The organism is Psychroflexus aestuariivivens (assembly GCF_004010055.1).
GTDB classification, from domain to species: domain Bacteria; phylum Bacteroidota; class Bacteroidia; order Flavobacteriales; family Flavobacteriaceae; genus Psychroflexus; species Psychroflexus aestuariivivens.
This window is the reverse complement of record NZ_RQVT01000005.1, coordinates 1-105,282: the sequence shown is the minus strand read 5'-3', so window position 1 is coordinate 105,282 and position 105,282 is coordinate 1. Positions and strand designations below refer to the sequence as shown.

At 34.4% G+C, this 105,282-nt stretch carries 106 protein-coding genes and 3 tRNA genes; 60 read left to right on the top strand and 49 right to left on the bottom strand.

The window, feature by feature from the left end; translation table 11 throughout:
• A partial coding sequence (locus EIG86_RS01630; RefSeq protein WP_157983096.1) for a T9SS type A sorting domain-containing protein occupies window positions 1–274 on the top strand: 274 nt, incomplete at its 5' end.
• Window positions 275–315: 41 nt separating this feature from the next.
• Here the strand turns inward: EIG86_RS01630 and EIG86_RS01625 are convergent.
• Window positions 316–1,047 (bottom strand): hypothetical protein, encoded by a 732-nt coding sequence (locus tag EIG86_RS01625; RefSeq protein ID WP_127844406.1) that lies wholly within the window; start codon window positions 1,045–1,047, stop codon window positions 316–318.
• Between the two features lie 714 nt (window positions 1,048–1,761).
• Here EIG86_RS01625 and EIG86_RS01620 point away from each other — a divergent pair.
• Window positions 1,762–2,544: an enoyl-CoA hydratase-related protein gene (locus tag EIG86_RS01620; protein ID WP_127844405.1), complete on the top strand. Its 783-nt coding sequence runs from the start codon at window positions 1,762–1,764 to the stop codon at window positions 2,542–2,544.
• Between the two features lie 73 nt (window positions 2,545–2,617).
• Window positions 2,618–3,799, top strand: a complete 1,182-nt coding sequence (locus EIG86_RS01615) for a 3-hydroxyacyl-CoA dehydrogenase NAD-binding domain-containing protein (RefSeq protein WP_127844404.1) — start codon at window positions 2,618–2,620, stop codon at window positions 3,797–3,799.
• A gap of 73 nt (window positions 3,800–3,872) precedes the next feature.
• Here EIG86_RS01615 and yidC read toward each other — a convergent pair whose 3' ends face one another.
• The 3 genes from yidC to EIG86_RS01600 all read right to left on the bottom strand — a co-directional run bounded on the left by yidC (window position 3,873) and on the right by EIG86_RS01600 (window position 7,795).
• The gene (yidC, locus tag EIG86_RS01610; protein ID WP_127844403.1) at window positions 3,873–5,771 is read right to left on the bottom strand and encodes a membrane protein insertase YidC; all 1,899 of its coding nucleotides are present in this window, start codon (window positions 5,769–5,771) and stop codon (window positions 3,873–3,875) included.
• Window positions 5,772–5,872: 101 nt separating this feature from the next.
• Entirely contained in the window at window positions 5,873–7,489 is a 1,617-nt protein-coding gene (locus tag EIG86_RS01605; protein WP_127844402.1) for a CTP synthase, read from the bottom strand.
• Window positions 7,490–7,567: 78 nt separating this feature from the next.
• Complete coding sequence (locus tag EIG86_RS01600) at window positions 7,568–7,795, bottom strand: DUF3820 family protein (protein WP_127844401.1); 228 nt, start codon at window positions 7,793–7,795, stop codon at window positions 7,568–7,570.
• Window positions 7,796–7,989: 194 nt separating this feature from the next.
• Between EIG86_RS01600 and sucC the strand changes: the two genes are divergently transcribed.
• Window positions 7,990–9,183 carry an ADP-forming succinate--CoA ligase subunit beta gene (gene sucC / locus EIG86_RS01595; protein WP_127844400.1) on the top strand — a complete coding sequence of 398 codons (1,194 nt, stop codon included), beginning with the start codon at window positions 7,990–7,992 and terminating at the stop codon, window positions 9,181–9,183.
• Between the two features lie 107 nt (window positions 9,184–9,290).
• Here sucC and EIG86_RS01590 read toward each other — a convergent pair whose 3' ends face one another.
• The 8 genes from EIG86_RS01590 to rpe all read right to left on the bottom strand — a co-directional run bounded on the left by EIG86_RS01590 (window position 9,291) and on the right by rpe (window position 15,266).
• On the bottom strand, window positions 9,291–9,722 hold the full coding sequence (locus tag EIG86_RS01590; RefSeq protein ID WP_127844399.1) for a hypothetical protein: 432 nt from the start codon (window positions 9,720–9,722) through the stop codon (window positions 9,291–9,293).
• A gap of 92 nt (window positions 9,723–9,814) precedes the next feature.
• Window positions 9,815–9,985, bottom strand: a complete 171-nt coding sequence (locus EIG86_RS14070; protein WP_157983095.1) for a hypothetical protein — start codon at window positions 9,983–9,985, stop codon at window positions 9,815–9,817.
• Window positions 9,986–10,159: 174 nt separating this feature from the next.
• Complete coding sequence (locus tag EIG86_RS01585) at window positions 10,160–11,008, bottom strand: hypothetical protein (RefSeq protein WP_127844398.1); 849 nt, start codon at window positions 11,006–11,008, stop codon at window positions 10,160–10,162.
• An 83-nt stretch (window positions 11,009–11,091) separates the two neighbouring features.
• Window positions 11,092–11,526 carry a thioredoxin family protein gene (locus EIG86_RS01580; protein WP_127844397.1) on the bottom strand — a complete coding sequence of 145 codons (435 nt, stop codon included), beginning with the start codon at window positions 11,524–11,526 and terminating at the stop codon, window positions 11,092–11,094.
• Between the two features lie 39 nt (window positions 11,527–11,565).
• Window positions 11,566–12,630, bottom strand: coding sequence for a flavin-containing monooxygenase (locus tag EIG86_RS01575; protein WP_127844396.1), 1,065 nt, complete (start codon window positions 12,628–12,630; stop codon window positions 11,566–11,568).
• A gap of 50 nt (window positions 12,631–12,680) precedes the next feature.
• The gene (locus EIG86_RS01570; RefSeq protein WP_127844395.1) at window positions 12,681–13,592 is read right to left on the bottom strand and encodes a hypothetical protein; all 912 of its coding nucleotides are present in this window, start codon (window positions 13,590–13,592) and stop codon (window positions 12,681–12,683) included.
• 48 nt (window positions 13,593–13,640) lie between these two features.
• Window positions 13,641–14,600, bottom strand: coding sequence for a YpdA family putative bacillithiol disulfide reductase (locus EIG86_RS01565; protein WP_127844394.1), 960 nt, complete (start codon window positions 14,598–14,600; stop codon window positions 13,641–13,643).
• 3 nt (window positions 14,601–14,603) lie between these two features.
• Window positions 14,604–15,266 (bottom strand): ribulose-phosphate 3-epimerase, encoded by a 663-nt coding sequence (rpe, locus tag EIG86_RS01560; protein ID WP_127844393.1) that lies wholly within the window; start codon window positions 15,264–15,266, stop codon window positions 14,604–14,606.
• A 114-nt stretch (window positions 15,267–15,380) separates the two neighbouring features.
• On the opposite strand from rpe, the gene EIG86_RS01555 reads away from it, so the two are divergent.
• From EIG86_RS01555 to EIG86_RS01545, 3 genes are read left to right on the top strand one after another with little or no spacing between them, the layout of a single operon-like run.
• Window positions 15,381–15,743: a DUF6122 family protein gene (locus tag EIG86_RS01555; protein ID WP_127844392.1), complete on the top strand. Its 363-nt coding sequence runs from the start codon at window positions 15,381–15,383 to the stop codon at window positions 15,741–15,743.
• 5 nt (window positions 15,744–15,748) lie between these two features.
• A complete protein-coding gene (locus EIG86_RS01550) occupies window positions 15,749–16,534 on the top strand; it encodes a hypothetical protein (protein ID WP_127844391.1) in 786 nt (261 codons plus the stop codon).
• Between the two features lie 4 nt (window positions 16,535–16,538).
• Window positions 16,539–17,153 (top strand): deoxynucleoside kinase, encoded by a 615-nt coding sequence (locus EIG86_RS01545; protein WP_127844390.1) that lies wholly within the window; start codon window positions 16,539–16,541, stop codon window positions 17,151–17,153.
• Here EIG86_RS01545 and EIG86_RS01540 read toward each other — a convergent pair.
• Window positions 17,150–17,536, bottom strand: coding sequence for a pyrophosphohydrolase domain-containing protein (locus tag EIG86_RS01540; protein ID WP_127844389.1), 387 nt, complete (start codon window positions 17,534–17,536; stop codon window positions 17,150–17,152). The two genes, EIG86_RS01545 and EIG86_RS01540, sit on opposite strands and share 4 nt — an antisense overlap.
• A gap of 36 nt (window positions 17,537–17,572) precedes the next feature.
• On the opposite strand from EIG86_RS01540, the gene EIG86_RS01535 reads away from it, so the two are divergent.
• The 4 genes from EIG86_RS01535 (at window position 17,573) to EIG86_RS01520 (ending at window position 21,281) form a co-directional block, all read left to right on the top strand.
• Window positions 17,573–17,761 (top strand): hypothetical protein, encoded by a 189-nt coding sequence (locus EIG86_RS01535; protein ID WP_127844388.1) that lies wholly within the window; start codon window positions 17,573–17,575, stop codon window positions 17,759–17,761.
• Window positions 17,762–17,846: 85 nt separating this feature from the next.
• Window positions 17,847–19,709, top strand: coding sequence for a sensor histidine kinase (locus EIG86_RS01530; protein WP_127844387.1), 1,863 nt, complete (start codon window positions 17,847–17,849; stop codon window positions 19,707–19,709).
• On the top strand, window positions 19,706–20,335 hold the full coding sequence (locus EIG86_RS01525; RefSeq protein WP_127844386.1) for a response regulator transcription factor: 630 nt from the start codon (window positions 19,706–19,708) through the stop codon (window positions 20,333–20,335). The genes EIG86_RS01530 and EIG86_RS01525 overlap by 4 nt, the downstream gene beginning before the upstream one ends.
• A gap of 19 nt (window positions 20,336–20,354) precedes the next feature.
• Window positions 20,355–21,281: a 2-hydroxyacid dehydrogenase gene (locus tag EIG86_RS01520; RefSeq protein ID WP_127844385.1), complete on the top strand. Its 927-nt coding sequence runs from the start codon at window positions 20,355–20,357 to the stop codon at window positions 21,279–21,281.
• Between the two features lie 7 nt (window positions 21,282–21,288).
• Here EIG86_RS01520 and crcB read toward each other — a convergent pair whose 3' ends face one another.
• From crcB to pepT, 3 genes are all read right to left on the bottom strand, one after another.
• Window positions 21,289–21,660, bottom strand: coding sequence for a fluoride efflux transporter CrcB (gene crcB, locus EIG86_RS01515; RefSeq protein WP_127844384.1), 372 nt, complete (start codon window positions 21,658–21,660; stop codon window positions 21,289–21,291).
• A gap of 5 nt (window positions 21,661–21,665) precedes the next feature.
• Complete coding sequence (locus EIG86_RS01510; RefSeq protein WP_127844383.1) at window positions 21,666–22,706, bottom strand: GyrI-like domain-containing protein; 1,041 nt, start codon at window positions 22,704–22,706, stop codon at window positions 21,666–21,668.
• Between the two features lie 61 nt (window positions 22,707–22,767).
• Window positions 22,768–24,006, bottom strand: coding sequence for a peptidase T (gene pepT / locus EIG86_RS01505; protein ID WP_127844382.1), 1,239 nt, complete (start codon window positions 24,004–24,006; stop codon window positions 22,768–22,770).
• 103 nt (window positions 24,007–24,109) lie between these two features.
• Between pepT and EIG86_RS01500 the strand changes: the two genes are divergently transcribed.
• From EIG86_RS01500 to rlmN, 4 genes are read left to right on the top strand one after another with little or no spacing between them, the layout of a single operon-like run.
• Complete coding sequence (locus EIG86_RS01500) at window positions 24,110–25,126, top strand: quinone-dependent dihydroorotate dehydrogenase (protein ID WP_127844408.1); 1,017 nt, start codon at window positions 24,110–24,112, stop codon at window positions 25,124–25,126.
• Between the two features lie 5 nt (window positions 25,127–25,131).
• On the top strand, window positions 25,132–25,740 hold the full coding sequence (locus EIG86_RS01495) for a LysE family translocator (protein WP_127844381.1): 609 nt from the start codon (window positions 25,132–25,134) through the stop codon (window positions 25,738–25,740).
• 52 nt (window positions 25,741–25,792) lie between these two features.
• Window positions 25,793–26,656, top strand: coding sequence for a hydroxymethylglutaryl-CoA lyase (locus EIG86_RS01490; RefSeq protein ID WP_127844380.1), 864 nt, complete (start codon window positions 25,793–25,795; stop codon window positions 26,654–26,656).
• 46 nt (window positions 26,657–26,702) lie between these two features.
• Window positions 26,703–27,749: a 23S rRNA (adenine(2503)-C(2))-methyltransferase RlmN gene (gene rlmN / locus EIG86_RS01485; protein WP_127844379.1), complete on the top strand. Its 1,047-nt coding sequence runs from the start codon at window positions 26,703–26,705 to the stop codon at window positions 27,747–27,749.
• A 94-nt stretch (window positions 27,750–27,843) separates the two neighbouring features.
• Here rlmN and EIG86_RS01480 read toward each other — a convergent pair whose 3' ends face one another.
• Complete coding sequence (locus EIG86_RS01480) at window positions 27,844–29,409, bottom strand: T9SS type A sorting domain-containing protein (protein ID WP_127844378.1); 1,566 nt, start codon at window positions 29,407–29,409, stop codon at window positions 27,844–27,846.
• A 122-nt stretch (window positions 29,410–29,531) separates the two neighbouring features.
• A complete protein-coding gene (locus EIG86_RS01475; RefSeq protein ID WP_127844377.1) occupies window positions 29,532–30,557 on the bottom strand; it encodes a T9SS type A sorting domain-containing protein in 1,026 nt (341 codons plus the stop codon).
• A 105-nt stretch (window positions 30,558–30,662) separates the two neighbouring features.
• Between EIG86_RS01475 and EIG86_RS01470 the strand changes: the two genes are divergently transcribed.
• Together EIG86_RS01470 and dnaG are read left to right on the top strand one after the other, a co-directional pair.
• A complete protein-coding gene (locus tag EIG86_RS01470) occupies window positions 30,663–31,640 on the top strand; it encodes a polyprenyl synthetase family protein (protein ID WP_127844376.1) in 978 nt (325 codons plus the stop codon).
• A gap of 58 nt (window positions 31,641–31,698) precedes the next feature.
• Window positions 31,699–33,660, top strand: coding sequence for a DNA primase (gene dnaG / locus EIG86_RS01465; RefSeq protein ID WP_127844375.1), 1,962 nt, complete (start codon window positions 31,699–31,701; stop codon window positions 33,658–33,660).
• A 199-nt stretch (window positions 33,661–33,859) separates the two neighbouring features.
• Here dnaG and EIG86_RS01460 read toward each other — a convergent pair whose 3' ends face one another.
• Together EIG86_RS01460 and nadE are read right to left on the bottom strand one after the other, a co-directional pair.
• Window positions 33,860–34,075 (bottom strand): PLD nuclease N-terminal domain-containing protein, encoded by a 216-nt coding sequence (locus tag EIG86_RS01460; protein ID WP_127844374.1) that lies wholly within the window; start codon window positions 34,073–34,075, stop codon window positions 33,860–33,862.
• 112 nt (window positions 34,076–34,187) lie between these two features.
• Window positions 34,188–34,967, bottom strand: coding sequence for an NAD(+) synthase (gene nadE / locus EIG86_RS01455; RefSeq protein ID WP_127844373.1), 780 nt, complete (start codon window positions 34,965–34,967; stop codon window positions 34,188–34,190).
• 84 nt (window positions 34,968–35,051) lie between these two features.
• Here nadE and gldB point away from each other — a divergent pair, with 84 nt between their 5' ends.
• From gldB to EIG86_RS01440, 3 genes are read left to right on the top strand one after another with little or no spacing between them, the layout of a single operon-like run.
• Window positions 35,052–36,020 (top strand): gliding motility lipoprotein GldB, encoded by a 969-nt coding sequence (gene gldB / locus EIG86_RS01450; protein ID WP_127844372.1) that lies wholly within the window; start codon window positions 35,052–35,054, stop codon window positions 36,018–36,020.
• Entirely contained in the window at window positions 36,017–36,367 is a 351-nt protein-coding gene (gene gldC, locus EIG86_RS01445) for a gliding motility protein GldC (RefSeq protein ID WP_127844371.1), read from the top strand. Before gldB ends, gldC begins: the two co-directional genes overlap by 4 nt.
• Window positions 36,348–36,731 (top strand): GTPase, encoded by a 384-nt coding sequence (locus EIG86_RS01440; RefSeq protein ID WP_127844370.1) that lies wholly within the window; start codon window positions 36,348–36,350, stop codon window positions 36,729–36,731. The genes gldC and EIG86_RS01440 overlap by 20 nt, the downstream gene beginning before the upstream one ends.
• A 7-nt stretch (window positions 36,732–36,738) precedes the next feature.
• Here EIG86_RS01440 and yihA read toward each other — a convergent pair whose 3' ends face one another.
• Together yihA and EIG86_RS01430 are read right to left on the bottom strand one after the other, a co-directional pair.
• Window positions 36,739–37,338, bottom strand: coding sequence for a ribosome biogenesis GTP-binding protein YihA/YsxC (gene yihA, locus EIG86_RS01435; RefSeq protein WP_127844369.1), 600 nt, complete (start codon window positions 37,336–37,338; stop codon window positions 36,739–36,741).
• A 12-nt stretch (window positions 37,339–37,350) separates the two neighbouring features.
• The gene (locus tag EIG86_RS01430; protein ID WP_127844368.1) at window positions 37,351–38,115 is read right to left on the bottom strand and encodes an alpha/beta fold hydrolase; all 765 of its coding nucleotides are present in this window, start codon (window positions 38,113–38,115) and stop codon (window positions 37,351–37,353) included.
• 349 nt (window positions 38,116–38,464) lie between these two features.
• On the opposite strand from EIG86_RS01430, the gene mraZ reads away from it, so the two are divergent.
• From mraZ to EIG86_RS01360, 14 genes are all read left to right on the top strand, one after another.
• Window positions 38,465–38,923, top strand: a complete 459-nt coding sequence (gene mraZ / locus EIG86_RS01425) for a division/cell wall cluster transcriptional repressor MraZ (protein ID WP_127844367.1) — start codon at window positions 38,465–38,467, stop codon at window positions 38,921–38,923.
• Window positions 38,913–39,815 carry a 16S rRNA (cytosine(1402)-N(4))-methyltransferase RsmH gene (gene rsmH, locus EIG86_RS01420; protein WP_127844366.1) on the top strand — a complete coding sequence of 301 codons (903 nt, stop codon included), beginning with the start codon at window positions 38,913–38,915 and terminating at the stop codon, window positions 39,813–39,815. Before mraZ ends, rsmH begins: the two co-directional genes overlap by 11 nt.
• A gap of 2 nt (window positions 39,816–39,817) precedes the next feature.
• Window positions 39,818–40,135 carry an FtsL-like putative cell division protein gene (locus EIG86_RS01415; RefSeq protein WP_127844365.1) on the top strand — a complete coding sequence of 106 codons (318 nt, stop codon included), beginning with the start codon at window positions 39,818–39,820 and terminating at the stop codon, window positions 40,133–40,135.
• Window positions 40,135–42,099: a penicillin-binding protein gene (locus EIG86_RS01410; RefSeq protein WP_127844364.1), complete on the top strand. Its 1,965-nt coding sequence runs from the start codon at window positions 40,135–40,137 to the stop codon at window positions 42,097–42,099. Before EIG86_RS01415 ends, EIG86_RS01410 begins: the two co-directional genes overlap by 1 nt.
• Window positions 42,096–43,559 (top strand): UDP-N-acetylmuramoyl-L-alanyl-D-glutamate--2,6-diaminopimelate ligase, encoded by a 1,464-nt coding sequence (locus tag EIG86_RS01405; protein ID WP_127844363.1) that lies wholly within the window; start codon window positions 42,096–42,098, stop codon window positions 43,557–43,559. Before EIG86_RS01410 ends, EIG86_RS01405 begins: the two co-directional genes overlap by 4 nt.
• A gap of 3 nt (window positions 43,560–43,562) precedes the next feature.
• Window positions 43,563–44,783, top strand: coding sequence for a phospho-N-acetylmuramoyl-pentapeptide-transferase (gene mraY / locus EIG86_RS01400; protein WP_127844362.1), 1,221 nt, complete (start codon window positions 43,563–43,565; stop codon window positions 44,781–44,783).
• Window positions 44,784–46,127 (top strand): UDP-N-acetylmuramoyl-L-alanine--D-glutamate ligase, encoded by a 1,344-nt coding sequence (gene murD / locus EIG86_RS01395; protein WP_127844361.1) that lies wholly within the window; start codon window positions 44,784–44,786, stop codon window positions 46,125–46,127.
• A gap of 9 nt (window positions 46,128–46,136) precedes the next feature.
• A complete protein-coding gene (locus EIG86_RS01390) occupies window positions 46,137–47,384 on the top strand; it encodes an FtsW/RodA/SpoVE family cell cycle protein (protein ID WP_127844360.1) in 1,248 nt (415 codons plus the stop codon).
• Window positions 47,381–48,472 carry an undecaprenyldiphospho-muramoylpentapeptide beta-N-acetylglucosaminyltransferase gene (murG, locus tag EIG86_RS01385; protein ID WP_127844359.1) on the top strand — a complete coding sequence of 364 codons (1,092 nt, stop codon included), beginning with the start codon at window positions 47,381–47,383 and terminating at the stop codon, window positions 48,470–48,472. The genes EIG86_RS01390 and murG overlap by 4 nt, the downstream gene beginning before the upstream one ends.
• On the top strand, window positions 48,469–49,824 hold the full coding sequence (murC, locus tag EIG86_RS01380; RefSeq protein ID WP_127844358.1) for a UDP-N-acetylmuramate--L-alanine ligase: 1,356 nt from the start codon (window positions 48,469–48,471) through the stop codon (window positions 49,822–49,824). Before murG ends, murC begins: the two co-directional genes overlap by 4 nt.
• Window positions 49,811–50,530: a cell division protein FtsQ/DivIB gene (locus EIG86_RS01375; protein WP_127844357.1), complete on the top strand. Its 720-nt coding sequence runs from the start codon at window positions 49,811–49,813 to the stop codon at window positions 50,528–50,530. Before murC ends, EIG86_RS01375 begins: the two co-directional genes overlap by 14 nt.
• A gap of 12 nt (window positions 50,531–50,542) precedes the next feature.
• Window positions 50,543–51,958 (top strand): cell division protein FtsA, encoded by a 1,416-nt coding sequence (gene ftsA / locus EIG86_RS01370; RefSeq protein ID WP_127844356.1) that lies wholly within the window; start codon window positions 50,543–50,545, stop codon window positions 51,956–51,958.
• 27 nt (window positions 51,959–51,985) lie between these two features.
• Complete coding sequence (gene ftsZ, locus EIG86_RS01365) at window positions 51,986–53,905, top strand: cell division protein FtsZ (protein ID WP_127844355.1); 1,920 nt, start codon at window positions 51,986–51,988, stop codon at window positions 53,903–53,905.
• A gap of 308 nt (window positions 53,906–54,213) precedes the next feature.
• Window positions 54,214–54,570, top strand: a complete 357-nt coding sequence (locus EIG86_RS01360; protein WP_127844354.1) for a hypothetical protein — start codon at window positions 54,214–54,216, stop codon at window positions 54,568–54,570.
• Between the two features lie 111 nt (window positions 54,571–54,681).
• Here the strand turns inward: EIG86_RS01360 and EIG86_RS01355 are convergent, their stop codons facing one another.
• Window positions 54,682–55,884, bottom strand: a complete 1,203-nt coding sequence (locus tag EIG86_RS01355) for an aminotransferase class I/II-fold pyridoxal phosphate-dependent enzyme (RefSeq protein ID WP_127844353.1) — start codon at window positions 55,882–55,884, stop codon at window positions 54,682–54,684.
• Window positions 55,885–56,042: 158 nt separating this feature from the next.
• Between EIG86_RS01355 and EIG86_RS01350 the strand changes: the two genes are divergently transcribed.
• From EIG86_RS01350 to EIG86_RS01335, 4 genes are all read left to right on the top strand, one after another.
• Complete coding sequence (locus tag EIG86_RS01350) at window positions 56,043–56,504, top strand: Lrp/AsnC family transcriptional regulator (protein WP_127844352.1); 462 nt, start codon at window positions 56,043–56,045, stop codon at window positions 56,502–56,504.
• Window positions 56,505–56,601: 97 nt separating this feature from the next.
• Window positions 56,602–56,808: a putative signal transducing protein gene (locus EIG86_RS01345; RefSeq protein ID WP_127844351.1), complete on the top strand. Its 207-nt coding sequence runs from the start codon at window positions 56,602–56,604 to the stop codon at window positions 56,806–56,808.
• Window positions 56,809–56,864: 56 nt separating this feature from the next.
• Entirely contained in the window at window positions 56,865–57,956 is a 1,092-nt protein-coding gene (locus EIG86_RS01340; RefSeq protein ID WP_127844350.1) for a CaiB/BaiF CoA transferase family protein, read from the top strand.
• Window positions 57,957–58,056: 100 nt separating this feature from the next.
• Window positions 58,057–59,643, top strand: a complete 1,587-nt coding sequence (locus tag EIG86_RS01335; RefSeq protein ID WP_127844349.1) for a choice-of-anchor L domain-containing protein — start codon at window positions 58,057–58,059, stop codon at window positions 59,641–59,643.
• Between the two features lie 56 nt (window positions 59,644–59,699).
• Here EIG86_RS01335 and EIG86_RS01330 read toward each other — a convergent pair whose 3' ends face one another.
• Together EIG86_RS01330 and EIG86_RS01325 are read right to left on the bottom strand one after the other, a co-directional pair.
• The gene (locus tag EIG86_RS01330) at window positions 59,700–60,308 is read right to left on the bottom strand and encodes a hypothetical protein (protein ID WP_127844348.1); all 609 of its coding nucleotides are present in this window, start codon (window positions 60,306–60,308) and stop codon (window positions 59,700–59,702) included.
• A gap of 325 nt (window positions 60,309–60,633) precedes the next feature.
• A complete protein-coding gene (locus tag EIG86_RS01325) occupies window positions 60,634–62,175 on the bottom strand; it encodes a S1C family serine protease (protein WP_127844347.1) in 1,542 nt (513 codons plus the stop codon).
• A 426-nt stretch (window positions 62,176–62,601) separates the two neighbouring features.
• Between EIG86_RS01325 and EIG86_RS14065 the strand changes: the two genes are divergently transcribed.
• Entirely contained in the window at window positions 62,602–62,745 is a 144-nt protein-coding gene (locus EIG86_RS14065) for a hypothetical protein (protein ID WP_157983094.1), read from the top strand.
• Window positions 62,746–62,919: 174 nt separating this feature from the next.
• Here the strand turns inward: EIG86_RS14065 and EIG86_RS01320 are convergent.
• Together EIG86_RS01320 and EIG86_RS01315 are read right to left on the bottom strand one after the other, a co-directional pair.
• A tRNA-Arg gene (locus tag EIG86_RS01320) sits at window positions 62,920–62,993 on the bottom strand.
• 68 nt (window positions 62,994–63,061) lie between these two features.
• A complete protein-coding gene (locus EIG86_RS01315; protein ID WP_127844346.1) occupies window positions 63,062–63,508 on the bottom strand; it encodes a GatB/YqeY domain-containing protein in 447 nt (148 codons plus the stop codon).
• Window positions 63,509–63,635: 127 nt separating this feature from the next.
• On the opposite strand from EIG86_RS01315, the gene EIG86_RS01310 reads away from it, so the two are divergent.
• The gene (locus EIG86_RS01310; protein WP_127844345.1) at window positions 63,636–64,439 is read left to right on the top strand and encodes a sulfite exporter TauE/SafE family protein; all 804 of its coding nucleotides are present in this window, start codon (window positions 63,636–63,638) and stop codon (window positions 64,437–64,439) included.
• Window positions 64,440–64,857: 418 nt separating this feature from the next.
• Complete coding sequence (locus EIG86_RS01305) at window positions 64,858–67,170, top strand: T9SS type B sorting domain-containing protein (RefSeq protein ID WP_127844344.1); 2,313 nt, start codon at window positions 64,858–64,860, stop codon at window positions 67,168–67,170.
• A gap of 267 nt (window positions 67,171–67,437) precedes the next feature.
• Here EIG86_RS01305 and EIG86_RS01300 read toward each other — a convergent pair whose 3' ends face one another.
• Window positions 67,438–67,869 carry a hypothetical protein gene (locus EIG86_RS01300; RefSeq protein ID WP_127844343.1) on the bottom strand — a complete coding sequence of 144 codons (432 nt, stop codon included), beginning with the start codon at window positions 67,867–67,869 and terminating at the stop codon, window positions 67,438–67,440.
• A gap of 73 nt (window positions 67,870–67,942) precedes the next feature.
• Window positions 67,943–68,905 carry a bile acid:sodium symporter family protein gene (locus EIG86_RS01295; protein ID WP_127844342.1) on the bottom strand — a complete coding sequence of 321 codons (963 nt, stop codon included), beginning with the start codon at window positions 68,903–68,905 and terminating at the stop codon, window positions 67,943–67,945.
• A 285-nt stretch (window positions 68,906–69,190) separates the two neighbouring features.
• On the opposite strand from EIG86_RS01295, the gene EIG86_RS14155 reads away from it, so the two are divergent.
• From EIG86_RS14155 to uvrB, 7 genes are all read left to right on the top strand, one after another.
• Window positions 69,191–69,331, top strand: a complete 141-nt coding sequence (locus tag EIG86_RS14155) for a hypothetical protein (RefSeq protein WP_192901695.1) — start codon at window positions 69,191–69,193, stop codon at window positions 69,329–69,331.
• 34 nt (window positions 69,332–69,365) lie between these two features.
• Window positions 69,366–69,956 carry a hypothetical protein gene (locus EIG86_RS01290; protein WP_127844341.1) on the top strand — a complete coding sequence of 197 codons (591 nt, stop codon included), beginning with the start codon at window positions 69,366–69,368 and terminating at the stop codon, window positions 69,954–69,956.
• Between the two features lie 352 nt (window positions 69,957–70,308).
• On the top strand, window positions 70,309–70,554 hold the full coding sequence (locus EIG86_RS01285; RefSeq protein WP_127844340.1) for an AbrB/MazE/SpoVT family DNA-binding domain-containing protein: 246 nt from the start codon (window positions 70,309–70,311) through the stop codon (window positions 70,552–70,554).
• On the top strand, window positions 70,545–70,868 hold the full coding sequence (locus tag EIG86_RS01280) for a type II toxin-antitoxin system PemK/MazF family toxin (protein ID WP_127844339.1): 324 nt from the start codon (window positions 70,545–70,547) through the stop codon (window positions 70,866–70,868). Before EIG86_RS01285 ends, EIG86_RS01280 begins: the two co-directional genes overlap by 10 nt.
• A 255-nt stretch (window positions 70,869–71,123) precedes the next feature.
• Window positions 71,124–71,684, top strand: coding sequence for a helix-turn-helix domain-containing protein (locus EIG86_RS01275; RefSeq protein WP_157983093.1), 561 nt, complete (start codon window positions 71,124–71,126; stop codon window positions 71,682–71,684).
• Between the two features lie 11 nt (window positions 71,685–71,695).
• The gene (locus EIG86_RS01270; protein ID WP_127844337.1) at window positions 71,696–72,625 is read left to right on the top strand and encodes an alpha/beta fold hydrolase; all 930 of its coding nucleotides are present in this window, start codon (window positions 71,696–71,698) and stop codon (window positions 72,623–72,625) included.
• 332 nt (window positions 72,626–72,957) lie between these two features.
• Window positions 72,958–74,964 carry an excinuclease ABC subunit UvrB gene (gene uvrB, locus EIG86_RS01265; RefSeq protein ID WP_127844336.1) on the top strand — a complete coding sequence of 669 codons (2,007 nt, stop codon included), beginning with the start codon at window positions 72,958–72,960 and terminating at the stop codon, window positions 74,962–74,964.
• Here the strand turns inward: uvrB and EIG86_RS01260 are convergent.
• The 3 genes from EIG86_RS01260 to EIG86_RS01250 form a co-directional block, all read right to left on the bottom strand.
• Window positions 74,961–75,497, bottom strand: a complete 537-nt coding sequence (locus tag EIG86_RS01260; protein WP_127844335.1) for an RNA methyltransferase — start codon at window positions 75,495–75,497, stop codon at window positions 74,961–74,963. The genes uvrB and EIG86_RS01260 overlap by 4 nt on opposite strands.
• 125 nt (window positions 75,498–75,622) lie before the next feature.
• A tRNA-Leu gene (locus tag EIG86_RS01255) sits at window positions 75,623–75,707 on the bottom strand.
• Window positions 75,708–75,715: 8 nt separating this feature from the next.
• Window positions 75,716–75,787 (bottom strand) — tRNA-Gly (locus tag EIG86_RS01250).
• 223 nt (window positions 75,788–76,010) lie between these two features.
• On the opposite strand from EIG86_RS01250, the gene EIG86_RS01245 reads away from it, so the two are divergent.
• The 3 genes from EIG86_RS01245 to EIG86_RS01235 all read left to right on the top strand — a co-directional run bounded on the left by EIG86_RS01245 (window position 76,011) and on the right by EIG86_RS01235 (window position 82,153).
• Window positions 76,011–76,253 carry a hypothetical protein gene (locus EIG86_RS01245; RefSeq protein ID WP_127844334.1) on the top strand — a complete coding sequence of 81 codons (243 nt, stop codon included), beginning with the start codon at window positions 76,011–76,013 and terminating at the stop codon, window positions 76,251–76,253.
• A 255-nt stretch (window positions 76,254–76,508) separates the two neighbouring features.
• Entirely contained in the window at window positions 76,509–79,550 is a 3,042-nt protein-coding gene (locus tag EIG86_RS01240) for a T9SS type A sorting domain-containing protein (RefSeq protein ID WP_127844333.1), read from the top strand.
• A 311-nt stretch (window positions 79,551–79,861) separates the two neighbouring features.
• Entirely contained in the window at window positions 79,862–82,153 is a 2,292-nt protein-coding gene (locus tag EIG86_RS01235) for a T9SS type A sorting domain-containing protein (protein WP_127844332.1), read from the top strand.
• Window positions 82,154–82,255: 102 nt separating this feature from the next.
• Here EIG86_RS01235 and ruvC read toward each other — a convergent pair whose 3' ends face one another.
• The 3 genes from ruvC to EIG86_RS01220 form a co-directional block, all read right to left on the bottom strand.
• A complete protein-coding gene (gene ruvC / locus EIG86_RS01230; RefSeq protein ID WP_127844407.1) occupies window positions 82,256–82,810 on the bottom strand; it encodes a crossover junction endodeoxyribonuclease RuvC in 555 nt (184 codons plus the stop codon).
• Between the two features lie 70 nt (window positions 82,811–82,880).
• Entirely contained in the window at window positions 82,881–83,351 is a 471-nt protein-coding gene (locus tag EIG86_RS01225; RefSeq protein ID WP_127844331.1) for a hypothetical protein, read from the bottom strand.
• Between the two features lie 35 nt (window positions 83,352–83,386).
• A complete protein-coding gene (locus EIG86_RS01220) occupies window positions 83,387–84,631 on the bottom strand; it encodes a glycosyltransferase (RefSeq protein WP_127844330.1) in 1,245 nt (414 codons plus the stop codon).
• Between the two features lie 108 nt (window positions 84,632–84,739).
• Between EIG86_RS01220 and EIG86_RS01215 the strand changes: the two genes are divergently transcribed.
• Window positions 84,740–85,297 carry a sigma-70 family RNA polymerase sigma factor gene (locus EIG86_RS01215; RefSeq protein WP_127844329.1) on the top strand — a complete coding sequence of 186 codons (558 nt, stop codon included), beginning with the start codon at window positions 84,740–84,742 and terminating at the stop codon, window positions 85,295–85,297.
• A gap of 5 nt (window positions 85,298–85,302) precedes the next feature.
• Entirely contained in the window at window positions 85,303–85,554 is a 252-nt protein-coding gene (locus tag EIG86_RS01210) for a hypothetical protein (RefSeq protein ID WP_127844328.1), read from the top strand.
• A gap of 6 nt (window positions 85,555–85,560) precedes the next feature.
• Here EIG86_RS01210 and EIG86_RS01205 read toward each other — a convergent pair whose 3' ends face one another.
• The 6 genes from EIG86_RS01205 to EIG86_RS01180 form a co-directional block, all read right to left on the bottom strand.
• Window positions 85,561–86,298, bottom strand: coding sequence for a hypothetical protein (locus EIG86_RS01205; RefSeq protein WP_127844327.1), 738 nt, complete (start codon window positions 86,296–86,298; stop codon window positions 85,561–85,563).
• Window positions 86,285–87,877 (bottom strand): sulfatase-like hydrolase/transferase, encoded by a 1,593-nt coding sequence (locus EIG86_RS01200; protein ID WP_127844326.1) that lies wholly within the window; start codon window positions 87,875–87,877, stop codon window positions 86,285–86,287. The genes EIG86_RS01205 and EIG86_RS01200 overlap by 14 nt, the downstream gene beginning before the upstream one ends.
• A gap of 79 nt (window positions 87,878–87,956) precedes the next feature.
• The gene (locus tag EIG86_RS01195) at window positions 87,957–89,657 is read right to left on the bottom strand and encodes a NupC/NupG family nucleoside CNT transporter (RefSeq protein WP_127844325.1); all 1,701 of its coding nucleotides are present in this window, start codon (window positions 89,655–89,657) and stop codon (window positions 87,957–87,959) included.
• Window positions 89,658–89,659: 2 nt separating this feature from the next.
• On the bottom strand, window positions 89,660–90,280 hold the full coding sequence (locus tag EIG86_RS01190) for a bifunctional nuclease family protein (RefSeq protein ID WP_127844324.1): 621 nt from the start codon (window positions 90,278–90,280) through the stop codon (window positions 89,660–89,662).
• Window positions 90,281–90,365: 85 nt separating this feature from the next.
• On the bottom strand, window positions 90,366–91,334 hold the full coding sequence (locus EIG86_RS01185) for an electron transfer flavoprotein subunit alpha/FixB family protein (RefSeq protein WP_127844323.1): 969 nt from the start codon (window positions 91,332–91,334) through the stop codon (window positions 90,366–90,368).
• 21 nt (window positions 91,335–91,355) lie between these two features.
• On the bottom strand, window positions 91,356–92,102 hold the full coding sequence (locus EIG86_RS01180) for an electron transfer flavoprotein subunit beta/FixA family protein (protein ID WP_127844322.1): 747 nt from the start codon (window positions 92,100–92,102) through the stop codon (window positions 91,356–91,358).
• 158 nt (window positions 92,103–92,260) lie between these two features.
• Here EIG86_RS01180 and EIG86_RS01175 point away from each other — a divergent pair, with 158 nt between their 5' ends.
• Together EIG86_RS01175 and EIG86_RS01170 are read left to right on the top strand one after the other, a co-directional pair.
• Entirely contained in the window at window positions 92,261–93,241 is a 981-nt protein-coding gene (locus EIG86_RS01175; protein WP_127844321.1) for a pyruvate dehydrogenase complex E1 component subunit beta, read from the top strand.
• 67 nt (window positions 93,242–93,308) lie between these two features.
• Entirely contained in the window at window positions 93,309–95,801 is a 2,493-nt protein-coding gene (locus tag EIG86_RS01170; RefSeq protein WP_127844320.1) for a DUF5686 and carboxypeptidase-like regulatory domain-containing protein, read from the top strand.
• Here EIG86_RS01170 and EIG86_RS01165 read toward each other — a convergent pair.
• Window positions 95,798–96,052, bottom strand: a complete 255-nt coding sequence (locus EIG86_RS01165) for a hypothetical protein (RefSeq protein WP_127844319.1) — start codon at window positions 96,050–96,052, stop codon at window positions 95,798–95,800. The two genes, EIG86_RS01170 and EIG86_RS01165, sit on opposite strands and share 4 nt — an antisense overlap.
• Window positions 96,053–96,204: 152 nt before the next feature.
• On the opposite strand from EIG86_RS01165, the gene EIG86_RS01160 reads away from it, so the two are divergent.
• The 4 genes from EIG86_RS01160 (at window position 96,205) to EIG86_RS01145 (ending at window position 99,654) form a co-directional block, all read left to right on the top strand.
• The gene (locus EIG86_RS01160; RefSeq protein ID WP_127844318.1) at window positions 96,205–96,621 is read left to right on the top strand and encodes a DUF2141 domain-containing protein; all 417 of its coding nucleotides are present in this window, start codon (window positions 96,205–96,207) and stop codon (window positions 96,619–96,621) included.
• 101 nt (window positions 96,622–96,722) lie between these two features.
• Window positions 96,723–97,229: an inorganic diphosphatase gene (locus EIG86_RS01155; RefSeq protein WP_127844317.1), complete on the top strand. Its 507-nt coding sequence runs from the start codon at window positions 96,723–96,725 to the stop codon at window positions 97,227–97,229.
• 172 nt (window positions 97,230–97,401) lie between these two features.
• A complete protein-coding gene (gene ffh, locus EIG86_RS01150) occupies window positions 97,402–98,730 on the top strand; it encodes a signal recognition particle protein (protein WP_127844316.1) in 1,329 nt (442 codons plus the stop codon).
• A 33-nt stretch (window positions 98,731–98,763) separates the two neighbouring features.
• Window positions 98,764–99,654 (top strand): bifunctional 5,10-methylenetetrahydrofolate dehydrogenase/5,10-methenyltetrahydrofolate cyclohydrolase, encoded by an 891-nt coding sequence (locus EIG86_RS01145; RefSeq protein ID WP_127844315.1) that lies wholly within the window; start codon window positions 98,764–98,766, stop codon window positions 99,652–99,654.
• 2 nt (window positions 99,655–99,656) lie between these two features.
• Here EIG86_RS01145 and EIG86_RS01140 read toward each other — a convergent pair whose 3' ends face one another.
• From EIG86_RS01140 to EIG86_RS01115, 6 genes are all read right to left on the bottom strand, one after another.
• Window positions 99,657–100,061: a YkvA family protein gene (locus EIG86_RS01140; protein ID WP_240032154.1), complete on the bottom strand. Its 405-nt coding sequence runs from the start codon at window positions 100,059–100,061 to the stop codon at window positions 99,657–99,659.
• Complete coding sequence (locus EIG86_RS01135; RefSeq protein WP_127844313.1) at window positions 100,048–101,121, bottom strand: AI-2E family transporter; 1,074 nt, start codon at window positions 101,119–101,121, stop codon at window positions 100,048–100,050. Before EIG86_RS01135 ends, EIG86_RS01140 begins: the two co-directional genes overlap by 14 nt.
• Before the next feature lies 1 nt (window position 101,122).
• Complete coding sequence (locus EIG86_RS01130) at window positions 101,123–101,548, bottom strand: VOC family protein (RefSeq protein ID WP_127844312.1); 426 nt, start codon at window positions 101,546–101,548, stop codon at window positions 101,123–101,125.
• Between the two features lie 46 nt (window positions 101,549–101,594).
• Entirely contained in the window at window positions 101,595–102,299 is a 705-nt protein-coding gene (locus EIG86_RS01125) for a pseudouridine synthase (RefSeq protein ID WP_127844311.1), read from the bottom strand.
• The gene (locus EIG86_RS01120; RefSeq protein WP_127844310.1) at window positions 102,296–103,150 is read right to left on the bottom strand and encodes an alpha/beta hydrolase; all 855 of its coding nucleotides are present in this window, start codon (window positions 103,148–103,150) and stop codon (window positions 102,296–102,298) included. Before EIG86_RS01120 ends, EIG86_RS01125 begins: the two co-directional genes overlap by 4 nt.
• Before the next feature lie 105 nt (window positions 103,151–103,255).
• Window positions 103,256–103,819 (bottom strand): hypothetical protein, encoded by a 564-nt coding sequence (locus EIG86_RS01115; RefSeq protein ID WP_127844309.1) that lies wholly within the window; start codon window positions 103,817–103,819, stop codon window positions 103,256–103,258.
• Between the two features lie 118 nt (window positions 103,820–103,937).
• Here EIG86_RS01115 and EIG86_RS01110 point away from each other — a divergent pair, with 118 nt between their 5' ends.
• Entirely contained in the window at window positions 103,938–104,570 is a 633-nt protein-coding gene (locus tag EIG86_RS01110; protein ID WP_127844308.1) for a 7-carboxy-7-deazaguanine synthase QueE, read from the top strand.
• A gap of 189 nt (window positions 104,571–104,759) precedes the next feature.
• On the opposite strand, the gene EIG86_RS01105 is transcribed toward EIG86_RS01110, so the two are convergent.
• Window positions 104,760–105,282: T9SS type A sorting domain-containing protein (locus tag EIG86_RS01105; RefSeq protein WP_157983092.1), on the bottom strand; the 523-nt coding region annotated here is incomplete at its 5' end.

Genomic DNA, 105,282 nt, shown 5'->3' with positions numbered 1-105,282 from the left:
CTTTTCCTCAACTTGTAATTTATCAACTTCAGATTTTAAAAACCTAAATTCCATATCTGTTTATCCCAATCCAGTTAAAGATAAATTATGGATTGAAAATCCCAATCAAATTAAAATCGACAAAGCAGAAGTCTATAATTTATCAGGTAAATTGATTAAAGCCTTTGATGGTGTGAATGATTTTATAGATGTAGAATCTATAACAGAAGGAATTTATTTTCTGAAAGTTTACAATGAAAAATCATCTCATACTTTTAAAGTTTTGAAAAATTAAAATCATAATTACCCAAAACCTTACGAAATAACAAGTTTCACCTAAAACAAACGCCAACTCAAATTGAACTGAGGTTGCTCTATAAAATGCTTAATAAAATTATTGTACGCCAAACCTTGGTCATAATTTTGGAAATTGTCGTCGTTCGTATTATGGGTGAAAATTTCGTAAAACACCAAAGAAAAGATAAAGTTGTCTCTAAATCGCCAGGAAATATTCAGGTTAAATGCCGTTTTGATATTGTCAAAATCCTGGTCAGACACCAATAATTCAGAATCGATTTCGCGAGTGAGATAATTGTAATTGCTCATAAGTTCTCCACTGACATAAAACTGTTTCTCCAATCGAAACACGTAATAATTCAGTTGCAATCCGATTTGGTAATTGTTGTCATACTGATTAAAATTTGGATTAGAGCCTTCAATAGTTTGGTAGGCGTAACCCAAATGTAAGCCTGCCGAAATGCGTTCGTGGATAAACACATTCAATTGGGGTTGCACGGAAATCCCGAAATTTTTAGAAGGATCAGCACCATAAAACAGCGGATTTTCGTAAGCGGCAAAATCAGTATCAAAAAAATTAAGTCCAATTCTGGTGGTTAGCCAATGTTCACTAACTTCAAATTCTGATAACGCACTCGATTTTGATTTGATATCGACCAAATCATCTTGTGATTTTGCTTCTTGAATTCCGAAAAAACTCACATAAACACAAAAAAATATAATCTTAAAAGAAAAGCTGTTTTTGAACTGAAACTTTAAGTTATTCAACATAAACAATCTAAATTTTGAGTTTCGAATATAAGAAAGATATTCTCAAATTCTCAAATCTCTTGCTTAGAGGTTTGTCGGTCAAATTCCTTATGAAATCTTCATTATTTCTTTTCATTATTTAGAATTCTTACATAGTACTTTATGTAAAAAGTTACTAAAATTAAAAAAAGGATTGGTTCTCTTATTTCTTTAAATAATTCGTAATTGCTTCCAGGATTGTTAACAATATTCCAATCGATATTTGTGAAAGTTATGGCAAGTAGAATTGTGACGATTATTAGTAAAATAAAAGCAATTTTTTTTGGTAATTTGATCATGATTTAAAAATATTCATTGACTAATTTTATTTTTGTTCTCTCTTTTCGATTTTCAAACAAACGCTTATAACATACTCGGATTTACCACTTTTTGAAGTTGTTTAAAAGTCATTTGACTTTTGGTATTCAGAGGATTTAACAAATGTATAACAAAATATTTATTAGTGTACTTACTAATTGAGTTGAAATTTAATTTTTAACACCAGTATCTTTCATTTTTTCTTTCACAATTTTCAACAAATAAAGTTTTCAAATTCGAAATGCACTCTTAAATTTTCAATCCTTTCAAGCCTCAAAACAATTAAATTAACTGACTTTTTAAAATATTGAAAGTTACTTCTAATTCTTCTGCCATTGAATTTTCTTATCTTTCAAGATTCAAACAAAAATCAAAAAAATGGACAATAGTATTCTTATTGATATTAAAGGTCAAGTGGCGTACATCACATTGAATCGCCCAAATAAATTCAACAGTTTCAATCGCGAAATGGCGTTTACGCTTCAGAAAACTTTGGACGACTGCATCAGAAATGATGAGGTTCGTGCCATTGTCTTAACTGGCGCAGGAAAGGCCTTTTGCGCAGGTCAGGATTTGCAAGAAGTCACCAATCCAGAAGAAAATCCTGGTTTCAGAAAAATTCTGGAAGAACATTATAACCCGATCATTACGCGCATCAGAAATATTGAAAAACCCGTCATTGCTGCCGTAAACGGCGTCGCGGCTGGCGCAGGTGCTAATATTGCTTTGGCTTGCGATATTGTGGTAGCTTCAGAACAAGCGAGTTTTATTCAGGCATTTAGCAAAATTGGTTTGATTCCAGATAGTGCAGGCACGTTCTTTTTGCCGCGATTAATTGGTTTTCAACGCGCTTCAGCTTTAGCGATGTTAGGCGATAAAGTCGACGCCATTGAGGCCGAACGCATCGGTATGATTTACACTTATTTTTCTGCAGAAACTTTTGAAATTGAAGTCGATAAATTAGCTGTGCAACTTTCTAAAATGCCAACTCAAGCTTTGGCATTTACCAAAAAAGCGCTCAACAAATCCATGAATAATTCCTTGGAAGAGCAATTGGCATTGGAATCCAAATACCAAATTGCTTCAGCTGAAACCGAGGATTACCAAGAAGGCGTCAATGCATTTATGGAAAAACGCAAACCAAACTTCAAAGGCAAATAAAGAAAAAACAATGTCTAAAGTCTAGAATCTAATATCTAGAATCTAAGTCATAAATCTAAAATTTGAAATCACCATGAATATAGCCATTATAGGAGCCGGAACTATGGGAAGCGGCATCGCGCAAGTCGCTGCCACGGCTGACTGTAAAGTCAAACTATACGATACCAAACCCGAAGCACTTCAGGAGTCTGAACAAGCTTTGACCAAAATTCTAAACCGCTTGATCGAAAAAGAAAGAATTGATCAAGAAGAAAAAAACCGTATTCAAAGCAATATTGCTTATATTGAAAGTCTGAAAGATTTGGCAGATGCCGATTTAACAATTGAAGCCATTGTTGAAAATCTGGACATCAAACAAAAGGTTTTTCAAGAACTGGAAACTTACCAAAGCGATGAAGCAATTATTGCAAGCAACACGTCGTCGCTTTCCATTGCATCCATTGCGTCCTGTCTTCAGAAACCTGAACGATGTATTGGAATTCACTTTTTCAACCCAGCACCATTGATGCCATTGGTAGAAATTATTCCAGCGGTTCAAACTTCAGAGGAGGTTTTTCAAAAGGTATTTTCAACAATCCAAAATTGGAAAAAAGTCCCCGTAAAAGCCAAAGACACGCCAGGTTTTATTGTGAATCGCGTGGCACGTCCGTTTTATGGTGAAGCGCTTCGAATTTATGAAGAAAGCTACGCGGGATTGCCCGAAGGCGAGACTGGATTTGCAACTATTGACTGGGTGATGAAGCAAATCGGCGGTTTCCGAATGGGACCATTTCAATTGATGGATTTTATCGGTAATGACGTCAATTATACCGTGACGGAAACTGTCTTCAAAGCCTTTTATTACGATCCGCGTTATAAACCATCGTTTACTCAAAAGCGCCATGCGGAAGCTGGCTATTTAGGACGAAAGTCGGGGAGAGGCTTTTATAATTATGCGGAAGATGCAAAGAAAGTTTCGCCAATCAAGGATGCAGTTATGGGTGAGAAAATTTTCAACCGAATTTTAGTCATGCTTATCAACGAAGCAGCAGATGCGCTTTTCTTGAATATCGCCACGGCCAAAGACATCGATTTAGCGATGACCAAAGGCGTGAATTACCCAAAAGGCTTATTGGCTTGGGCAAACGAAAAAGGCATCGATTGGTGTGTGGATCAAATGGATGAACTTTATGAGTTGTATCGAGAAGATCGCTATCGATGCAGTCCGTTATTAAGACAAATGAAAGCCAATTCTGAAACTTTTCAGAATTTATAAAATCAGAATTCCAACCAAAAAAAAGGTTCAACTGCAGAAGTTGAACCTTTTTTTATTTGAAAATAATTGAAAATTATTTTTTCTTATTTTTCTGCTGTTCCTGAGCTTGTTCCATAATTTCCTGGAACTTTTTGCCGAACTTACTTTTCTTTTTCGGCTTTTTCTTTTTCTCTTCAATTTTAGCTAAAATCTTATCTTCATCAATTATAACATGTTTGATGACAAGCATAATTCCGATTGTAATTAAGTTTGAAATGAAATAATACAATGATAAACCACTCGCATAATTATTGAAGAATATCAACATCACTAAAGGCGAAATGTACATGATGATTTTCATATTGGGCATACCCGGTTGCGAGCTTTGCTGCATATTTTGTCCAGTCGTCATCGTCATGTAGAAAAATATAGCTACAGATGCTAAAATCGGGAATAAACTGATGTGATTTCCGTAAGCCCAAGAAATCAAAGGAATGTAGGTATCCCATTCGTAGATTACATCGTAACTCGATAAATCATCGGCCCAAAGAAATCCTTTTTGGCGTAAATCGAAAGCACTTGGGAAAAACTGGAATAAGGCATAAAATACAGGAATTTGCAGTAAAGCTGGAATACAACCACTGAGCGGACTTACGCCAGTTTTGCTGTACAACTTCATGGTTTCCTGTTGTTTTTTCATTTGGTTGTCCTTGTGCTTTTCGTTGATTTCGTTGATTTCAGGTTTCAATACCTTCATCTTCGCTTGGGACAAGTAAGATTTGTAAGTTACTGGCGATAATACGATTCTCACTACAATTGTCATTACTATAATAGCCAAACCATAACTTGGTAAAACGCCACTGAGAAAACCGAAAAAAGGAATGAAAATATAACGGTTAATCCAGCCAAAAATACCCCAACCTAAAGGCACAACTTCGTCAAGATTTCTGTCATAATCATCTAAAATTTGATAATCTGAAGGACCGTGGTACCAGTTTAAAGATTCAGAAAACTCTCCACTTTTCAATTCCAAAGGGATTTCAGCTCTGAAGTTTTTAGTATAGGTAGTATCTACTTCCTCATCTTGAACTAAATTTCTAGAAATGAATTTTCCTTTCTGAAATGGTTTGTCAGTCAATAAAATGGAAGTGAAAAAGTGTTGTTTAAACGCTACCCAATCTATTTCGATATCTTCTTCTATCGCTTCGTCACCTTGTCCTGTGTAATCATCACTTTCGCCTTCATACTGATAAACAATTTCAGTATATCTGTTTTCGTAAGAAATACTTTTGGCTTTTCTAAAAGCTTTGACTTCCCAAGTTAAATCTGCTATATCACCACGAACGACATCGCTCAAGCCTTGCGATCTGATTGCAAAATCCATCATATAATTCTCAGGATTTAAACCGTAATAGAATTCTAGAAATTTTACGTCAGAAACTTTCGCTTTCATCGATAAAGTTTGGCGATCGCCATCAGTCGAAAGTTCAGGCTCGAAAAATAAATCCTTGGTGTTTAGAACTTTACCATTTTGGGTTTCAAATTCAATATTGAAATTAGCGTTGCCATCTTTGATTAAATACACAGGATCACCTTTGTAGGTGTCGTGTTGCTTCATTTTTGCTTCAATGATTTGTCCACCTTTATTGCTGACTTTCAGTTCAACCAAATCATTTTCGATGGTAGTGATTTTGTTATCTTCAGCAGATGGTAAAAGTGCGGAATAAGCGAAAGCACCGTATTCTCTTTTTGCTAGAATATTACTAACAGAATCATTTTCAATAGATTGTAAGTCGCTTGTCTCAGTTGTATTTTGAACGTTTTCAGAAGAATCACCTTCAGAAACAGCTTCAGTTTTTGCAGGTTCTTTAACTTGATCAGCTTCTGGTTTCTCTTCTTGTGTCGGGTTCATGTACATCACCCAAATCAGAATCGCACCGATGAGTAAAAAGCCGATAATTGAATTTTTATCGAATGTTTTCTTTTCTTCCATTATAACAATTAATGTTTATCTCTTTTTTAAAATCTGTGCAAAAGTCAGCAAATTGTTTCAAATATTAGAAGATATCTGAATTATTTTAAGACCTTTTAAATTTATGTTGCTCTGTTTTTCTTGTTTTTTATAGTCGCTTCAACAAAAGATAAAAATAATGGATGCGGATTAGCTACAGTACTTTTGTACTCTGGATGAAATTGAACGCCAACAAACCATGGATGTTCAACCAATTCTATGGTTTCAACCAAACCTGTTTTTGGATTTTTACCACTACAAAGCATTCCGCTAGCTTCAAGTTTTGCAATGTAATCGTTGTTCAATTCAAAACGGTGTCGGTGTCTTTCAGAAATTTTAGTTTTGCCGTAAATACTATGAATTTTTGAGTTTTCCTTAAGCTCGCAATCCCAAGCACCAAGACGCATTGTGCCGCCTTTTTGTTCAACATCTTTTTGGTCTGCCATTAGATCTATGACTGGATGTGAAGTGTTTGTGTTCATTTCTGTAGAATTGGCTTCTGAAAGTCCTAAGACATTTCTAGAAAACTCAATGACAGCCATTTGCAATCCTAAACAAATGCCGAAAAAAGGAATGTTATGAGTTCTAGCATATTTTACAGCCTCTATTTTACCTTCAATCCCACGTTCGCCAAAACCAGGAGCAACCAAAATACCGTCAATGGTTTTGAGGGCTTGCGCCTGATCTTCCATAGATTCTGAATTGAGCCAAACGACCTTGACTTTAACGTCATTGTAAGCGCCAGCATGAATAAAAGATTCTAAAATCGATTTGTAAGAATCCTGCAATTCGATGTATTTACCGACTAAGCCTATAGAGATTTCATTTGTGGCATTTTTGAGTTTATCTACAAAATAATTCCACTTTTCTAAATCTGGCGTGGTATCGTTTTTCAAATTGAGTTTAGCCAAAGTAATAGTGTCTAAACCTTCTTCAAACATAAGATTTGGCACGTCGTAAATGGACGCCGCGTCTATGGACTGAATAACGGCTTCCTTCTTGACATTGCAAAACAATGCCAACTTATTTTTGATGTCTTGACCGATTTCATGTTCAGTTCTGCAGACCAAAATTTCAGGAGAAATTCCGCTTTCCATCAAAGTTTTGACGCTGTGTTGTGTCGGTTTGGTTTTAAGCTCTTTGGCGGCAGATAAATAAGGAATCAAAGTAAGATGAATCACCAAAGCATTGTGTTCGCCAAGCTCCCATTTCAACTGTCTTACAGCTTCAATGTATGGCAAAGATTCTATGTCGCCAACGGTTCCGCCAATTTCAGTAATGACGATATCATAAGCATCGTCCTGACCCAAAATTTGAATGCGTTCTTTAATTTCGTTGGTGATGTGAGGAATTACTTGTACAGTTTTACCAAGAAAATCACCACGACGTTCTTTATTGATAACGCTTTGATAGATTCTTCCGGTTGTCACGTTGTTTGCTTGCGATGTATTCACATTGAGAAAACGCTCGTAATGACCTAAATCCAAGTCGGTTTCCGCGCCGTCTTCGGTAACAAAACATTCGCCATGTTCATACGGATTCAAAGTTCCTGGGTCGATGTTGATATACGGATCCAGTTTCTGAATTGTCACTTTGTAACCTCTTGCTTGAAGAAGTTTAGCTAAAGATGCTGCGATAATTCCTTTCCCTAGAGACGAAGAAACACCGCCTGTGACAAAAATATATTTTGTGTCGGCCATTTGTGCTTGATTTTAAGTCTATACGGGAGGCAAAAATATCATTTAATTTTTGCTTTTGAACCACAAAAACCAAAAGATTCATAATTTTCTGTGTCGAATTTGTCGCAGTATATGTTCAAGACCGTTCACCTTCATTTCCAAAACTTCTTGCATTTGCCGCCCGAGTTTATTGTCAGGAAATCCTTTGCGTTGATACCAAACCAAATAATATTCTGGAATATCTGACAAGTAATAATCTTTGTATTTGCCGAAATGCATTTTGGCATAAGCCAGCTCCACAAGGGCTTGATTTTGGTTTGATTTCATAATGTTAGTCTAGGTATTTTTTATTAAAAATAGTAATTTGCGTGGATACATTATATTCAACTACAAAACTAAGACTTGAACTTCCTGAAATACAATGATTTTTCAGGTTTAAGTTTTCTTTCGCAAAAAAACATTGTATCGAAAATTTAAATTATTACTTTTGTGAATCAAATTTTATATCATAAAACCTGATTATGAATCTACACGAATATCAAGGCAAAGAAATATTAAGCAGTTACGGCGTAGGAATTCAAAAAGGAATTCTTGCTAAATCCCCAGAGGAAGCTGTAGAAGCGGCAAAAAAATTGACTGAAGAAACTGGCACCGGATGGCATGTGATTAAAGCACAAGTTCATGCTGGTGGTCGTGGAAAAGGTGGTGGCGTAAAATTGGCTAAAAACCTTAAGGAAGTAAAGCAACTGGCTGACGAAATTATCGGTATGAATTTGGTTACGCCACAAACTTCTGAAGAAGGTAAAAAAGTTCACCAAATTTTAGTCACTGAAGATGTCTATTATCCTGGCGATAGCGAACCTGAGGAATATTATATGTCCGTATTGTTGAACAGAGCCACTGGCAGAAATATGATTATGTATTCACCAGAAGGTGGAGTAGATATTGAAACCGTTGCTGAAGAAACGCCAGACAAAATCTTTACTGAAGAAATTGATCCTAGCACTGGCATTATGCCATTTCAAGCAAGAAGAATTGCTTTCAATCTAGGTTTGGAAGGTAAAGCTTTTAAAGAAATGACAAAATTTGCCACGTCTTTATACAAGGCTTACGAAGGTTCAGATTCTTCATTATTTGAAATTAACCCAGTTTTGAAAACAAGTGATGATCGCGTTATTGCTGTGGATTCTAAAGTAACTTTAGACGATTCAGCCTTGTTTAGACACAAAGATTATCAAGACATGCGCGATACGCGCGAAGAAGATGCAACTGAAGTTGAAGCTAGAGATGCAGGTTTAAGCTATGTGAATCTAGATGGAAATGTCGGCTGTATGGTCAACGGCGCAGGTTTAGCAATGGCAACGATGGATTTGATTAAATTTGCCGGAGGAGAACCAGCTAACTTCCTTGATGTTGGCGGAACAGCAGATGCAAAACGCGTTGAACAAGCTTTCAATTTAATTTTGAAAGATGAAAAGGTAGAAGCGATTTTAATCAATATTTTTGGTGGAATTGTCCGTTGCGACCGTGTCGCAGAAGGCATTATTGAAGCTTACAAAAGTTTAGGCGACAAAATTAATGTGCCAATCATCGTCAGGCTTCAAGGTACCAATGCTGAAAAAGCAGTGGAACTGATAGAAGAAGCTGGACTGAATGTTGAAACTGCAGTATTGTTCAAAGAAGCAGCAGATAAAGTTCAAAAAGTATTGTCTTAAACTAAAGACAATTTTTTAAAAATATAAAACCGCTTCAAATTTTTTGAAGCGGTTTTTTGCGTATTAGAAACCAATACTTCTAAATTGTGAATGTAGCCGGTGTAGCCTTAATAGTTGTAAACAAGCTTAAGTAGGAAATCTGATTTCACCGCTTCACCATCAACTTTTGCCATTGAAAAATCACCTATATTTTTTAGAGCATTTTCTAAATAGAGTTTCAAAATGCGATTATCAATATCTGCCACAACATTGTTGATTTCTCCGTTTTCATCAATTGAAAAATTAATAAAAAATGCATTTTCCCCAGGTTCAAAATAAGGTTTGATATTTGTGACGTTAATGAATTCAATGAAATGATTAATCAAGTTCTTCTTACTTACTTCAAAAGCTAAATCTGGATCTTTAGTGTTCAATGCATTGACTTGTTCTGCCTTAAGACCAAATAACGGGACTTGTGAAAAATCGTTTAATTGATGACTTTTACATTCTACATAGGAATTTTCGATATTGAAGCCAGAACGTTTACTAAGTATTGGCATCGTTCCATTAATTGCCAAAGAAATAGGAATAATGAATGTTTGTTGAGTAGGTTTTCCGTTTTTAATTGCAGGTTGTTTAAATTCTAAGCCTTTTAAAGCTTTACGAAATTTTTATTGAAAGAATAATGTGCTGGTCTGAATGCTATATCTCTAACTTTACCTGTTTCACTAACTGTGAACTTGGCATACATTTTAGTATTGGTGTTTTTCCAAGTCTTATATTCAGCTTTGCTTAACTTTACTTGTTTAAGTAGCTTTCCCACCTTTTTGATAGACAATAGTTAATTTCTCGATGACTCCAGTTTGGGTCGCAAGACTTCAAAACGGCAGGTTGGTCCAATTCTACAGCTGCTAGGTTTTGCTGTGCGTGTGCATTCAAGCTAAAACAGAGCATAATAATGCAAGTGGGAAATAATCTTAACAATGAATTCATAAATTTATTTATTATTAAGATATACCAACCTGGCAGTGAAATCTATAGAGACTGGCTTGCCGTTAACTTTTGCTAGGCTAAATTTGTTGATATTTTTCAGTGCATTTTCCAAATAAAGTTTCAAAATACGATTGTCGACAAGAGCCTCAATATTCTTAAAATCGCCGTGCTTGTCGAGTGTAAAATTTATTTTAAACTCATTTCTACCGCTTTCAAAATAGGATTCTAATTTACTAGTATCCATAAAATTATTATAAGCATTTAAAAATAATTCTGTAGTTTTATTAAAGCTTTTGTAATCTGCTACATTGTTGTTTTTTTCTTTAAAATCATAAACAGGATAGACGCTTTTTATATCTAAATTATCGCTAGTGATTTCTAAAGATGAATTCAAAAGGATAAACTCAGGACCTTTTTTTTGATTATAATAATTAATCGGTACCATTTGTGTCACGCTTGTAGGCGTTCCGTCTTCAAAAGTGGCAGGTTTTGTATATTCCAGCTTTTCTATAAGTTTTCTGATTTTATCCTTGACTTGTTTGTGAGGAGTCAGTATTTCTATGTTGGTAATTTTAGCATTTTCATCAACTTTATACTTCGCATAAAATCGATTCATCCCAGCATTTAGACTTTTTTTATCTTTCTTAGAAAAGCTTAGTTTTTTCTTTAGAAAATTATGAATCTTCTTGCTTTGGCATTTTTTAGAATCCTTTTCATTTGCTTCGGTTTCACAGCCTTTGTAAATTGGGCTTATAATGTTTTGATCCTCTGATGAATTTAACTGCTGACCAAACGTAAAAGTTGAAATGCTAAATGAAATTAAAAGAAAAGAAATCTTAGAAAAGGGCTTCATTTTGTTGAATTTTTTGGCAAAATAAGCAAAATGAAACTAATTCGGAACTGGATTTAATATTTATCTGTAAAATAATATAAAGCTTATTTATGCTTTCTATTATACTTTCTCAAAGCCGATTTGGCAAATCTCAGCAGTTGATTAGAGCTTTGATAACCTGTTGTTTTAGCAATGAGATTTTCGTCACTGTCTAAAATTAAAAGTGTAGGTAATGCCTTTACATTGTATTTTTTAACTAAGTCAATTCCAACTCCGCGTTCAGCATTAATTTTTTTATTGATAAAAGTCTCTGTAAAATATTTTCCCACATGTGGATTTGTAAATACATATTTTGACATTTCTCGGCACGGACGACACCAAATGGCATAAACGTCTACAAAAATCAAACGCTCTTGTTCTTCAGCAAATTCTAAAGTTCGACCCCAGTCGCCATCGTAAAAATAAATATCCTGAGATTGAACAGTTTTACTAAAACCAATCAGCGCAAGAACTATTATATAGTAACTCAAAGTTTTCATTTGAATGATTTTTCGGATGAAACTTACATTAAAATTTTATTATGCTATAGATTTTTCTTTTTTCTTACTTTTCTTAGCGATGTATTTCCCTAGATGATTGGCGTCTTTTTTGATGCCACCCAAAGTTGCTGAAGCTCTGGTGTGTAACCATGGTAAACCAATAAAGTACAATCCGTCGATATTGCTCACCCCGCGTTCATGTACAGGATAACCATCTTTGTCAAGTTCCAAACCTTCAATCCAATCGAATTTTGGTCGGTAGCCAGTTGCCCAAATAATATTTTTAACATCGTTTAATTCAGCAGCTTCAGTTTTTATCATTTCAGCTTTGGCGTCTAAACTTTTCCCGACAGGATGAACGTTTTTTTTCTTTAAAATACCTTTCACATCTACACCAATGACGGGTTGCTTGGCGCTATTGATTTGTTTGCCAATCCAAGAATCTTTACTGAAATTCAAATAACCAGTTTTAGTAAACCACCACCACAGGGTTTTTCCTAGAAATTCTTGAGGCAGAGTTTTTACACTGGTATCTCCAGAAAAATATACTTTTCGGTCGGTATCAGAAACTTCATCCAAAATTTGATAACCAGAGTCGCCACCACCAACCACCATAGCTGTGCCAACTTGCAGTTGTGACGGATTCTGATAAAAATTACTATGTATTTGAAAAATACTTTTATCAATTTTATCTGCAAATGGTGGTGTATACGGAATGTGAAATGGACCAGTAGCGACAATTACATTTTCGGTTTCATAAAAACCGCCTTCATGCTCAACAATGAAATAATCAGTTTTATCTTCAATTTTTGTCACTAAAGTGTTGAATTCAATTGGAATATCGAATTTTTTGACGTAGGCTTTAAAATATTCAGCGACTTCGTATTTGTCAGGGTAGTGACCTTTGGGTTTTGGAAATTTCAGACCTTCCATATTGTTGAATTCTGAAGGTGTGAATAATGTTAAAGAATCCCAGCGATTTAGCCAAGAAGCACCAACTTCATTCTCTTTGTCCAAAACCAAATATTTCTTTCCAAGTTGATCCAGTTGATAAGCCATGGATAACCCGGCTTGTGCTGCACCAATAATTATGAAATCGTACATTTTTTACTTTTTTGTTGAAATTACAGTTTAAATATATAATTTTCAAACGCTTAATAATTTAGTTTTTGATTCAATTTGAAATATTGATTGTAAATAAAAAGAATCAAAACACCAAAACTGACTGCGACAACGATTAAAATCGTGTTGATGATGTTATCAGCAGAAAATGAAAGTTTGATAAGAATTGTTGAAATAACAAAACCTGAATTTCGTATTACACGGCTAAATTCTTCAGTTTGAAGAAATGAAAACAACAGCAAAAGTACATCTATAAGTATCAAAACCGTGAAAAAATCATCGAAAAAAATAGTATTTACTGTTTTGATGGAGGTAGACGAATAATTTGAGTTGCTAATGGTCTCGTAAAACCAGTTGCCAAAAGAGAAAAGCGCAAGTAAAACAATAACAGGAACCAGTATCGTTGCGAAAACATTTTTAACCTTAATATGCGATTTTGTCTTCTTATTTATTTTCTGCTTTTCAATTTTATTTTTTGAATTTAACTTGTAGAATAGAAATATTAAAAAGAACAAAGCAATAGTCGCAACAAGATCTAAAGTAAATTGAATATCACTTTCTATAGAAAACCAACTAGATGAAAATTCGAGGTTGGATAAGTCATAAAAGATCTTCCTAATTAAGATTAGCGTAATGATTTCATATTGCTTTCCTATATAAATTGTGATAGATTTCGGGAGGTGAAATACCAACAGATAAACCTCGTATATCAAAATGATAGAAAATGGTGTATAAATTGCTGAAATCGGGCTGATGATTAAATTTCCATCGTATTTACCGATGTCTAACAGGTTAAAATCTATCAGACCAATAATGCCGAGATGCACCGCAAAACTTATTATAGCAGCGATAACAATGAATTTCTCTAGCTTTTCTTTTAATTTTTCAGAAAGCACAAAAGAATTCAGATGTTCAAATGATTTTTTAAGTTTTTGATTTAACATGCTTAAAAATAAGTAAAATGTTAATTGAAACTTAAGAACAAATGTTATTTAAGAATTAATGTCTTCCATAATCATCTTGGCGTGTATTCTAGAATTTTCAATAAACCATTTGTGTGTTTCCATACCGCCGCAAATAACGCCAGCTAAATAAATGCCTTCCACATTGGTCTCCATAGTTTGTCGATTGTATTCTGGAATGCTCAAACCGTCTTTGGAAAGTTGAATGCCGAGTTTTTCTAAAAATTCAAAATTTGGTCGGTAACCAGTAAGTGCCAACACAAAGTCGTTTTCCAATTTTTGAATTTTTCCGTTTTCATCTTTAAATTCAACAAAATCTTCGTCAATTTTGGTTAGTTCAGCATTGAAATGTGCTTTGATACTTCCTTCTTCAATTCTGTTTTTGACGTCTGGTCGTACCCAATATTTTACTCGCGATCCAATGTCGCCTCCGCGGACAATCATTGTCACTTTACCGCCTTTTCTATAAATTTCTAAAGCAGCATCGACCGAAGAATTGCTGGCACCGACGACCACGACTTTCTGAGTTGCATAATAATGTGGGTCACCGTAATAATGGGTGACTTTCGGTAAATCTTCGCCTGGAATATTCAGGTAGTTTGGAATGTCGTAAAAACCTGTAGCGAGAACAAGATTTTTGGATTTATAATTTGTTTTTGAAGTTTTAATTTCAAAAATTGATTCTGCTTTATCTATTTTTTCGACCTTTTCAAATAGATTGATGTGGACTTGTTTGGATTCTACGATGCGACGATAATATTCCAAAGCTTCTTGTTTTCTTGGCTTTGGATTGCTGCTCACAAAAGGAATACCGTCCAACTCTAGTTTTTCAGAAGTTGAGAAAAACGTCATTTTCTCAGGATAATTGTATAATGAATTGACCAATGCGCCTTTTTCAATTATAATGTAAGACAGATTTTTTTTTCTGGCTTCCAAGGCACAAGCAATTCCTATGGGTCCGCCGCCAACTATCAGCACGTCGTAGGTCATAAATTATCTATTTATTGAGTTTTTCAATTCAGAAATTGTGTTTTTGGGATTTTCAGATTTGAAAACAAAACTGCCAGCAACCAAAACATCAGCTCCGGTTTTTACTAATTTTTCAGCGTTTTTATCGGTAACGCCACCATCAACTTCTATAAGCGTTGAAGTTTGTTTAGCATCGATTAATGCTTTCAATTCAGTGATTTTGTCGTAAGTGTTTTCAATGAAATGTTGACCGCCAAATCCTGGATTCACACTCATCAAACAAACCATGTCAATATCTTGAATCACATCTTTTAGTAAATTCACATTCGTATGTGGATTCAATGCCACACCAGCTTTCATGCCTGCATTTTTGATAGATTGCAAGCTTCTGTGCAAATGTGTACAAGCTTCATAATGTACGGTAAGCATGTTGGAACCCAAATCTGCAAAAGTTTGAATATATCGATCTGGATCGACGATCATGAGGTGGACATCTACAAATTTCTTTGTATGTTTTGTGATGGCTTTCAAAACCGGCATTCCGTAAGAAATATTTGGGACAAACACGCCATCCATAATATCAATATGAAACCAATCGGCTTGACTTTCATTTACCATTTCTATGTCAGATTGAAGATTGGCGAAATCTGCAGCGAGTAGGGAAGGGGCGATTTTTTTATCACTCATTGTTTTTGTTTTTTGCAAAAATAAGTTTTTCGGTTTTTATAGGCGGCGTTTTTAGTTGAAAAAGACTTGTGTTTAAGAGTGGTTTAACTGAACTTCGCATTTATTTTGAAAAATATGTGGCAAGTTGTTCTGCATTATGGCAATCATTTTTTAGTTATCCTGCTTATTGCTTGGTTTTACGATCGTCAAAACCTATGGCGAAATTACTTTGTTTTACTAGCGACAATGCTTGTTGATATCGATCATCTTTGGGCAGAACCCATTTTTGATCCTAAGCGTTGTAGCATAGGTTTTCATACTTTTCATTCCGAAATTGCGATTTTGATATATTTCGGAATTTTAATTTTTGTTCAACATAAAACCATCAGATTGATCGCAATCGGTCTAATCTTTCATATGATTACAGACGGCATCGATTGTTTATGGCTGAACTTTGAAAGTTTTTCGAATAAATTGCTAACTTTCACTAAAATTTGAATTCCATGCGTTTATGTTTTCAACTGATTTGCTGTCTGTTTAGTTTAGGCGTTTTAGCCCAAGATTTTGATTTGGAAATAGTCGAAACCACACCTTTGAAAGCAGATCATTTTTGGGGAGTGGATGTCTATAATCAGGTTTATTTTTCTAAAAACAACGTTTTTTATAAGTCTGAAAAAAACAACAATTTTGAATTTCAAGATCTTCAACTGGGCGATTTGAGTAGCGTAGATCTTCTGAATCCGCTTAAGATTTTACTTTTTTATCAAGATGCGAATACGGTTGTTTTTTTGGACAATCGTTTGAATGAAATCGAACGCATTAATTTTAATACTATTTACCCGTACAAAAACGTAGAATATGTGAATTTGGGTAAGGACAATTCAATTTGGCTTTTCAATGTTGATAACCAAGAACTGGAACTTTATGATTATGAAAATAATCGAATTCGTAATAAATCATTGCCATTAAACAAGACTATTAAAAGTCAAAAATGCAATTATAATTTTTGTTGGTTGCAAGATGAATCTGGTTTACAGAAATTCAATATTTATGGCAGTTTAGTAAACAGAATAGACATTGAAAATCTAATTAGATTTGATAATTTCAAATCAGATTTATGGTTTGAAACTAAAATAGGATTTCATATTTTAAAATCAGAGACCTCAAAAATATATGATTTAAAAAAGCCAAAAATTAACGCTGAACAATTGCATTTCAACGGGCAAAACTTATATATTTACGACGGCAAAACGCTTCATAATTACAAAATAACGAAGGTAAATAACTAATATTATGCATGTTGCGATAGCAGGAAATATTGGCTCCGGCAAAACGACACTTACTAAATTGATTTCTAAACATTACAAATGGAAAGCTGAGTTTGAAGATGTTTTAGAAAATCCATATCTCGAAGATTTTTATGTAGATATGAAACGTTGGTCTTTCAGCTTACAAATTTATTTTTTAAACAGCCGTTTCAGACAAATTTTAGACATCCGCGAAAGTGGAACCGATATTATTCAAGACAGAACGATTTATGAAGATGCATTTATTTTTGCGCCAAATCTTCACGCCATGCGTTTGATGAGCAATCGTGATTATGAAAATTATAGTTCGCTCTTCAATTTAATGGAATCTGTAACAGAAGCTCCTGACTTGCTAATTTATTTAAGAAGTAGCGTACCAAATTTGGTTAAACAAATACAGAAGCGTGGTCGTGAATACGAAAATTCCATTTCTATTGATTATCTCAATAAATTGAATGAACGCTACGAAGCTTGGATCCAAACATACGATAAAGGTAAATTGCTAATTATTGATGTTGATGAACTTGATTTTGTGACCAAACCAGAAGATTTAGGCCATATTATCAATAAAATAGACGGTGAGATTCACGGATTGTTTTAACTATTTAGAATTTTTTCTAAGTCAGGCTTAAAGTATTTCGGACCTTTTAGAACTTTTCCATCCTCGCGATAAATAGGTTGACCATCGTTGCCTAATTTACTCATATTACTACGGTGGATTTCATTAAAAACTTCTTCAATTTTGTGTTGCATGCCGTGAGAAATAATTGTCCCACACAAAATATAAAGCATGTCGCCCAACGCATCAGCAACTTCTGTCATGTCATTGTTGTTGGCAGCTTCAAGATATTCTTCGTTTTCTTCTCGCATGAGTTTGTAGCGTAATAAGTTTTTAGCTAAACCCAAATTGGCAAGTTTAGATTCAGAGACATCCAGTCCGAAGGCTTCATGGAATTTTTTTACACTGTTTATTGATTTTTTCATGAAATTAAGCTTTATTTTTGCCTAAAATACGTTTTTATGCTCACTTCAGGTCAAATTACATTCGCAATTATTTTTGCTGTAACTTTCATTAGTATTGTTGTCTTTACTTACTTTAAAGACAAGCGTTTGCATAAAAAATATTATAAGAATTCTATTTTTGTCTTGGTTGGGTTTTTGGTTTTTGTGGGTATTTTATTTTTGCTGAAGTTTTTTTGGAAAGAATAAAAGTTATTAATTCTTAAAATAATTTCATTTTTAAATCTCAGTTCGTTTATAAATTTTTACTTTAGAGGTTCACTAATCACTTGTTATGCAATCGATATTTACGAAAAATTATTCCTTTGCATTAGTCGTCTTATTTAGTTTCTTTTCTAATTTTTCTTTCGCTCAAAATGAAGAGTTAGACCGTTTGTTCAAATACCACAAATATGACTCGCTTCAAATTTTACTTTTTGAAACTGAAAAATATAAAGGAAATATAGCAGCAATTGCAAGAGCTGATTATTTCAATCGTCATAAGCAACTTCAAAAATCTTTTGAAACTTTATTCGAAATAGACACAACAAAGTTAGACGATCGTCTGAAAGCCTATTATTTTCATTATTTAGGAGACGCCTTCGATATCAATAGTAATGCCGAGCAAGCTTCAAGAAATTTCAAAAAAGCCCAAAATTATTATAAGAAAATTGGTGATATGCTGAGGTATAACAGCATTAATCACGATTTGTTCTACACGGTTGGCAATCCCGATATTTATGCTGAAGACACCGATTATTTAGCGGAATTTTTCACTTTAGCAAAAGATATTGGCGATCCCAATCAGTTGGCAAATGCAGAAATAGAAATGGCTTTTGAAAGTTTAAATAAGGAATCTTCAAGCTCATTTTTAGATCATATTCAGAATGCATATAATTACCAAGAACAAGACCCAAATCCATTTACATTAGGCGTGATTCATACATTTCACGGTATGTATTATACAGATATCGAAACTGATAAAGATTCTGCTGCCCATTATTATAATAAAGCCATTAAAATCAATCAAGCTTTAGATTTGCCACACAAGGTGGCTTTGGGATATTATAATCTTTCGGATTTGGCGAGATATACTAAAGATTATGAAACTGCCATATTTTGGGCAAAGAAAGCTAATGAAAACCGAAATCTGAATTACGACTTCGACCTTACAGCCTACATTTATAAAAATCTCTCTGAAGATTATAAAAGTATATCTGAAATAGATTCAGCTTACAAATATCTCAACCTGTCACTCCAATATCGTGATAGCTTGAATTTGCAAAAACAAAACATCAGTTTAACCCGTTTTCAGGCAGAAAAAAAAGACAAAGAAAATTTGCTTTTGAAACAAGAAAATGACAGGAAGCAAAACCTAATTTATGCCACAATTGGCGCTTTGTTTTTCATTATTATTTTATCAATTTCTTTATATCAAAACAGCAAAAAGAAACGCGCATTAGCAGAAAAAGATAAAGTGATTTCGATTAAGAAAATTGAAAAATCACTTAAAGAACAAGAACTCAAAGCTATTGATGCTATTATAGAAGGTCAAGAAAAAGAGCGAGCCAGAATAGCAAGCGACTTACATGATAATATCGGCGCTAACTTTACAGCAATAAATTCTTTTTTTGAACACATTAAAAGTAAATTTTCTGAAAAAGAAGAAGTGGCAACTTTATTTGATAAAACACACCAACTACTAGAAGAAACCTACCATGAGATCCGTGGATTGGCGCACTTGAAACATAGTGGAGTTTTGGCTAAAAATGGACTTGAGCCTGCTTTGAAAACTTTAGCCAAGAACATTAGTGATTTTAGTAAAGTTGAAGTTGAATTGAATATGCATATCCAAGAAAAACTTAGTAATAATATAGAGTTGAACGTGTTTAGAATTATTCAAGAGTTGATGACAAATATTATAAAACACGCCAAAGCCACCGAAGCCAGCATTTCTTTAACCAGTCTCGAAAATAATCAATTAAGTGTGATTATTGAGGACAATGGAGTTGGTTTCGATGAAAACAACTCAAATCATCAGGATTCTATCGGTTTGAAAAATGTTTCTCAACGCATAGAATACTTGAACGGAAAAATACAAATAGACTCCAAAATAGGACGTGGAACTACTATATTAATTGATATTCCTTTATCATGATAAAAATTGCTATTGCAGACGACCACCAAGCCTTAATCGATGGTGTAAAATTAAAATTGGACGAAACCGATGATATTCAGTTAGCCTTTACAGCCAATAATGGTCAACAGTTTTTAGATCATTTGAAAACGGAAACTATTGATATGGCTATTATAGATTTGAAAATGCCGAAAATGGATGGTATTCAGCTAACTAAAGAAATAAAAACTAATTTTGAACCTACAAAAGTTATTGCTTTTTCTATGTTCGATCAGGCTGATGCAATCAATAAAATGAAATCCGAAAATGCAGATGGCTATATACTAAAAACATCTTCTTTGGACAAACTCATTCAAGCGATTTACGCAATCTCTAGAGGCGAAAAATACTATGATGAAAGCATTAATGGAATAACTTATGCTTTTTCTGAAGAAACTGAACAACCAAAAAATATGCTTTCGAAATCTGAAAGACAAATTTTAGAATTGATTGCCTCAGGAAAAACTTCTGCTGAAATTGCAGATATTCGACAAACTGCCATTTCTACAATCGACACACATCGTAGAAATATGACAAATAAACTACGATTATCTGGTAAGGGTGAATTGCTGCGTTATGCTATGGATCAGAAGTATAAATTTGATTAATTTTCCAAAAAAAATACAAATGTCAATATTAATTGTAAGTCAAAATAGAAATCCAAAATCTTGGGTTGATACTTTAAAGTCTAAAAATCAGGATCTAGATATCCAAGTTTACCCAGAAGTAGATAGACCTGATGATGTTGAATTTGCCATTTCTTGGAAACATCCAGAAGGCATTTACCAGAATTATCCAAACCTAAAAGTCATCGCTTCGATGGGCGCAGGCGTCAACCATATTTTGAAAGACGACAATTTACCGAAAGGAGTGAAAATTACTAGAATTGTTGATGAACAATTGACAAAAGATATGAGCGATTTTGTGTTACTGCAATGTCTAGCGGTAACAAGAAATTTATTTTTGCATTGGCAAAATCAGCAAAAAAGTAATTGGAAATTGAAAAGTTATCAAACTCCAGAAAAGACAACTGTTGGTATTATGGGTTATGGCAATCTAGGTCAAGCCGCCGGAGAAAAACTTCATAAAAATGAATTTAAAGTCATTGGTTATGCAAATTCTTCAAAAACAATCAATGAAATTTCTGTTTATGGAAAGCAAAATATGGACGAATTTTTAACACAAACTGATATTTTAGTGTGTTTGTTACCGGTAACTTCAGAAACTAAAGGAGTTTTAAATTTTGATTTATTCAAAAAACTAAAACCCAATGCTTATTTAGTCAATGTGGCTCGCGGCGAGCATTTAGTGGAAAATGATTTGATAAAAGCCATAAATGAAGGGTTTTTGTCAGGAGCAAGTTTAGATGTATTTCAAGAAGAACCGCTTCCAGAATCTCACAAATTTTGGGAACATTCTCAAATTCAAGTCACACCACATATCGCTAGTATGACCGACCCAAATTCAGTTGCAGAACAATTGCTGACTAATTTTGAAAAAATGAAATCGGGAGAAGATTTAATCCATGAAGTGGATGTGGACAAAGGCTATTGATTGATTTTTATTTCCCCAAACTAAAACCTAAAATAACAGCTAGCAATCCTAAAACAATACTGACAGAAATATAAAGTGCAAACTCCATAAATTGTCCGCTTTTCAACAGATTTAAATTTTCTGAAGAAAAGGCAGAAAATGTGGTAAAACCACCGCAAAAACCTGTGATTAACAAGAGTTGTAAATCGGAATTCTGAGGATTGTTTTTCAGCAGCCAACCCAAGGCTAAACCGATACAAAAACTGCCCAGAATATTCACGGTTAGTGTTTGATAATAGGGGAAATGCTGAATTTTCATTCCTTTGAAAGCTAAGGTTACCAAATATCTGCAAATGCTACCCAAACCACCGCCTAAAAAAACCAATAACAAAGATTTCATATTATTTATTCTGTAATAAACACAGGAATATAAAGATTAGTAACCCATTCGGAAGGGTTGATTGTATGAATTTCGCTTACTTTAAATTCTAAAACTGGTTTTTGTCTTTTGTTGATCTCCAACCCACGATCTGCAATGTATTTTTGAGCAAACTGTAACATTTCTTTCAGATTGATGTAATCTCCTTTAAGCTGTGTTTTTAAAAATATGCCTCGTTCAATCTGTTTAGATAAGATTTCATATTCGTAGGGAATCGCTGTTTGGGAATCTGTGCCAAGACCAGCAGAGAAAATGAGATTAGATTCATTTTCGTATAAATTTTCTAAGAGTATCAATCGTCCTTCCGTTATTTCAAAATTTTGAGATGTCATAAAATTCTCAATACTTTTGAAAATAGGTCTTGATTTATTTATTATTTTTTTGAAATCTAACTTCGATGCTGAAGTTGCATGCAAAAAATAAAAACCACCATAATCTACAGTGCCAATAGAACGAATGTCGTACACGGCAATTTCTTTTTTTATCAAATTCTCTAAGTTTTGTAAACTTTTAGCAAAGACGCTTTTTAGGTTTTCCTGATGTGATTCTTCAGATAATACAAAATCTACTTTCTGCCAAAAACTACCTTCATTTTCAATATTGAGCTTGACAATAGGCTGTTCGTTTTCATCAGAAAAATGCCAAGATAATTTGTTTTTGGATTGACTAAGCCAAGTTTTGAGCGTAAAATTTTGAATTATAGAATCAGTGTCGATAGATTTATTTTGAATATTAATTGCATCAAATCTTTCATTTTGCCATGAAATTGTAGCATCTTCGGCGGATTCTATATTGCTGAATCTAGCGTCAGTATTTTCCAGATTCATCATGCTCAACCACTCCGGATAACTCTCGAAATTCACAATTTTTTGCTGAAACAATTCAGGATGCAATTCCGTTTCAAACTCCAAACTCATTTTGGAAGGCAAAGAAATAGTAGCAATATATAAAGAGCCCAAAACGATGACAAGTAGCACTAAAAAAAACAAATATTTAAAAAATTTCATACTAAAAAATTAGAATAACGAAGATACATAAAAAGTTAATGTCTGTAATATAACTCAAATTTTAAACACGCTTCGGTGTTAGCTCAGCAATTTTGATTATAACCTCTGTGGCTTTGATCATACTTTTAAGAGGAAGATATTCATATTTGCCATGAAAATTGTGACCGCCAGCAAAAATATTTGGACAAGGCAGTCCTTTGTAACTTAGCTGTGCGCCATCTGTACCTCCGCGAATTGGTTTCAAAATTGGTTGAATATTCAGTGATTTCATAGCTTCTTCTGCAACATCAACAATGAACTTTACAGGTTCCACTTTTTCCTTCATATTGAAATATTGGTTTTCAATTTTTAGTTCAACTATATCTTTACCATAATTTTGATTCATATTATGAGCAATTTTTTTCATCAGTTGTTTCCTCGCTTCAAATTTATCTAAATCATGATCTCTGATGATGTAATTCAATTCAGCATGCTCAACTTTTCCCTTCATATTTGTAAGGTGAAAAAAACCTTCATAACCACTGGTTTTTTCAGGAACTTCCTCTACAGGTAGGCGTGATGCAAATTCTTGAGCGAGATACATGGCATTTACCATTTTGCCTTTAGCGTATCCAGGATGAACGATGGTTCCGTTAAACTCTATTTTAGCTTTGGCTGCATTAAAATTTTCATATTCCAATTCACCAATTTGGCTACCATCCATAGTGTAAGCCCATTTGGCATCAAATTCTTCAACATCAAACTTATGTGCGCCACGACCGATTTCTTCGTCTGGCGTAAAGCAAATTTTTATTGTGCCGTGTTTGATCTCAGGATGGTTTACCAAATATTCCATAGCCGTAACAATCTCTGTAACACCAGCTTTATCATCTGCACTTAGCAAAGTTGTGCCATCGGTTGTAATTATAGTTTGGCCTTTATATTGTTTTAAATCTTCAAAATAATCTGAGGATAGAACAATGTTTTTTTCTTTGTTCAAAATGATATCGCCACCGTCGTAATTATGATGAATTTGTGGATTAATGTCTGAAGCTTTAAAATCTGGAGAAGTATCAAAATGGGCTACAAATCCAATATTTGGAACATCTTTATCAATATTAGACGGCAATGTCGCCATGACATAAGCATGCTCGTCGATTTCAACATTTTGAAGACCAATATTCTCTAAATCTGATTTCAAAATATTTGCAATTTCCCACTGTTTATTTGTGCTTGGCGTGGTTTCGCTGTTAGGATCGCTTTGAGAATCTATTTTGATATATTGAATAAAACGTGCTAAAATCTGGTCCTTGTCTATCATTTGAAATTAAATTTCTTCAAAAATAAAGAAATATCCCACAGCAATATCAAGAAAAGGCTTTCTCTTCTCAGGAAATACTTATTTTTGCTGAAATTTTTCAATGATGTATAAAAGTTTAATCCGCCCAATTCTATTTAAATTTGATCCGGAAAAAGTGCATCATTTCAGTTTCAAATCTTTGAAGTTTTTAAATAAAATTCCAGGTTTTTCTTCATTCATAAAATCAAAATTTCAAGTCAACGATCCAAAATTGACTCGTGAAGTTTTTGGTTTGAAATTTAAAAACCCTGTAGGTTTAGCGGCAGGTTTCGATAAAGATGCCAAACTTTACAAAGAATTGTCTCAACTGGGTTTTGGATTTGTGGAAATTGGAACAGTGACGCCAAAACCGCAAAGCGGCAATCCTAAAAAGCGTTTATTTAGGTTGAAATCTGACCAAGCTATTATCAATAGAATGGGTTTCAATAATGAAGGTGTTGAAAAAACAGTGGCAAGATTGAGGAAAAATAAATCTGTCCTTATTGGTGGAAATATTGGTAAGAATAAAACCACGCCAAATGAACAAGCCATCGATGATTATGAAATTTGCTTTGAAGCCTTATTCGATTATGTGGATTATTTTGTGGTGAATGTAAGTTCTCCGAATACACCGAATCTAAGAGATTTGCAGGACAAAGCACCGCTTACCAAACTTTTGAATCATCTTCAGAATTTAAATAATCAAAAGAAAAAATCGAAACCAATTCTTTTAAAAATTGCGCCAGATTTAAATAAAAATCAATTATTGGATATCATAGATATTGTCAATTCAACTAAAATTGCTGGACTGATTGCTACAAACACAACAATTTCGCGTGATGGACTTACAGATTCCAATCAATCAGAAATAGGCGGTTTGAGTGGGAAACCACTTGAGAAAAAAGCTACAGAAGTCATTCGCTTTTTGTCAGAAGAAAGTCAAGGTGCATTTCCAATTATTGGTGTTGGCGGCATTATGTCCCCAGAAGATGCTTTGGTAAAACTGAATGCAGGTGCAAGTTTAGTTCAACTTTACACAGGATTTGTTTACGAAGGTCCTGGATTAATCAAGAAAATAAATCAAGCAATTTTGAAGCAATAACAAAAATGTGGGAACAAATTCTTGCTTTTCTTTTGGCTTCTATGGCATTGACTATTTCTCCTGGTCCTGATATTATTTACGTGTTGTCTCAAAGTTTGGTTGGTGGTAAATTGAGAGGATTTGTCATTGCTTTGGGTTTAGTATCAGGCATCATTTTTCATACAACTTTAGTTGCTTTTGGGGTGTCAGCGATCATTAAAAGTTCTGAAACTTTGTTTTGGAGTATTAAAATCGCAGGTGCAGTGTATCTTTTGTATTTAGCATATAAAGTTTATGCAAACTCCAGCGAATTGAAACTTACCAAATCTTCAAGTTATAAAAGTTTGGGTAAATATTTCAAAACTGGACTGATTATGAACTTGCTGAATCCTAAAGTAAGCTTGTTTTTTTTAGCTTTTTTCCCTGGGTTTCTTTGGTCAACAACAAATACTGTCACTCAGTTTTATATTTTAGGATTTATTTTCATGCTTCAAGCTTTGTTGATTTTCGGCATTGTTGCCACGTTGTCCGACCGCATTTCAAATTTGTTGATGAAATCTCAACATCAAGCAGAATTTTTTAAGTGGTTTCAAATTTCTATCTTCATTTTAATTGCAATTTTGATTTTATTCTAATAAGAACTTAAATTTTACTTTTGAAAATTGTTCAAAACTGTATATTTGATGCATGGAATCAGTAAAAATAATTGAATGTCCTAGGGATGCAATGCAAGGGATCAAATCATTCATTCCGACCGACGAAAAAGCCAAGTACATCCAATCATTATTGCGGTGTGGTTTCGATACAATAGATTTTGGAAGCTTTGTTTCTCCCAAAGCAATTCCGCAAATGCAGGATACTGCTAAGGTTTTAGACTTATTGGACTTGTCTGAAACGCAAAGCAAGTTATTGGCAATTGTTGCTAATATTCGTGGAGCAAAAGACGCTTCGGAATTTCCAGAGATTGACTATTTAGGCTATCCATTTTCAATTTCTGAAAATTTTCAAATGCGAAATACACACAAAACTATCGCTGAATCTGTTGAGGTATTGAAATCTATTTTAGAAATCGCTGAAGCCAAAAATAAATCTGTTGTGGCTTATTTGTCCATGGGTTTTGGCAATCCATATGGAGACCCTTGGAATGTTGAGATTGTGAGTGAATGGACAGAAAAGTTATCCGATTTAGGCGTGAAAATTCTATCGCTTTCCGATACTGTAGGAACCTCTGATGCAGAAACTATTTCTTATTTATTTTCAAATTTAATTCCAAAATATCCTGATATGGAATTTGGAGCGCATTTGCATACCACGCCAGACAAGTGGTACGAAAAAGTACATGCTGCTGTGCAATCTGGTTGCCAAAGATTCGACGGCGCTATTCAGGGTTTTGGTGGATGTCCGATGGCAAAAGATGATTTGACTGGAAATATGCAGACTGAAAAAATGCTGTCATATTTCAATTCTAATAATATTGATGCCAATATCAAAATGACAAGTTTTGAGTCTGCTTACAACAAAGCGACAAGCTTGTTTACTAAATATCATTAACGCACTTTTGTATGCTCATTCTTAAGTTTTTACTTAATTTTGCGGCGTGGAAAAGAAAAAAGATATACGTGCGCTCAGCAAAGAGCAACTTCAAGATTTTTTTGTAGCCCAGGGCGACAAATCCTTCCGTGGCTCTCAAGTTTACGATTGGCTTTGGAATAAAGCCAGTTATAATTTTGAGGACATGACCAATTTGTCGAAATCTACTCGACAAATGCTTGAAGACAATTTTGTCATCAATCATATTGAAGTTGACGAAATGCAACGAAGCAAAGACGGAACGATAAAGAATGCGGTAAAACTTCACGATGGATTTACTGTTGAATCAGTTTTGATTCCAACCTTTTCGAGAACGACGGCTTGCGTTTCTTCACAAGTCGGCTGTAGCTTAGATTGTAAATTTTGCGCTACTGCAAAACTCAAACGCCTGCGTAATTTGAATGCCGATGAAATTTTTGACCAAGTGGTTGCCATTGACAAAGAAAGTCGTTTGTATAATGGAATCCCGTTGTCAAATATTGTTTATATGGGGATGGGTGAACCGTTGATGAATTATAATAATGTATTGAAATCTGTAGAGAAAATCACTTCTCCAGAAGGTTTGGGCATGTCTCCAAAACGAATTACATTGTCGACATCAGGCGTGCCAAAAATGATTAAAAAATTGGCAGATGATAAGGTAAAATTCAATCTGGCGGTTTCATTACACTCTGCCATAGACGAAGTGAGAACGCAAATAATGCCGTTTAATGCTAAATTTCCTTTGGCTGATTTACGCGATGCTTTAATTTATTGGCACGAACATACTGGAAAAGCTGTTACTTATGAATATATTGTATGGAAAGGCATAAATGATCGAGTTGAAGATATTCGTGCTTTGGTACAGTTTTGTAAACACATTCCTTGCAAAGTGAATTTGATAGAATACAACCCGATTGATGATGGTGAATTTCAGCAAGGTTCAGATGAAGCCGTTGCCAAGTATAAAACTGCTTTGGAAGCCAATTACATCACCGTAACTTTGAGACATTCTCGTGGAAAAGATATTGATGCTGCTTGTGGTCAATTGGCAAATAAACAGAAGGTGGTTTGATTTAAGAATCTTTTTTGTGTATAATTATTAAATTTGAATCATAAAAAAAGCTCTGGAATTTCCAGAGCTTTTTGATTTTAAAAGTAATTTCAAATTACTTTTTGATAAACTTAAAAGTTTCAGTTTTATCGCCAATTGTTACTTTAGTGATGTACATTCCGTTGCTTAAATTAGAAACGTTGATACTTTCATTACTATTTGAAAGTTTAGTGTTAATCATTTCTTGACCTAACATGTTGTAGATAATAACATTTTCAAAGTTCTGGTTAGCTTCTAGACCTAATTGACCGTCTTTGTAAAAATGAGTAAACTTAGAAGTTTCGAAGTTACTTGCGCTCAAAGTTTCACTTACAGTAAAGTCAAAAAGTAATAAAAATCCAGTAGAACTTGGTGTAGGTCCTGGTAGCCCATTAGCTTTAAAAACAATATAATAGTCGCCAGTTGTGTTAGGTGTAAATGTACCTGTACCGTTTAAAGCTTGGGCTTCAACATTTGCAAAATCACCATTTTGTTGAATACCACTATCTGTAAAAATTGTAGTCCCATTACTTGCGCTGGCTACTGTATTATCTGTTGCGATAATCATTTCAAAAGCCTCATTTGCAGCACCATTTGCGCCATTGTTTGCTCCATTATAAGTTACATCGATGTCATAAGTTGCATTAGCTAGCATCGGTATTGCTGGAGAAATTAAGTAATCTTCTTTTTGCCCTTGGTTAGTTCCGTTGGTAGCAAATGAAGACATTGTGACATCAGATAATGCAATTTCTTGTTGTATCCATGAATTTCCATTTCCATCTTCATCAATAATAGTATAACAGTTTTGGAAAGCAACCGAATCGTCAAAGCCTATTGTAACAGGAAATCCATTTTCCATAAATAAACTCCCACAATTTGTATCAGTATTGAAGCTTGCAGGACCTACCCATGGACTATCGCCGCTTGCACCGTCACAATTAGCTCTAATATAGACTTCGTAAGATGTGTTTTCTGTTAAATTGTCTATCGTCTCATTTGTGTTGGTAATATTAGAAATTGTTTCTAAACCACTACCTAATTCAAAACCTGGGCTTCCGTACTCGATTTCCCAAGTCGTATTTGCGCCATTAGAATCTGTCCAGTTTACGTCCACACTATTTAATGTTGTATTACTGAATTCAATATTTTCAGGCACATTACAGTTGAGTTTGGTTAATGTGAATGTCGTTTCTAATGGTGTCGGTACATTACAACCCCCATTATCTTGATATTCTGATATAATTAATGTAAAGGATGTGTCATCATTTTCATCATAGGTACCTACGTTGGCAGAAGAGCCTAGTGTAATATTTCCCATTTGATCACAAGTTAAAGTCGTGTCAAGATTATCATCAACAATAACATCACCGCAATCCAAAGTAAAAGTAACTTCTGTTGGCGCTTGATTTGCAATTCCGAGATCTTCTAGATAAAGCGCAGAAAAAACTCTAGACTCTGGCGTATCTCCCTCTGAAAGTAAAACAACTTGGTCTTCAAAACTCAATACGCCATTTTCTGGATGAATGGGTGTTTGTTGTTGAATAAAATAGCCGCCCAAGAAACTTCCATCAGGAACTGGGCATTGTGCTTGCGCAAATAAGCCTATTAAAAGTAATAAACTTAAAATTGTAATTTTCTTCATAAGTAGTATGTTTTTAGAATTCGGCAAGCAAAATAAACATTTTTTTTTAATAAATCTTAAAACAACTCAAAAAAAAAGCTCTGGAATTTCCAGAGCTTTTTGGTTTTAAAAGTAATCTGAAATTACTTTTTGATAAATTTGAAGGTTTCAGTTTTATCACCAATTGTTACTTTAGTGATGTACATGCCATTACTAAAACTAGAAACGTTTATACTTTCATTATTATTAGAAAGTTTAGTGTTCATCATTTCTTGACCTAACATGTTATAGATAGTTACATTTGAAATTACTTCATCAGATTCTAAGATCAATTTGTTATCTGAGTAGTAGTGTTCTAACACTTTTTTCATTTCAAAATTACCATTACTTAATGTGCTTTCAGTTGTAAAAGACCACACCGCACCAACAGTGCTTCCTCCTGGATTGTTGCTAGTAACTCTCCAAAAATAAGTAGAACTTAATTGTAATCCACTAAGTAAAAGTCCATTTCCGTTAACATCTGTTGTAAATAAATCAACGTTAGCATCAGTACCTAAATCAAATGTGTAAGTAGTTGCATCTTCGCTTCCATCAGGCAATTCCCAAGTAAACTGGTACTGCTGAACTGGATCGCCAGCTTGGTTAGTACCTTCACTTAAAAATACTGTAGATCCATCTGCTGGGTCTGGAGATATTGCAGCGTCAGGTGCATTAGGTACTGCAGATGTTGTAAACTCAAAATCAAATCCTGCATCGCTCCATCTGTTATCCCATGCTATGTAGTACGTAACACCAGCTTCTGCTAACCAACTTACTTCACTCAAAAAATTTTCTGCACTGATATCATCATTACCAGCTTCACAAACTAAACTTCCACAAGATCCAGAATAAACATGAATTCTTGTATCTCCACCAGAATTTTGCGTCAAATTAGTAGTTATGGATGCTACAATGTCAGTTGTAGATGAATATGTATACCATTCACCTGCAGGATTAGAAGGTACTGGTCCGTTGCCATCTGCACACAATGGAGTCGGAACATCTGATCCATCAATTGCACCAACTGTGTTTATTCCTTCGGTAACTGATACTGCACCCGCGCAAGTATCTTGTGCACTTACAGCAAATGAACCAATAAGCATTGCTAATAATAAAGTAATTTTCTTCATAATTATATTTTTTAAAATTTATATGTTTCAAATATAACAAACCAATTTACTTTTCAAAACACATTAAGAAATTTTCAGTAGCATTTTAACTATATTTGCTCCATATTGAAAACTGTATCTCAAATAAAGCAACCCATAGACCATGAAATGGAACTCTTCGAGAAGAAGTTTTCCCTTTTCATGTCTTCACGTGTGGCTTTGCTCAATAAAATCACACATTTTATTGTCAACCGCAAAGGCAAACAAATGCGACCGATGTTTGTGTTTTTGGTTGCTAAAATGGTTTCCAAAGGCGAAGTCAATGACAGGACTTATCGCGGTGCTTCTGTTATAGAATTGATTCACACCGCTACTTTGGTGCACGACGATATTGTGGACGATAGCAACCAGAGGCGTGGGTTCTTCTCCATTAATGCATTATGGAAAAATAAAATCGCAGTTTTGGTCGGTGATTTTTTATTGTCTAAAGGTTTACTCCTGTCTATAGATAATAATGACTTTGATTTGTTGAAAATCATTTCCGTTGCTGTTCGTGAAATGAGCGAAGGTGAATTGCTTCAAATTGAAAAAGCCAGACGATTGGATATAACAGAAGATATCTATTACGAAATTATCCGTCAGAAAACGGCAACACTTATTGCCGCTTGTTGCAGTCTCGGCGCGGCTGCCGTTAAACCCGAGTCGGAAGATATTGAAAAAATGCGAAAATTTGGTGAACTTATTGGTATGGCGTTTCAAATTAAAGACGACTTGTTTGACTACGGTGAACAGAAAATTGGTAAGCCTACAGGAATAGACATTAAAGAACAAAAAATGACTTTACCATTGATTTATGCTTTAAATCATGCTTCAAAAAAAGATAAAAACTGGATTATTAATTCTGTAAAAAACCACAATAAAGACAAAAAACGTGTCAATGAAGTTATTGACTTTGTAATAAAATCTGGTGGTTTGGATTATGCCAAAATCAAAATGAAAGATTTTCAGAAAGAAGCATCAGCAATTTTGAATACTTATCCTGCGTCTCCTTACAAAGCTTCACTTCAACTTATGATCGATTACGTTATCGATAGAGAAAAATAAGAACGATCTTATTTTTATTCAATTTTCGCATTAAATTTGAATCCAAAATATTTCAATTTTGATTAGCAAATCTACCATAGATAAAGTTTTCGATACCGCTCGTGTGGAAGAGGTAATTGGCGATTATGTTCAGCTCAAAAAATCTGGCAGCAACTTCAAGGGCTTAAGTCCGTTTACAGAAGAGCGTACGCCGAGTTTTATGGTTTCGCCGGTAAAACAAATATGGAAGGATTTCTCTTCAGGAAAAGGCGGCAATGTCGTAGCTTTTTTAATGGAACACGAGCATTTTACTTACCCTGAAGCCATCAAACATTTGGCGAAACGCTACAATATTGAAATCGAAGAAACAGAGCAATCTTCAGAAGAAAAGGAAAAAGCCAGCGAACGCGAAAGTATGTATTTGGTCAATGAATTTGCCAAGACTTTTTTCAAAAATCAAATGATGAATACCGATGAGGGTAAATCAGTTGGCCTGAGTTATTTCAAAAATCGTGGTTTCAATATGGAAACCATAGAAAAATTCGATCTTGGTTATTCACCAGATTTATGGCAAGGTTTTACAGATAAAGCGCTGGCTAAAGGCTATAAATTGGAATTTTTAGAAAAAACTGGACTCACTATTGTTAAAAACGACGGCGAGAAAAAATTTGACCGATTCAAAGGTCGAGTCATGTTTCCTATTCATTCTATGTCAGGCAGGACTTTAGGTTTTGGTGGTAGAATTTTGACCAATGATAAAAAGCAAGCAAAATATCTGAATTCGCCTGAAAGCGAAATTTATCACAAAAGTAAGGTGCTTTATGGACTTTTTCAGGCGAAAAAATCTATTGCTAAAGAGGACAATTGTTTTCTGGTAGAAGGTTACACCGATGTCATTCAGTTCAACCAAAGTGGGATAGAAAATGTCGTTGCTTCTTCTGGAACTGCGCTGACACCAGACCAAATTCGGCTCATCAATCGGTTGACCAACAACATTACAGTACTTTTTGATGGTGATGCGGCTGGTTTGCGTGCCTCTATTCGTGGCATCGATTTGATTTTGGAACAAGGCATGAATGTCAAGGTTTGTGTGTTTCCTGACGGTGAAGATCCAGATAGTTTTGCTAAAACCAATTCGTTGGAAGATTTACAAAACTACTTGGCAGAACATGCGCAGGATTTTATTCGTTTCAAAGCTTCATTGCTTTTAGACGATGCCAAAAAAGATCCGATCAAAAAATCTGAAGTGGTTCGTGACATCGTCAATTCTATTGCTAAAATTCCAGATCAAATTACGAAGGAAATTTATGTCCAAATGTGTGCGGATTTAATGGATGTTTCCGAAGAAGTTTTATTTTCCACTTTGGCGCAAATCACTGCGAAGTCTCAAAAAACATCTTCAAAGCAGACTGCAAAAAAGGAAATGAAGGTGGTCAAAGAAACCGCATCTGCAGAACCAAAAGTTGACCACCAATATGAACTAGAACGCAGCATCATTAGACTTTTACTGAAATATGGCGACAAAGAAGCTGTCTTTATGGATTACGAATTGGAGTTTGATGAATTTCATCGTGAAAAACTTGTGCCAGTGAAATCTGAAGATGTTGTTTATGAAAAGATTTTTAAAGATTTACAAATTGATGAAATCGAATTGTCCAATCAGATTTTCAAAGAATTATACGAGTTAATTATCAGTAAATATACTGAAATGGGAGTCTTGAAAATGGAGACTTTTATCAATCAAATTTCACCTGAATTGGCTCAGGAGGTTACTTCTATCATGATGGAATATGAAGTAAATCAATTGCACGATTGGAAACGACAAGAAATTTTTGTTATCGACAAAAGCGAACTCGACCCGCGTGAAGTTGTAGAAACGATTCTAAATTTACGACGTTTTCTAATTCGAAAAAAAGTGCAGGAACTAAGCGAGAGCGTAAGAGAACAAACCGATGATTTGCATATTGAAATTATCCAGGAAACGATGGATTATAACAGTCTAGAAGTCTTGATTTCAGACAAACTGAATCGCGTGGTTTGAAATTTTAAAGCAAGTTTAGGATTCACTTTCACTCTTACTTTTCTATTCGATTTCTGCGAAACGCTCTGTGGGAATTTTATTTATAGGAAATACATTCTTCTCATTGAAAATCAATCATTTAGCGATCTTTGCGAATTACTTTGCGCGCTCTGCGTGAAATAATTATATATTCAGGAAAACTTTAGTTAAAGCTGTAGGTTTAGTTAAGTTTTAATTTCTTTCTTCTACCAATAATTAAATATAAAATCGTACCTAAAAAAGGAACAAAAATAACCGCTAAAGCCCAAATAAGTTTTTCATTTTGTGGAAATTGGCTTTTTAAAACATCGACCAAACAATATATCCATAATATGATGCAAAGTATCAAAAATGATTGCCAAATTAGCAATTCGTCAGAAGTTATAAATAAATCCATATACTATGTTTTTCGATTTAATTCTAGATTCACTTACTAATATATAAATTCATTGTAAAACTAAAAATTTCTTTCTGAAAATTTAATCAGTTTTATCAAAAAACTTTGAAAATCACTTCAATTCTTTAGGGATTTCACAAATTGGAATTGGTTGCATTTTATGTTGATTAGCAGCATTCAGGCGTTTGTAAATGCTCAAAACTTCTCGTTGTCTTTCTGTCAAATCATCGGAATCGCCTAAAAATCTCATCGCCCATTCCAGTTCATCATAGCTCGCTCCGAGTTGGTCTTCATCGCTGCGACTGTCGCCAAACAAACCATCGGTAGGTGCTGCTTTTTGAATGTTTTCTATAATATTAAGATGGGCTGCAATTTCATAAACTTCACTTTTCATCAAATCTGCAATTGGACTCAAATCGACGCCACCATCGCCGTATTTGGTATAAAAACCAACGCCAAAATCTTCGACTTTATTACCGGTGCCAGCGACCAGATAACTGTGAATTCCCGCAAAATAATATAACGTTGTCATTCGCAATCTTGCTCTAGAATTTGCCAAACTTAGATTCATCTGATCTTCATCTTCAATTTTAGGTAGGTTTTCTTTAAAAGTTTCAAAAGTAGCTGTTAAATCTATATTTGTAGATGACACATTTTTAAATTCAGATTGTAAAGTTTCAATATGCATTTTTGCTCGATTCACTTGGTCTTTTGACTGATGAATCGGCATTTCTAAACATAATGTTGGCGCACCTGAAAGTGCACACAATTTGGAAGTTACAGCAGAATCTATGCCACCAGAAATACCAATAACAAAGCCTTTCTGTCCGCTTTTTTTTAAATAATCTTGCATCCAATTGACAATATAATCGATGGTTTTTTGCACTTTCATAAAATCTGATTTGAAGTTTAAATAATTACATTTGCAATCAAATATAATTATTCTCGACTATTGAGGATGTGAATACTTTAAATTATGAGAGTAAATTTAATTTTGTTAAGTCTAATTTTGATAATGATGTCTTGTCAGAAAGATTCAAAAGTCAATGATGAAGCTGAGGAAATGAATTTAGAACTGGATGTGATTCGGTTCGATAAAATTTTCGCTCAAGCTGAACCACAAGATTTAGGTGAACTCAAAACTAGGTTTCCAGATTTGTTTCCATCACAAATTCCAGACAGTTTATGGATTGAAAAAATGAACGATACGCTTCAAAATGAAATAAACAATGAAGTTTTAAAAGTTTTCCCTGATTTCGATACAGAACAAAAAAGAATCGAAAGATTTTATAAATACTTGAGCTATCATTTTGAATTTTTCAAACCGCCCAACAAAGTTATCACTTTAGCTGAAGAAGTGAATTATAGAAATAAAATTGTATTGTCTGAAGACGGTTTTCCTTTGATTTCATTAGATAATTATTTAGGAAAAGATCATAAATTTTATCAGGGTTTGCCTCAATACATTGCATTTATGCAAGATAAAAAGTTTATGATTTCAGATTTGGCAAAACTTTATGCAGAAGAAATTTTACTAAGAAATGAAGAACGAACTTTTATATCAGACATGATTTATCATGGTAAAGTCCTATATTTAAAAGACATATTAATGCCTTTTGAAACAGATACACAAAAAATATATTATTCCGATGAAGATTTAAAATGGGCGAAGGAAAACGAAACCCAAGTTTGGGCATTTTTTGTAGAAAATAAATTAATTTTTTCTACAGACAACAGACTCGCTGATCGATTTTTGAATTTAGCCCCATATTCTAAGTTTTACCTAGAGTTGGACAGTGAGTCTGCCCCTAGAATCGGACAGTATATCGGTTGGCAAATCGTAAGAAAATACATGGAGAAAAATCCAGAATCTACACTTGATAAGCTTATCGAAACCGAAGCTGAAGAAATTTTTAAAGCGTCAAATTATAAACCGAAATCATGATTAAAAAAGAATCAGAAATAAAAATTAAAGTCGAAACCGATGATAACCGCATTCCCGAAAAACTGACTTGGTCAGCTGAAGACGGTGGTGTAAATAACCAAGAAGCAAAAGCCGCCTTTCTGAGTATTTGGGATCACAAAGCGCAGGAAACTTTGCGTATCGATTTATGGACCAAGGAAATGCCAGTTGATGAAATGAAAAAATTCTTCCATCAAATTTTAGTTGGCATGAGCGATACTTTTCATCGAGCCACAGATGATGAAAAAATGACAGCCACAATGCGTGATTTTTGCGATTATTTCGCAGAAAAATTAGATATCAAAGCAGATGGCAAATCTAAAGAATAAACGATTGATTTTCGTCTATAACGCCGATTCAGGTGTTAAAAATAGCTTATTGGATAGTGCTCATAAGTTTCTAAAGCCAGAAACTTATGAGTGTAGTCTTTGTCAATTAACCTACGGACTTTTTTCTGAAAATAAAAAATGGAAATCTTTTCGAAAGAAGTCTGAAATCGAGTTTGAATTTTTGCATAAAGATGAATATGAGAAAAATTTCAAATCTAAATTTGAAGCTTTACAACCTTTGCCGGTTATTTTGTTTCAGGATAATTATGATTTGGATGTGTTTGTATCAGCCGAAGAACTCAATAAAATGAACGATGTTTCAGAGTTGATAGAGAAACTGCAAAGAAGAATTTCAAATTTATAACTAAACTTTATTTGATGTCTTCATTGATGCTTTGGATGTAGTTCAGGATTTCATCTTGTCCAATTTTGTGAGCCGAAGACGTTACAAAAACTGGCGGTAACATTTCCCAAGTTTCCATAAGTTTCATCTTATAGTTGGCAATATTATCTTCCAATTTCTTGGTTTTTAACTTGTCAGCTTTAGTGAAAACAATAGAAAATGGTACATTGTTGGTGCCTAGCCACTCTAGAAATTCCAAATCGATGGGTTGTGGATCATGACGCACATCTATAAGTACAAAAGTATTTGCTAATTGTGCACGCTTTTCAAAATACGCTGTTATGTATTTTTGAAAAGTTTTCTTTTCTTTTTTACTGACTTTAGCATAACCATATCCAGGCAAATCCACCAAGTGCCAGGATTTGTTGATCAGAAAATGATTTATCAATCTTGTTTTTCCAGGTTTCCCCGAGACTTTTGCAAGACTTTTTCGATCAGTCAACATATTGATTAACGAAGATTTTCCAACATTACTACGTCCAATAAAAGCATAATCGGGTAAAATTGAATTCGGGCATTTTAACACCTCCGAATTGCTCATTACAAATTCTGCTGAAGTAATTTTCATAACAAGAAAAATCTAGAAATTTCGTTTTTGTAACCAAGCGTACAAAACATTGTTGAATTGTTCTGGGTGCTCCATCATAGCGGCATGCCCGCATTTGTCTATCCAGAACAATTCAGAATCCGGCAATAATTTGTCAAAGTCTTTGGCCACTTGTGGCGGAGTAACTTCATCTTGTTTTCCCCAAATTATACAAGTTGGGGTGTCCATATTTGGTAAATCTTTAGACATATTATGTCTGATGGCACTTTTCGCAATAGATAAGGTTCTGATCAATTTACTGCGGTCATTAACGACTTCGTAAACTTCATCTATAATTTCTTGGGTCGCAATTTCAGGATTATAAAATACGTCTTGAGCTTTTTTCTTGATGTATTCATAATCGCCACGTTTTGGATAGCTTTCTCCCATAGCGCTTTCGTAAAGTCCAGAACTTCCTGTAATTACAAGCGCTTTTAGAATTTCAGGATACAATTTTGTGGTGAGTAAACCAACATGACCGCCCAATGAATTTCCGACCAAAATAACTTTACCGTAATTCTTAAAATCAATAAATTCTTTGATGTACTTGGTTAAGTTCTTAATGTTAGTTTTCAAAATTGGCATATCGTACAATGGCAATTCAGGAACCACAACTTTGTAGCCTTTTTCGGGAAAGAAATTCATCACACCGTCAAAATTGCTCAAACCGCCCATCAATCCATGTAGAATAACGATTGGCGTGCCTTCTCCTTTCTCAAAATACTTAAACTTGCCTTCTTGCTTGATATGTTCTTTCATTGGATACCGAAAATTTCAAAATCCAAATATAAAGATAATTGTAGAAGTAAAACTATATTCGTTTTAGTTGAAATATGAATTGATTGTAAATGAATACAAATCAGCATTTTAAGCACACTTATTTTTTAAAATATTTTTTGGATAAAAGCGGTTTTTAAGTCTTTTGCACGAGATTTTGGAATATATCCAAATCAGTTAGGTTTTTGTTTAAACAGTTGAAATACAGTTTTTTAATTCGAATTATAGCCTTCAAAAATATAGATTCTAGAAAAAGTTATCCACAATGTGGTAAAAAGTGGTAAAAAGTGGTAAAATTTTCAATATATTTGAAGTTGAAATCTATTGACTCATGAATCACCTCATTGGCACTTACGAATGCAAAGTTGACACAAAAGGTCGACTTATGCTACCGTCTGCATTAAAAAAGCAGATGATGTCGATTCTTGAGGAGGGTTTTGTGTTGAAACGTTCTGTATTTCAGCCTTGTTTGGAATTATATCCGATGAAAGAATGGGAGAGCTTGATGAACAAAATGAACGGTCTGAATAGATTTAATAAAAAAAACAATGATTTTATAAGAAAATTTTCTGCGGGTGTAAAAATGTTGGAAATCGACGGAAACGGTCGTTTGCTCATCCCGAAGGATTTAGTTGGTTTTGCTGATATCAAGAAAGAAATTGTCTTGTCTTCGGCAATCAATATCATTGAAATTTGGGATAAAAATAAATATGAACAAGCAATTAGCGAAGATGGAGGTTTTGCTGATTTAGCTGAAACTGTCATGGGAGATTTGCAAAATGAAGACTAATTATCACATACCGGTATTGCTGAAAGAAAGCGTCGATGGACTCAATATTTTTCCTGATGGAATTTATGTAGATGTCACATTCGGTGGTGGTGGTCATTCTGCTGAAATTTTGTCTCGACTTGGTGAAAATGGAAGATTATTCGCATTCGACCAAGATCAGGACGCCCAGCAAAATGTTTTAGATGATTCTAGATTCCAACTTATTCCTGAAAATTTCAAATTCATTAAACGTTTTTTGAGGTTAGAAGGTGTAAAACAGGTAGATGGTATTTTAGGAGATTTCGGAGTGTCTTCACATCAATTTAATGTTGGTGAACGTGGTTTTTCAATACGCTACGACTCAGTTTTGGACATGCGAATGGATCAGAAATCAGCTTTGAATGCTTCTGAAGTCATCAACACTTATTCTGAAGAGCGATTGGCGCAAATATTTTGGCAATATGGCGAAATTAAAATGTCAAGAAAGCTTGCTAAAGCTATTGTAGAAACTCGAAATTCTGAGCCGATAGAATCTACAAAAGCCTTGAATGATTTATTGATTCCGTTTTTCCCACCGACCAAAGTCAATAAGTTTCTGGCGCAAATTTACCAAGCTATCAGAATTGAAGTGAACCAAGAAATTGAAGTTCTCAAAGATTTTTTAGCACAAACCGCTGAGCTTATAAAACCTGGCGGACGAATTAGTTTGATTTCATATCACTCTTTAGAAGATCGATTGGTGAAGCGTTTTATTAGAGACGGTAAGTTTTCAGGTCAACCTGAAAAAGATTTCTACGGTAATTTTTTGGTGCCATTCAGAAAAGTAGGGAAAATGATTACGCCAAGTGAAATGGAAATTGCTGAAAATAACAGAGCAAGAAGTGCAAAATTAAGAATAGGAGAGAAGTTGTAAAGATGAAAACTAAGATGTCAGACATTTTAAAAGGTAAATTTTTGATTAGCGATGGTGCTTTTCAGAATTGGACTTTTATTGTCTTTTGCGCCGTCTTGGCAATTATCATGATAGCAAGTTCACACAGTGCGGAACAAAAAACCTTTCGCGTGGCAGAACTCAATCAGCAACTTAGAGAACTCAGAAGCGAATTTGTTGATATCCGTAAAGATGTCATGCAGAAGAAAATGGAATCCAATGTAGCTGAACAAATGAAAGAGCGATCAATTGGAATTTCAAATCAGCCGCCGTTCAAAATTATCGTTAAATCTAAAGACTAATGAAAAACGATAAGCATATATTAAGGAGATTTTATATTGTCGCCGCAGTTTTGCTGTTGGTGTTTTTTATAGTTGGTTACAAGCTTTTTGAAATTCAAGTTGTAGAGGGTCAAAAATATAAAGAAATTGCCCAAAATACTGTTTATAAGAATTTTACCATCGCACCAAATCGTGGAAATTTGTATGATACGAATATGAATTTGTTGGCGACTTCTGTTCCGAAATATGACATTAGATTTGATGCAGTAACGGTTTCTGAAGCCAATTTTCAACAATACGTACGGCCTTTGTCAAGTCGCCTTTCAGAAATGTTTGGTAAACCTGCGTCTTATTTTCTTCAAAAGTTAAAAAAAGCAAGAACCAATAAAAATAGATATCTACTTATTGCAACCAAATTGGATTATTCTGATTATGTAAAAATCAGAGAATTTCCACTTTTCGAATTAGGTCCTTATAAAGGTGGAATTATAACTGAACAATACACAGTTCGAGAGCATCCGCTAGGAAGAATTGGCGAGCGCACGGTTGGTTTCGGTAATGTTGGTCTCGAAGGCGCTTTCGATGAATATTTAAAAGGTAGAAAAGGACAAAGATTAAAACAAAAAATAGCCAAAGGCCAATGGAAACCAATCAGCGATATAAATGAAGTTGAACCAGTAGACGGTTACGATGTTGTTTCTACAATAGATGTAAATATTCAGGATGTGGCTCATCATGCTTTATTGGCTCAACTTGAAAAATTTGAAGCCGACCATGGCAGCGTCGTTGTTATGGAAACGAAAACCGGAGAAGTAAAAGCAATTTCAAATCTTGGAAGAGCTAAATCTTCAGGTAAATATTACGAAAAACTGAATTATGCTGTTTACGAAGCTCACGAACCTGGTTCAACTTTTAAGTTGATGAGTATGGTTGCTGCTTTGGAAGATAGAGTTATCGATACTAGTTCTGTTTTTGATACTGAAAATGGAGTCGTTAGGTTTTTCGATAGAAAAGTTTATGACTCTAAGCGTGGTGGTTATGGAAAAGTTTCTGCGGCAAAAGCTTTTGAAGTCTCATCAAATACAGCTTTTGCCAAAATGATTTATGAAAATTATAAAGACCAACCTGAACGTTTTGTCAACCGACTTTACAATATGGGATTGAACGAGCGCATTGGTTTGAAGATAAAAGGTGAAGGTCAGCCAAGTTTACCGCATCCAGACGATTCCAATTGGTACGGCACAACTTTACCTTGGATGTCATTTGGTTACGGTGTATCGATGACTTCTTTGCAAACCTTGACTTTCTACAATGCCATAGCCAATGATGGGGTGAAAATCAAACCACGTTTTATCAAACAAGTGAGAGATAAAAACACTTTAATCGATTCTTACGAGGAGCCAATCGTTCAGGGAAGTGTCTGTTCTGTTGAAACCGCCAAAAAGCTACAAGATATGATGAAAAAAACAGTCGAGCGTGGCACTGGAAGCAATATTTATAATGAAAACTTTTCTATGGCAGGCAAAACAGGAACATGCCAAACCGAATATTGGATAGAATCTGGACGATATGTGTCTTCATTTGCGGGCTATTTTCCTGCAGATGAACCAAAATATTCTTGCATTGTTGTCATTCATAAACCAAATCCTAACATAGGATATTATGGAAGCACCGTTGCAGCGCCAGTTTTTGCTAAAATTGCTCAGAAAATTCATATTGACACACCAATTCAAGATGAATTTTTGTCAGAAAATATTCAGCAAAATTTAGCCGATAGTTCGTATGAAGATTACTTTGAAATTTCTAAAAAACACCAAACCGTTATGCCAGATTTAAGAGGATATCCGGCGATGGATGCGGTTTCAATTTTAGAAAATTTAGGAATGAGAGTAAAACTTATTGGTGATGGAAAAGTCATCAAGCAATCTGTAAAAAGAGGACAAAAAATAAATAAAAATCAGCAAGTAAATTTAATTTTAAGTTGAAATCACTACAAGACATATTATACAAAACGCCAATTGAAGCAGTGAAAGGCGACACCAATATTGAAATAGAATCTCTTCATTTCGATTCACGACAGGTGCGCCAAAATGATGTTTTTATTGCGATTAGAGGTGAGGCAGCAGATGGTCATAATTATATTGAAGCCGCTGTGGCACAAGGAGCAATTGCTGTAATTTGTGAAGTTTTTCCTGAAAATATTTCACCAGAAGTCATTTACATAAAATATAAAGATACGCGAGAAGCTTTGGCAATCATGGCTTCAAATTATTATGAAAATCCTTCTGAAAACCTAAAACTTGTTGGTATAACTGGCACCAATGGCAAAACGACGATAAGTTCACTTTTGTTTCAAATGTTCAAAAAACTAGGCTATAAAGTAGGTTTGATTTCAACGGTTGTTATAAAGGTGAATGATAAAGATTATGCTACTAAATTAACTACACCTGATTCATTAACAATCAATAATTATTTGAAATTGATGAATGATGCTGGCGTAGAATATTGCTTTATGGAAGTCAGTTCACACGGAATTGCACAGCACCGAACTTCTGGATTGACATTTGCTGGCGGAATTTTCACCAATTTATCTCATGATCATTTAGATTACCATAAATCTTTTGCTGAATACCGAGATGTGAAAAAGCGGTTTTTTGATGAATTGCCAAAATCTGCTTTTGCAATCACTAATATCGATGACAAGAATGGCGAGTATATGTTGCAAAATACGAAAGCTCGAAAAAAAACTTATGGGCTCAAAAATTTAGCTGATTATAAAGTCAAGATTTTAGAAAAAAGTTTTTCTGGATTGAAATTGAATATCAACGCTAATGAAATTTGGTCAACATTTATAGGAGATTTTAATGCTTATAATCTTGCAGCGGTTTATGCAGCTACAGACCAATTGGGAATCGATGAACTAGAAAATTTACAATACTTAAGTAGTTTGAAACCCGTTGCAGGAAGATTTCAACATTACGTTTCAAATTCTGGCGTAAATGTGATTGTAGATTATGCCCACACGCCAGACGCACTTCAGAATGTTTTGCAAACTGCTAACGACATTAGAACTAAAAATGAAGAGTTGATAACCGTTGTCGGTTGTGGTGGCGATCGTGATAAAACCAAAAGACCAATGATGGGGAAAATTGCTGCTAATTTCAGTTCAAAAGTAGTTTTTACCAGTGACAACCCACGTACTGAGGATCCCGATGAAATTATCAAAGATGTTGAAGCTGGAGTAGAACCTCAGGATTTTTCTAAAACATTGAATGTTACCTTAAGAGATCAAGCCATAAAAACGGCTTGCAATTTAGCAGCGCCTGGCGATATAATTTTAATAGCCGGCAAAGGACACGAAACCTATCAGGAAATTCATGGCTTAAGGCGGGATTTTAATGATTTGAAAATTGTAAAATCAATGCTGGAACAACTTAACAAATAAATTATGCTGTATTATTTATTCGATTTTTTAGAAAATAATTACGATTTTCCAGGTGCACAATTGTTCCAGTATATTTCGTTTCGTGCAGCAGCAGCTATTATTTTTTCATTGCTGATTTCAACAATATTCGGTAAAAGAATTATTCTTTTTCTTCAAAGGAAACAAATAGGAGAAAGTGTTCGAGAACTTGGTTTAGAGGGTCAAAAAGAAAAAGCAGGAACGCCAACGATGGGAGGGTTGATTATAATTTTTTCTACTTTAATTCCTGTTTTGTTGTTTACCCAACTGACCAATATTTATATCATTTTACTAATTGTAACAACACTTTGGATGGGTGCAATTGGCTTTTTAGACGATTATATCAAAACTTTCAAAAAGAATAAGGAAGGTCTGCAAGGTAAATTTAAAGTAATTGGTCAAATTGGTTTAGGTCTTTTTGTTGGTGCGGTGATGTATTTTCATGAAGATGTTACTGTACGTTCGGATAATGAAGTAATTACAGAAGATTCTTCTTTTGTAATTTCGAAAACTTCTTCAGAAGTGAAATCTACAACAACCACGATTCCTTTTGTTAAAAATAATGAATTAGATTATTCAAAAGCAATTACTTGGTTAGGAGATGGTATGGCAAAATATGCTTGGCTCATTTTTATTCCGATTGTCATTTTTATAGTCACTGCAGTATCAAATGGTGCAAATCTTACGGACGGAATCGACGGTTTGGCTGCAGGAAGTTCTGCTATAATCGTGCTTACCCTAGGTATTTTTGCTTGGGTGTCTGGCAATGTTATTTTTTCAGATTATCTCAATGTTATGAATATTCCACGTTCTGGAGAAATGACCATTTTTATTGCTGCTTTTGCAGGGGCTTTAGTTGGTTTTTTATGGTACAACACGTATCCAGCACAAATTTTTATGGGAGATACAGGAAGCCTTACCATCGGTGGAATTATTGCTGTGATTGCTATTGCAACGCGTAAGGAATTGTTGATTCCAATTCTTTGTGGAATCTTTTTTATTGAAAACCTATCTGTAGTGATGCAAGTGGGTTGGTTTAAATATACAAAGAAGAAATTTGGAGAAGGTCGAAGAGTGTTTTTAATGTCTCCTTTGCATCACCATTATCAGAAACTTGGCTTCCATGAATCTAAAATTGTCGTCAGGTTTTGGATTATCGGAATCCTTTTGGCAGTAATTACAATTGTGACTCTAAAAATTAGATAAATGAAAAAATTAGTCATTTTAGGAGGCGGAGAAAGCGGAGTTGGAGCGGCAATCCTTGGACTCAAGAAAGGCTACGATGTATTCTTGTCTGATTTTTCTGAAATCAAACCTAAATTCAAGACTGTTTTAGAAAGTTTAAAGCTTGATTTTGAAGAGCAAGTTCACACTGAAGCTAAAATTTTTCAAGCTGATGTAGTTGTTAAAAGTCCTGGTATTTCAGATGATTTGGATTTAATTCGAGCTATTCGAAATCGAGGAATACAAGTGATTTCAGAAATTGAATTTGCCTCTTGGTATTCCGATGCAAATATCATTGGCGTAACCGGTTCCAATGGAAAAACAACGGTAACCAATATGGTATTTCATATTTTGAATGATGCAGGCTTATCGGTATCTATGGCTGGGAATATTGGATTTAGTTTTGCCGAACAAGTGGCTAGACAGAATTACCAAAATTATGTTTTAGAACTCAGTAGCTTTCAACTTGACGGAATTGATACTTTTAGACCACATATTGCAATAATTACAAGTATTTCTCCCGATCATTTGGACAGGTATCATCATAATTATGAAGAATACATCGCTTCAAAATTCAGAATTACAAAAAATCAAACTGAAAATGATTTTCTAATTTACAATGAAGATGATGAAGTGATATCCAACTGGATTGCGAATCACAACATTAAGGCGCAATTGGTGCCATTTTCAAAACACACAATAAACAATGATTTGTCTGCTTTTATTGAAGACAACACGATAAATATCAAATTAAAACATAATCTATTCACTATGTCTGTATCAAATTTAGCTGTAAAAGGCGAGCACAATACAAAAAATGCGATGGCAGCTTCTACTGCCGCGCGTCTGTTACAAATTAGAAAACAAACCATTCGAGAAAGTATGGAACGTTTTCAAGGTGTCGAACACCGTTTGGAACAACTTGGTAAAGTTGATAAAATTACTTTTGTTAACGATTCTAAAGCCACAAATGTGAACGCGACATTTTATGCTTTAGACAGTATGACTTCCCCAACAGTTTGGATTGTTGGTGGCGTGGATAAGGGAAACATTTACAAGGACTTGTTGCCACTTGTCAATGAAAAAGTCAAAGCGATTGTGTGTTTAGGGATCGATAATCAAAAAATAATCGAAGCTTTCAATAATTGTGTGGATTCTATATATGAAACTTCAAATATGAATGATGCCGTATCAAAAGCTTTCGCTTTGGCTGAAGATAATGATACTGTTTTATTGTCTCCAGCTTGCGCTAGTTTCGATTTGTTTGAGAACTATGAAGATCGCGGCAGACAATTCAAAAATGCAGTAGAACTAATAAAGAGATAAACAATACAAATGTCTGATTCAAATACAGGATTGAAAGATTTTTTAAATAGCATCAAAGGCGATCGCATGCTTTGGGCTGTGGCTGGTCTTTTGGCTATTTTTTCATTTATACCTGTGTATAGTGCTTCGAGTAATTTGGCTTACTTGAATGGCGCAAGCGGAAATACATTCAGTTATTTAGTCAAACATTTTGTACATTTAGTCTTAGGATTTGCCATTATGTATGGCACACATAAAATTCCTTACAGGTTTTTCCGTGGTTTGTCAATTATTTTATTGCCAATCGTTATTATTTTATTAGGAATTACTTTGTTCCAAGGTACAACCATTCAAGGTGCCAATGCCAGCCGCTGGATTCAAGTTCCTATTGTCAATTTTTCATTTCAAACTTCGACTTTAGCTTCAGTGGTTTTGTTGATTTACGTTGCAAGATATTTATCCAAAATTCAAGGTACAGAATATACATTTAAAGAAACCATTTTGCCATTGTGGGTGCCGGTTTTTTTGGTCGTTGGATTAATTTTACCAGCAAATCTTTCAACTGCAGCCATTATATTTTTCATCGTTTTAATTCTTACTTACGTAGGTGCGTACAAGATGAAATACACCGCGATTGTATTGGGTGTAGGTTTAGTTGCGCTAACTTTATTCGGGCTTTCAGCCAAAGCTTTTCCTGGCTTGTTTCCAAATCGAGTGGACACTTGGATTAGTAGAATTGAGACTTTTACAGATAATGATGAGCAAACACGCGAACAATATCAAGTTGAAAAAGCTAAAATAGCTATTGCAACAGGTGGTTTAACAGGAAATGGCATTGGAAAAAGCGTGCAGCGAAATTTCCTCCCTCAATCATCTTCAGATTTCATTTATGCAATTATTGTAGAAGAAATGGGTATGATAGGTGGCATTGGTGTCATTTTAGCCTACATTTTTATGTTGTATAGGATAGCTATTATTGTTACAAAATCTGGAACTACATATGGTAGACTTTTGGTTGTTGCAGCCGGGATACCAATTATATTTCAAGCATTTATAAATATTGCAGTTGCCGTAGAATTATTTCCGGTAACAGGTCAAACTTTACCATTAGTCGGTAGTGGCGGAACTTCAATTTGGATGACTTGTTTGTCACTTGGTATCGTGATTAGCGTCAGTGCCAACAATGAAGTTAGAGAGAAAGAGGAAGAAGCTCAAGCTGAAAAAGAACACAACCAAACGATAGAAAATCCATTAGAAGTGCTAAGCGAAACCTTATGAATTACAAAAAATACATCATATCGGGCGGTGGAACTGGCGGACATATTTATCCGGCGATTGCTATTGCAGAAGAATTGAAGCATAGACAGCCTGATGCTGAATTTTTATTTGTGGGTGCAAAAGGCAAAATGGAAATGACGAAAGTCCCTGAAGCTGGTTTTAAAATCATTGGATTATGGATTTCAGGCATTCAGCGAAAATTGAATTTTTCAAACCTAATTTTTCCGATCAAACTGCTCAGTTCTTTACTGAAATCTAGAAAAGTTATCAAATCTTTTCAGCCAGATGTTGTAATTGGAACTGGTGGATTTGCAAGTGGACCATTATTGAAAATGGCAAATATAATGGGCTTGCCAACATTGATTCAAGAGCAAAATTCTTATGCAGGCATAACTAATAAATGGTTAGCAAAAGATGCTAAATCCATTTGTGTTGCTTATGAAAATATGGACAAATTTTTTCCAAAAGAAAAAATTGTCTTTTCAGGAAATCCAGTAAGAAAAGATTTGATAGACACCAAAAAATACAGAACCGAAGCTTTACAACATTTTGAACTCGATCCTGATAAACAAACTTTACTTATCGTTGGCGGCAGCCTAGGTTCGCAACGCATCAATGAACTAATTGCCGAACATTTGCCGTTTTTTGAATCAAAAAATATTCAAGTGTTGTGGCAATGTGGGAAAATTTATTTTGAAAAATACAAATCTTTGAATTCTAAAAATGTAAAAGTTTTAGAGTTTATAAATAAAATGAATTTAGGCTATTCTGTAGCCGACATTATAATTTCTAGAGCTGGAGCTGGCGCAGTGAGCGAGTTGAGTTTGGTCGGGAAACCTGTAATTTTTATTCCTTCGCCGAACGTGGCTGAAGACCACCAAACCAAAAACGCTAAATCAATTGCAGATAAGAATGCAGCTATTATGATTACAGAAACTGAGTTAGAAGAAAAATTCAAAAATCAGTTTGAAACATTAGTAGAAGACAAAGAATTGCAAAAGAAAATGTCTGAGCAAATTTTGAAATTGGCTAAGCCAAATGCCACGCAAACAATTGTTGATGAAATTGAAAAACTAGGGAAACAATGAAAGCATTCAACACATATAAAAATTTGTTTTTCATCGGAATCGGTGGGATAGGAATGAGTGCGTTGGCAAGATTTTTCAATTCCAAAAATTTTCGAGTTTACGGTTATGACAAAACTGAAAGCGATTTGACTTCGCAATTACAAAATGAAGGAATTTCAATTCAATTTCACGAAGCGATTTCTGCTGAATTAGAATCTGAGTTGCAACCAGAGCAAACGCTCGTAGTTTATACGCCGGCTGTAAATGTGAATTCAGATATTTTTCAATATTTCAAAAATGGAGATTTTCAAATTTTGAAACGTGCCGTAGTTTTAGGTAAAATCACAGAAAATTTACCAACCCTAGCTGTAGCTGGAACTCACGGTAAAACGACAACTTCAGCAATTTTAGCTCACATCTTAAAAGAAAACGGTATAAAATTAACCGCTTTTTGTGGTGGAATTTTACAGAATTACGATACCAATTTCATTTCTGATGGTGAAGAAGTTGTCGTTATCGAAGCCGATGAATTCGACCGTTCGTTTTTACAACTTCACCCTTCAGCAGCGGTAATTACATCTTTGGATGCCGATCATTTAGACATTTATGGCGATGATCAAACGATGCGTTCTGCTTTTCAAGAATTCATCAATTTAGTCCCAAATTCGCATTTATTCAAGCAAAAAGCTCTACAAATTGAAGGTAAAAGCATCGCTGTTGGTGAGCAAGCTGAATTTTACATTGAGAATATTAAGGTTGAAAACGGACATTATGTTTTCGATTTTGTTTCAAAAGAACACCACCTGAAAAATATTAAATTTGATTTACCTGGAAAACACAATTTGTTCAATGCAGCAGCAGCACTAACTTTGGCCATAGATTTTAAACCTGAATTAGCACAAGATTTTGCTAAAGCATTGTCCAGTTTTAAAGGCGTGAAGCGAAGATTTAACTATATATTGAAAACTGAAGATTTAGTCGTTATTGACGATTATGCGCATCATCCAAGTGAAATTTCAGCGGTGCATCAAGCGGTGTCTGAAATGCATCCTAACAAAACTCAAATTGTAATTTTTCAACCGCATTTATTTTCAAGAACCAGAGATTTTGCTGATGATTTTGCGACGAGTTTAGCAAGTTTCGATGAGGTGAATCTGTTGGAAATTTATCCAGCTCGAGAATTACCAATCGATGGAATTAATGCAGCGTTTTTACTGAAAAAAATAAATAACTCAAATAAAAAAGTAATAGAAAAAAAGGAAATAAAACAAATCATAGATACATCACAAAATGCTGTTGTCGTTTTACTAGGTGCTGGAGACATTGGCGTAGAAGCTCATAAAATTTCAAAATATTTCAATGAAACTGTTTAACTTACATAACATAAGATTGGTGCTGATGATGCTAGGTTTATTAGTCTTACTAAGCTTCGCTAACAATCGTCATCATCATAAAGTTTTAAATTCAGTTCATGTGGACTTTTTGGACACTTCAAAAATGTTTATAACAGAACTTGAAGTTGAACATCTTTTGAAAGAAAATTTGGCTGAAATCCAAGATTCAATTTTGAACGAGGCAAATTTAAAGCATTTTGAAAATGTGCTCAATACAAATGAAATGATAAAATCTACAGAAGTGTTTTATGATTTGAATGGAAAATTGACCGCATCGGTCGTTCAGCGTGAGCCAATAGCGAGAGTTTATGACCAAGGATTTTACTATTTAGACGAAGATGGCTTAGCCATGCCAATGTCTCAAAACTATTCGGCAAGAGTTCCTATGGTCTCGGGTGTAAGTGCAGAAAATCTAAGTGAAATTTATCCACTTTTATTGAAAATAAGGGAAGATGATTTTTTAAAAAAACATATTATTGCAATTCGTAAAAAATTAGCCAATAATTACATTTTAGAAGTCAGAGACAAAGATTTTATAGTCAATTTTGGTCAAATTTCTTATCTTGACCAAAAGTTGAAAAATTATAAAATTTTTTATCACAAAGCTTTAGAATATAAAAAGTTAGACAGCTATAAACACATAGATTTGCAGTTTGGTAATCAAGTTGTGTGTACTAAAAAGTAATAATCTACAGAAATGGAAGGAGATAACATCGCAGTAGGATTAGACATCGGGACAACAAAGATTGTTGCCATGATTGGTCGTAAAAATGAATATGGAAAGGTTGAGATTCTAGGCATTGGGCGTACAAAAAGTTTGGGTGTCCACCGTGGCGTTGTCAATAATATTACACAAACCATTCAGTCGATTCAACAAGCGATTCAGCAAGCAGAAGCTAATTCTGGTATAGAAGTTAGTGCCGTAACGGTTGGTATTGCTGGTCAACATATAAGAAGTCTGCAACACAGCGACTACATTACCAGAAATGATGTGGAAGAAGTTATTGAAGACGATGATATCGATAATTTATGCAATCAAGTTCATAAATTAGTGATGTTGCCAGGTGAAGAAATTATTCACGTGCTACCACAAGAGTACAAAGTTGACGGTCAGTCAGAAATTATGGAACCGCGCGGCATGTCTGGTGGAAGATTGGAAGCTAATTTTCATGTTGTTGTTGGTCAAATTTCATCAATTAGGAATATTGGACGATGCGTGAAGAACTCTGGCTTAGAATTGAATGGCATGACACTAGAACCTTTGGCATCGGCCAATGCAGTCTTGAGTCAGGAAGAAAAAGAAGCAGGCGTTGCTTTGATAGATATTGGTGGCGGAACCACAGATTTAGCGATTTTTAAAGATGGAATAATCCGTCACACAGCTGTCATTCCTTTTGGTGGAAATGTGATTACAGAAGATATCAAAGAAGGCTGTTCCATAATTGAAAAACAAGCCGAACTACTAAAAGTGAAATTTGGTTCAGCTTGGCCTGGAGAAAATAAAGAAAACGAAATTGTTTCAATTCCAGGTTTACGAGGTCGCGAGCCTAAAGAAATTTCGCTGAAAAATTTATCTAAGGTGATACATTACCGCGCTGTAGAAATTATTGACCAAGTTTATCTTGAAATTAAAAATTACGGTCATGAAGAGCAGAAGAAAAAACTAATCGCCGGAATTGTTATTACAGGTGGCGGCGCACAATTGAAACATTTGAAACAATTGGTAGAATATGTGACAGGCATGGATACTAGAATTGGTTTTCCAAATGAATATTTAGCTGGTGAAACCGACAAAGAAATTGCCAGTCCAACTTATGCTACAGCTGTAGGCTTAGTGATGGATGGATTGGAACGTAAAGCTTTCGAAAAAGAAGAAAAATTACTAGAAGAAGAAGCAGAAAAAGCTTCAGAAGAAGAAAATATTGCAACAGCAGAAACTGCCATGGTAGAAGATGGTGACAGTCATGTCACGAATGCAGAAGGTGCTGAAGAAGAAACGGATAGTTTTAAGAATGAACCCGTTAAGCAACCGAAACAACCCGCTAGACCAAGTCGAAATGTCGTGGAACGGTGGTTTGATAAGTTGAAAGATTTTTTAGATAACGCAGAGTAGTAGAATACCAACCCAAAATACAATATTATGAGTAACTCAGAATTCGATAACATCGCTTTTGATCTCCCGAAACATCAGTCAAACGTCATCAAAGTAATTGGTGTTGGCGGTGGCGGATCTAATGCCATAAACCATATGTTTAGCCAAGGCATAAAAGGTGTGGATTTTGTGATTTGCAACACCGATGCACAAGCATTAGAAAACAGTCCAGTCCCGACCAAAATTCAATTAGGAGTCAACCTTACCGAAGGTTTAGGAGCTGGCGCAAATCCAGATATCGGTAAGCAAGCTGCAGAAGAGAGCAAAGAAGACATCAAAGGTCTGCTGAGTACAAATACCAAGATGGTATTTATCACAGCAGGAATGGGCGGTGGTACTGGTACTGGTGCTGCACCTGTTATCGCAAGATTGGCCAAAGAATTGGATATCCTTACAGTTGGTATTGTTACTATTCCATTTCAATTTGAAGGTCGTACTAGAAATGAACAAGCACAAATTGGTGTGGAAGAATTGCGTAACAATGTCGATTCTTTGATTGTCATCAATAACAATAAATTACGAGAAGTTTATGGAAACCTTGGCTTCAAGTCTGGATTTTCTAAAGCAGATGAAGTTTTAGCGACAGCTTCCAGAGGTATTGCTGAAGTTATTACACACCACTATACGCAAAACATTGACTTGCGAGATGCCAAGACAGTTTTGAGTAATAGCGGAACGGCCATTATGGGTTCTGCGGTTGCTTCAGGCACAAACCGTTCTCAAATTGCTATTGAAAAAGCTTTGGATTCACCTTTATTGAATGATAACAAAATTACAGGTGCACAAAATGTTTTACTTTTAATTGTTTCTGGAACTGATGAAATAACACTTGACGAAATTGGTGAAATCAACGATCATATTCAAGCTGAAGCTGGAAATAGTGCCAATATTATTATGGGTGTTGGCGATGACGAGAGTTTGGAAGATTCTATTTCTGTGACTGTTATTGCTACAGGTTTTGATACCGAACAACAAGATGTTATCGTGAATACTGAAACAAAAAAAATTATTCATACTTTGGAAGACGACCAAAAGATGGAACAAGATTTATCCGCTAGTCGTTATTCTAAAAAACAAACTCCAGATTTTCAGACCAGAAAACCTTCTCGTTTGAATGAAGAACAACAACAAAAAGTTGTACATCATCTTGATTTTGAGGAAATGGAAGAGGAGAAAAAGGATTCAAATAAAGAAGACACTAAGTCATCTATAAACGTTAACGACATCGAGGTCAATTTTGAAGAAGTTAACGCCAATCAAGATGATTTTGAGATTGTGGACTCTTCTAATAATCGTGAAGACGAAGATTCTGAACAGGATCACAATATGTTGAATTTCGATTTTTCTGAACCAGAGCAAGAATCTAAAGAGGATAATAATTCTATAACTTTCGATTTATCTAAAGATGATGATTCAATTAAAAATATAGAAGTAAACGATGCTCAAGAAGTCTATTCGCATTCTGAACTAAAACAGCAACCGATAAAGCGTTATAATTTAGATGAATTCATGGATGAAGAAGAGGCTAAGCCAAAAGAGAAAAAATCTAAACCAGTTGCTGAAGAAGCTGAAAATGAGATTCTGAATTACAAGCGTAAAGTCGTTGAACCAACTGAATCTAGATCAGATTCGGAAAGCGAAGATGTGGATCCAATGAACACGCCCTTGGCAGAATTGGCTTCAAGAGCAGCAGAACGTCGAGCAAAAATGAAAAAGTTCAATTATAAATTCAGAAATAGCAATAATATCGAAGAAATTGAAAAACAACCAGCTTACAAACGTGCTGGAATTGAACTTGAAAAGAGAAATATGGAAGGAAGTAGTTTGTCCCGGACTTCAATTGAAGGTGATAAAGACAATCTTAATTTTCGTTCCAATAATTCCTTTTTACACGATAATGTAGATTAAAAATAGCTTAAGTTAAGTAGTGTTATTTTCAAATGCCATTTCGAAAGGAATGGCATTTGTGGTTTTAATTCAATAATAAATTACAGAAGTATTTTATATCCGATTTTAAATATTTTAATAAATTTTGTTGTTAACATTAAATTTGCTTAGTTTTAACGTCTGATTTATAATGATATAATGATAAAACAACGGTATAAAGCTTCTGACTTCTTCCGATTTAGTATGCCTTCGGAATATTTTGATATAGGTTTCAAGTTATTGGTGTCAGAATTTGCTAGTCAAAATACGACCGAAATTTAATCTTATTTATGAAAAGACTTAATATTCTTGAAGCAGTCAAGGACAAATATCCAGAGGGCATCAATCCAGATTTAATTTATTTGGGTTTAGCACAATCTAAAAGTAAAGTCGTTTTAGAAATGATTCTCAACGACAATCCTGACTATATTATTGAAAGAGATTTAAAATTCTTTAAAGATGAGTATTTAACGAATCTTGAGCCACCTATTCAAGCAGGACTTTTCAATCCAAGTTTGAATATTGATGATAATGTGAGTCGATTTTTACTCAAATTAGACCCAGTAGATTTGCTTACGCATTTTGAAGAAATTTTCTCTAAAAAAACTACCGATTCTATTTTAAAACAAACAGATTTTGGCGTTTAATAATTCGTTTGTAATCTTAGTTTTTAATATAATTCTTATAAATTCACATAAAAAAAGCCCTGAAAATTATGTTTGTTACAGGGCTTTTTCGACTAAATCAACTCAACTCAATTAAACAAACTCAATATGTTTTTTGATGCATTGCATCATTATAGTATAGGTGCGTTCAATATCAAAATCTAAACCGATAGAAAACCTTACCAAACCTTCAGAAAGTCCCATCTCTGCTTGCTCTTCTACTGTAATTTCAGAAGAAGTGGAACTGCCAGAAGCGCTAAAAAGTGTCTTATAAAAACCTAAACTTACTGCTAAATAACCTAAATTTTTAGCTTGCATTTCTTCCATTATCGCATTTGCGTCATCAACTGAACCAAAATCTAAAGTAAATAAACCACCAAAACCAAATTCAGAATTGATTTGGGAAGACATTACTGCGTTAGATTTGTGTGTTTTCAATCCAGGATAAACTACTTTGAAGCCTTCTTTTTCAAATTTTTCAGCAAGAAATTGAGCATTTTCAGAATGTTTCTGCATTCGAATAGGAAGCGTGCGTAAATTTTTCAAAATTGTAGATGCTCGCAAGCTGTCCATGGTTTGACCTAGAAGCATAGCTGCGCCATTGTTGACATCTTTCAAACTATTTATAAAATCCAGGCTACCACAAACCGCACCGCCAACTGTATCTGAACTGCCATTGATAAACTTAGTCAAACTGTGAATCACAACATCTGCACCAAAATTTGTTGGTGTAATAATCAATGGTGTAAACGTGTTGTCTACAACAAAAGTCAACTTGTGTTTCTCTGCTATTGCCTTCAAAGCTTTCAAATCTGCGGTTTCCAAAAGCGGATTACTCAAAGCTTCACAGAACAAAATTTTTGTCTGAGGTTGAATGGCAGATTTGATGCTGTCTAGATTTGTAATATCTACAAAACTGGTATTAACTTTAAAATCTGGCAAGAAATTTTTCATAAATGCATAAGTTCCGCCGTAAATGGTTCTGCTGGAAACTATATGATCTCCGGATTTGCACAATTGCAAAATCACCGCTGTAATGGCTCCCATTCCAGACGCAAAAACCTGTGCTGCTTCTGTATTTTCCATCCTAGATAAAGCGTGGCAAAGCTCGTTATTACTTGGAGACGAATGACGAGCGTACAAAAACGCATCTAGTTTTTCGCCAGCGAAAGTATCTGTCATGTCTTGTGCTTTTGCAAAGGCAAAAGTAGAACTGTCAGAAATCGACGGATTTACGCCGCCTTTAGCATCTAATGACTGTAAATCTTGAATAGCATTTGCAGGAGAATGAGACATGATTTTACGGTTTTTGTGAATTCAAAGATTGAATTTTAAAGATAAAATATCAATAGGATTAGAATAATACAGTGAATTTATCTTTAAAAAGTATTTATTATAGAAAATATATTTATTTTTAATCTTATAAATAAATTTCTAAAGAAAATTTTTCACCAATGCAACATTTAGATGATACCGATAAGAAAATATTGAATTTGCTTCAAAAGGATTCGAGATTGACAACGAAGCAACTTTCATTGAAACTCAACTTATCACCGACAGCAGTTTACGAGCGCATCAAGAAATTAGAACGACAAAACTATATCACCAATTATGTGGCATTGGTGAATGCACAGAAAATTGAAAAAGATTTTGTGGTTTTTGTCATGGTTCAATTAACACAACATTCTACCAAAAATATTGAAGATTTTGAAAAGAAAATCATGGCATTACCAGAAATTGTAGCCTGTTTTCATACCAGTGGAACATACGATTACCTTTTGAAAATCAATTTGAAAAACATGAAAGCTTTCCGTAAATTCATGATAGAAAAATTGACTGAGATTCCTCATATAAGCAATACTCAAAGTGTGTTTAATATTCATGAAGTTTTCAATTACACCGCTTTGCCGGTTTAGTTTATTAATGAAATTTAAAAGTGAATAACATTTATAAGTTTAGTGTGAAACCACTTTTTTTAAGTAAATTACTTAAGTGAAATAAAATAAAAAAATCATGCTAGAAAAAGTATTCAGTACAAAGTCGAAAATAGAATTTATGGGCGTCAAACACCGTTTGGAAGAACACGGAATTGAAGTTTACGATATTGATAAAACCGACCGTTCTTATTCGGGTATATTTGGTGATATTGAAATCAAAGTCGAAGAAACCGACAAAATAAAGGCCTTGTCCATTATAGAGGATTATTTCAAAGACGAATAATTTTTCGCTTCACATTAAAAATTATTTTCAATAGCGCTATAAATTTTAAGTAAAATATGACTAACAATTCATTATCAAATCTGAAAATAATTGATTTATCTACAGTTTTGGCTGGACCATCGGTAGGTAGTTTTTTTGCAGAATTGGGCGCCGAAGTTATCAAAATTGAACATCCTAAACACAAAGATGTGACAAGAAGCTGGAAGTTGCCAAGTGAAAGCAAAACCAGCTCGGTAAGTGCTTATTTTTCCAGTGTGAATTATAAAAAACAATATCGTTTTCTGGATTTGACTCAGCCAAAAGATTATCAAGAATTTCTGGAAATCTTACAGGAAATAGATGTGGTTTTGATGAATTTTAAAACCTCCAGTCAGGTTAAGTTGAAAATTACAGATGAAGAATTGTGGAAAGTCAACCCAGCTTTGCTAATCGGTAAAATTTCAGGATATGGTCAAGATTCTTCTCGCGTCGCTTACGATTTAATTTTGCAAGCCGACACTGGGTTTATGTCCATGAATGGCACGCCAGATAGTGGATCGGTGAAAATGCCTGTGGCGTTAATTGATGTCATGGCGGCGCATCAACTTAAAGAAGGAATTTTGTTGGCTTTGTTGGAACAATCAAGACAAGGCCAAAAGCATGGACAAGTCATACACGTATCTTTATACGATGCTGCGGTTTCTGCATTGGCAAATCAAGCTTCCAATTATTTAATGGAAGAACACATCCCGCAACGCCAAGGTTCTTTGCACCCAAATATTGCGCCTTATGGTGAAATTTTTGAAACAAAAGACCAACAAAGCATCACTTTTGCCATCGGAAGCGATTTGCATTTTGAAAAACTTGTAGATTATTTGGGTTTACTGAATTTATCAGAAGATGAGCGTTTTAACAGTACTCAAAATCGTGTTGTAAATCGAAATGAATTAGAAAAATTATTGCGGGCGAAAATCAAAAATTTCACAGCTGAAAAGATTTTGACTGATATGGAAAATTTGGCAGTGCCTTGCGCAAAGATTAAAAATTTACAAGACGTTTTTGAATCTAAACAAGCTAAAAAAATGATTCGTGAAGAGCAAATCGAAGGCAAATCTAGCCTGCGAGTTAGTCAAATTGCTTTTGAAATTTATTCAATTTTTAAGAAATGATTATAGTGTATATAAAGTCTAAAATGGAATGTTAGTTGAATCAAGTAAAATGTTTAACTTTTTAAGTTAATTCTTTTTCCTATATTTATAAAAAAATATTATGAAAACATTACAATTTGCTTTTATCCTTTTAGGTTTGAATTTTACTTTTGCTCAAAGCGTTTCTAGCAATACAAGTCTTACTCTCGATGATTTATTAGACACAATGACTGAAAATTTAGAATGCACTAGCATTACAAATGTTTCTTCGCCAAATAATGCTAGTATCAATAGTCAAAATTTTAATTCTTTTGGTTCATTTCAATTTCAAAATGAACAAAATTTTGCTTTTGAAAGTGGAATTGTTTTAGCAACAGCTGACGCTTCCAATCTTCAATCTATTATATTTTCTGGTAATAATTTGTGGCCAGGAGATGCTGATTTAGATGCATTAATACAAGAAAATAATACAGTAAATGCCACTGTTTTAGAGTTTGATTTTACTCCTTTTAGAAATAAGCTTAGTGTAGATTATATTTTTGCTTCCAAAGAATATCCTCTTTTTGTTTGCAATTTTGCAGATACTTTTGCTTTTATAGTTTCGGGACCTGGCATATCTGATGTAAACCCTTATGACCATGATGCCAATCCAAACACTGCAGAAGTAAATTTAGATTTAGGTGGTAAAAATATAGCCACATTACATGGTACTACAATTCCCGTTAATCCAAGCAATGTTCACAATCATACTTGTGGTCCTGGTAGTCTGGGAGAATTTGCCTTGTCACAATATTATGATGACCAGTCAAGCGGTAACAATGTCTTAAGCTTTGATGGTCAGACTAATCCACTAACAGCAGAAATTGACTTGATACCAGGTGAATCTTATCATATTAAGCTTGTCATTGCCGACCGTGGCGATAGTGCCTTTGATTCTGCTGTTTTTATCGATGCAGATAGTTTTGAAATCGGAAGGATTCCAGAAGATTTACCATACGACCCTAGTTTACCTGTAAATTTACCAGATTGTTGGAATGCAACGGATGGTGCTAATTATAACATTGTTGATACCTGTTCAGATAATTCTGAGAATTATTTACAACTCTACGGTGGGAATTATTCTATAGAAACCGCGGCAATTGATGCCGGCAGTTTAACTGAAATAATTGTATCGTGGGAAATGCTGAATGGATGTGAAGATGCAGCTGAAGCTGGTGAAAATCTTATTATAGAATATTTTGATGGAAGTGACTGGCAGTTTCTAGATGAAATTGATCCTGTAGATATTCAATCTACAAATAGTGATGAAGACAATGATTGGATGTTTGTAGAATATATCATAAACGAAGGTTTAAGTGAAAACTTTATGTTGAGGTTCAAACGAGAAAATGGAAATAACCTAGAAGATGATATAAGTATTGCTAATCTAGTCATCTCAGACAATCCTATATCTACTGAAGATTTTATTACTGAAGTGTTTGAAATTTATCCTAATCCTGCTACCAATTTCATTGAAATAGAAACCAAAAACACCAGTTTAATTGAAAATATTCAAGTATTTGATTTGAATGGAAAATTAATCAAGTCAAAAAATTATTTATCTAACAATAAATTTACACTAAATATTGAAGACTTAAATACTGGCGTTTATTTTGCTAAAATTAAAAGTGCAGGTAAATCGGAAGTCAAAAAATTTATTAAAAAATAAAGAACTAAATATTTTGTTTTTAGATTAAGAATAAAGGAACTAAGAATAGAAAATATTTAAGTATTTGTTATTATTTTTTTTAGCTTATAATTCTTCAGTTTTATGGTGAAATCTTGTCCAAAAAAATGAGGCTCTGGTATTTTTTCTTCAGAATTGAATAAAGATAAAGCAATGACTTTTTTGTTTGTTAACAATTCTCCTGCTAAGAAATAATCATTAGTGTTGATGAATTTTGGCTCTGCTCGCAGTTCCTTTATTTCAATGAAATCTCCATTTGTATATTCGTAAATGCAAACATTCAATTTTGACTGACTGTAATAATAAATTAAAGTGCCAAATATTTCTTCCTGATCTAGTTTATGGTTTTCATAAGAATTTGCCTTAGTGAATAAGACTAAGTTGATGATATGTTTTTTATCAAGCTTTTCAGATGGGCTGAAGTCATCTAAAATGTCGATCAATATACTTTCAGAAATTTTTTTGGACGGGCGGTACAACTGGTTTTTAGATTCATTTCCCCAGATTTTGAAATTTAACTTATGATTGCTAATCATGATTATTTTTTCATTTAGAGCTTCAGAAGTACATTCATTTTCAATCATAGAGCAAGAAGTCAAAACAATCAAGAAAATACCAGATAAAAAGTAATACAATAATAATTTCATGATATTTTTCAACTTACACACTTTACGTTATAGTCCTAAATTAATCTTTATTTCTTAATTATTAAATATACGTATTTTCTATTTGGCTCCATCGTGGAATTGATTCAAAATGATGCACAGTTCCCCAATCATAGTTTCATTTATATATTAATCTCAGGCCACAATTGTCAAATTAAATGTTTATTCCTAATCAAATGCAAAAGTAAAATTAACTTAAAGAAAGTATAGAAGCTAAAAAAGCTAAACAATGATGTCATTGCTTAGCTTTAATTAGTCCATTAATCTAAAGTAATCTATAAAGATTAATATTAGATAAAATCTATATTTAATTGATATTTAATGCTTCTTTAATCTCATCTGCTAATATAGCAAAACCAAGACCTTCGATGCCTTCTCCTTTTACTTTTGCGTTAATTACGCCAATAAGTTTACCATCTTGATTAACTAATGGTCCACCGCTATTTCCTGAATTTACACTTGCATCTATTTGTAAGAAAAAATCACCTTCATTTTCTCTTTTTCCAGAAATAATTCCTTTGGTTAAACTCTGTCCTAATTCTAAAGATCTAGGTGTTCCGATTGCAAATATATCTTGTCCTAAATTATATTCAGCTTTATCTTGTATTTCAAAAGTATATTTTATCTCTTTATTAATTTTTAGTAATGCTAAATCTTTTTCAGGACTAAATCTTATTAATTCTGCTTCATACTCGTTTAAATCAGAATCTACTACAATTATATCATCTTTATGATTAGCGACGACATGATAATTAGTGATAATATGTCCATTTTTGCTAATTGCAAAACCACTTCCGTGTCCTTCATCCAGCTTTATTGTAAAGCTAGCATTAAGCGCTTCATTTAAATTACTTGGCGACAATCCAGATGATAAGTTGATTAAATCATAAGTTTTTTCTTCAATTAAATCAACCTGGATTAACCTTCTAACTTCATCAGAACTTATAAATTCAAGAAATGATCTTTGAAGTGCATCTTTTATACAAGATCCGTAATTAGAACCATCGTCGTAGTCCATCGCAAATTCATTAGATGTTGCTGTTATTGTTTCTGAGTATTTAGGAACTTTATAATAATCCAGAATCTTCCATTCTACAACTAGATTTGTCATTGTGGTTTGCATGTGTCTACCACCATTAAAAGTTTTAAAATCGTTGATAATGGTATTTGTTAAGCCAACTACTTTTGCATCTAAAAACATACTTTTATTCTTTTTTCTTAAAAGCACTTTAGTAGTATCTGTATAGTTAAATTCTTTAAGAATTTTATGCAAATCATAAGATAATTTAGTATCACTAAAATCTAAATCTTCTTTGATTACAACTGGTACATCTGTATATTTATCTTTTCCTTTTCTATATCTTCTTCTTTTTATACTATTGAATTTAATTTCATCCTTTTTTACATCAAAACCAGTAGTATTAATATATAAGTATTTCTCATCATCAGATCTTTCCGGTATAGTTTTTGTCTCGTTATCAAAAACAACTTCGCTATCGTAGTTATAAGCTGTAGGTGAAACATCGTAAAAAATAGGGTAAAATAACAATCCAAACGGAACAACACTCATAATATATAATGGGGATTTCTTTGTTTGGTATATTGGGATGTTTTCATCTAAATAACCTTCTCTTTTTACTGTTATATTTTTTACAGTTAGGTCTCTTGGTATTTCAATAACTGGACTCTTTCCATCTCCAGTCTTTACATCATTTACATAAACTTCTGCATCAGAGGAGCCAGTATGAATAGTTATCTCTTGTTTTTTTCCATTAAGAATGGATGCACAACTTGAAAAGAGAAATGTTGATAGTAGTGCGACTAAGAAAAGTGTTTTTTTTGTTGTCATGAATAATAATATATAATTAAAGGCTCAAAAATATACTTTTAATATTAATTCACTAGAAAAATATTTATGAAAATTTTAATTTTTTTTATCATTTTTTAAAATTTACAATGTTGTAGATATGATTTCTATAAAGACCTCAATTCTTTAGACCATTTTTATTTGTTTCTTAGTTGAATTTTAGGCTGCATTTTTTATATTTTTCAACTGGTTTTTGATTTACATCTTGACGGTATTTATCTACTATTTAATTTCTTTGTAAAAAGTTATACCATCATCAGTAGGTCTTAAAGGATATCTTGATACTTTATAGTTCTTTTGGATCGCTCGATATAAATGTTTAAAATTCTTACTTTCTTATCCATACTGACTTTTATACCGAAATTTATTTGGCTTGCAATAGACAGTTGTCAAAATCTAAGTTTCGCAATGTTATCGGAAATTGAAGCTAGGGGAATTATACTATTTCCAGATGCAGGAAAATATGAACTGTGGAAAAGTAAAATACCGAAACTTCCCAAAAGTAATTTCTATGAAATCTCAGATTTATTTCGCTTGAAAACTTCAGACTAGAAGAAAAGAGCTGACTATGTCATTGCGGATTACTGCATTAAAGAATACATCGATTTCAAAGAATCAGAATGAAACTTTAAGTTGATTTTATTTGACTTCTTAATCAAATTTTAGCGGAGGGCACGCCTATAAATAAAAAACCCCTGATTTACAGGGGTTTATATGTTTAATTTGTGACCGCGGCAGGATTCAAACCTGCAACCCTCAGAGCCGAAATCTGATATTCTATTCAGTTGAACTACGCGGCCTTAAATTCTCAATCCAATGAAAATTTCTTATTTGCAATAAGAATTGCAACAATACAATATAAAATGAATTAAGCCAAATTAGCTTTCACAATTTTAGAAATGGTTTTTCCATCTGCTTGACCAGCCAATCTTTGTGAAGCTTCGCCCATTACTTTACCCATATCTTTCATAGAATCAGCGCCAGTTTCAGCGATAATTTCTTTGACTGTTTTGTCAATTTCTTCTTCACTGAGTTGTGCCGGCAAAAATTGCTCAATCACACCAGCTTCCGCCAGTTCAGCTTCAGCCAAATCATCTCTGTTTTGTTCTTTATAAACTTCAGCACTGTCTTTTCTTTGTTTCACAAGTTTCTGAATAAGCTTCAACTCATCAGCCTCTGTCATACCTTCAGTAGAACCTGAAGTTTTTGCTTTTAAGATTTCACTTTTTACAGATCGCAAAGAAGCTAAAGCCAGAGAATCTTTAGCTTTCATAGCTTCTTTCATTTTTTGCATAACCTCTTGTTCTAATGCCATAGTTTCATTTTTTTGCAAAGATAACCAAAATTCTATTCTATGATTCTTTAGATTCTATTTTCATTGTAACCAAAGTTACTGTCAACATCTCTACTTAAATTTACTTTTGTAGTAAATTCGGAACTGTATGGAAATTCTCGATATTCTCGGCTACTTTGGCGCTTTAATAATTGGCTTAGTTCTTGGCTTAATTGGCGGCGGCGGCTCCATACTTACCGTTCCAGTTTTGGTGTATTTGTTGTCCGAAGATCCAGTCGTTGCAACCGCTTACTCATTATTTGTAGTTGGAGTAGCAAGTTTAGTTGGTGCGATTAGAAATATGCAAAAGGGCTTGGTAGATTTTCAAACTGCCACAGTTTTTGCAATCCCAGCCTTTATATCAGTTTATGCGACAAGAAAATTCGCAGTTCCCGCCATTCCAGAGTCCTTATTCTACATTGGTGATTTTGAAGTGACCAAAGGAATCGGAATTATGCTATTTTTTGCGATAATCATGGTTTTGGCATCGTATTCTATGATCAAAAATCGAAAAGCAATACCAGAAAAACCAGATGAAACTCCGAGTTTCAATTACCCTTTAATTATTATAGAAGGTATTGTCGTAGGTTTTTTAACTGGAATAGTAGGCGCTGGCGGTGGATTCCTCATTATTCCAGCTTTGGTAGTTTTAGCCAAACTTCCCATGAAACAAGCAGTCGCCACTTCATTGTTGATAATTGCTGTAAAATCGCTGATAGGTTTCATTGGCGATGTTCAAAATATAGACATTGCGTGGGATTTTTTAATAATTTTCACAGGATTATCGGTAGTTGGCATCTTCGTTGGCATTTGGTTAAATAAATTCATCAACGGTCAAAAACTAAAAAAAGGATTTGGCTGGTTTGTATTACTCATGGGCGTTTACATTATTTTTAAAGAGTTTACAAAATAAATATTTCTACAATTAGAAGCCGAAACCCGCTATCCATTCCAAGTCCGCAGTCATATACCAGCAAAAACCAAAAAAACCAAAAGAGCTTCCAAGGTCGCTTTTTCGTTTTAGGTTTTGCTAGGCATCCGACTTTACGGGCTTTCCATTTCTATCGGGGCTAAGGCTCGCCCCAAAGCCATTATTTGTTTGTTATTTTCTCGCTAAAATCAACATTTTATTAAACAGAATCGATTTTATAGAATAAGGTTATACAAAATATCCACGGTCATAACCGTCGATATTTTTCAAATTACATATTTGCTAAAATCGTCTCACCACAAATCCACAAATACAACCCAAATAAAACCTTAAATTTTTTACATTTTTAATTTTAATAGTCTTAGAACTCATAATTTTGCAATCCTTTTAAAAATTGAGTTTGAAACGAATTTGTTTACTTCTTGTTTTATTGAGTGTCACTTTGGCAAACGCCCAATACGTCACCACCGATCATACAACTTACTCACCGAATCAGCTCGTAGAAGATATCTTGTTTTCTACAGCTTGTGTAGAAGATTTAGCTGTTTCTGAAACCGTATCTGGAAACTTTGATGATGGCATGCTCAGTTATGGCTTTTTTGAAAGCAATAATTCTGGATTTCCCTTCGACAGTGGGATTGTAATGAGCACCGGAAGACTGAATAATGTCGATGGACCGAACAACAATTTGAGCGATGACAATGCGCCAAACTGGGGCGGTGATATTGATTTGGAGAACGCGCTTCAAATTGGCGGCACGACCAACGCCACAATTATGCGCTTCACTTTTACTCCAAAAGCTGAAAACGTCAGTTTTAGATATATTTTTGCCTCAGAAGAATACCAGGAAGGTGATCCAAACACTTGTATTTATTCAGATGCGTTTGCTTTTTTGATTCGACCTGTTGGTGGCCAATATCAAAATATTGCTGTGATTCCTGGAACGAATGAACCCGTTTTGGTGACTTCCGTGCACCCAGAAATTCCTGGCGGTTGCGAAGCACAAAACGAAGAATATTTCGGACAATTCAATGGCAACAATGCCGCAATCAATTTCAATGGACAAACCGATATTTTAACCGCTGAAGCGCAAGTGATCCCGGATCAAGCTTACGAAATAAAGCTAGTTATTGCAGACGAACAAAATTTTAGATACGATTCTGCGGTGTTTCTGGAAGCCGACAGTTTCAATATAGGTTTAGATTTAGGCAATGATCTTACTGGTGTAAATGCACTTTGTGAAGATGAAATTTACGAAATTAATTTGCCAAATAATTTGGCAGCCAATCCAATAACTTGGTTCCACAACGACAATCCAATTGCTGGTGAAAACGACCTGAATTATACCATTTCTGAAGCTGATCTGGGTGCTGGCACTTACCGTGTAGAAGTCGATTTAGGCGGCGGTTGCATTGCCGATGACGAAATAGACGTCGAATATGCGTCGCCAACAGATGCTGGTGATTTGAGTTTAACCCAATGTTTTTCAGACGAAGGCGAATTGATTTTCAATTTAAATAATATCAGTCAGGCACTCAACCAACAAGGTTTATCTCTTGGTTTCAACGGTTTTTTTAATACTTTAACTGAAGCTGAAAATGATCAGAATCCGATTCCTAATCCAGACAACTATTCTGGTATGGCTGGCGAAAATGTGTTTGTCCGTTTGCAAAATCAAAGTGGTTGCATTTCTATTTCTGAGATTAATTTAGGTGTGGAAACCAATTATTACGACGAAGTTGAGATTTTTACTTGTGTTTCAGAAACAGAAGAATTGGCGTCTTATCCCATTTTTCAAAGTATCAATTTCATTAAATCCGAATTGAATTTTGACGAGGAAAACGTCAATTTATTTGAAACTGAAATTGATGCTGCCAATAATTCCAATGGCATAACCGGAACTAATTTAGATATTGATATTTCAGAATTACCGAAGACCTATTTTGCACGAATTTCCCAACCTGGAGAATGTTTAGGAATTGCGCCGGTGGTTTTTGATATCAAAAATCAGGTGGTATTGCCCGAAGAAACTGAAACCTTATATTTATGTGAATCGGAATCTTCAATCACTTTGAGTTCTGGGCTAAATGGTACCTCTTTATATAGTTTTATGTGGAATACAGGTGAAACCACATCGTCCATCAATGTTGATGAACCTGGCGAATATGAAGTTATTGTTGACTTGGCCGATGCGCCAAGTGACAATTGTTCATCAATCAAAACTTTTGAAGTTTTGCCGTCTTCTATTGCGAGTATTAATTATGAAATCAACGGGGTACCAGGCAGTTATGTGGTTGAAATTTTTGCTGAAGGCAGTGGAAATTACGTCTACGCCATTAATAACTCAAATTTTCAGAACAGCAATACTTTGGCGGTGAATTCACCAGTAAATACAATTTATGTTCAAGATTTGAATGGATGTGGGATAGTTTCAGAAGAATTTACAGTTGTAGATTTTCCGGATTTTTTCAGTCCAAATCAAGACGGAATCAATGATTATTGGCGACCGGTTGGTTTGAATTTAAGCGACCCAATTATAGGAAACATCCATATTTTTGATCGTTTTGGGAAAAAACTTCATCAATTAGGACCACTGAGCCAAGGTTGGGACGGCAACTACAATGGCCGAAGAATGCCTTCAAACGATTATTGGTTTTTAGCTGAATTCAAAGATGGCTCAAATTTTAAAGGACATTTTACGTTGAAGCGATAGTTTTTGGTTTTCTACAAAACTTATTATCACGCAAAGTCGCAAAAATATAAGACTGGAAATCTAGAGTTTACATTCAAACTCAGAGCTGAAAGAAATTTCTTTTCATTAATTTTCCTATTTAAAATGGCTTATATTCTAACCTAATCAGAAATCCTATAAGATTTTCAAAACCTTTAAAATCCGATGGATTAAATCATATTAATAATATAGTGTTCGAAAATAAGTAGCTCCAGGTCTAAGACAAATTGAAAGATTCAGAATAAAAATTCATCGGCGATGCCATTTGCTGGAAAACAACCAGATAGCAGCTTGCACAAAGGCCGTCATAAATATCATGAGTAAAGCCTTTTGCATTGACATATAATTTGAGCTCATTTTAAAGGAATCTCCAAATGACCATAAATCTTCTTCTTCGCCCAGATTTAGGTAATGTCTGAAAAATATAAAAGCTAAAATAATTATAAGATAATCAAAAACGAAAATTGAATACTTCTTTTGAGTCCACTGAAAGTAAGTAGCAGAGGAAGTGATTATAACCCAGCCACACCATATACTTATATGATAGTTTCGTAATGCATTTTGAACATCTTCAGATGATTTTATTTCTGAAAAAGCATTTTCTAAACTTATCAGAAAATATAGAATTAATACTAAGCCTACTCCGGCAACACTCCAACTTATCAGCTTTTTAGCGGACATAACTATTTATTTTTTAAGTTCAAATTTATTAGAGTATAATTTAATTATTTATAATTTAGTTGAAGCCTAAAATTCAATTTTTAAATCTTCTACTGGCTTTAGTAGCTATAAAGCTAATGACCAGAATTTGAAAGGCATGAAATATCATAAGTGGTAATAGCATTATCCCTAAAGCTAATGATTCTGGGAAGAGGACTTTAGAAAAAACAGTGCCGTGAACAAGAGATTTTTTTGTACCACAAAACTGAGCTGTAATTTGATCTTCCCGATTAAAGTTTAACCTTCTGGAAAGATAGCCAATCGTAAAATACATTGTAAAAAATAAAAACCCAACGCCAAGACTTATTAAAACTAAATCAATAACTTTTATGGTTGTAAAAATACCTTCTTCAAAAGACTCAGCAAAGCTTTTATATATAATCAGCAGTATGATGGATTTATCAAACCATGTTAAATATGCAGAATACTTCCGAGCAAATTTGCCCAGATATTTCTGTAAAATCAAGCCCAATACAACTGGAAGAAGTATTTCTATAAGGAGCTTCAGATAAATATCGCCCAGACTATAATCTACATTTGACTGCTGCAGGAATATCCCAACCCATAAAGGAGTAATTACAATACCTATCAATCCTGAAATGCTAGCGTTAAAGATAGCTGCTGGCATATTTCCCTTTGCCAGTGAGACCATGACAACAGAGGAAGATACCGTGGAAGGAAGTGCCGCTAAAAACAAGAAGGCTAGCCAAACAGATTCTGAGGTGTCACCCTGAAAAAAAGGATAAACAATGATAACTAAAAGAGGGAAAATCAAAAAAGTAGATAACTGAATAAGTAAGTGTAATCTCCAGTTTTTTAATCCTGAGACTAATTGGCTTAGACTTAATTTCAGACCATAAAAAAAGAATATCATTGAAATACCTATGCCCGCTATACGTTCTAGCGGAATCACACTTTCTTCGTCACCAAACTGTGGAAAAAAGTAGGCAAGAACAATAGTCAATACTACTGCCAGGACAAATTTATCAATTTTCATTTAAAGAATTTCAAAAAATCAAATCTACAAAACTACTTGAGTAATTCAAATTCAATTCTTATTCAGATTGAAAACATCAAACATATTACATTTCTCTCGACCTAAAAAAGGTTGACATTTTTGTAATCTTATATTTTCAAAGTTAATAACTTAGGATAATGTTCCTAAGCCTTTTTGAAATTCATCTTGTTTTGGACTAAAATTTATTTGAATTTAAAATTTAATCAGTACTTTTCGACTCCAAAATTTTAAGCTAAATAAAAACTATTTTAACCTAATTTACTTATGAAAAAAGTGAGTTTCCCTTTTGTATTGTTTTTCATATTAATATTTATGATTGCTTGTGAACCAGAACCTTGTACCAAAACTATTGAAACAATGAATGGCCCAGAAACTTATGAGGTTGATTGTGATTTTGCTGATTAAAATTAACTGAACAATAAAACTTATTATGAAAAAAATGTTTTTAATTGGAGTTTTCTTTTTGTTTTTCTCAAATATTGAAGCTCAAAATAGTATTTCAATAAGCTTCAGAGATGGGAGTTCTATAAACGGCTACGGCAGAATTAAAACTAATGATAGGATTTTAATACGAAGATCAAAAAATGCAGATAAAGAAATTTACGATTACAAGACCGTAAGGAGATTGAGAGTAAATTATGGTGATACGACGAAAGATTACGAGTATAAAGTTCTTAAAGACGGTAGAGGTCCTGGATCTGTTAAATTATTGCATATTATCCAAGAAGGAAATGTGGATTTATATCAAGTACAGCATAGCGGTATGATTTACCCAAGTACAGGCTTTTCCAATACTGGATTTGCGACTACAACAACTTCAAGCACAACCTATTATATGTCTGAAAGTGAAAGTGATTTGGTTGTTAATTTAAGGATAGGAAATACATATTCTAGAAGATTTAGAAAAATAGCAAAAGAATATTTTGGCGACTGTGAAGAATTATTAAAAAAAATCAAATTGAAGCATTTTGAGCGATATGACGTAGAGTCAGTTGTAAAATATTACAATGAGTTTTGTGATAAGCAGTAATTTATGCTGAAGTTTTTTAGATTTCAGTTTTCTGAAAAGTACTCATGCGATATTCTTTTTCCATTATCCAATTCGCTAATTTCTTCTTTAATTTCTTTTTGTTCAATTCGGTTTTTTCCAAGTATGCAACCAACACTACTGAAATTTACAGAATTACTGCTTAGTTAAAAGTTTCAAGAATTAAAATTCATCACAAATTTACATACGGATTGAATTATTAAATTGGCGTTTAGAATTGTGTCAGATGGATACAAATTTAACATTAAAGTTTAATCAAAAAGTTGTCATTAATACAGAAAAGCTTGGTGAGATATAATAAATGTTGTTACTTTGTAATTACAAATTTTGTGCTATGGAAACAGCTATTGTAAAAATTGGAAATTCAAAAGGATTGCGTTTAAGCAAAACTGTTTTGGAAAAATACAACATTAAGGATAAAGTTGAAATGATTTTAGAAAAAGATCAAATTGTTCTTAAGCCGATTGATACTCCAAGAAAAAATTGGGAGAAAGCATTTAAAGAAATGAGTACAAATGATGATGATAAATTATTATTTGATGACGTTTTTGATGATGAAAATTTCGACGAATGGAACTAAAACAATATTCAATTGTACTCGTAAATCTTGATCCAACAGTTGGTAGCGAAATCAAAAAAACTCGTCCTTGCGTAATTTTATCGCCAAATGAAATTAATAAGTTTCTAAGGACAATTGTTGTAGCTCCAATGACAACAAACCTAAAACAGTATCCGACAAGAATAAAAGTTAGCCATAATGGAAAAAATGGAATGATTGCGATTGACCAAATTCGAACAATTGACAAAACTCGTATTATAAGAAAATTTGACAGATTAACTAAATCTGAAATAGCGAATTGCAAAAGCATTATAAGAGAAACTTTTGTTGACTAAATTCTGAATGACAATAAATCAAGTTTTCTAAAAAAATAATAATGTAAACACTATGTCTTCGCAATAGCTGGAGTTATGGAAAATGGACTGCATTACTCTAAATACAACAAAATAACAGAAGGATATTTTAATCTTCGCTTCCGATGCGTTTAGTTTAGTATCAAAAGTCATTTAACTATTGTCACAAAGCTAAAATTCGTCATAGCTTAAAGCGTAAAAGCATGTACATTTGTTTTATCATTAAAAAATGAGATGATGAACTCTTTAGAATCAGTAGAAAGGTATATCAAGCAGCATCTTAACAAGACGTTTTCTTTGCAGGAATTAGCTGATGTAGCTTGTCTGTCTCCTATTCATTTTTCTAGGACTTTTAAAAAGGAATTGGGCTATTCGCCCATTCACTATGCCGAACTCTTCAAAATTCGGGAAAGCCTGGAACTGATAAAGGTAGAGGATTACAAAGTGCAGGACATTGCCTGCTTACTGGGCTATAAGAATTATGAGACCTTTAGCAGGAGGTTTAAAAGCCTGGTAAAAATCGCTCCTTCAGATATTAAATACCTCATCAATCGACTGAATAAAGAAGTAGATGATGATGCTCCTTTAATTATATCAGGATCGAAGAACTTGCAGGATCTGCAATATTTAGTTAACGATGCCTTGGAACGAAAGACCTTCGATTTTAAGGATCTGGATAAACTACAGGTGTGTATTTTAAATGCCACAAATGAAAGAAGCCGAAAGGTTGAAGAAAGAATACATCATAGCTTTGAGACCTCTCTTACTCAGCAGTTATGCGAGCTTTATTATAAATAAATTAATTACACATGAGAAATAATGATGCAACTGCGCTTACTCACAAGCTGCAGGATGGAAGAACTTTGGGTTATGCGGAGTACGGAGATCAATCCGGATTTCCAATATTTTTGTTTCATGGGACACCGGGTTCAAGGTTATTTTTTCTTCAGGATGATCCCATATCCAAGGCACTTGGCATAAGAATAATTGCCACAGACAGGCCTGGATACGGGCTTTCTGATAAGAAAGCTGGAAGAACGGTTTTGGATTATCCGAAAGACATCGTAGAGCTGGCTGATTATCTTGGCATACACAAGTTTTCTGTCATTGGCACCTCTGGTGGCAGTGCTTATGCTTCAGCCTGTGCGTATTCACTCCCAGATCGGGTGGCGTTCTGCGGAATCGTGGCAGGCATCAATCAATTTGAAAAGCAAAAACCTCCCCAGGAAATGTGCAAAGAAAACCGAACGGCATTCTTTTTATCAAAGTACTTTCCCTTTTTGGTCCGAATGACACTTTCATATGGGAAAAAGCTTATGCATACCGATCCTGAAAAATATATCCGGTCTGTGCAAACACAGATTGACCATTTGTGTCCCTCCGATCAGGAAGTAATGCAGCGAAAAGAATCAGGAGAACATGTGCTTATGCATATGAAAGAAGCGCTTCGAAATGGAGTACACGAGGCAGCTTCGGAGCCTGCATTACTGGCAAAACCATGGGGCTTTGAAGTTTCACAGATCAAAATACCTGTACAAATTTGGCATGGCATGTCAGACACCTTAGCGCCAGTTCAGCCGGTCATCAAAATGGCTCAGGAAATACCAAGCTGTACGACTCATTTCATTGAAGATAAAGGTCATTTCCTAGATGCAGAAGAGCAGGTTTGGAAACAAATATTAGAATCTGTATCGCTGCATAGTAATTCGCTGGCTAATGAAGTTTTAGGATTTAGGTAAGTTAAAATCATGAATCCAATAATAGCTACTAATTTTCCTCCAACTAAGCGATAGTTGAAATGCTTGCAGGATTTGGGAAACAACGTACAACCGATAAATAATGAGTTAATCTCAAAATGTTTAATTTTAACTCCAGCTATTGACTACTGAAACCCAAAATGATAATTTTGAATTTGTTCTATTTGTAAAAAGAATATCCATTGAAAAAGCATTCCCACTGAATTAGATTAAAAAAATAATATGCTAAGCCTATGTGAAATTCATCTAAAGCTTTTGCTTTAAACTTGGCAGAAACGATTCAACTGAGTATTTTTATTTCAAATTAAAATTGCATGAAATTCGAATTGAAATCTGATTTTCAACCGACGGGCGATCAACCGCAAGCCATTCAAAAAATTGTGGATGGCATCAACAATAGCGATCGCTACCAAACTTTACTTGGAGTTACTGGTTCTGGTAAAACTTTTACTATGGCCAATGTGGTTGAAAGTGTTCAGAAACCGACTTTGGTTTTGGCGCATAACAAAACCCTGGCGGCGCAGTTGTATTCAGAATTTAAAGCTTTTTTTCCAGATAATGCAGTTGAATATTTTGTGTCGTATTACGACTATTATCAGCCCGAAGCTTTTATTCCCTCCAGTGGAACTTATATCGAAAAGGATTTGTCCATCAATGATGAAATCGAAAAATTAAGATTAAGCACGACATCATCTTTACTGTCTGGTCGGCGTGATGTTTTGGTGGTGGCCTCCGTAAGTTGTATTTACGGAATTGGAAATCCTGTAGAATTTCAGAAAAATGTAATTTCTATCGAAATCGATCAGGAAATACCGAGAACCAAATTATTACAACGGCTAGTACAAAGTTTATATTCCAGAACTGAAGCGCAATTCAGTCATGGTAATTTCAGAATAAAAGGTGACACTCTAGATGTGTTTCCAGGTTATGCTGACCATGCTTACCGCATTCATTTCTTTGGGGATGAAATCGAAGAAATCGAAGCTTTTGATGTTCAGAATAACGAAATTTTAGCGAAATACGACAAACTCAATATTTATCCGGCAAATATTTTTGTGACTTCACCAGATGTTTTAAATCAAGCTATTGATCAAATCGCACTCGATTTGGGAAAACAAATTGAATATTTCAAAGAAATTGGCAAACCTTTGGAAGCCAAACGCATTGAAGAGCGTACAAATTTTGATCTGGAAATGATTAAAGAACTGGGCTATTGTTCTGGTATAGAAAACTACTCTAGATATCTGGATGGCCGAAAACCAGGGACGCGACCGTTCTGCCTACTGGATTATTTCCCCGACGATTTTATGATGATTGTGGACGAAAGTCATGTTACAATTCCACAAGTCGGCGCAATGTATGGTGGCGACCGTTCAAGAAAAGAAAATTTGGTAGATTATGGTTTCAGGTTGCCGGCAGCGATGGATAACCGTCCGTTGCGCTTAGAAGAATTTGAAGCTTTGCAAAATCAGGTTGTTTACGTCAGCGCTACGCCTGCAGACTATGAATTGCAAAAAAGCGATGGGGTGGTGGTGGAGCAGGTTATTCGACCAACTGGACTTTTGGATCCTGTGATTGAAGTCCGACCTAGCCAAAACCAAATTGATGATCTGATTGAAGAAATAGACATTCGTGTTCAGAAAAATCAGCGTGTATTAGTCACGACTTTGACCAAACGCATGGCTGAAGAATTGACTAAATATTTGTCTCGGGTTAAAATTAAAACCCGTTATATTCATAGTGATATTGACACTTTAGAACGTGTTGAAATCATGTCGGATTTACGAAAAGGTGTATTTGATGTTTTGGTCGGGGTCAATTTGCTCCGGGAAGGTTTAGATTTGCCAGAAGTTTCACTGGTGGCGATTTTGGATGCGGACAAAGAAGGTTTTTTGAGAAGCAACCGAACCCTAACGCAAACTATCGGTAGAGCAGCGCGACATTTGGAAGGCAAAGCGATTTTGTATGCGGATAAAATTACCGAGAGTATGCAAAAAACTATTGACCAAACCGAATACCGTAGAAATAAACAAATAGAATACAACACCAAACACAACATAACACCAACAGCCTTGAACAAATCATTGGATTCGGCACTTGGTGGGAAAAGAGCAGAACCATATAAAATTGTAGACACACCAACTTTGGAGGCGGCAGAAGAAGCGGCGGCAGACTATTCTACTAAAGAATTGAAAACGCAAATGACGAAAGTGCGCAAATCTATGGAAAAGGCTGCCAAAGATTTAGATTTTATGGAAGCTGCAAGATTCCGCGATGAATTGAAAATATTGCAAGAAAAATTAAAAGCCGAAGAAGCTTAAACAATATTTGTTTTCTGAACAAAATCCCAAATGCAAATTCCTGTGGTGACAGAAATATTCAGAGAATGTTTGGTTCCGAGTTGCGGAATTTCCAAAACTTCATCAGCCAAATCTACAACAGATTGCTGCACACCTTTCACTTCGTTTCCGAGTATAAAAGCATAAGTTTCGTTTTGTTGAGGTTGAAAATCTGATAATTTTTTAGAATTTTCAGCCTGTTCGATGGCGCAGACTTTTACGTTTTTGGCTTGTAATTTTTTTACAATATCTTCGGTTTTTTCAGCATATTCCCAATCAACAGTGTTGGTTGCGCCCAAAGCTGTTTTTTGAATGTCTTTGTGCGGCGGTTGCGCAGTAATGCCACAGAGATAAATTTTCTGAATCAGAAAAGCATCAGAACTACGGAAAACAGACCCAATATTATTTAAACTTCTAATGTTATCCAAAATAATAATGAGTGGGGTTTTGGTCGCTGTTTTGAAATCAGCTTCTGTCTTGCGGTCGAGTTCGCTGTTTTTTAGTTTTCTTGGCATTTTTTGAAGTTAGAGTTGTTTACTATAAAATTGAAAATTAACTCAAATCTATAACTTAGTTTTTCGCCCATAATTCTAATCAGGCGCTAAAACAAAAAAACCCCTATTTCTAGGGGTTTTGAAGGTACTCGGAGCGGGACTTGAACCCGCACGACCGCAATGGTCATTGGATTTTAAGTCCAACGTGTCTACCAATTCCACCATCCGAGCAAAAAAAGAGCGAAAGACGGGATTTGAACCCGCGACCCTCACCTTGGCAAGGTGATGCTCTACCCCTGAGCTACTTTCGCATTCGTTTATTGCGAGTGCAAATTTAATATTTAAATTGATTTGTCAAAATCTTTTTCGGAAAAAATTATATTCTCTTTTTGGAATCTTATAAATTTGAACTTTGCAGCATTAATAAGGTGACTTTTTAGGCGTTCTAAAACTTGAATTTATAAATATGGTTTTCTTTTGAATCTTTGTGTGTTGTATAGTATATTTGATTTTAATAATGACTAAAAGTGATTCATGTTTAAGCAACTAAGTTTGTATTTGTTATTGTCTGGACTTTCTTTTCTAAGTGCAATTTATATCATCATATTTATAACAGCTCCTTGGAACTTTTATGTTGTGATGTGTTTGTTTTATACAACGATTGTCCTTTTGGCTATGGATTACGTTATCAAAAAAGCTAAATATTCTTCACGTAAAACTTTCTTTATAGAACTCGGTTTTTTATTGATTTTAGTATTTTTGTTTTCAAAGATTTAAATCAAATCGTTTTGCTTTCTAAATCAAAGACTTTATTCATATGAATTATTTGAATTCTACTGAATTGATGATTTTTTAGTAGCATTTTCCTAAAATTGACATTCAGATTTAGAAAAAATTAACAGCTATTAGCCCGCTCAACCTACTTATACAGGCATTTTCGAATTATTAACGATTTATTAATTACTAGAAAATGTATCGACAATCAATTTTATTAATTTTGTTATAAACAATGATAAATTTAAATATTTCAATATGAAAACAAGTTTACTTAAAAATTTAACTTTAATCCTAGGTTTGTTAGTTATGGGTTATTCTACCCAAGCTCAAATCATTAGTCAGTATATAGAAACTGATTCTGGGACTACTCCAAAGGGAATTGAAATTTGGAACAACACAACTGGCGTTCTTGATTTTTCAGCCAATAATCTTGTGATTGAAAAGGGAACAAATGGTAACGCGCCATCTCCTGATTTTACATTGTCTGAAGGCACACTTGCTGCTGGAGAGGTGATTGTGATTGGAACTTCTGATTTAGAAACGATAACACTTAACAATGGTTCGGCTTTTTATGATAAAGGTTTTACTTTCAATGGTGATGATGCCTTAGTTGTGAAGTATGGAGGAAATACTACTGATATATTAGGAATTTCAGGTTCAGATCCAGGTTCGGCATGGTCAGGAAACGGTGTGTCAACTGCAAATCAAAACATTCAATTGCTAGACGGTATTACTACAGGGACTACAACTGGATTTACAGATCCAAGCACTAGATTTGAAACTGTTTCATCTTCACCTTCTGGGAATGATGGCCAACAAGGTTTTGGTGTTTCACCTTCTAGTGGTTCAGGCAGTGGGCCAACTTTAATCGTATCAAACATATTATCATTAGATTATATATTTGGTGAAGGTCCATCAGACTCGCAAATTATAGAATTGTCGGGAAATGATTTAGATAATACAGATGTTACTGTTTCCGTACCAACTGGTTCAAATTTTGAAATTTCTCAATCAGAGAATACAGGTTACACTGAATCTTTTACTTTAACAGCATACGATGGTTCAGCGACTGATGTTTATGTGAGATTAAAATCTGGCTTGTCAGAAAACACTTATTCAGATGTATTGACAATTTCAGGTGGTAATGCTGATGATATTAACATTAATTTGGAAGGAGAAGTTATGCCAGTACCAACTGCTTATGATATAAATGAAACTTTTGAAAACTATCCAGAAACAAGTAGTTCATACCAAGCAGGAACATTCCTAGGTATCTTAGGCAACACATGGAATTATGTTGAAGCTAGAGGTGATCAAGATATTACTGCCGAAACAGTTACTTTAAGAAACAACTCATCTTCATCTCTAAACACGACTTTAAGTGGTGGAATTACTGATTTTGAGTTTGATTATATGCAAGTATTTAGTACAGACGTTAATTTGGAAGTTTATATTAATGGTGCATTAGTCGCAACTGTTTCTACAAGTAACCAATCTGGTGAAGTTCAAAATTCAGGAAATATTCCAGTTCCAGGAAGCGTACAAGGTTCATTTACAATTGAATTTAAACAAGGTACTGGTGGTGGTCAAGTTGCTATCGATAATTTATCTTGGAATCAAAGTCCAATAGATGCCGACTACACTTTTGAAAATGGTACTTGGACACCAGAAAATCCAGAAGGAGTGTCTACTGATGCAGACGATATTTTTATCGCCGACGGAAATGCCGTATTCAATGCAGACGTTGAAGTAAATAATTTAACTGTAGCTGCAACAGCGAGCTTAAATATTTATGATGTTTTAAATCTGAATGGCGATTTAGTAAATTACGGAACATTAACATTCAAAAGTAATGCTTCAGGAACTGCTCAGTTAGCAGAAGCTGCAGGATCAACTGTTACAGGAGATGTTACAACAGAGCGTTTTATTCCAGCTGGTAATAATAACCGTCGCGCGTTTAGATTTTTAACACCATCTGTAACTACAGATAATTCAATTTTTGCCAACTGGCAAGAAGGTGGAACAGATGACAATGGTTTTGGAACACATATTACTGGTTCAGAAACTGGTGAAAATGGTTTCGACGCAACAGCTACAGGAAATCCATCTATGTTTATGTTTGACAACGATGCACAAGTTTGGAGTCCAGTACCTAATACAGACACTGATATTTTGGAAGCTGGAACGTCTTACAGAATCTACATTCGTGGAAACAGAACTATAGATTTGACAAATAATTCTGCAACTCCTACTAATGTAAGACTTAGAGCAACTGGCGAATTGCAGACAGGAGCACTTTCTCCTGCATTATCTCAAAATGCTGAAGATTTTAGTTTTATTGCGAATCCATACCAAAGTATTGTTGATTTTTCAAACTTAAACTTTAGTGGAGGTGTAAATTCTAATAATCTTTATGTTTGGGATCCAAACGCAGCCACAGAAGGTGCGTATGAGATTATTTCATCTACCGAAGATCAAATGTTGCGACCAGGACAAGCTTTCTTTGTTGTGAATACAGCTGCGGTAACTACACCGTCAATTACTTTTACACAAAGTGCGAAAAATACAAATGGAGAAATCAATACAGTATTTTCAAATAATGATATTTCAAAATTGAATTTGAAACTTTACGAAGCTTCAACTTTCACAAATGGTGGCAGAGAAGCAGATCAGTTGAAATTGAGATTTAGTGATGATAGTTCTTCAGAGATCAACGAACTTGATGCTTTGAAATTCACTAATCCTGAAGAGAATTTAGCAACTGTTCAAAATAATAAGTTTTATGGTTTGGAGTATAGAGCCACACCACAAGACAATGAAGTTTTGAACTTGTCACTTAATCAATATCAACATGAAAATTATGTGTTCAACCTTGATTTGAATGAATTAAGCGCAGATTTCGACGTGATTCTTTATGATGCTTACACAGAAACAGAAATTGTGCTGAACGATGAAAATTACAGTTTTAGCATCGATACAAGCATTCCTGAAAGTATGGACAGCAATCGTTTTCAGTTGACTTTTGACAACACAACTTTGAGTACAAACAATCCAGAATTAGCAAATACGATAAGTTTGTATCCAAATCCTGTCAAAGATGAGTTGAACATTTCAGGATTGAATAAATTTGAGAATGCAGAAGTCTCTGTTTTCAACATGATAGGTCAAGAGTTAAACAATGTAGAATTCGATAACGAAATTTCTAAATTGAATTTATCTCAATTGAGTAATGGTGTATATTTAGTAAAAATAAATACTAAAGAAGGAAGCATAACAAAGCGCATCATTAAGCAATAAAAGACTTTAAATTTTAAATTGAAACCCGCATCTTTTTGGTGCGGGTTTTTTTGTTTTTGACCTTTTATTCTAAACCATAATATTGTTATAGCAATTTTGATGAAGTTTAATGTCTTTTGTATTCATAAAATGAATATTAAAATTCATTTTTCATTTGATAATGAGGTGATTTTTTGAAGGATTATTAAAACAAGTATTAAAAAGTACTGTTTGTTTAAGTATCTGAAATTTAAATACTAAGCAATTTAAAAAAAGTCATTTCTGCAAATTTTATTTAAATTTCAACATTAACTAATTTAAAACTTTATCCTATGAAAACGCATTCATCCAAAATGTGCACTTCGTTGTACGTTGTACTCATGCTCATTTTTGTTAGTTTTTCAAGTCAGCTTTATGCAGACAATGAATCAAAAACTAAACACAATTCAGAAATTTCAACTCTTATCGAAGTTGAAGATTATTCTTTGCCACCACAAGCATTTACAATGCCGATTGACTTCGATACACAAGTCACAGAAAACTTTGCAAATTTTCCTGTAACAGGTTTTGGTTATCAAAGTGGAAGTTTTTCAGGCGTACTCGCAAACACTTGGTCTTATACAAGCGCCAGAAGCTATCCTGGAACAAGCTCCAATGGAAAAACTGTTGTGCTCAACGCCAATATGACTTCAAATTTAAGTTCAACAATCGCAAATGGTATTTCCGAATTTTCTTTCGATTACGTCCAGGCTTTTAGCACCAATGTGAATTTACAAGTTTACATCAATGGAAACCAAGTGGCCAATGTGACCACAAATGGAGAACAAGGACAAATCAAAAACTCTGGAAATATTGATATTACAGATATTTCTGGGAATTTTACTATTACTTTCAAAAATGCTGCTGGTGGCGGACAAGTTGGTATAGACAATTTCTACTGGACACAAAATCCGCCAGCTGCAGATTATATTTACGACAATAACCAATGGACGCCTGAATCTCCTGAGGGAAATTCAGTGTCAACTAAAAATATTCAAATATTAAGTGGCACGGCAGTTTTTAATAATCCCGTTGAAGTAAACGATATCAATGTCTTATTTGGTGCAAGTCTAGAGATTTATTCATCTGTTGATTTATATGGTGAAATCTTAATCAATGGAGAAGTTACTTTTAAATCTGATGCGACAAGAACTGGTCAAATTAAAAACCGCCCAGGATCATCTATAAATGGAGATGTTACAGTTGAACGATTTATTCCAGCTGGAAACAATAATAGACGCGCATACCGATTTCTGTCATCGTCTTTAAATTCAAATGGCTCAATCTATGCGAACTGGCAGGAAAACGGACAAAATATTAGTGGATATGGTACACATATCACAGGTTCAGAAAGTGGTATCTTGGGTTTTGATGCTACAGGAACTGGAAACCCATCTATGTTTGTTTTAGATAACGATGGCCAAGCTTGGTACCCCGTTCAAAATACAAATTCAACTCAACTTCAATTTGGCGATGCTTATCGGATTTATATTCGCGGAGATCGAAGTATAGACTTAACCGATAATGAAGCCACACCAACCAATACAGTTTTGAGGGCAACTGGTGAATTATTCATCGGTGAATTTACACCTACAATTGCTCAGGGAAATAATGAATTCAGTTTGATTGCCAATCCTTATCAGAGTACAATAGATTTCAAAAACTTGAGTTTTCAAGGTGGTGTCAATGTTAATCATTTGTATGTTTGGGACGCCAACGCTTCCCTCAGAGGCGCTTATCAGCTTTTGAGTAATACTGTCGATCAGTTTATACGACCAGGACAATCTTTCTTTATAGTGAATTCTTCAACTGTTAATTCTCCGTCGGTTACTTTTACAGAATCAGCTAAAAATCCATCAGGAGTAAGTCAATCTGTTTTTTCTAATGATGAATCTTCTACTTTGAAGTTGTATTTATATGAAGCTGGTGCTTTCAACAATAACGAGCGTGAAGCAGATTTGTTGACACTCAATTTTGATGCTCAAGGCAATTCAAATTATGATGATTTCGATGCGCCAAAACTGCCTAATTTAGATGAAAATTTAGCGACACAGAGCAATAATGCTTTTTATACTTTTGAAACAAGAGCTTTGCCAAGTCATGAAGAAGAAATCGATTTATTTGTCAACCAATTTCGAAGTGAAAATTATGTTTTTCATCTAGATTTAGAAAACTTTGATGATAATTTCAATGTTGTACTTTATGATCAATACACTGGAATGACGACAATTATGGATGCTGAAGATTATAATTTTAGTGTCGATACAAATATTCCAGAAAGCATAAGCAATAATCGTTTTCAGTTGAGTTTCGAAAATACCACTTTAGGTTTGAATTCAGAAAATTCATCAAAAAATCTAAAATTATTTCCAAATCCAGTTGTAGATCAGTTGAAAATTTCAGGATTGAATGACTCTGAAGATGTTCAAATTACTGTGTTCAATTTGTTAGGACAAAATGTGACATCATATCATCTTGGTCAAAATGAATATTCTGTTGATTTAAGTAAATTAAATAGAGGTGTTTATTTGCTTAAAATTAAAACTGGAGATGCTCAGGTTACAAAACGAATTATTAAACAATAAGTAAAGCCATATTGTTCTATTGAAATTTAGAGAAATAGCCAGACAATTTCAATAAATCCGAAAACCCACGTCATTTTGATGTGGGTTTTTTGTTCTCAAAAATTACTTTTTGACGCGCTTTTCATTTTGTTTTATAAATGCATCCCAGCCAGAATAAGACTTTCCAAGGTCGGGCTTACCAGAATTATAGAAATGACAAACCGCCGCTGCCAATCCATCTGTAGAGTCCAGGTTTTTTGGTAATTCTTTGATGCCTAGCATGTTTTGCAACATTTTTGCCACCTGTTCTTTACTAGCATTTCCGTTGCCTGTAATCGCCATTTTTATTTTCTTTGGTAAATACTCGGTAATAGGAATTTGTCTGGACAAACCTGCTGCCATAGCGACGCCTTGCGCTCTACCAAGTTTTAGCATAGATTGTACATTTTTTCCAAAAAATGGCGCTTCAATGGCAATTTCATCAGGATGATAAGTATCAATCAAATGAATGGTGCGATCAAAAATCATCTTCAATTTAGTGTAGTGATCGTCGTATTTTTTCAACATCAATTCATTCAACTGAATAAATTTCATGCTTTTATTGTTAACTTCAATTACACCAAATCCCATGATTGTTGTGCCGGGGTCAATGCCTAATATGATACGTTCTGCTGCCAAATTTTTGGATTTAATTGAATTCAGCTTCAAATTAAACTAAAATTTTTGAAGCCAAATTTAAAATTGAAAGTCATTTTAAAATAATAGGTAATTTAACTTTTAAATTCACAGGAACACTTCTTTTCTGTGCCGGATATGCTTTTGGTAAATTCTGAATACTTTGTTGCAGCCAGAATCGAAGTTCTGGATTCTTCATTGCAGTAGTTTCAGAGATGTCAATATTCGTAATCTGCGTATTTCCAAATTGGTCTACATAAAGATGAAGCCGCAAAGTATCGGCTTCAGGATTGGAACGAATTAAATTTTTATTCTTTAATCCCTGGATGATTGAAGTTTCAACTGTGGTTTTAAAACAATTTAAACTCTCCGTTTTAGAGGTCACATCGCTACAGGAGCTGAAAGTAGGGTAAAAATCCACTTCCTCCCAATTCATTTGTTGCATTTCTGATTCTAAAATATCTTGGGCAGAACGCTTTTTGAGGTCAGCATTCTGACAAGAAATTCCAAAACACACCAAAATTATAAATAACCAAGGTTTCATATTGTAAATGTAAACAAATGTGAAAAAACCTAAGCCTAGTCCTGGGTTTTGTTTTTGGCTTCAATCCACAAACTCATGTATTTTGTGCTTTGCGTGGTGTGATGCATCAAAATTTGGCCAACAAAATTTTGTTGTCGCAGCGAAATTAAATTACTTTCAATTTTGCGTAAGCGTTTAAAAAAATTTGCAGTGTGCACCCTTTTTTGAAAGCGCTTATTGATAATTTGAAATCCGTTTTTTTGTGCTTTTTGCCAACGCTTTTCAAACTTATACAAATTGATTGCTTGTCTGGCAATATCTTCTGCACTATTTGCAATTTCGCCACACCACGGCAAATCACCACACAAACCTTCGGCACCAATCGTTGTGGTTACAGAAGGCGTTCCAGCTTTCATACTGTCCAAAAACTTGCCTTTCAGACCTGCGCCAAAACGCAATGGTCCGAGTAAAACTTTGGCATTTTGTATCGTTTTTACCGCATCGTCAGCACGACCTTCAATAAAGAATTTTTGTTTAGGATTATGCAATTGTTCTACTTTCTGTGAAGTGTACGCACCGTAAACATGCATTTCTGCATCAGGTAAAGCATTGTGAATTATTGGCCAAATTTCATTTTTCAGATACAATGTTTTGTCCCAATTCGGTGGATGAAGAAAATTGCCGATACTTACAAAATGTTGACGCTCCTCAAATTTTGGGAGCTTAGCTATATATTTGTCTGTAATCGGTGACATTAAAAAAGGCAGGTATAAAAGTAAATTTCTGTTGACTTTAAACTGATTTACCAATAAATCAATTTCAGCTTTTGATATAATCAATGCTAAATCAGATCTCAAAATAGAAGCTATCTCGCGCTTTGCAATGTCTGAATAAAGATAGGCTTTGCTAAATTTTTGATTATCCTGAAAAGCTTGTTGTCTAGCTTTTCTGAAAAAATGTAAATCTTCAGTGTCTAAAATCCGAATCGCGTCCGGACATTGGTCTGCCACACGCCAGCCAAATTGTTCTTCCATCATAAAACGGTCGAAAATAACATGGCTTGGAGCCAAATCTTTCAAATATATATCGAAATCAGAATCATTCACTTTGATGATCTTCTCATCGACGCCTAAATCTTTAAGATTAACGGCGTTTTCAGAAAACTGTGCTGGCGATGCATAGACGATTTTATATTTTCTTTTTAGAAAGAAATCAATGATTTGCATCATCCGACTGCCCGCTGCAGACGAATTTGGTTCCGGCCAAACAAAACCGATAATCAACAAGGTGTTTTGATTCATAAATTGAAAATTCTCTTATGTTGAACAAAAATCGTAATTTGAAGTTTATTTTTCGACAAAACTATAGGATAAATTTTACTTACATTTGAAAATTGAAATCTCTCGACCATGAGTAAAAATAAATTATCTCCAGAACTTTGGGTAGAACGTTACAGTGACTATTTTCTTTACTTTACAATCTCTAAAGTCAGTGACAGGGAAATGGCCAAAGATATTGTTTCTGAAACTTTTTTGGCGGGTTTAAAATCTAAAGACAATTTTAAGGGTGAGGCTTCAGAAAAAACTTGGTTAATTTCTATCCTAAAACGAAAAATTATTGACTATTACCGAAAAATCAATTCTAATAAAGGCCAAGCTGAAGTTAAAATGGATTACCATACGGGACATGAATCTGGCGATTGGTTGGAAGAGCAAGTTTCTGGAAGTTCAATGGATTCTGGTGAAGAAGCTATTGAAAACAAAGAATTGGGTCAAGCTATTTATGACTGTCTAGAACAAATCAACCCTAAACATGCTAAGGTTTTTAAAATGAAAAGCATGCAAGAAATGGATACTGAAGTTATTTGTAATGAATTGAAAATATCTTCGTCTAATTTTTGGGTGATGATTCACAGAGCCAGAACCGCTTTGGTAAATTGTATGGGTCAAACTTGGTTTAAAAATTAAATAATATGTGTAAGGATAGCGAGCAAAAAATACCAAAATCTTGTCGTAGAGTTGCCGAGTTTAGTGATAAACAGCAGTATGAAGAAGCTAGTTTCTGGCAAAAAATTCGGCTACAATTACATATTTTGAATTGTGAACGTTGCGAAAAATATCACCAGTTGAATAACGCACTCACCAAACTGATCAAACGTAATTCTTTCGAGGGCTTTTCTTATGAAGAAAAACAAAACCTGAAAGCCAAACTAAAAATCAGTTAATACAATTCAACAGCCAGAATCGAAATCTACTCTTACAAGTAAAATCTCTACTTTTGGATCATTCAAAATTCGATTTCTATTCCAAGAATCAATAAAATATTCTGAATGAAATGTGCCTCTAGGCGACCAAAATAATAGACTTTGGTTAGGGAAATGTTGTTTTGCAAGTTGATATTTGTTCATCTCCGCAGAAAGAAAGTCAACTTCAAATTCGTCCAAATGATTTTTTATCAGTTTGATTGTGGATGCTAAGGTTTCAGCATCTTCATCAAAACTACCAGGCAAATAGTAACTGATTTTAAAATCTTTATCTCGGAAAAATTGTAAGGATTCTATATTGGGCGATTCTACTATTTTTTTGAGTTTAAAATCTTGCGTTAGCTTTCCAAGGTGATTCGAAAATTCTGCGGCATTACCTATATGAAGATTTTTCAAATCAAACCAAATTCCATCTATTTTATTTTCATTCAAAGTATTCAAAAATAATTTTAAATCTATTGGTGGACAATCCACATTCGGATGTTTGACTTGCAGTTTTTGTCGTTCAGAATCAAACATGACATCTATCTCCATGCCTTGGTAATGATTTTGAATGAAATCTATTTTTTCTATCGTACTCACGCGGTAAGCCCAAACTTTGTTGCGTTGGCCAACATGTTCAATTTTATAGGGTGAATAATGGTAAGCCAAAATGAAAACCACAATAAAGCCTATTGTAAAAATGATTTTTTTAAGGCGCATCATAATTTTTATTTTGTTTTGTAATTCTTGGTTTATACTCAAAAGCCGAATTGAAAATACTGCGTTTGGGTTGGTAATTTTCAAATTCAATTTTGGCTAAATCGGCAAAACTGTGGACAAAATCATCAAAAATATATTTCCTTTTAGTGAATGTTTTCCATTCTTCAGTATTTTTATTTGAATCTGAAGTCCACACAATAAATGGTACATGAAGCATGGCTTTGGTAGAGTAGTAACCGTTATGCCCCACAAAATCTATATCTCGAAATACTTCATCACCATGGTCGGACAAGTAAATCAATTTTGAGTCTATTTTTTTTGATTTTAAGCGTTTAATGAATTCACTCACTACAAAATCATTATACAAAACGGCATTGTCATAAGTATTGATTTGCATTTTGCTGCGTTCAGATTCAAATTTGGTTCTAGGCTGATCTTTGAAAACATTGAATTCAGGTGGATACTTGTCTTCATATTTCAAATGTGTCCCATTTAGATGAAGAACAATAAGTTTTTTGTCTTGCTGGTCTGCTAAGGCTTCTTCATAATGTGAAAACAAAATACTGTCGTAATTTTGAATGTTATTTATCGCATTTGGAAACTCAGTTTTATCAGCTGCTTTGGCAATAGCGGTCACCAGAGTGTCATTCATGCCAATCGGCTGTTGTGCAGAAATCCAATAAGTTTTGAAGCCAGCCTGATTTGCCAGTTGAATTATGGAAGCTAAGCCATTTTCGCATTCAAAAGTTAATAAAGCATTCAGCGCTGGAATGGTGTGAGCAGCTGGAGAAATAACATCTTCAAAAACAATCAACTCATCCGAAAGTTCAGTCAATTTTGGATTTGTAGGTCGATAATATCCATAAATACTCATGTGTTTGGCAGAAGTCGATTCGCCGATGACAAGAACTAGAGTTTGTGATTTATCTGTTGCTTTGACGTTCAAATTTGGATTTTCAGATGCTGTCAATTCAGTTTGGAAATTATTCTGAATTTGATGATAAGAGACAATTGCATCTTCGGCCAAATATAGGAGATTGTATTTTTTAATTTTTATTTGAATAAATTGATAACTGGCAAAAGCGGTAAATAAACAAAAAGTGGCAATCCCTAGATTTTTGAATTTCAATTGAAATCTTCTGTATTTTGTATTGTGCTTATGGTTGAATTTTAAAGCGAAAACAAAATTCAATATTAAAATTAAAACAGTAAATACAATAAAACCGTCTACATAAGTTGATAAAAATCCAGTTGATTCCTTTTGATTAGTTTCAAAAATCACATACAATGCAGAAACATCCAATTTGGTTTGAAATAGATGATAGAAGCTGATTTTTAAAAATGAAAATATTGAAAGAATCAATAAACTCACTGCATTCCAAATTTGCAAAATCCAACTTCTGAATAAGGCTAAAGAAATCGAAGCAAGGATGACCGTGCTTAATATCAAATCTACGCCGTCTTTGAGTAAATTTTCATTAAAACCGTAAACCAGAGCAAAACCCAAGAAAAGTACTGCAGGAACAAAAAAGAATATTACATTTTTTAAAATTCCAAGCCAGTATTTTAGCAGTTTTGTCATCGGTGCTTGTTTTTAAAATCAATTAAAGATAGAATATTTTATCTATTAATTTACCTGAAGTCTTAATTTCAAAAATCAACTAACCAATTATCATTCCTGCAATTGTAGCAGACATAAGAGAGGCTAAAGTACCTCCAATGAGTGCACGAATTCCGAATTCAGATAAAGTTTTACGTTGTCCAGGAGCCAAAGATCCAATACCTCCAATTTGAATTCCGATAGACGCAAAATTGGCAAAACCGCACAACATATAAGTTGCCATAATTACAGATTTTTCAAAATTGAAACTCAATAAATTTGCTGTATTTTTGAGTTCCGCCAATTGAATATAACCTACAAACTCACTGGCGACCAATTTGACACCAAGCAATTGTCCCATCAGCATAACATCTTCTTTGGCTACACCAATAAGCCACATTAGTGGGGCGAAGATAGTGCCCAAAATCGCTTCAAGTGAAAATTTATCATAAGGTGTTTGTTCAGCTACAATGCTGTTTAAACCTGTAAATCCACCAATTTTTTCGAAACCATAATTCAAAAATGCAATCAAAGCGACAAACACCAATAACATGGCTGCAACGTTAGCAGCAAGTTTCAAGCCTTCTGTAGTTCCATTGGCAATGGCATCGAGTAAGTTTGAGCCAATTTTTTCTGAAGAAACTTCTGCGTTGGTATTTACTTTCTCTAATTGTGGATACAAAATTTTTGAAATAACGATTGCACCAGGTGCAGCCATAACAGAAGCAGCTAATAGATGTTTTGCAAAAGCCAAACGCACTACTGGGTCGTCACCACCTAAAAAACCAATATATGCAGCAAGAACGCCACCAGCAACTGTTGCCATTCCACCAATCATGACCAATAGAATTTCAGAGCGAGTCATGCGTTCCAAATAGGCTTTAATCATAAGTGGAGCTTCGGTTTGTCCTAGGAAAATATTACCAGCAACACTTAAACTCTCTGCGCCAGAAATACCTAGTAATTTTGAAAGTACCCATGCCATTCCTTTAACAACAACTTGAATAATTCCCAAGTAAAATAATATTGAAGTCAAGGCTGAAAAGAAAATAATGGTAGGAAGAATCTGGAAAATAAAAATATAACCATAAGTCTCGGTATTCATCAAATCTCCTAAAAGAAATTCACTACCAGCTGCCGTAAAATCTAGGATTTTTACAAAAATATTTCCAACAAATTCAAAAGCGGATTGTACAAATGGGATTTTTAGTACACCGATCGCTAAAATGAGCTGTGCCACAAGCCCAAAAACTACAGTTTTCCAATTGATGGCTTTACGATTTTTACTTAGCAAAAAAGCGATAAGGAGTAAAGAAAGCATCCCAAGCACTCCTCTCCAAAGACTGTTGAAACTAAAACCTTGATGAGCAACTAAAGTTTTGGCGGGAATTTCAGAAGCAACATCAGTTTTAGTGTAATTGATTTTGTTGAAATCTAAAGCTACAGAATTATTATTGAGTTGAATGACAGTATCATTTACGAATTCCAGTTCAAAACTTTGAACTTTGGCTGTATTTAAATCAGGATTCAGAATTAATGTGTCATTTTTTACTTCATAATCGCCTTCAACTCTAAAAGATTTTTCTCGATGAGTGATCAGGAAATTGTCTGTTTCGAATGTGATGCTTTGCTCGCCATCAAAAAAAGAAGTTGTATCTGTTTTGGATACCTTTAAATTATTGATTTCCCATTGTCCTTCAATAATTTGACTAAAACCTAAAAAAGGACAAATTAGTAGCAGTAGAAAGTATATTTTTTTCATTGTTAACTCCTTTTGGAAATTTCATCTCGAATTTTGGCGGCTTTTTCATAGTCTTCATCCTGAACCGCTTTTTCCAAAAGTTGATTCAGTTTTTTTGTACTTAGACCGCTAAATTCACTGCGAACAGGTTCATGAGTTTCGGAAGTTTGTGCATCGGTTTGTTGAGAAGTCATATGTTCTGCACTGTAAATATCATTTGAAGGATTTTCACCTTTAAGATATATACCGGCTTTGTCTAAAATATTTTTATAAGTAAAGATTGGCGCATCAAAGCGAAGAGCTAAAGCGATAGCGTCACTGGTTCTGGCATCGATAGTTTCTTCAATACCATCGCGTTCACAGATTAAACTGGAATAAAAAATCCCATCGACCAATTTGTGAATAATCACCTGTTTGATGATAATTTTAAATCGATCTGAAAAGGTCTTGAACAAATCGTGGGTGAGTGGTCTTGGGGGTTTAATTTCTTTTTCCAAAGCAATAGCAATGGATTGTGCTTCAAAAGCACCAATAACGATAGGAAGTTGCCTGTCACTTTCCATATCGCTGAGAAGTAATGCGTAAGCACCACTTTGCGTCTGACTGTAAGATATTCCTTTTATGCTAAGTCTTGCTAAGCTCATACATTCCAAAAATTAAAAAAGCGGTCTAAAATAGGACTGCACCTAAAATTAGACCGCCCATTTGTAGGGGCACAATTTATAAAAATTATGAGTTATTCGCCTTAAATTCTTTTAGTTTTTCAATTAATTGTGGAACAACTTCAAAGGCATCGCCAACGACACCGTAATCTGCAGCCTTGAAAAAAGGTGCTTCAGGATCATTGTTGATGACAACTTTATTTTTGGAAGCACTAATTCCTGCCAAATGCTGGATTGCTCCAGAAATTCCGATGGCGATATACAAATTAGCTGCGACTGGTTTTCCAGTTTGTCCAACGTGCTCACTGTGTGGACGCCATCCCATATCACTTACTGGTTTGGAGCAAGCTGTAGCTGCACCCAAAACATCGGCTAATTCTTCAATCATATCCCAGTTGTCAGGACCTTTCATACCACGACCAGCTGAAACTACAACTTCTGCATCTGCAATGCTGACTTTGTCTGTGTTTTTATCAACAGATTCAACTTGAATACCAAAATTATCATCGCTTAATTCTACTGTAAAATCTTCAACTGTTGCGGATGATTCATTTTCTTTTAAACCGTATGCATTGTTTGACAATCCAATAACTTTTACATCGGTAGAGATAGAAGTTTGATTAAAAGCTTTGTTGGTAAAAGCAGTACGTTCTACTGTGAAATTATCTTCAATTATTGGTAGTTTAACTGCATTTGATGCATAACCAGCATCAAGATTGACAGATAAAATTGGTGCTAGATATTTGGCATTAGCACTTTGGCTAAGTACCACAACTTTACTTTCTTCTTTTTTGGCAGCTTGAGTCAGGACTTCTGCATAAGCATCTGCATTGAATTTTGACAATTTGTCATTGTCAACTTTCAATATTTTATCAACACCATAATTGCCCAGTTCTTCAACATCTGAAGCGTTAATACTTACAGCTGTAACTGAAGTATTCATAAGTTCAGCAATACCTTTGGCATAAGATGCGACTTCAAAAGCCGTTTTCTTAAGCTTGCCGTTTTCTGATTCTGTATATACTAAAATAGACATATTTATTTTTTTTAAATTTTATTAAATCGCTTTAGCTTCGTTATGAAGTAAATCTATCAATTTGTCTAGGTTATCAGCATCTACAAGTTTTACATCACCTTTTGGAGCTGGTTTTCTGAAGATTTCAGCTTTGGTATGTGTATCTGCAGCTACTGGTTCAACAACATTAAGCGGTTTTTTTCTAGCCATCATGATGCCGCGCATATTTGGTATTTTAAGGTCACTTTCTTCAACTAAGCCTTTTTGTCCTCCAATTACAAGTGGAAATGTGGTAGTGATTTTTTCTTTACCACCATCTATTTCACGAACAGCAGTAGCTTTATCACCATCGATATCTAAACTTACACAAGTATTTACAAAGTTAGCATTCATCATTTTAGCCATCATGCCAGGAACCATTCCGCCATTGTAGTCGATAGATTCGCGTCCAGCAATAACCAAATCATATTCTCCATCTTTGGCTACTTTAGCAAGTTCTTTGGCAACCTGAAAACCATCTAGGGCTTCAGTATCTACTCGTATTGCAGTGTCTGCACCTATTGCTAATGCTTTCCTAATTGTTGGCTCTGTGTCTTTTCCGCCTACTGTAACCACATCTACAGAAGCGCCTTGTTTTTCTTTGAACCACATTGCTCTGGTGAGCCCAAACTCATCATTCGGATTGATTACAAATTGAACACCACTAGTGTCAAATTTAGTGTCATTGTCCGTGAAATTGATTTTGGAAGTCGTATCAGGAACGTGGCTAATACATACTAATATTTTCATTTTTTATATTTTATTTCAATTACACTGCGAATATAAGATTTTTGAAGCGAAAATACTATGCACGCATAATAAAAATTTTATAAGATTGTTATGGTTTAAAGCATTTTGAATTACTATTTTTGTCTTTTATTTTTAATACAAAGACAAATTATACATAAATGAGGACAATTCAGTTTAGAGAAGCTATTGCCGAGGCAATGAGTGAAGAAATGCGTGCTGACGAATCCATCTACTTAATGGGTGAGGAAGTGGCTGAATACAATGGAGCATACAAAGCTTCTAAAGGTATGTTAGATGAATTTGGTGATAGACGCGTTATTGACACACCAATCTCTGAACTTGGATTTGCTGGGATTGGTGTCGGTTCTGCTATGAATGGCAACCGACCAATCATAGAGTTTATGACGTTCAACTTTTCGTTAGTTGGTATTGACCAGATTATAAATAATGCCGCCAAAATGCGTCAAATGTCTGGAGGACAATTCAATATTCCTATTGTTTTTAGAGGTCCTACAGCTTCAGCTGGTCAGTTGGGTGCAACACATTCTCAAGCTTTTGAGAGCTGGTTTGCTAACACACCAGGACTTAAGGTGATTGTTCCATCCAATCCATACGATGCTAAAGGTTTGTTGAAATCTGCTATTCGTGATAACGACCCAGTAATTTTTATGGAAAGCGAACAGATGTATGGTGATAAAGGTGAAGTGCCTGAAGACGAATATACTATTCCAATTGGTGTTGCCGATATCAAAAGAGAAGGAACCGATGTTACCATTGTATCTTTTGGGAAAATAATAAAAGAAGCATATAAAGCTGCTGATAAACTGCAAGAGGAACACGATATTTCTTGTGAAGTGATCGACATCCGGACCGTGCGTCCTTTGGATTATGATGCAATTATAAAATCTGTAAAGAAAACCAATAGATTGGTGATTTTGGAAGAAGCTTGGCCGTTTGGTAATGTTTCTACAGAAATTACTTATAGAGTTCAAGATGAAGCTTTCGATTACCTGGATGCGCCAATAATCAAAATTAATACTGCAGATACGCCAACGCCATATTCACCAGGACTTTTAAAAGAATGGTTGCCAAATAGCGAAGATGTTATCAAAGCAGTCAAAAAAGTTTTATATATTTAATACGATACTCAGCTACTTTTAAGCTTCATTTGTATTAAAATAACATTTGAAGCTTTTTTTGTTTTTTATGAAAAACCTATTCCTATTAATTTTTTTGTGTTCATCTCTGGCTTTATGGAGCCAGACTAAAGTAAGCGGGTATATTTTTGATGAAAACGACAATCCTATTCCTTATGTGAATGTCGTGTTTCCAGATACCAGCATTGGAACAATTTCCGATGAGAACGGTAAGTTTTACCTTCAATCTAACGGATCTCAAGACCGAGTTCGATTTTCGTTTATGGGATTTGAAACCAAAACCTTACCGCTAAAAGAAGCTGTAACTTACGATCTGAAAGTAGTTTTAAAAGAAGATTCAGCTCAGTTGAGTGAAGTGATGATTTATTCTGGAAAAACCTCTAAGAAAAATAATCCTGCCATCGATATTCTGAAGAAAATTTGGAAAAATAGACGTGAAAATGGTGTCAAAAAATTCAAGCAATATCAATATGATAAATATGAAAAAATAGAATTTGACTTGAATACCATAGACAGTTCGCTTATCAATAGCAGAATTTTTAATGGCATGGAGTTTATTTTTGAAGATTTAGATACCAACGATCTCACCGGTAAAACCTATTTACCGATTTTCCTTAATGAATCGGCTTCTGAAGTTTACGGAAGCAATATTTTGAATAAAGAAAAAGAAGTATTAATCGGTAACAAAAATTCAGGTTTTGGAAATAACCAAAACTTGATAGAGTTTATCAAAGATTTGTATGCCGAATATGATGTTTACAATAATTACATTAAATTTTTTGATAAAAGTTTTGTGAGTCCGCTTTCAAAAACTGGAGTTGATAATTATAATTATGTTTTGTCCGATAGCACTTTTATTGGAGATAAGTGGTGTTACAATATCGTCTATTATCCTCGCCGAAAAGGTGAGTTAACCTTCAAAGGTGATTTTTGGGTCAATGACACGACATGGGCAATCAAGAAAATAAACCTTACAATGACCAAAGGTGCTAACATCAATTGGGTCAAAGATGTTTATATAGAACAAGAATTTAAAGTCTTGAATGATTCTGTATTTTTGATTACCAGAGATCAATTTATGACCGATTTCACTTTCAGAAAAAAAGAAGAATCTCGAGGTGTTTATGGTAAACGAACCACGCTTTATGATGATTACGAATTCAATCAACCAAAGGACAAAAGTTTCTATAATTACGAGCCAGACTCTTTTAATGAAAAGGTCTATAATCAGGATGATGAATTTTGGAAAACCAATCGGCAGGAAGATTTAAATAGGGATGAGCGACAGGTTTATGAAATGCTAGACACCTTACAAACCGTCGATGCTTTCAAACGAGTTTATAATATTGGAACTATTCTGGCAACTGGCTACTGGGAGCAAGATGGCTGGGATTTCGGTCCTGTGTTTTCTACTTTCGGATATAACGATGTAGAGAAAGTTCGTTTGCGGGTTGGCGGGCGTACTTACTTTTCTCAAAATGACAAGTGGCGTATACAAGGCTTTTTGGCTTATGGATTTGGCGATGATAAATTCAAATATGGTATTTCGGGTAAATGGCTTCTGGATCCCAAGAATCGTTTAATTATTTCTGGTGGAAATCGCCGTGATGTTGAACAGCTTGGCGCAAGTCTCACCAATACTTCAGATGTTTTAGGGCGAAGTTTGGCGTCATCTTCGGTATTAACTGTAGGTTCAAATACCAGTTTAACAAGTATTAATTTAAGCAGTTTTTCTCTGCAAATGTTAGCTTTTAAAAATTTCAATGTTCGTTTGGGCGCAACATACAGAACTTTGGAGTCGGCTTCAGATAAATTTAGTTTAGACTATTATACAGACGAAAATCAAACTACAACCACAGGACTAACACGTCAAACTGAAATTTCAACCATTTTGAAATTTACACCTGGTAGAAAAACCACAGGTTACGGCGTAGAACGTTTAACCGTAAACGTGGATAAATTTCCTGAATTTCTATTGAACTATTCACGCGGGATTAAAGATGTGCTTAGAAGTGATTTCAATTATGACAAACTGCAATTATTCTACAGACAACCTATTCAAATTGGGGGTTTTGGTAGATTTACATCTACATTGGAAGTTGGTAAAACCTTTGGTGAAGTGCCATTGAGTTTGCTGAATGTTGTGCCTGGAAACCAAACTTTATTTTCTATTCAAGGAACATTTCCTCTTTTAGATTTTTACGATTTTGTAACAGATACTTATGCAAGTGTGAGTTTTGAACACAATTTCAACGGTCGCTTTTTTTCCAGAATTCCAATAGTTAGAGATTGGGATTTGAGAGAAATTGTTTCTGTACGGGCTGTTTCTGGTAGCATTTCAGATGAGAATCAAATGCTGAATGCGTCTTCAACCAATCCAATCCTGATGGCTCCTGACAAAGAACCCTATTGGTCTTATAGTTTTGGGGTCGGTAATATATTTAGAATTTTACGCATAGATTTCCACTTTCGAGGCAATTATAGAAATTTGCCTGATGCCAGAACTTTTGGTGTGACGGGAGGTTTTGGATTCTATTTCTAAGAATTCTCAATAGCTTCAATCTTTTTGCGATTTTTGGATTTCAGTTGTACAATAATTATGATTACCGCAACAATTGGGAAAGTACCAACCACAAGCAAACTGTCGAATTTGCCGTTCATAATTTCGTAGATAAGATAGCTTATATAAGATAACCAAACTAAAAAAATGAAGTACAAAATAGCCTTTAGGGTTTTAGCTTTAGATTTTAAAGACTCCAAGTCTTGAGTTTTGTTTTCAGTTTGAGATGTCATAATTGCCTATTTTTCAAAATTTAAATTTACAAAAATCATATGATTTTCAGTGAAAAATCAATTCGTCAGTAAAATACTTCAACTCGTCAGAAACTTACAATTCTATAGCAGAATACAATCTATATTTGAAATGAACTTAAAACTTTAAAGTCATGAAAAATTTAGTAAGATTAGCCTTAATGATTGTTATGATGAGTAGTCAAGGTCTTGTTGCTCAGGAAAAAACAACACTTATTGTAAAATTTGAAAATATTGAAAAAACCTCAGGAACGCTCCATGTTGGAATTTTTGAAAAAGACAACTTTCTTAAAAAACCAATAGCGGGGAAAAGTATTGAAGTGAAAGGTTCAACACATACTGTTCAGTTTGATAATATCGATTTTGGAGTGTATGCAATTTCGGTATTTCAAGATTTGAATGCCAATGGAACAATGGATACAGAAAGTAATGGAATGCCTGTAGAACCATGGACAATGTCTGGTAACCCCAATCCTTTTGCTGCTCCGTATTGGGAAGATGTGAAATTTACTTTCGATACAAACAATAAAACCGTAAAGCTCAAAATTTAAGAATTCACCTCAAAATCAAGTTTTTATTTGTTTTATGTTGATAGAAAAGTCAAAGTTTTTATTATTTTTGCCGTCCTCTAAAATTATTTAAAATAAAGATTATGACATTTGATGTTTTGATAGAAATCCCAAGAGGGAGCAGAAATAAATATGAATACGATTTTGATTTGAAGCAAATTCGTTTCGATAGGATGTTGCACACTTCTATGATGTATCCTGCAGATTACGGCTTTGTTCCGGAAACATTGGCTTTGGACAATGACCCGATTGATGTTTTGGTCTTGTTTACCAATCCTGTAGTACCAGGCTGTGTCGCAGAAGTTCGACCAGTTGGAGTGCTCAATATGTCAGATGAAAAAGGTCCTGATGAGAAAATAATTTGTGTACCTAGTTCGGATCCAATGTCTGATTCGATTCATAAATTTTCAGATTTGAATCCACATACTATAAAGGAAATAGAACATTTTTTTAGAACCTATAAAGATTTAGAAGATAAAGAAGTGAATATTGGTGCTTGGGGCGATGAAAAAGAAGCGATTGAATTGGTAGAAAAAGCAATTACCCGTTACAAAGAAAGTGATTCAGTAGCAAACAACTTTAGTTTGTAATACGAATAGTTTTATAACGTCTAAGCAACCCAATAAAATTGATTTTATTGGGTTGCTTGCTTTTATGATAGCCTGGAAATCAAAATTGAAAGTGTTTTGCTTTTTTAATTTCCAAAAACTTCTTCATTAGCAATCAAATCCTTATTTTTGTGCACAAAACCAAGTAAAGATTATGTTTGATAGTTTAAGTGATAAGTTAGATAAAGCCTTTCACGTCCTTAAAGGACACGGGCAAATTACAGAAGTCAATGTTGCCGAAACACTTAAAGAAGTGCGTCGCGCTTTGGTAGATGCCGATGTTAATTACAAAATCGCTAAAGAATTCACCAATACGGTGAAGGAAAAAGCATTAGGACAAGATGTTTTAAAAACATTGAAACCTAATCAATTAATGGTGAAAATCGTCAAAGATGAATTGACAGAATTGATGGGTGGTGATGCTGAAGGTGTAGATTTATCTGGAGATCCAAGCGTGATTTTAATGTCTGGTTTACAAGGTTCAGGTAAAACTACATTTTCTGGTAAGTTGGCAAACTATCTTAAACGAAAGAAAACGAAAAAACCACTTTTAGTAGCTTGCGATGTGTATCGTCCTGCAGCTATAGATCAGTTGCATGTTGTCGGAGATCAGATTGATGTTGAGGTATTTTCAAATAGAGAAGAAAAAAATCCTGTTAAAATTGCTGAAGCCGCCCTTGCGCATGCTAAGCAAAACGGTCACAATGTGGTGATTCTCGATACCGCTGGTCGTTTGGCTGTGGATGAGGTGATGATGAACGAAATATCGGAAATTCACAAAGCAATCAAGCCACAAGAAACTTTGTTTGTTGTGGATGCCATGACAGGTCAAGATGCTGTGAATACAGCCAAAGCTTTCAATCAGGTTTTGGATTATGATGGCGTGGTTTTGACAAAGTTAGATGGTGATACACGTGGTGGTGCAGCCATTTCCATTAAATCTGTGGTGGATAAGCCTATAAAATTCATCGGGACAGGTGAAAAAATGGATGCTATCGATGTGTTTTATCCATCAAGAATGGCAGATCGAATCTTAGGAATGGGAGATGTTGTGTCTTTGGTCGAAAGAGCCCAGGAACAATACGATGAAGAAGAAGCGAGAAAAATTCAAAAGAAAATTGCCAAAGACAAATTCGGTTTTGATGACTTTTTGAAACAAATTCAGCAAGTCAAAAAAATGGGAAGCATGAAGGATTTAATGGGTATGATTCCTGGTGCTGGCAAAATGATGAAAAATATGGATATTGATGACGATGCATTCAAACACATCGAAGCCATTATTCATTCTATGACGCCAAACGAGCGTGAAAACCCACAAGTCATAAATGCAAGTCGTAAGCGAAGAATTGGAAAAGGTTCAGGAACTTCTGTACAAGAAGTCAATCAACTTTTGAAGCAATTCAATCAAATGAGCAAAATGATGAAAATGATGCAAGGTGGTGGCGGTAAAAAAATGATGCAAATGATGAAAAACGTCAAATAACTAATTGCTTAAATCTTCCCTAACAATCCAAGTATGACTATTCTCGACGGAAAAAAAATAAGTAACGACATCAAAAATGAAATTAAAGCTGATGTTGATAAAATGAAAGCTAAAGGCGAAAAAGTTCCTCATCTAGCAGCGATAATTGTTGGGAAAGACGGTGCAAGTTTGACTTATGTAAATAGCAAAGTGAAAGCTTGTGAACGGGTTGGATTTGAATCTTCATTACATAAATTGCCAAACACCGTTAGTGAGTTGGAATTGCTAGCCAAAATTGAAGAATTGAACCAAAATGATGATATTGATGGTTTTATTGTCCAATTGCCTTTACCACCACAAATTGATACGCAGAGAGTTTTAAATGCCGTAGACCCAGACAAAGATGTCGATGGTTTCCATCCGACAAATTTTGGTAAAATGGCTTTGGATATGACGTCTTTTATTCCAGCAACACCTTTTGGGATTCTGGAACTGCTTGAGCGCTACGATATTCCAACCAAAGGTAAACATACTGTTGTTATTGGTCGCAGTTATATTGTGGGCAGACCAATGAGTATTTTGATGGGGCGCAGTGGTTTCCCTGGAAATTCAACTGTGACTTTGACTCACGAGTTTACCAAAAACATCACGCAAATCACTTCACAGGCTGACATCATTATCATTGCAGTTGGCATTCCTGATTTTCTCAAAACGGAAATGATTAAAGATGATGCCGTTATTATTGATGTCGGCATTACACGAGTGCCTGATGAAAATGCAGAGAAGGGTTACGTCATTAAAGGAGATGTGGACTTCGATCAGGTAAGTAAACGTGCTTCTTATATTACGCCTGTTCCAGGTGGAGTGGGACCAATGACCGTTTCAATGTTGTTGAAAAATACACTTTTAGCTAGAGAAATGCATAGACGAAAAGCGAATCTTTAAGATCAAATTTCAATTTCTCTGTGATTTTCTTCTTTCTGATCAGCTTTCCAAGCTTCGTATTCTGTGAGATCATCTCCTACCATTTTCAGGACAAAAGTCAGGACTGTAATATCATCCAGATAACCTATAAATGGAATGAAATCTGGAACTATATCAAGCGGATTGATGATGTATAATATAGCAAATATTGCTGAAGCTAAAGTTTTCCAAGGTGTTTTTGAATAATGTTTTTGCTTAATATCTTTCAGCATGTTGAACAACAACATTATTTTTTCTCGATATTTTTTCCAGTTGGGATGGTTGATTTTTGCAAACAATTCATCTTTACGATTGATGGCTTGTTCATGATCTTCTTCAGATATTTTAGAAGATTGTTCTTCAACATAAGTTTGGTCAACTTTCTTCATTGCCTTGTTCTGTTTTTTGTTTGGAGTCTTCATCAAATATTTTTTTCTCTGGTTCGGGTTCGCCGTATTCTTTCTTATAAATCATAACAATCAATAGGAATAAAGATAGTAATAATGGACCGAAAATTAAGCCAATAAAGCCAAAGAGTGGTACACCAATTATCACGCCGATTAATGTGATTAGAGGATGTTCATTGGACATTTTTTTCAAAATAAGTAAACGGACAATATTGTCTGAAGATCCGACAACAATCACTCCGTACAATAAAACACCGATGGCTGAAAAAGCATCTCCATTATAAAAAAGCAATAAAGATACAGGGATAAATCCTAAAGCAGTGCCTACAAAAGGAATCATGGAACCAATGGTAGTAATCACAAACCAAAACCAAGGATCTGAAACTCCGAAAATAAAATAGCCTATCAAAGAAATAATCCCTTGTATTAAAGCAACTAATGGAATTCCAATGGCATTGGCTTTTACTTTTCGACCAGATTCCATAGCGATTAACTTCAGGTTTTCAACATCTATAGGTATATAGGTTTCCATGGATTGTGTAAGTTTCTTCTGGTTGAGTAACATATAATAAAGTAAAAAATACATGATACTCACAGCAATTAAAATTTCAAAAGTACTACCAGCCAAACCTTGCAGGTTTTTGGATAGCCAGTCTGTGATTGCAGAACTATCTATGTTTTCACTCAATTTATAGCCAGTCATTTCTTCAACTTGAGTAAGTTGAGCTTTAACAGCTTCGACTACTTTTTCAGAATTCTTTATAGCATAACTAATTTTTGAACTCAACATAAGGACAATTCCTAAAACAGGAACTAAAATGAGGATAAAAGAACCAAACATCAAACTGCTAACCGCCAAAGTCTTATTCCAACCGCGATTCAACATTTTACTCATCCAACCTTTCAGTAAAACAAAGAAAGTGATTGCCCCTAAAATACCAGATATATAAGGTAGCATTTCCTTGAAAATCAAACCGCCTAATGCAAGAATGATCAATAAGATAAAAATTTGTCTAACGAGTCTTGGTGAAAGATGCTTCATGTTATTTTGCGAAAAGTTGATTCATATTTTTAAAGCTTTTGAATTCTAGTGCATTTCCACTTGGATCTTTGAAAAACATAGTGGCTTGTTCACCAGGTTTTCCTTTGAATCTAATATAGGGCGCAATGACAAATTCGATTTGTTTTTCTTGTAAAACTTTTGCAAAATTATGAAAATCTTCCCAAGCCAAAACCACACCAAAATGCGGAACTGGAACTTCGTGGCCGTCAACAATACTGAAGGCATCTTCTCTTGGTTGGTGTTTTTTGTCTTCATGAATCACAAACTGATGTCCAAAAAAATCGTAATCGACCCAATGAGAATCACTTCGACCTTCTTGAAATTCTAAGGTTTCAGAATAAAATTTTCTGTTTTTAATCAAGTCATTAACTGGGATGGCAAGATGAAAAGGCATTATTTTTTTCATGGCATTAAATTTATGAGGGTAAATTTAATTATAATCAATTACAAAGTTATGCTTTGTACAAATCTTTGACTTCTGCCTCAGTTAATTTTCTGTATTTGCCTTTTTCAATATCCAGTGTAATATTCTTAATTCTGATCCGTTTCAGCGTTCTGACGCGATAATCTAGGGCTTCACACATTCTTCGGATTTGTCGATTCAAGCCTTGAGTCAAAATAATTTTAAATTTTTTTTCATTCATTTGTTCTACCGTGCAAGGTCTCGTAATGGTATCTAAAATTGGAACACCTGTACGCATTTTTTTTAGAAAGTCTTCTGTGATATTCTTATCAACAGTTACAATATATTCTTTGTCATGATAATGTCTTGCACGTAAAATTTTGTTAACAATTTCGCCATCGTTTGTCATCAAAATCAGACCTTCGCTCATTTTGTCCAAGCGTCCTACAGGATAAATGCGCTCAGGATAATCTACAAAGTCAACGATATTATTTTTTTCAACTCTAGCATTTGTAGTACACACAACACCTTTAGGTTTATACACTGCCAAATATACTTTTTCCTGATTTGCATTTTGTTCGATAATTTTTCCATCGACTTCAACTTGGTCTTCGGGTTTAACCTTAGTGCCCATTTCAGGAATTTCCCCATTGATGGTAATGCGACCTTGTGCCAAAAGTTCGTCCGCTTTGCGACGAGAACAAAACCCAACTTGGCTTAGAAATTTGTTGATTCTTATTGGTGTTTCACTCATGATTTTGCTTCTAAAAATTCAATAATTTCTTGTCTGATTTCTGCTTTATATAAAGAATGTCCTGCACCTTCTGTGATTACTAATTTCGAGTGTTCTAAGGATTTAGCTATACTTTTGGCTGCAGAAACTGGTGCTACTTTGTCATATTGGTCGTGAATAATTAGAGTGTTTTGCTTGATGGATTTAGCAAATTTAGCTATCGAGAATTCTTCAAAATGATATCCGAATTTGGCTTTGAAAAAAACATTCAAATCTAAAATAAATTTAGTGTTTAAATTCAATATTCGCTTGTAATCAGACATTATCGATTTCATTTCTGAAGGTGCGCCAAGCAAAACCATTTTTTCAATATGCTCGGTATAGTTCAGATATTGGTTGTAGACCAAAGTCATCCCACCAACGCTATGACCAATTAGAAAATTTGGTTGATAAAGCTCTATAATATGATCTAGACATTCCGCATAAAGTGGCACGCTAAGTTGTTGACCTTCAGAATTTCCATGAGCAGGAGCGTCGAAAGCAATAATATTAAAGTTTTTGGTTTGTAAATCTAATACTAAATCTTTCCAGCGGTAAGTGTTGCTATCCCAACCATGAACTAGAATTACAGTTTTTCCTTCGCCTTTCCAGTGATAGGTTTGCAATTTTAAATCATTCACTAGCACTTTTGTAGATTTTGCCGACTTTAAAAAATTGACTTGCTCAGGTTTTATTTGTCCTTTTCTTGGTGTAGAAAATAATTCATAAGCCTTTTGAATCGCTTTTTGAGGTTTGACTAAGTATAATGAATTCAGTTTTAGACCAACAATTTTTGGAAGAAAGTGATTTACTATTTTCTTGGTTTTTTTCATTTGAAATTTTGTAAGTCTGGAGTGTTGAATGATTTCAAAGCAATACAATTAGGCTTGCTGTGATTCTAAAAGCCATATGATATTAGACTATTTCAAAATCAAAAATCATTTTACATCTTCAGTAAATCTAAGCCAAAAATATTTGATAGGTGCATCGTTAGGAATTTGGTTGGCTTCAATTTTAGCTTCATTGTCAAACCTCAATTCACTTGGCAAATGTTTTTTGTCAATAACAATATATGCGCCGAGGTCTTCCAAAGTCAAAATAACACTGTTGATGCTGTTTTGAATATTTGAAATTTTATGATTTTTATAAATCTCACCGTATTTACTTTGGCTAGATAAGCCGGTTTCTGTTTTGAAGCGACCGCCTAAAATCTGAATTTCTTTAATAGTACTGGTAGAATCATTATATACTCTAGGTTCAATCAGCAAGATCAAACTATCTCTTGAATTGTAAACTTCCAAATCTTGATTTCTGTTGAAACGATCTGGTTCTTGTTGATGCAAAGAATCTTCGACAAGAATTCCTTTTAATTCATAAATTGCTGTGTTTTGGTCAACTTGGCCTAAAGTGTTCTTAGCAATACGGTTGTTTGATTCTGAATTTGAACAAGCAATCAGCAACAATACAAAACTTACTATAATTAGTGGTTTCAATAGTTTCATCTGAATTTTTTTTCAAAAATAAATAAACTCCGTTACTTATATTGGTTTCTTTAAAATAAATTGGCAGATGATATTCCATAAGATTTTATTTCAGTAATCTAATCAGTATCTTTGCGCCATGCAAAAAGAAGAAATAGAAAAACTAGTTCAGAAAGGCGAAATGTTGCCGCTTATGGAAGAGTTTTATACCATTCAAGGCGAGGGGTTTCATACAGGAACTTCGGCATATTTCATCAGAATTGGTGGATGCGATGTTGGTTGCCATTGGTGCGATGTCAAAGAAAGCTGGGATCCTGAACGACACCCGCCAACACCAACAACTTCGATTGTTGAAAATGCCACTAAATATAGCAAAACTATTGTAGTGACGGGAGGTGAGCCGCTTACTTGGGATATGAATGTGCTAACCAACAGTTTGAAAGCAAATGGATTACAAATCCATATTGAAACCTCTGGTGCATACGATTTAACTGGCGTTTGGGATTGGATTTGCCTGTCACCAAAGAAAATAAAACTGCCAAAACCAGAGATTTATCCTTTGGTGAACGAATTGAAAGTTATTATTTTCAACAAACACGATTTTAAATTTGCTGAAGAACAAGCAGCAAAAGTAGGAGAGGACTGTGAATTATTTTTACAACCGGAGTGGAGTGTTAGAGACAAAATGATTCCATTAATGGTAGATTATGTCATGAATAATCCGAAATGGCGAATTTCTCTACAAACTCATAAATATTTGAATATTCCTTAAATTTTCTCCTCCTAAAGTTTATTCTACACTAATTCAATCAGGTATAGTAATTTTTAGAAATTCAACGATTCATAATTCAAAATTTGGAATTCAAAACTCAACCAGTCACCAATCCTCTAGCGAGTACCACGAGCAAACAACGAGCGAGTAAAAAGTCCTCCCCCTTAGGGGGAGCTAGAGGGGGCTTTTTTACTCCCTCACCACCTTCACATGGCTCTGTTGACCATCCACATCTGTTAAAGACAAGATATACACGCCCGATTGAAGTCCAGACAAATTCACTTGCTTTTGATTTACCGCACCAGACTGCAAGACTTTGCCTTGCAAGTCATAGACGGCATAAGATTTAAACTCATGCTCATAATCGATATTGACTAAACCAGAAGTTGGATTAGGATATAGTTTAAGTTGTAGTTTTACAAAATCATCCGTGGATACTGTCGAACAATTCCCAGTACCAAACTGAGCGATAAAAAAATCACTATCCCCACCTGATTTGTTGAGTGGCCCGGCTGGATGATTATTTAAAAGACTACTACCAAAATAGCCCCCGGCAATGATGTTTCCATAGTCATCCATTGCAATAGACATAAAATGATCTTGTGTACTGGAAATTGTAGGCATGCTGATGACGGCCTCGGTATCACCTGTGGTGGCATCAAAACGAATGATGCTTGGGTCAGGGACGAGACCTTGTCCATCTGGTCCAGGA

Coding starts and splice junctions, on each gene's coding strand:
- EIG86_RS01625 (WP_127844406.1), bottom strand. CDS start 1,047: ATGTTGAATAACTTAAAGTTTCAGTTCAAAAACAGCTTTTCTTTTAAG.
- EIG86_RS01620 (WP_127844405.1), top strand. CDS start 1,762: ATGGACAATAGTATTCTTATTGATATTAAAGGTCAAGTGGCGTACATC.
- EIG86_RS01615 (WP_127844404.1), top strand. CDS start 2,618: ATGAATATAGCCATTATAGGAGCCGGAACTATGGGAAGCGGCATCGCG.
- yidC (WP_127844403.1), bottom strand. CDS start 5,771: ATGGAAGAAAAGAAAACATTCGATAAAAATTCAATTATCGGCTTTTTA.
- EIG86_RS01605 (WP_127844402.1), bottom strand. CDS start 7,489: ATGGCCGACACAAAATATATTTTTGTCACAGGCGGTGTTTCTTCGTCT.
- EIG86_RS01600 (WP_127844401.1), bottom strand. CDS start 7,795: ATGAAATCAAACCAAAATCAAGCCCTTGTGGAGCTGGCTTATGCCAAA.
- sucC (WP_127844400.1), top strand. CDS start 7,990: ATGAATCTACACGAATATCAAGGCAAAGAAATATTAAGCAGTTACGGC.
- EIG86_RS01590 (WP_127844399.1), bottom strand. CDS start 9,722: ATGCCAATACTTAGTAAACGTTCTGGCTTCAATATCGAAAATTCCTAT.
- EIG86_RS01585 (WP_127844398.1), bottom strand. CDS start 11,008: ATGAAGCCCTTTTCTAAGATTTCTTTTCTTTTAATTTCATTTAGCATT.
- EIG86_RS01580 (WP_127844397.1), bottom strand. CDS start 11,526: ATGAAAACTTTGAGTTACTATATAATAGTTCTTGCGCTGATTGGTTTT.
- EIG86_RS01575 (WP_127844396.1), bottom strand. CDS start 12,630: ATGTACGATTTCATAATTATTGGTGCAGCACAAGCCGGGTTATCCATG.
- EIG86_RS01570 (WP_127844395.1), bottom strand. CDS start 13,592: ATGTTAAATCAAAAACTTAAAAAATCATTTGAACATCTGAATTCTTTT.
- EIG86_RS01565 (WP_127844394.1), bottom strand. CDS start 14,600: ATGACCTACGACGTGCTGATAGTTGGCGGCGGACCCATAGGAATTGCT.
- rpe (WP_127844393.1), bottom strand. CDS start 15,266: ATGAGTGATAAAAAAATCGCCCCTTCCCTACTCGCTGCAGATTTCGCC.
- EIG86_RS01555 (WP_127844392.1), top strand. CDS start 15,381: ATGTGGCAAGTTGTTCTGCATTATGGCAATCATTTTTTAGTTATCCTG.
- EIG86_RS01550 (WP_127844391.1), top strand. CDS start 15,749: ATGCGTTTATGTTTTCAACTGATTTGCTGTCTGTTTAGTTTAGGCGTT.
- EIG86_RS01545 (WP_127844390.1), top strand. CDS start 16,539: ATGCATGTTGCGATAGCAGGAAATATTGGCTCCGGCAAAACGACACTT.
- EIG86_RS01540 (WP_127844389.1), bottom strand. CDS start 17,536: ATGAAAAAATCAATAAACAGTGTAAAAAAATTCCATGAAGCCTTCGGA.
- EIG86_RS01535 (WP_127844388.1), top strand. CDS start 17,573: ATGCTCACTTCAGGTCAAATTACATTCGCAATTATTTTTGCTGTAACT.
- EIG86_RS01530 (WP_127844387.1), top strand. CDS start 17,847: ATGCAATCGATATTTACGAAAAATTATTCCTTTGCATTAGTCGTCTTA.
- EIG86_RS01525 (WP_127844386.1), top strand. CDS start 19,706: ATGATAAAAATTGCTATTGCAGACGACCACCAAGCCTTAATCGATGGT.
- EIG86_RS01520 (WP_127844385.1), top strand. CDS start 20,355: ATGTCAATATTAATTGTAAGTCAAAATAGAAATCCAAAATCTTGGGTT.
- crcB (WP_127844384.1), bottom strand. CDS start 21,660: ATGAAATCTTTGTTATTGGTTTTTTTAGGCGGTGGTTTGGGTAGCATT.
- EIG86_RS01510 (WP_127844383.1), bottom strand. CDS start 22,706: ATGAAATTTTTTAAATATTTGTTTTTTTTAGTGCTACTTGTCATCGTT.
- pepT (WP_127844382.1), bottom strand. CDS start 24,006: ATGATAGACAAGGACCAGATTTTAGCACGTTTTATTCAATATATCAAA.
- EIG86_RS01500 (WP_127844408.1), top strand. CDS start 24,110: ATGTATAAAAGTTTAATCCGCCCAATTCTATTTAAATTTGATCCGGAA.
- EIG86_RS01495 (WP_127844381.1), top strand. CDS start 25,132: ATGTGGGAACAAATTCTTGCTTTTCTTTTGGCTTCTATGGCATTGACT.
- EIG86_RS01490 (WP_127844380.1), top strand. CDS start 25,793: ATGGAATCAGTAAAAATAATTGAATGTCCTAGGGATGCAATGCAAGGG.
- EIG86_RS01480 (WP_127844378.1), bottom strand. CDS start 29,409: ATGAAGAAAATTACAATTTTAAGTTTATTACTTTTAATAGGCTTATTT.
- EIG86_RS01475 (WP_127844377.1), bottom strand. CDS start 30,557: ATGAAGAAAATTACTTTATTATTAGCAATGCTTATTGGTTCATTTGCT.
- EIG86_RS01460 (WP_127844374.1), bottom strand. CDS start 34,075: ATGGATTTATTTATAACTTCTGACGAATTGCTAATTTGGCAATCATTT.
- nadE (WP_127844373.1), bottom strand. CDS start 34,967: ATGAAAGTGCAAAAAACCATCGATTATATTGTCAATTGGATGCAAGAT.
- gldB (WP_127844372.1), top strand. CDS start 35,052: ATGAGAGTAAATTTAATTTTGTTAAGTCTAATTTTGATAATGATGTCT.
- gldC (WP_127844371.1), top strand. CDS start 36,017: ATGATTAAAAAAGAATCAGAAATAAAAATTAAAGTCGAAACCGATGAT.
- EIG86_RS01440 (WP_127844370.1), top strand. CDS start 36,348: ATGGCAAATCTAAAGAATAAACGATTGATTTTCGTCTATAACGCCGAT.
- yihA (WP_127844369.1), bottom strand. CDS start 37,338: ATGAAAATTACTTCAGCAGAATTTGTAATGAGCAATTCGGAGGTGTTA.
- EIG86_RS01430 (WP_127844368.1), bottom strand. CDS start 38,115: ATGAAAGAACATATCAAGCAAGAAGGCAAGTTTAAGTATTTTGAGAAA.
- mraZ (WP_127844367.1), top strand. CDS start 38,465: ATGAATCACCTCATTGGCACTTACGAATGCAAAGTTGACACAAAAGGT.
- rsmH (WP_127844366.1), top strand. CDS start 38,913: ATGAAGACTAATTATCACATACCGGTATTGCTGAAAGAAAGCGTCGAT.
- EIG86_RS01415 (WP_127844365.1), top strand. CDS start 39,818: ATGAAAACTAAGATGTCAGACATTTTAAAAGGTAAATTTTTGATTAGC.
- EIG86_RS01410 (WP_127844364.1), top strand. CDS start 40,135: ATGAAAAACGATAAGCATATATTAAGGAGATTTTATATTGTCGCCGCA.
- mraY (WP_127844362.1), top strand. CDS start 43,563: ATGCTGTATTATTTATTCGATTTTTTAGAAAATAATTACGATTTTCCA.
- murD (WP_127844361.1), top strand. CDS start 44,784: ATGAAAAAATTAGTCATTTTAGGAGGCGGAGAAAGCGGAGTTGGAGCG.
- EIG86_RS01390 (WP_127844360.1), top strand. CDS start 46,137: ATGTCTGATTCAAATACAGGATTGAAAGATTTTTTAAATAGCATCAAA.
- murG (WP_127844359.1), top strand. CDS start 47,381: ATGAATTACAAAAAATACATCATATCGGGCGGTGGAACTGGCGGACAT.
- murC (WP_127844358.1), top strand. CDS start 48,469: ATGAAAGCATTCAACACATATAAAAATTTGTTTTTCATCGGAATCGGT.
- EIG86_RS01375 (WP_127844357.1), top strand. CDS start 49,811: ATGAAACTGTTTAACTTACATAACATAAGATTGGTGCTGATGATGCTA.
- ftsA (WP_127844356.1), top strand. CDS start 50,543: ATGGAAGGAGATAACATCGCAGTAGGATTAGACATCGGGACAACAAAG.
- ftsZ (WP_127844355.1), top strand. CDS start 51,986: ATGAGTAACTCAGAATTCGATAACATCGCTTTTGATCTCCCGAAACAT.
- EIG86_RS01360 (WP_127844354.1), top strand. CDS start 54,214: ATGAAAAGACTTAATATTCTTGAAGCAGTCAAGGACAAATATCCAGAG.
- EIG86_RS01355 (WP_127844353.1), bottom strand. CDS start 55,884: ATGTCTCATTCTCCTGCAAATGCTATTCAAGATTTACAGTCATTAGAT.
- EIG86_RS01350 (WP_127844352.1), top strand. CDS start 56,043: ATGCAACATTTAGATGATACCGATAAGAAAATATTGAATTTGCTTCAA.
- EIG86_RS01345 (WP_127844351.1), top strand. CDS start 56,602: ATGCTAGAAAAAGTATTCAGTACAAAGTCGAAAATAGAATTTATGGGC.
- EIG86_RS01340 (WP_127844350.1), top strand. CDS start 56,865: ATGACTAACAATTCATTATCAAATCTGAAAATAATTGATTTATCTACA.
- EIG86_RS01335 (WP_127844349.1), top strand. CDS start 58,057: ATGAAAACATTACAATTTGCTTTTATCCTTTTAGGTTTGAATTTTACT.
- EIG86_RS01330 (WP_127844348.1), bottom strand. CDS start 60,308: ATGAAATTATTATTGTATTACTTTTTATCTGGTATTTTCTTGATTGTT.
- EIG86_RS01325 (WP_127844347.1), bottom strand. CDS start 62,175: ATGACAACAAAAAAAACACTTTTCTTAGTCGCACTACTATCAACATTT.
- EIG86_RS14065 (WP_157983094.1), top strand. CDS start 62,602: ATGTTATCGGAAATTGAAGCTAGGGGAATTATACTATTTCCAGATGCA.
- EIG86_RS01315 (WP_127844346.1), bottom strand. CDS start 63,508: ATGGCATTAGAACAAGAGGTTATGCAAAAAATGAAAGAAGCTATGAAA.
- EIG86_RS01310 (WP_127844345.1), top strand. CDS start 63,636: ATGGAAATTCTCGATATTCTCGGCTACTTTGGCGCTTTAATAATTGGC.
- EIG86_RS01300 (WP_127844343.1), bottom strand. CDS start 67,869: ATGTCCGCTAAAAAGCTGATAAGTTGGAGTGTTGCCGGAGTAGGCTTA.
- EIG86_RS01295 (WP_127844342.1), bottom strand. CDS start 68,905: ATGAAAATTGATAAATTTGTCCTGGCAGTAGTATTGACTATTGTTCTT.
- EIG86_RS14155 (WP_192901695.1), top strand. CDS start 69,191: ATGAAAAAAGTGAGTTTCCCTTTTGTATTGTTTTTCATATTAATATTT.
- EIG86_RS01290 (WP_127844341.1), top strand. CDS start 69,366: ATGTTTTTAATTGGAGTTTTCTTTTTGTTTTTCTCAAATATTGAAGCT.
- EIG86_RS01285 (WP_127844340.1), top strand. CDS start 70,309: ATGGAAACAGCTATTGTAAAAATTGGAAATTCAAAAGGATTGCGTTTA.
- EIG86_RS01280 (WP_127844339.1), top strand. CDS start 70,545: ATGGAACTAAAACAATATTCAATTGTACTCGTAAATCTTGATCCAACA.
- EIG86_RS01275 (WP_157983093.1), top strand. CDS start 71,124: ATGAACTCTTTAGAATCAGTAGAAAGGTATATCAAGCAGCATCTTAAC.
- EIG86_RS01270 (WP_127844337.1), top strand. CDS start 71,696: ATGAGAAATAATGATGCAACTGCGCTTACTCACAAGCTGCAGGATGGA.
- uvrB (WP_127844336.1), top strand. CDS start 72,958: ATGAAATTCGAATTGAAATCTGATTTTCAACCGACGGGCGATCAACCG.
- EIG86_RS01260 (WP_127844335.1), bottom strand. CDS start 75,497: ATGCCAAGAAAACTAAAAAACAGCGAACTCGACCGCAAGACAGAAGCT.
- EIG86_RS01245 (WP_127844334.1), top strand. CDS start 76,011: ATGTTTAAGCAACTAAGTTTGTATTTGTTATTGTCTGGACTTTCTTTT.
- EIG86_RS01240 (WP_127844333.1), top strand. CDS start 76,509: ATGAAAACAAGTTTACTTAAAAATTTAACTTTAATCCTAGGTTTGTTA.
- EIG86_RS01235 (WP_127844332.1), top strand. CDS start 79,862: ATGAAAACGCATTCATCCAAAATGTGCACTTCGTTGTACGTTGTACTC.
- EIG86_RS01225 (WP_127844331.1), bottom strand. CDS start 83,351: ATGAAACCTTGGTTATTTATAATTTTGGTGTGTTTTGGAATTTCTTGT.
- EIG86_RS01220 (WP_127844330.1), bottom strand. CDS start 84,631: ATGAATCAAAACACCTTGTTGATTATCGGTTTTGTTTGGCCGGAACCA.
- EIG86_RS01215 (WP_127844329.1), top strand. CDS start 84,740: ATGAGTAAAAATAAATTATCTCCAGAACTTTGGGTAGAACGTTACAGT.
- EIG86_RS01210 (WP_127844328.1), top strand. CDS start 85,303: ATGTGTAAGGATAGCGAGCAAAAAATACCAAAATCTTGTCGTAGAGTT.
- EIG86_RS01205 (WP_127844327.1), bottom strand. CDS start 86,298: ATGATGCGCCTTAAAAAAATCATTTTTACAATAGGCTTTATTGTGGTT.
- EIG86_RS01200 (WP_127844326.1), bottom strand. CDS start 87,877: ATGACAAAACTGCTAAAATACTGGCTTGGAATTTTAAAAAATGTAATA.
- EIG86_RS01195 (WP_127844325.1), bottom strand. CDS start 89,657: ATGAAAAAAATATACTTTCTACTGCTACTAATTTGTCCTTTTTTAGGT.
- EIG86_RS01190 (WP_127844324.1), bottom strand. CDS start 90,280: ATGAGCTTAGCAAGACTTAGCATAAAAGGAATATCTTACAGTCAGACG.
- EIG86_RS01185 (WP_127844323.1), bottom strand. CDS start 91,334: ATGTCTATTTTAGTATATACAGAATCAGAAAACGGCAAGCTTAAGAAA.
- EIG86_RS01180 (WP_127844322.1), bottom strand. CDS start 92,102: ATGAAAATATTAGTATGTATTAGCCACGTTCCTGATACGACTTCCAAA.
- EIG86_RS01175 (WP_127844321.1), top strand. CDS start 92,261: ATGAGGACAATTCAGTTTAGAGAAGCTATTGCCGAGGCAATGAGTGAA.
- EIG86_RS01170 (WP_127844320.1), top strand. CDS start 93,309: ATGAAAAACCTATTCCTATTAATTTTTTTGTGTTCATCTCTGGCTTTA.
- EIG86_RS01165 (WP_127844319.1), bottom strand. CDS start 96,052: ATGACATCTCAAACTGAAAACAAAACTCAAGACTTGGAGTCTTTAAAA.
- EIG86_RS01160 (WP_127844318.1), top strand. CDS start 96,205: ATGAAAAATTTAGTAAGATTAGCCTTAATGATTGTTATGATGAGTAGT.
- EIG86_RS01155 (WP_127844317.1), top strand. CDS start 96,723: ATGACATTTGATGTTTTGATAGAAATCCCAAGAGGGAGCAGAAATAAA.
- ffh (WP_127844316.1), top strand. CDS start 97,402: ATGTTTGATAGTTTAAGTGATAAGTTAGATAAAGCCTTTCACGTCCTT.
- EIG86_RS01145 (WP_127844315.1), top strand. CDS start 98,764: ATGACTATTCTCGACGGAAAAAAAATAAGTAACGACATCAAAAATGAA.
- EIG86_RS01140 (WP_240032154.1), bottom strand. CDS start 100,061: ATGAAGAAAGTTGACCAAACTTATGTTGAAGAACAATCTTCTAAAATA.
- EIG86_RS01135 (WP_127844313.1), bottom strand. CDS start 101,121: ATGAAGCATCTTTCACCAAGACTCGTTAGACAAATTTTTATCTTATTG.
- EIG86_RS01130 (WP_127844312.1), bottom strand. CDS start 101,548: ATGAAAAAAATAATGCCTTTTCATCTTGCCATCCCAGTTAATGACTTG.
- EIG86_RS01125 (WP_127844311.1), bottom strand. CDS start 102,299: ATGAGTGAAACACCAATAAGAATCAACAAATTTCTAAGCCAAGTTGGG.
- EIG86_RS01120 (WP_127844310.1), bottom strand. CDS start 103,150: ATGAAAAAAACCAAGAAAATAGTAAATCACTTTCTTCCAAAAATTGTT.
- EIG86_RS01115 (WP_127844309.1), bottom strand. CDS start 103,819: ATGAAACTATTGAAACCACTAATTATAGTAAGTTTTGTATTGTTGCTG.
- EIG86_RS01110 (WP_127844308.1), top strand. CDS start 103,938: ATGCAAAAAGAAGAAATAGAAAAACTAGTTCAGAAAGGCGAAATGTTG.